73 protein-coding genes, 2 tRNA genes and 1 pseudogene (1 of these 76 cut by a window edge) are annotated in these 80,964 nt (G+C 72.2%); 21 read left to right on the plus strand and 55 right to left on the minus strand.

What is annotated here, in order from left to right; genetic code table 11:
- On the minus strand, positions 1-255 hold the beginning of the coding sequence (dusB, locus tag ACZ597_RS27820; protein WP_470972238.1) for a tRNA dihydrouridine synthase DusB. 888 nt of this gene lie to the left of the window's left edge; the window shows 255 of its 1,143 coding nt (coding positions 1-255); it begins with the start codon at positions 253-255; its stop codon lies beyond the left edge, outside the window.
- A gap of 52 nt (positions 256-307) precedes the next feature.
- On the opposite strand from dusB, the gene ACZ597_RS27825 reads away from it, so the two are divergent.
- The 4 genes from ACZ597_RS27825 to ACZ597_RS27840 all read left to right on the plus strand — a co-directional run bounded on the left by ACZ597_RS27825 (position 308) and on the right by ACZ597_RS27840 (position 4,540).
- Entirely contained in the window at positions 308-1,837 is a 1,530-nt protein-coding gene (locus ACZ597_RS27825; RefSeq protein WP_471335453.1) for an MFS transporter, read from the plus strand.
- A gap of 149 nt (positions 1,838-1,986) precedes the next feature.
- On the plus strand, positions 1,987-3,048 hold the full coding sequence (locus tag ACZ597_RS27830) for an aldo/keto reductase (protein WP_471335455.1): 1,062 nt from the start codon (positions 1,987-1,989) through the stop codon (positions 3,046-3,048).
- A 21-nt stretch (positions 3,049-3,069) separates the two neighbouring features.
- Complete coding sequence (locus tag ACZ597_RS27835; protein ID WP_471335458.1) at positions 3,070-3,663, plus strand: TetR/AcrR family transcriptional regulator; 594 nt, start codon at positions 3,070-3,072, stop codon at positions 3,661-3,663.
- A 157-nt stretch (positions 3,664-3,820) separates the two neighbouring features.
- A complete protein-coding gene (locus ACZ597_RS27840; RefSeq protein WP_471335461.1) occupies positions 3,821-4,540 on the plus strand; it encodes a VC0807 family protein in 720 nt (239 codons plus the stop codon).
- 84 nt (positions 4,541-4,624) lie between these two features.
- Here ACZ597_RS27840 and ACZ597_RS27845 read toward each other — a convergent pair whose 3' ends face one another.
- Positions 4,625-6,007, minus strand: coding sequence for a glycine--tRNA ligase (locus ACZ597_RS27845; RefSeq protein WP_385771253.1), 1,383 nt, complete (start codon positions 6,005-6,007; stop codon positions 4,625-4,627).
- 154 nt (positions 6,008-6,161) lie between these two features.
- Here ACZ597_RS27845 and ACZ597_RS27850 point away from each other — a divergent pair, with 154 nt between their 5' ends.
- The 4 genes from ACZ597_RS27850 (at position 6,162) to ACZ597_RS27865 (ending at position 9,299) form a co-directional block, all read left to right on the plus strand.
- A complete protein-coding gene (locus ACZ597_RS27850; RefSeq protein ID WP_471335464.1) occupies positions 6,162-7,136 on the plus strand; it encodes a metal ABC transporter substrate-binding protein in 975 nt (324 codons plus the stop codon).
- Positions 7,136-7,954, plus strand: a complete 819-nt coding sequence (locus ACZ597_RS27855; RefSeq protein ID WP_471335467.1) for a metal ABC transporter ATP-binding protein — start codon at positions 7,136-7,138, stop codon at positions 7,952-7,954. The genes ACZ597_RS27850 and ACZ597_RS27855 overlap by 1 nt, the downstream gene beginning before the upstream one ends.
- A complete protein-coding gene (locus ACZ597_RS27860; protein WP_471335470.1) occupies positions 7,954-8,817 on the plus strand; it encodes a metal ABC transporter permease in 864 nt (287 codons plus the stop codon). Before ACZ597_RS27855 ends, ACZ597_RS27860 begins: the two co-directional genes overlap by 1 nt.
- 74 nt (positions 8,818-8,891) lie before the next feature.
- A complete protein-coding gene (locus ACZ597_RS27865) occupies positions 8,892-9,299 on the plus strand; it encodes a Fur family transcriptional regulator (protein ID WP_471335631.1) in 408 nt (135 codons plus the stop codon).
- A gap of 3 nt (positions 9,300-9,302) precedes the next feature.
- On the opposite strand, the gene ACZ597_RS27870 is transcribed toward ACZ597_RS27865, so the two are convergent.
- The 5 genes from ACZ597_RS27870 to ACZ597_RS27890 all read right to left on the minus strand — a co-directional run bounded on the left by ACZ597_RS27870 (position 9,303) and on the right by ACZ597_RS27890 (position 14,375).
- A complete protein-coding gene (locus ACZ597_RS27870; RefSeq protein WP_471335473.1) occupies positions 9,303-9,830 on the minus strand; it encodes a YcxB family protein in 528 nt (175 codons plus the stop codon).
- A 23-nt stretch (positions 9,831-9,853) separates the two neighbouring features.
- Positions 9,854-10,675 carry an isoprenyl transferase gene (locus tag ACZ597_RS27875; protein ID WP_471335475.1) on the minus strand — a complete coding sequence of 274 codons (822 nt, stop codon included), beginning with the start codon at positions 10,673-10,675 and terminating at the stop codon, positions 9,854-9,856.
- An 11-nt stretch (positions 10,676-10,686) separates the two neighbouring features.
- Positions 10,687-11,433 carry a DNA repair protein RecO gene (recO, locus tag ACZ597_RS27880; RefSeq protein ID WP_385771248.1) on the minus strand — a complete coding sequence of 249 codons (747 nt, stop codon included), beginning with the start codon at positions 11,431-11,433 and terminating at the stop codon, positions 10,687-10,689.
- Between the two features lie 84 nt (positions 11,434-11,517).
- Positions 11,518-13,128 (minus strand): nucleobase:cation symporter-2 family protein, encoded by a 1,611-nt coding sequence (locus ACZ597_RS27885; RefSeq protein ID WP_471335478.1) that lies wholly within the window; start codon positions 13,126-13,128, stop codon positions 11,518-11,520.
- A 551-nt stretch (positions 13,129-13,679) separates the two neighbouring features.
- Positions 13,680-14,375, minus strand: a complete 696-nt coding sequence (locus ACZ597_RS27890; protein ID WP_470972264.1) for a TerB family tellurite resistance protein — start codon at positions 14,373-14,375, stop codon at positions 13,680-13,682.
- A 160-nt stretch (positions 14,376-14,535) separates the two neighbouring features.
- Between ACZ597_RS27890 and ACZ597_RS27895 the strand changes: the two genes are divergently transcribed.
- Positions 14,536-15,294, plus strand: a complete 759-nt coding sequence (locus ACZ597_RS27895; protein ID WP_471335481.1) for an SDR family NAD(P)-dependent oxidoreductase — start codon at positions 14,536-14,538, stop codon at positions 15,292-15,294.
- A 63-nt stretch (positions 15,295-15,357) separates the two neighbouring features.
- Here the strand turns inward: ACZ597_RS27895 and leuA are convergent, their stop codons facing one another.
- Complete coding sequence (gene leuA, locus ACZ597_RS27900; RefSeq protein ID WP_471335484.1) at positions 15,358-17,121, minus strand: 2-isopropylmalate synthase; 1,764 nt, start codon at positions 17,119-17,121, stop codon at positions 15,358-15,360.
- Positions 17,122-17,487: 366 nt separating this feature from the next.
- On the opposite strand from leuA, the gene ACZ597_RS27905 reads away from it, so the two are divergent.
- From ACZ597_RS27905 to ACZ597_RS27920, 4 genes are all read left to right on the plus strand, one after another.
- The gene (locus tag ACZ597_RS27905) at positions 17,488-18,564 is read left to right on the plus strand and encodes a M4 family metallopeptidase (protein WP_471335487.1); all 1,077 of its coding nucleotides are present in this window, start codon (positions 17,488-17,490) and stop codon (positions 18,562-18,564) included.
- Positions 18,565-18,592: 28 nt separating this feature from the next.
- Positions 18,593-18,865: a protealysin inhibitor emfourin gene (locus ACZ597_RS27910; protein ID WP_125816462.1), complete on the plus strand. Its 273-nt coding sequence runs from the start codon at positions 18,593-18,595 to the stop codon at positions 18,863-18,865.
- A gap of 43 nt (positions 18,866-18,908) precedes the next feature.
- A complete protein-coding gene (locus ACZ597_RS27915; protein ID WP_471335490.1) occupies positions 18,909-19,718 on the plus strand; it encodes a GNAT family N-acetyltransferase in 810 nt (269 codons plus the stop codon).
- Positions 19,719-19,843: 125 nt separating this feature from the next.
- Positions 19,844-20,524, plus strand: a complete 681-nt coding sequence (locus tag ACZ597_RS27920; protein ID WP_471335493.1) for a class I SAM-dependent methyltransferase — start codon at positions 19,844-19,846, stop codon at positions 20,522-20,524.
- On the opposite strand, the gene era is transcribed toward ACZ597_RS27920, so the two are convergent.
- From era to ACZ597_RS27935, 3 genes are all read right to left on the minus strand, one after another.
- Positions 20,521-21,471 (minus strand): GTPase Era, encoded by a 951-nt coding sequence (gene era, locus ACZ597_RS27925; protein WP_427711886.1) that lies wholly within the window; start codon positions 21,469-21,471, stop codon positions 20,521-20,523. The two genes, ACZ597_RS27920 and era, sit on opposite strands and share 4 nt — an antisense overlap.
- 323 nt (positions 21,472-21,794) lie before the next feature.
- Entirely contained in the window at positions 21,795-22,829 is a 1,035-nt protein-coding gene (locus tag ACZ597_RS27930; RefSeq protein WP_471335496.1) for a beta-xylosidase, read from the minus strand.
- Between the two features lie 52 nt (positions 22,830-22,881).
- Positions 22,882-23,925, minus strand: a complete 1,044-nt coding sequence (locus ACZ597_RS27935; protein ID WP_471335499.1) for a GlxA family transcriptional regulator — start codon at positions 23,923-23,925, stop codon at positions 22,882-22,884.
- 50 nt (positions 23,926-23,975) lie between these two features.
- On the opposite strand from ACZ597_RS27935, the gene ACZ597_RS27940 reads away from it, so the two are divergent.
- On the plus strand, positions 23,976-25,277 hold the full coding sequence (locus tag ACZ597_RS27940) for an MFS transporter (RefSeq protein ID WP_471335502.1): 1,302 nt from the start codon (positions 23,976-23,978) through the stop codon (positions 25,275-25,277).
- 107 nt (positions 25,278-25,384) lie between these two features.
- On the opposite strand, the gene ACZ597_RS27945 is transcribed toward ACZ597_RS27940, so the two are convergent.
- From ACZ597_RS27945 to hrcA, 12 genes are all read right to left on the minus strand, one after another.
- A complete protein-coding gene (locus ACZ597_RS27945; RefSeq protein WP_471335505.1) occupies positions 25,385-25,762 on the minus strand; it encodes a cytidine deaminase in 378 nt (125 codons plus the stop codon).
- A gap of 174 nt (positions 25,763-25,936) precedes the next feature.
- Positions 25,937-26,290: an MmcQ/YjbR family DNA-binding protein gene (locus ACZ597_RS27950; RefSeq protein WP_471335508.1), complete on the minus strand. Its 354-nt coding sequence runs from the start codon at positions 26,288-26,290 to the stop codon at positions 25,937-25,939.
- The gene (locus ACZ597_RS27955) at positions 26,287-27,594 is read right to left on the minus strand and encodes a hemolysin family protein (protein ID WP_471335511.1); all 1,308 of its coding nucleotides are present in this window, start codon (positions 27,592-27,594) and stop codon (positions 26,287-26,289) included. Before ACZ597_RS27955 ends, ACZ597_RS27950 begins: the two co-directional genes overlap by 4 nt.
- Positions 27,591-28,088: an rRNA maturation RNase YbeY gene (gene ybeY / locus ACZ597_RS27960; protein ID WP_471335514.1), complete on the minus strand. Its 498-nt coding sequence runs from the start codon at positions 28,086-28,088 to the stop codon at positions 27,591-27,593. The genes ACZ597_RS27955 and ybeY overlap by 4 nt, the downstream gene beginning before the upstream one ends.
- A 13-nt stretch (positions 28,089-28,101) precedes the next feature.
- Positions 28,102-29,139, minus strand: a complete 1,038-nt coding sequence (locus ACZ597_RS27965) for a PhoH family protein (protein WP_385770075.1) — start codon at positions 29,137-29,139, stop codon at positions 28,102-28,104.
- Between the two features lie 127 nt (positions 29,140-29,266).
- Positions 29,267-30,352: a carbohydrate kinase family protein gene (locus tag ACZ597_RS27970; protein ID WP_471335518.1), complete on the minus strand. Its 1,086-nt coding sequence runs from the start codon at positions 30,350-30,352 to the stop codon at positions 29,267-29,269.
- 132 nt (positions 30,353-30,484) lie between these two features.
- Positions 30,485-31,399, minus strand: coding sequence for a ribonuclease Z (locus ACZ597_RS27975; RefSeq protein WP_471335521.1), 915 nt, complete (start codon positions 31,397-31,399; stop codon positions 30,485-30,487).
- Positions 31,400-31,402: 3 nt separating this feature from the next.
- The gene (locus ACZ597_RS27980; RefSeq protein WP_471335524.1) at positions 31,403-31,762 is read right to left on the minus strand and encodes a histidine triad nucleotide-binding protein; all 360 of its coding nucleotides are present in this window, start codon (positions 31,760-31,762) and stop codon (positions 31,403-31,405) included.
- A gap of 103 nt (positions 31,763-31,865) precedes the next feature.
- Positions 31,866-32,612 (minus strand): 16S rRNA (uracil(1498)-N(3))-methyltransferase, encoded by a 747-nt coding sequence (locus ACZ597_RS27985; protein WP_471335526.1) that lies wholly within the window; start codon positions 32,610-32,612, stop codon positions 31,866-31,868.
- On the minus strand, positions 32,609-33,700 hold the full coding sequence (locus ACZ597_RS27990) for a nitronate monooxygenase (RefSeq protein WP_471335529.1): 1,092 nt from the start codon (positions 33,698-33,700) through the stop codon (positions 32,609-32,611). Before ACZ597_RS27990 ends, ACZ597_RS27985 begins: the two co-directional genes overlap by 4 nt.
- 190 nt (positions 33,701-33,890) lie before the next feature.
- Positions 33,891-35,030 (minus strand): molecular chaperone DnaJ, encoded by a 1,140-nt coding sequence (dnaJ, locus tag ACZ597_RS27995; protein WP_471335532.1) that lies wholly within the window; start codon positions 35,028-35,030, stop codon positions 33,891-33,893.
- The gene (hrcA, locus tag ACZ597_RS28000) at positions 35,031-36,047 is read right to left on the minus strand and encodes a heat-inducible transcriptional repressor HrcA (RefSeq protein ID WP_030226948.1); all 1,017 of its coding nucleotides are present in this window, start codon (positions 36,045-36,047) and stop codon (positions 35,031-35,033) included. It abuts the gene before it with no gap.
- A 160-nt stretch (positions 36,048-36,207) separates the two neighbouring features.
- Between hrcA and ACZ597_RS28005 the strand changes: the two genes are divergently transcribed.
- Both ACZ597_RS28005 and ACZ597_RS28010 read left to right on the plus strand, forming a co-directional pair.
- Entirely contained in the window at positions 36,208-36,939 is a 732-nt protein-coding gene (locus tag ACZ597_RS28005; protein ID WP_471335535.1) for an MBL fold metallo-hydrolase, read from the plus strand.
- 28 nt (positions 36,940-36,967) lie between these two features.
- The gene (locus ACZ597_RS28010; protein ID WP_471335538.1) at positions 36,968-37,777 is read left to right on the plus strand and encodes a DUF3097 domain-containing protein; all 810 of its coding nucleotides are present in this window, start codon (positions 36,968-36,970) and stop codon (positions 37,775-37,777) included.
- Here the strand turns inward: ACZ597_RS28010 and ACZ597_RS28015 are convergent.
- From ACZ597_RS28015 to lepA, 4 genes are all read right to left on the minus strand, one after another.
- Complete coding sequence (locus ACZ597_RS28015; protein WP_471335541.1) at positions 37,755-38,333, minus strand: Uma2 family endonuclease; 579 nt, start codon at positions 38,331-38,333, stop codon at positions 37,755-37,757. The genes ACZ597_RS28010 and ACZ597_RS28015 overlap by 23 nt on opposite strands.
- A gap of 100 nt (positions 38,334-38,433) precedes the next feature.
- Complete coding sequence (gene hemW / locus ACZ597_RS28020; protein ID WP_471335545.1) at positions 38,434-39,666, minus strand: radical SAM family heme chaperone HemW; 1,233 nt, start codon at positions 39,664-39,666, stop codon at positions 38,434-38,436.
- A gap of 57 nt (positions 39,667-39,723) precedes the next feature.
- Entirely contained in the window at positions 39,724-41,616 is a 1,893-nt protein-coding gene (locus ACZ597_RS28025; protein ID WP_471335548.1) for an AMP-dependent synthetase/ligase, read from the minus strand.
- A gap of 192 nt (positions 41,617-41,808) precedes the next feature.
- The gene (lepA, locus tag ACZ597_RS28030) at positions 41,809-43,674 is read right to left on the minus strand and encodes a translation elongation factor 4 (RefSeq protein ID WP_471335550.1); all 1,866 of its coding nucleotides are present in this window, start codon (positions 43,672-43,674) and stop codon (positions 41,809-41,811) included.
- 212 nt (positions 43,675-43,886) lie between these two features.
- Between lepA and rpsT the strand changes: the two genes are divergently transcribed.
- Positions 43,887-44,147, plus strand: coding sequence for a 30S ribosomal protein S20 (rpsT, locus tag ACZ597_RS28035; RefSeq protein WP_030030523.1), 261 nt, complete (start codon positions 43,887-43,889; stop codon positions 44,145-44,147).
- Between the two features lie 306 nt (positions 44,148-44,453).
- Here the strand turns inward: rpsT and holA are convergent, their stop codons facing one another.
- Complete coding sequence (holA, locus tag ACZ597_RS28040) at positions 44,454-45,440, minus strand: DNA polymerase III subunit delta (RefSeq protein ID WP_471335553.1); 987 nt, start codon at positions 45,438-45,440, stop codon at positions 44,454-44,456.
- A 61-nt stretch (positions 45,441-45,501) separates the two neighbouring features.
- Between holA and ACZ597_RS28045 the strand changes: the two genes are divergently transcribed.
- Entirely contained in the window at positions 45,502-45,744 is a 243-nt protein-coding gene (locus ACZ597_RS28045; protein ID WP_471335556.1) for a hypothetical protein, read from the plus strand.
- A gap of 29 nt (positions 45,745-45,773) precedes the next feature.
- Here the strand turns inward: ACZ597_RS28045 and ACZ597_RS28050 are convergent, their stop codons facing one another.
- From ACZ597_RS28050 to ACZ597_RS28115, 14 genes and pseudogenes are all read right to left on the minus strand, one after another.
- Positions 45,774-46,655: a YceI family protein gene (locus tag ACZ597_RS28050; RefSeq protein WP_471335559.1), complete on the minus strand. Its 882-nt coding sequence runs from the start codon at positions 46,653-46,655 to the stop codon at positions 45,774-45,776.
- A 136-nt stretch (positions 46,656-46,791) separates the two neighbouring features.
- Positions 46,792-49,257: pseudogene (locus ACZ597_RS28055) on the minus strand (ComEC/Rec2 family competence protein); the annotation flags it as partial.
- Positions 49,254-49,925, minus strand: coding sequence for a ComEA family DNA-binding protein (locus ACZ597_RS28060; RefSeq protein WP_471335562.1), 672 nt, complete (start codon positions 49,923-49,925; stop codon positions 49,254-49,256). The gene ACZ597_RS28060 and the pseudogene ACZ597_RS28055, both read right to left, overlap by 4 nt.
- Positions 49,926-50,363: 438 nt before the next feature.
- Complete coding sequence (locus ACZ597_RS28065; protein ID WP_471335565.1) at positions 50,364-51,209, minus strand: DegV family protein; 846 nt, start codon at positions 51,207-51,209, stop codon at positions 50,364-50,366.
- A gap of 70 nt (positions 51,210-51,279) precedes the next feature.
- Positions 51,280-52,065 (minus strand): hypothetical protein, encoded by a 786-nt coding sequence (locus ACZ597_RS28070; protein ID WP_471335568.1) that lies wholly within the window; start codon positions 52,063-52,065, stop codon positions 51,280-51,282.
- Positions 52,066-52,209: 144 nt separating this feature from the next.
- Positions 52,210-55,074: a leucine--tRNA ligase gene (gene leuS, locus ACZ597_RS28075; protein WP_471335571.1), complete on the minus strand. Its 2,865-nt coding sequence runs from the start codon at positions 55,072-55,074 to the stop codon at positions 52,210-52,212.
- Between the two features lie 257 nt (positions 55,075-55,331).
- Positions 55,332-55,404: transfer RNA gene (locus ACZ597_RS28080), tRNA-Ala, on the minus strand.
- 162 nt (positions 55,405-55,566) lie between these two features.
- Positions 55,567-55,800 (minus strand): hypothetical protein, encoded by a 234-nt coding sequence (locus ACZ597_RS28085; RefSeq protein ID WP_008738908.1) that lies wholly within the window; start codon positions 55,798-55,800, stop codon positions 55,567-55,569.
- Between the two features lie 146 nt (positions 55,801-55,946).
- A tRNA-Ala gene (locus tag ACZ597_RS28090) sits at positions 55,947-56,019 on the minus strand.
- Between the two features lie 134 nt (positions 56,020-56,153).
- Positions 56,154-56,816: a histidine phosphatase family protein gene (locus ACZ597_RS28095; RefSeq protein ID WP_471335634.1), complete on the minus strand. Its 663-nt coding sequence runs from the start codon at positions 56,814-56,816 to the stop codon at positions 56,154-56,156.
- Positions 56,813-57,259: a ribosome silencing factor gene (gene rsfS / locus ACZ597_RS28100; protein ID WP_125602767.1), complete on the minus strand. Its 447-nt coding sequence runs from the start codon at positions 57,257-57,259 to the stop codon at positions 56,813-56,815. Before rsfS ends, ACZ597_RS28095 begins: the two co-directional genes overlap by 4 nt.
- Positions 57,260-57,401: 142 nt before the next feature.
- Positions 57,402-59,036 (minus strand): LCP family protein, encoded by a 1,635-nt coding sequence (locus ACZ597_RS28105; RefSeq protein WP_471335574.1) that lies wholly within the window; start codon positions 59,034-59,036, stop codon positions 57,402-57,404.
- A gap of 24 nt (positions 59,037-59,060) precedes the next feature.
- The gene (nadD, locus tag ACZ597_RS28110; protein ID WP_007264023.1) at positions 59,061-59,678 is read right to left on the minus strand and encodes a nicotinate-nucleotide adenylyltransferase; all 618 of its coding nucleotides are present in this window, start codon (positions 59,676-59,678) and stop codon (positions 59,061-59,063) included.
- An 83-nt stretch (positions 59,679-59,761) separates the two neighbouring features.
- Positions 59,762-59,929 (minus strand): hypothetical protein, encoded by a 168-nt coding sequence (locus ACZ597_RS28115; protein WP_007264024.1) that lies wholly within the window; start codon positions 59,927-59,929, stop codon positions 59,762-59,764.
- Between the two features lie 140 nt (positions 59,930-60,069).
- Between ACZ597_RS28115 and ACZ597_RS28120 the strand changes: the two genes are divergently transcribed.
- On the plus strand, positions 60,070-61,188 hold the full coding sequence (locus ACZ597_RS28120; protein ID WP_471335578.1) for a M48 family metallopeptidase: 1,119 nt from the start codon (positions 60,070-60,072) through the stop codon (positions 61,186-61,188).
- Here the strand turns inward: ACZ597_RS28120 and ACZ597_RS28125 are convergent.
- From ACZ597_RS28125 to ACZ597_RS28155, 7 genes are all read right to left on the minus strand, one after another.
- Positions 61,157-62,350 (minus strand): SCO2583 family membrane protein, encoded by a 1,194-nt coding sequence (locus ACZ597_RS28125; RefSeq protein ID WP_471335580.1) that lies wholly within the window; start codon positions 62,348-62,350, stop codon positions 61,157-61,159. The two genes, ACZ597_RS28120 and ACZ597_RS28125, sit on opposite strands and share 32 nt — an antisense overlap.
- A gap of 67 nt (positions 62,351-62,417) precedes the next feature.
- Complete coding sequence (locus ACZ597_RS28130) at positions 62,418-62,957, minus strand: SCO2584 family spore wall biosynthesis protein (protein ID WP_471335585.1); 540 nt, start codon at positions 62,955-62,957, stop codon at positions 62,418-62,420.
- A gap of 77 nt (positions 62,958-63,034) precedes the next feature.
- The gene (locus ACZ597_RS28135; protein WP_471335588.1) at positions 63,035-64,318 is read right to left on the minus strand and encodes a glutamate-5-semialdehyde dehydrogenase; all 1,284 of its coding nucleotides are present in this window, start codon (positions 64,316-64,318) and stop codon (positions 63,035-63,037) included.
- Between the two features lie 415 nt (positions 64,319-64,733).
- Positions 64,734-65,129, minus strand: coding sequence for a hypothetical protein (locus tag ACZ597_RS28140; RefSeq protein WP_469114447.1), 396 nt, complete (start codon positions 65,127-65,129; stop codon positions 64,734-64,736).
- An 82-nt stretch (positions 65,130-65,211) separates the two neighbouring features.
- A complete protein-coding gene (gene proB, locus ACZ597_RS28145; protein WP_471335591.1) occupies positions 65,212-66,339 on the minus strand; it encodes a glutamate 5-kinase in 1,128 nt (375 codons plus the stop codon).
- Positions 66,340-66,416: 77 nt separating this feature from the next.
- On the minus strand, positions 66,417-66,863 hold the full coding sequence (locus tag ACZ597_RS28150) for a GtrA family protein (RefSeq protein ID WP_471335594.1): 447 nt from the start codon (positions 66,861-66,863) through the stop codon (positions 66,417-66,419).
- A complete protein-coding gene (locus tag ACZ597_RS28155) occupies positions 66,863-67,843 on the minus strand; it encodes a glycosyltransferase family 2 protein (protein ID WP_471335597.1) in 981 nt (326 codons plus the stop codon). Before ACZ597_RS28155 ends, ACZ597_RS28150 begins: the two co-directional genes overlap by 1 nt.
- 159 nt (positions 67,844-68,002) lie before the next feature.
- Here ACZ597_RS28155 and ACZ597_RS28160 point away from each other — a divergent pair, with 159 nt between their 5' ends.
- Both ACZ597_RS28160 and ACZ597_RS28165 read left to right on the plus strand, forming a co-directional pair.
- On the plus strand, positions 68,003-70,873 hold the full coding sequence (locus tag ACZ597_RS28160) for a bifunctional glycosyltransferase/CDP-glycerol:glycerophosphate glycerophosphotransferase (protein ID WP_471335599.1): 2,871 nt from the start codon (positions 68,003-68,005) through the stop codon (positions 70,871-70,873).
- Positions 70,870-72,051, plus strand: coding sequence for a glycosyltransferase (locus tag ACZ597_RS28165; RefSeq protein WP_471335602.1), 1,182 nt, complete (start codon positions 70,870-70,872; stop codon positions 72,049-72,051). Before ACZ597_RS28160 ends, ACZ597_RS28165 begins: the two co-directional genes overlap by 4 nt.
- 75 nt (positions 72,052-72,126) lie before the next feature.
- Here the strand turns inward: ACZ597_RS28165 and galE are convergent, their stop codons facing one another.
- From galE to ACZ597_RS28195, 6 genes are all read right to left on the minus strand, one after another.
- Positions 72,127-73,143 (minus strand): UDP-glucose 4-epimerase GalE, encoded by a 1,017-nt coding sequence (galE, locus tag ACZ597_RS28170; protein WP_471335605.1) that lies wholly within the window; start codon positions 73,141-73,143, stop codon positions 72,127-72,129.
- Between the two features lie 16 nt (positions 73,144-73,159).
- Positions 73,160-74,797, minus strand: coding sequence for a glycosyltransferase family 2 protein (locus ACZ597_RS28175; RefSeq protein WP_471335608.1), 1,638 nt, complete (start codon positions 74,795-74,797; stop codon positions 73,160-73,162).
- Positions 74,798-74,855: 58 nt separating this feature from the next.
- A complete protein-coding gene (gene obgE, locus ACZ597_RS28180; RefSeq protein ID WP_471335611.1) occupies positions 74,856-76,301 on the minus strand; it encodes a GTPase ObgE in 1,446 nt (481 codons plus the stop codon).
- A gap of 170 nt (positions 76,302-76,471) precedes the next feature.
- A complete protein-coding gene (rpmA, locus tag ACZ597_RS28185) occupies positions 76,472-76,726 on the minus strand; it encodes a 50S ribosomal protein L27 (protein WP_007264038.1) in 255 nt (84 codons plus the stop codon).
- Positions 76,727-76,739: 13 nt separating this feature from the next.
- Positions 76,740-77,060 carry a 50S ribosomal protein L21 gene (rplU, locus tag ACZ597_RS28190; RefSeq protein ID WP_007264039.1) on the minus strand — a complete coding sequence of 107 codons (321 nt, stop codon included), beginning with the start codon at positions 77,058-77,060 and terminating at the stop codon, positions 76,740-76,742.
- Between the two features lie 280 nt (positions 77,061-77,340).
- On the minus strand, positions 77,341-80,964 hold a 3,624-nt coding region (locus tag ACZ597_RS28195; protein WP_471335614.1), incomplete at its 5' end, for an Rne/Rng family ribonuclease.

Below are 80,964 nucleotides of genomic sequence, written 5' to 3' on the forward strand. Positions count from 1 at the left end.
GGGGTCCACCCCGTACAGCTGAATCGAGCGCGGCTTTTCCGTCGCGTCGAAGTGGATCAGCTGCATCGTCTTGTCGTTGCGCTCGACCAGGGCGCGCGTCGTGATCATCTCGCTCACGAAAAGCCCCTTGCCGCCCGAGAACTCGCGGCAGAGCGTACGGAACGGGGCGTTGGTGATGCCGGCCATGGGCGCGAGCACCACGGGGGGCTGCACGGTGTGCGGGCCGATCGCGAGGGGCGGGGGGAGCGTGGTCATCCCCCCATTCTCGCCCACGCGGCGTTCGTTAGTTAGCCGTACTATCGGCGGCATGCATCACACGAGTGTCGTGGATCACATGAGCCGCAGGCGCCGGCTGCTGGTGCTGGCGATCTGCTGCATGAGCCTGCTGATCGTCAGCCTGGACAACACCGTCCTGAACGTGGCCCTGCCCGCGATGCGCCGCGAGTTCCACGCCTCGGTCTCGGGGATGCAGTGGACGATCGACGCCTACACCCTGGTCATCGCCTCCCTGCTGATACTGGCCGGGTCCACGGCGGACCGGATCGGGCGCCGCAGGGTCTTCGCCTGGGGCCTGGTCCTCTTCACGGCGGGGTCGGTGCTGTGCTCGCTGGCGCCCGGCCTCGAATGGCTGATCGTCTTCCGGATGCTCCAGGCCGTCGGCGGGGCGATGCTCAACCCGGTCGCCATGTCGATCATCACCAACACCTTCACCGACCCGAAGGAGCGGGCCCGCGCCATCGGCGTCTGGGGCGCGGTCGTCGGCATCTCCATGGCCGCCGGGCCGCTGGTCGGCGGGCTGCTGGTGGACTCGGTGGGCTGGCGGTCCATCTTCTGGGTCAACGTGCCCGTGGGGCTGCTCGCCCTGGTGCTGACCCTGCGGCACGTCCCGGAGTCCCGGTCCGAGCGCCCGCGCCGGCCGGACCCGGTGGGCCAGCTGCTGGTGATGGCGCTGCTCGGCGGGGTGACGTACGCGATCATCGAGGCCCCGGCCGAGGGCTGGAGCTCGCCGCCGATCCTCGGGTGCGCACTGGGAGCGGCGGCCGCGCTGGCCGGGCTGCTGTACTACGAGTCCCGGCGGGCGGACCCGCTGATCGATCCCCGGTTCTTCCGCAGCGCCCCCTTCAGCGGGGCGACCGTGATCGCGGTGAGCACCTTCGCCTCGCTCTCCGGCTTCCTCTTCCTGACCACCCTCTACCTCCAGGAGGTACGGGGGCTGGACGCGCTGGACGCCGGTCTGCACATGCTGCCGATGGCCGCGTTCGCCTTCCTGTGCGCGCCGGTGTCGGGACGGCTGGTCGCCAGCCACGGGCCGCGGCCGTCGCTCCTGATCTCGGGTGTGGCCATGGGGGCGAGCGGGCTGCTGTTCGCGGCGTTCTCGGCGGAGACCTCCACGCCGTTGATGTTCACCGGGTACGTGCTCTTCGGCATCGGCTTCGGCCTGGTCAACGCCCCGATCACGAACACGGCGGTGTCCGGGATGCCGCGCGCCCAGGCGGGGGTGGCGGCCGCGGTGGCCTCCACCAGCCGGCAGACCGGCGGGGCGCTGGGCGTGGCCGTGATCGGGGCGGTGCTGGCGGCGGGCACGGCGGGCGGCGCGGACTTCGCGACGGCGACCCGGCCGGCCTGGTGGATCATCACGGGCTGCGCGTTCCTGGTCCTCGTGGTGGGGGCGGTCACCACCGGTCCGTGGGCCCACGCCACCGCGCTGCGCACGGCGCAGTCCCTCGAACCGTCCGGCGCCGCCCCCTCCGCTCCCCCGCCGGGCCAGTCCCCCGGCCCCGGTCCCCGGATGGACGGCGGCCTGCCCCCGGCCCCGGGCCCGGCCCCGGCGGGCTGACCTCCCCGCGACGAGCACGCTCCCGTGCGGCCGGACCCCTTCCCGGGTCCGGCCGCACTCGTGTGTCCACACCCCCTCCCGGCGCACCCCTCTCACGCTCACGGATGACAGATATTGAAATCTGTCATCCGTCATGCCATTCTCGTTCCATGACGACGAACGAGAACACCACCACCGCCACCGCTTGCACCCCCGCCCCCACCCGCAGGCTGGGCGCCACCGGCCCCGCCGTCTTCTCCCTGGGTCTGGGCTGCATGGGCATGTCCGCCCTCTACGGCGAGGCCGACCGGGCCGAGTCCCTCGCGACCATCCACGCCTACCTGGAGGCCGCTCCCGAGGGCGCGGCCACGCTGCTCGACACGGGCGACTTCTACGGCATGGGCCACAACGAACTGCTGATCAACGAGGCCCTCCGCACGGCGCCGACCGCGGCCCGCGAGCAGGCGCTGACCAGCGTCAAGTTCGGTGCGCTGCGCACGGTCGAGGGCGGCTTCACGGGCTACGACGGCCGGCCCGCGGCCGTGAAGAACTTCCTGGCCTACTCGCTCCAGCGGCTCGGCCGGGACCACATCGACATCTACCGGATCGCCCGCGTGGACCCGGACGTCCCGATCGAGGAGACGGTCGGCGCCATCGCCGAGGCCGTCCAGGCGGGACACGTCCGGCACATCGGCCTCTCGGAGGTCGGCGCGGACAGCCTGCGCCGGGCCGCGGCCGTCGCCCCGATCTCGGACCTCCAGATCGAGTACTCCCTGATCTCGCGCGGCATCGAGGAGGAGATCCTGCCGGCGGCCCGCGAGCTCGGCATCGGCGTCACGGCGTACGGGGTGCTGTCCCGCGGCCTGATCAGCGGGCACTTCGCCCGTGACCGCGCCCTGGCCCCCGGCGACTTCCGAGGCATGAGCCCGCGCTTCCAGGGCGACAACCTGCACCGCAACCTCGACCTGGTCGACGCCCTGCGCAAGGTCGCCGAGGAGAAGGGGGTCACCGTCGCCCAGACCGCGATCGCCTGGGTGCTGTCCCGGGGCGAGGACATCGTGCCCCTGGTCGGCGCCCGGCGCCGGGACCGCCTGACCGAGGCACTGGGTGCCATGCGGGTGGAGCTGACCGCCGCCGACCTCGACGCCATCGAGCAGGCCGTCCCGGCGGGCTCGGCGGCCGGCGAGCGCTACCCGGCGGCGCAGATGGCCCACCTCGACAGCGAGCACTGAGCTGGCGGTACGGTCGTACCCATGCCCTCCGCTGCCGCCGAGCCCCTCACCCCCGAGCGCATCCTCGAAACCACCGAGGAGGTGCTGCGCCGTTTCGGCCCCACCAAGGCGACCGTCGTGGACGTCGCGCGCGCCCTGGGGGTGAGCCACGGCAGCGTCTACCGCCACTTCCCCTCGAAGGCGGCGCTGCGCGAGGCGGTCACGGACCGGTGGCTCGCCAAGAGCGTGGTCATGCTGGAGGAGATCGCCTCGGCGCCCGGGGAGCCCGCGCCCTCCAAGCTGGAGTCCTGGCTGGAGGCCCTCTTCGAAGCCAAGCGGCACAAGGCGGGCGACGATCCCGAGCTGTTCGCGACGTACACGGTGCTGCTCGGCGAGAACAGCGGGGTGGTCGACGCGCACCTCGGCGAGCTGATCGAACAGCTGACGCGGATCATCGCCGAAGGGGTCGCGGCCGGCACCCTGGCCGCGCCCGACGTCCCTGCGGCCGCGCGCGCCGTCTTCGACGCCACGGGCCGGTTCCACGACCCGCAGTACGTGGCGGACTGGCTCTCCCCCACCATCCTCACGGAGTTCGAGGCCGTCACGGCGCTGCTCATCCGGGGCCTGCGCCCCTGAACGGGCCCCGCCGCCGGCCCCGTCGCGAGTCCCACTGACCGGAATCATCCCTTCCGGACGGCTTGGCGATCATTTTGGGCATGTCGTCTTGTACATGTCAGTACCGGCTCCTTACGGTCCCCTTACCGCACTCTTCAGGTACGTCCAGGGGGACCCCTTGTCCACAGCAGCAGTACAGCCGTCGCCACCCGCACGGTCGGGCCGAGCCGCCGCGATCGGCTTGATCCTGACCATCGCCTTCAACGTGGTCGCGCCGATCCTCACCTACAACATCCTCAAAGAGGACCACGGCTGGAGCGAGGCCTCGGCACTCCTGGTCAGCGGCGTCTGGCCGGTGCTCGACACCGTCATCATGGTCGCCTGGCGGCGCAAGCTCGACGAGTTCGCCGTCATCGCCCTGGTGTTCCTCGCGATCACTGCCGTGGTCTCCCTCGTCGGCGCCCAGTCCGCCCGCGCCCTGCTGGTCAAGGACTCCGCGGTGACGGGGCTGTTCGGCCTCCTGTGCCTGGCCACGCTGCTCGCGCCGCGGCCGCTGATGTTCTACTTCGGCCGGAAGTTCGGCACGGACGGCACCCCGGCGGGCTTGGCCTACTACAACGGCCTGTGGCAGTACGAGGGCTTCCGCAACGCCCAGCGCCGTATGACCCTGGTCTGGGGCGTGGTCTACATCATCGAGGCGGCCGTACGGATCGTCCTGTCGTACGTGTTGGACACCTCCACCATGGTGACCCTCAGCCCGTTCATGATCTACGCGGTGCTCGGCGGCCTGGCCCTCTGGACGGTCCGCTTCGTCAAGCGCACCAAGGCGGAGGGCGAGAGGCTCGCGGCGGCCGCCGCGGCCGCCACCGCAGCGGCGGCGGAGGGCTCCGCCGTCTGACGCCCCGCACCACACGCACGAAGACCGGTGGCCCGGTGCGCGGATCGCGCACCGGGCCACCGGTCTTGGACGTACGGGCGGGAACTAGCAGCCGAGCAGACGGCTGCCGAGGTAGCTCTGGATCTGGTCCAGGGACACCCGCTCCTGCTTCATGGTGTCGCGCTCGCGCACGGTCACGGCGTTGTCGTCGAGGGTGTCGAAGTCGACGGTGACGCAGAACGGCGTACCGATCTCGTCCTGACGGCGGTAGCGGCGGCCGATGGCGCCCGCGTCGTCGAACTCGATGTTCCAGTTCTTGCGCAGGTCGGCGGCGAGGCCCTTGGCCTTCGGCGACAGGTTCGCGTTGCGCGACAGCGGGAGGACGGCGACCTTGACCGGCGCGAGGCGCGGGTCGAAGCGCATGACCGTGCGCTTCTCCATGGCGCCCTTGGCGTTGGGGGCCTCGTCCTCGACGTACGCGTCGAGCATGAAGGCGAGCATGGCGCGGTTGACGCCGGCCGCCGGCTCGATGACGTACGGGGTGTACTTCTCCTGGGCCTCCTGGTCGTAGAAGACCAGGTCGGTGCCGGAGGCGGCGGAGTGCGCCTTCAGGTCGTAGTCGGTGCGGTTGGCCACGCCCTCCAGCTCGGAGAACTCGCTGCCGCCGAAGTTGAAGCGGTACTCGATGTCGGCGGTGCGCTTCGAGTAGTGGGACAGCTTCTCCGCCGGGTGGTCGTACCAGCGCATGTTCTCCTCACGGAGACCCAGGCCGCGGTACCAGTTCCACCGCTCCTGCATCCAGTACTCCTGCCACTGGTCGTCCTCGCCCGGCTTGACGAAGAACTCCATCTCCATCTGCTCGAACTCGCGGGTGCGGAAGATGAAGTTGCCGGGCGTGATCTCGTTGCGGAAGGACTTGCCCATCTGCGCGATGCCGAACGGGGGCTTCTTGCGCGACGAGGTCTGCACCATGGCGAAGTTGGTGAAGATGCCCTGGGCCGTCTCGGGGCGCAGGTACGCCTTCGAGCCGGTGTCCTGGGTCGGGCCGAGGTGGGTCTCCAGCATGCCGGAGAACTGCTTCGGCTCGGTGAACTGGCCCTTCACACCGCAGTGCGGGCAGTTGATGTCGGCCAGACCGTTCTCGGGGAGGCGGCCGTGCTTGGCCTCGTACGCCTCTTCCAGGTGGTCGGCGCGCTGGCGCTTGTGACAGGAGGTGCACTCGGTCAGCGGGTCGGAGAACGTGGCGACGTGGCCCGAGGCCACCCAGACCTCGGGGGCCAGGATCACGGAGGAGTCGAGGCCGACGACGTCCTCACGCCCGGTGACCATGGCCTTCCACCACTGGCGCTTGATGTTCTCCTTGAGCTCGACACCGAGCGGGCCGTAGTCCCAGGCAGCCCTGGAGCCGCCGTAGATGTCACTGCACGGGTAAACGAAGCCACGGCGCTTGCTCAGGCTGACGATGGTTTCGATCTTGTCGGCGGCCACGGTGCTCTCTTCATTACGAGGACGAACGCGAATGCCTCAGGTTACCGGCGCCCGCACCCCCCCTTTCAAATCGGGTATGCCCTTCCGCGCCCCCGGCTACCCCTCCCACCAGGTTTTTTGACAACGGTTTCCATCTTTGATGAAAATGGATGTCATGAACGTACGACGCCTCATACCCACGACCGCCCTCGCCGCCGCCGTCGCCCTCGGCGCGACGGCCCTCACCGCATGCTCCGGCACGGCCGGCGCGGCGGGCACGGCGGACGGGAAGCTGCACGTGACGGCGTCGTTCTACCCCCTGCAGTTCCTCGCCGAGCAGATAGGCGGGGACCACGTGAAGGTCGACACCCTGACCAAGCCGGGCGTCGAGCCGCACGACCTGGAGATCACCCCGAAGCAGACCGGGAAGCTCTCCGAGTCGGACGTGGTCCTCTACCTCAAGTCGCTCCAGCCCGCGGTTGACAAGGCCGTCGAGCAGTCCGGCGTGAAGAACGTCGTGGACGCGGCCACCCTCACCAAGCTGGAGGTCCACGGCGGCGAAGGCCACGAGGGCCACGACCACGCCGCCGAGGGCGAAGGCGGCCACGACCACGCCCACGGCGAGGCCGGCGAGGACCCGCACGTCTGGCTCGACCCGACCAAGTACGCCGAGATCGCCAAGGGCTTCGGCGCCGCCCTGGAGAAGGCCGACCCCGGCCACGCGGCGGACTACAAGAAGAACACCGGCGAACTCGTCGCCAAGCTGGGCGCGTTGGACACCGAGTTCAAGGACGGCCTGAAGAACACGGCCTCCAGGACCTTCATCACCACCCACTCCGCCTTCGGCTACCTCGCCGAGCGCTACGGCCTCGACCAGGAGGGCATCTCCGGCGTCGACCCCGAGGCCGAGCCCAGCCCGGCCCGGATGAAGGAACTCCAGGCCGTCGCGAAGAAGGACAATGTCACCACCGTCTTCTTCGAGACCCTGGCCAGCGACAAGACCGCCAAGAGCCTCGCCCGCGACACCGGCCTGACCACCGACGTCCTCGACCCCCTGGAGGGCATCGGCGACACGTCACAGGGCGCCGACTACTTCGAGGTCATGCGGTCCAACCTGAAGAACCTCCAGAAGGCACTCGGAGCCAAGTGATGACAGCAGCAACGGAGGCGCGTGCCATGCAGTCCACTCCACGAGGGGCCGAGGACCAGCCCGTCATATCCCTGCGCGGGGCCACGGCCACGCTCGGCTCGCGCCCCGTGCTGCGCGGCATCGACCTCACCGTCCACCGCGGCGAGGTCGTCGCCCTGCTCGGCGCCAACGGCTCCGGCAAGTCCACCGCCGTCCGCGCCGTCGTCGGCCAGGTCCCGCTCACCGGCGGGGAGCTGTCGCTCTTCGGCACCGAGTTCAAGCGCTTCCGCCAGTGGTCCCGGATCGGTTACGTCCCCCAGCGCACCACCGCCGCCAGCGGCGTCCCCGCCACCGTCCGGGAGGTCGTCTCCTCCGGCCGCCTGGCCCGCTCCCGCTTCGGGATCCTGCGCAAGGCCGACAAGGCCGCCGTCGAGCGGGCCCTGTCCCTGGTCGACATGGACGGCTACGCCGACGCCTCGGTCAACGCCCTCTCCGGCGGCCAGCACCAGCGCGTGCTGATCGCCCGGGCCCTCGCCGTCGAACCCGAACTGCTGATCATGGACGAGCCGATGGCGGGGGTGGACCTGGGCAACCAGGAGGTTCTCGCGAACGCCGTGAGGCAGCAGGTGGCCGCCGGCACCACCGTCCTGCTCGTCCTGCACGAGCTGGGCCCCCTGGAGCCGCTGATCGACCGGGCGATCGTCCTGCGCGACGGGTGCGTCACCCACGACGGCCCGCCCCCGGAGGCCGTGGGCCAGCACGCCCTGCCCGGCCACGACCACGTACACCCCCACGCGGCGCACGACGCCGAGCCCCTGCGGACGGGACTGCTGAGCTGATGGACCTCCTGAACTTCGCCTTCATGCAGCGCGCGCTGATCGCCGCCGCGCTGGTCGGCATCACCGCCCCCGCCATCGGCACGTACCTCGTCCAGCGCCGCCAGGCCGTCATGGGCGACGGCCTGGGGCACGTCGCCATGACCGGTGTCGCGCTCGGCTTCGTCCTCCACACCAGCCCCGTGTGGATGGCCACCCTGGTCGCCGTCGCCGGCGCGGTCGGCATGGAACTGATCCGCTCCCGCGGCAAGACCAGCGGCGACGTGGCCCTGTCGATGCTCTTCTACGGCGGCCTGGCCGGCGGCGTGATGATCATCAACGTCGGGGGCGGCTCCACGACCAACCTGCTCAGCGCCATGTTCGGCTCGATCACCACCGTCACGCCCGAAGACCTCACGGCGATGGCGATCCTCGCCGCGTTCGTCCTCGTCGTCACCGTCGGCATGCGCCGCCAGCTCTTCGCCGTCTGCCAGGACGAGGAGTTCGCCCGGGTCACCGGCCTGCCGGTGCGCGCGCTGAACCTGCTGCTCGCCGTCACCGCCGCCGTCACGGTCACCGTCGCGATGCGCATCGTGGGCCTGCTGCTGGTCAGCGCCATGATGGTGATCCCGGTGGCGGCCGCGCAGCGGCTCACTCGCGGGTTCGCGGCGACCCTGGGCCTGGGCATCGCGATCAGCCTCGCCGTCTCCCTGACCGGCACGGCGGCCACGTACTACATCGACGCGCCGTCGGGCGCCACGATCGTGCTCCTCGCGATCGGCGTCTTCATGGTGCTGACGGGCCTGTCCGCGCCGCTGGCCAGGCGCCGTGCCAAGGCCACCCGCGCCACCCGGGAGGTCTGCGTCCGGGACGACGTGAAGGTCTAGGGGCCGCGCGGCCGCCTGGCACAATGGCGGCAGGCCGAAACGAGGAGGAACCGGTGGCGACTGCGCCTGGCGACATGGGTACCGCGCCAGTACGAGGGCGATCCACCCGGCAGCGGGCAGCCGTGGCGGCGGCGCTGGACGAGGTGGACGAGTTCCGCAGCGCCCAGGAGCTGCACGACATGCTCAAGCACCGCGGTGACTCCGTGGGCCTGACCACCGTGTACCGCACCCTCCAGTCCCTCGCGGACGCCGGCGAGGTCGACGTGCTGCGCACCAGCGACGGCGAGTCCGTGTACCGGCGCTGCTCCACCGGCGAGCACCACCACCACCTGGTGTGCCGCAAGTGCGGCAAGGCGGTCGAGGTGGAGGGCCCGGCCGTGGAGAAGTGGGCGGAGTCGATCGCTGCCGAGCACGGCTTCGTGAACGTGGCGCACACCGTGGAGGTCTTCGGCACCTGCGCGGACTGCGCCGCCGCCGGCTAGGGCCTAACCGAGCGGGGTCAGGTTCCGGTCGAAGAGCGATCGGATCCGGTCGAGGTGCTCGGGGGCCCGGGCGGCGCGCTTCGGCAGCCAGCCGAGGTCCCCGTTGACGAAGACGAAGACGAACAGGTTCCGGGTCTCCGCCCAGCCCTTGTACCTGTCCCACTTGTAGGCCACCGCCGTCCCGTCGGGCCGGTGGTTCTGCATGCCCCGCTCGGTGACCACGCACTCGTACTCGGGGTGCTCCGCGGCCCAGCGGTACATCCGGCGCGCGAGGCGCCACAGGTCCAGGCAGAGGAAGACGGCGCCGAACGCCAGCCCCACCCCGCCCGCGAAGGCCAGGCCGGCCGGGTCCACCGCCCGGCCGTGCTGGGCGGTGATCAGCGCGAGCGGCGCCACGGGGAGCACCACCAGCCACAGCAGCAGCTGCCTGCGGCCCCCGGGCGCTCTCAGGGCGCGCCAGCGCAGCACTTCCCACACGTCGCGGCGGGAAGCGCCGTAGTACAGCCCCGCCGCCCGACCAGTCATGTCCATGGCGGCGGAGCCTAGCGGAGGGTTCAGCTCCCGGAGCCCTCGGGCTGGTTCGGGACGGCGCCGCCGAAGCGGCGGTCGCGCTGCGCGTACTCCAGGCAGGCGTCCCAGAGGTTGCGGCGGTCGAAGTCCGGCCACAGCACGTCCTGGAAGACCATCTCGGCGTACGCGCTCTGCCAGATCAGGTAGTTGGAGGTGCGCTGCTCGCCGCTGGGGCGCAGGAACAGGTCCACGTCCGGCATGTCCGGGTAGTAGATGTACTTGGCGAAGGTCTTCTCGTTGACCTTCGACGGGTCCAGCTTGCCCGCGGCCACGTCGCGGGCGATCGCCTGCGCCGCGTCCGCGATCTCGGCGCGGCCGCCGTAGTTGACGCAGAAGTACAGGGTCATGGCGTCGTTGTCGACGGTCTGCTCCTGCGCGATCTGGAGCTCCTGCACGACGGACTTCCACATCTTCGGCATGCGGCCGACCCAGCGGATGCGGATGCCGAGCTCGTTCATCTCGTCGCGGCGGCGGCGGATGACGTCGCGGTTGAAGTTCATCAGGAAGCGGACCTCGTCCGGCGTGCGCTTCCAGTTCTCCGTCGAGAAGGCGTAGAGGGAGAGGTTCTTGACGCCCATCTCCAGGCAGCCCTTGAGCACGTCGAGGACGACGCCCTCGCCGACCTTGTGCCCCTCGGTGCGCGGCAGGCCGCGCTCCTTGGCCCAGCGGCCGTTGCCGTCCATCACGATGGCGACGTGGTTCGGGACCAGCTCGCCGGGGATCTTCGGCGGACGCGCACCGGACGGGTGCGGCTCGGGAACCTTGTACTCGCGGCGAGAGCGTCCCAGAATCCCGCGTCGTGCCATGTGCCCAGCTCCTATTTCTCGACGTATCGGAGGGAGCGTAGCCCGCGCTCCAGATGCCAGTGCAAATAGGCCGAGACCAGCCCGCTGCCCTCCCGCGCGTGGCGCGCCTCGCAGGCGTCCGCGTGCTTCCAGTCGCCCGTCAGCAGGGCGCTGAGCAGGGCGATGGCCTCCGACGAGGGTACGACGGAGCCCGGCACCCGGCAGTCCCCGCATATGACCCCGCCGGCGGCGACGGAGAAGTGCCGGTTGGGGCCGTGGATCCCGCACTTCGCGCAGTCCTCGAAGCTGGGGGCGTAGCCGTTGACGGCGAGGGAGCGCAGCAGGAAGGCGTCGAGGATCAGGTGCGGCTCGTGCTCGCCCCGCGAGAGCGTGCGCAGGGCTCCGACCAGCAGCAGGTACTGCTGTACGGCGGGCTCGCCCTCGTTCTCGGTGAAGCGCTCGGCGGTCTCCAGCATGGCCGTGCCGGCGGTGTAGCGGGCGTAGTCGGTGGCGATGCCGTTGCCGTAGGGAGCGATGATCTCGGTCTGGGTGCACAGCGGCAGGCTGCGGCCGATCAGCTCGCTGCCGCGCGCGAAGAACTGCACGTCGGCGTGGGAGAAAGGTTCCAGCCCGGCGCCGAACTTGGACTTGGTGCGCCGCACCCCCCGGGCGACGGCCCGGACGCGGCCGTGGCCGCGGGTGAGGAGCGTGATGATGCGGTCCGCCTCACCCAGCTTCTGGGTGCGCAGCACGATGCCGTCGTCGCGGAACAGACTCATGGCCCCATTGTCCCCTGAGCGCGGACAGCGCCGACCCCCGTCCGGACCGGCGTCCGGACGGGGGTCGGCACCCCTTGGGAGGGTTCAGGAGGCGGGTGCACCCGCTTCGTCGGCCTTCTCGGCCGCCTTCTCCGAGGAGGCCTTCTCCGAGGAGGCCTTCTCCGAGGAGGCCTTCTCCGAGGAGGCCTTCTCCGCGCCGGCCGGGGCCGCCACGGGCTGGGCGGGCAGCTCGACCTCGGTCTTGGCCCCGGCCACCGGCTCGGCGGAGACCTCCGCGGAGACCTCGGCAGCGGCCTCGGCGGGGACCGCGACGGGGACCTTCGCGGCGGTCTGGGCGTCGTCCTTGGCCAGGCCGTTGAAGATCAGGTTGAGGACGATGGCGGCCGTGGCACCGAGGGTGACACCGCTGTTGAGGAGCGAGGACAGGTCCGGGTCCATGTGCTGGGAGAAGAGGACCGGGACGGTGGCCGGGAGCAGGGCCAAGGCGAGGGAGACGCCGACGACCAGCGCGTTCTTCTCCTCCTTGAGGTCCACCTTGGCCAGGGTCTGGATACCGGCCAGGGCGACCATGGCGAACATGACGGTAGCGGCGCCGCCGAGGACTCCGTGCGGGACGGCGGCGACGATCGCGGCGGCCTTGGGCAGCAGACCAAGGATGATCATGAAGACACCCGCGGCGACGACCACGAAGCGGCTCTTGACCTTGGTCATCCGCACCAGGCCGACGTTCTCGGCGAAGGCGACGTAAGGGAAGGAGTTCAGGATGCCGCCGAGGGCGGTCGCGGCGCCGTCGGCGCGCAGGGCGCGGGCGACGGTCTCGCTGTCGACCTCCTTGCCGACGATGTCGCCGACCGCGTAGGTGTCGCCGGTCGTCTCGACCATGGTGATCAGCATGACGATCAGCATCAGGACGATCGGGAACCACTCGAACTTCGGAACGCCGAAGTGGAAGGGGGTGCTGACGCCGATCCAGCCGGCGTTGCCGACGTCGCCGAACTTCGCGTCTCCGAGGAGGAACGCGACAGCGGTGCCGACGACCAGGCCGAGGAGGATGGCGATGCTGGAGAGGAACGGCCTGCCGAGCTTCATCAGGACGAGGATGAAGAGCATCGTTCCGGCGGCGTAGGCGAAGTTCTTCGGGTCGCCGAAGTCCGGGCTGCCGAGGCCGCCGGCCGCGTCGTTGAGGCCGACCGGGATCAGGACGATGCCGAGCACCGTGATCACGGTGCCGGTGACCACCGGCGGGAAGAGCCGCATGACCGCCCGGAAGGCGTTGGCGGGCAGCCAGGCGAAGGCGAAGGTGGCGATACCGGCGGTGATGACCGCGCCGTAGATGACCAGCAGCGCGGCGGTGCCGCCGCCGGCGCCGAGGCCGATGGCGATCATCGGGGACACCGCGGTGAAGGTCACGCCCTGGATCAGCGGCAGCCTGGCCCCTATCCGGCCGATGCCCCATGCCTGGATGATCGAGGCGATACCGCAGGTGAAGAGGTCCGCGTTGATCAGGTAGACCAGCTGTTCAGGGCTCAGCTTGAGTGCGCTGCCCACGATGATCGGGACGATCACCGCGCCGGCGTAGAAGGCGAGTACGTGCTGGAAGCCGTACAGCGCGAGCTTGGGGAGGGGGAGCACCTCGTCGACCGGGTGCGTGCTCTGCTCTCCATTGGCGGAAAGCCGGGCGGCGACACGTGCCATCTCTGCCTTGCCCTTCAAAGGTAGGTAACTGAGAGGAATCTGGTTATCCCCTGGCCGGAGTGGGTCGTTAACCCGTTGGTCCGCCGGGGTTGTCAGTGGGAACACGCGGAATCTCGTCGTGTGACCGGAATTGAACGCCTGTGGAAGTGCTCACAGATATCGTCGACTTCGACAAAGTGTCGACGTTCCGGGACGTTCGATCTGGAGGTTCCTCCAGTGGCGGACACCCCACCCATGGGAGTATGGGACTACGGGCCCCGAGCGCCCGTTCTCGCTGCGCACGTGCGAAGTTCCCCGCCCCGACGGGCCATTTCCGGGTTCGCAAGTATTCGGTCACGCAAATCAGGGGGTCTAATTCCAGCCGTCCGAAATGCGGATATCTTGTACGGAAGTAGGGACTCCACCCCCTTGCACGGATCAAACCACCGGCCGGTTCACGCCCGCGAGGCCGGATCGTTACCTCTCGGAACTCCGCATTGCGGAATTTCGCCCCGGAACACGGCCGGGCCCGGCGGAAATCCGCCGGGCCCGGACCCTCGTACGCGCTCCCCCTACGGTGCGCGGACCGCCGACAGCAGCCCGGCCACCTCGTCCGCGCCCATCCGCAGCGCCGCGCCGACGGTGGCCAGCACCTCGCGCTCGGCCGGGATGTAGGGCCCGTCCGCGAGGGCGATCCGCGCGCCCTGGAGCAGGATCGACTCCCGCCCGGGCCCCGCCAGGTGCGGGGCGAGCGGCTCCAGCGCCTCGTGGAGTTCGATCGACAACGCGGCCCCGCAGCACTCGGGCCCGTCGTACAGCCCCAGCCGGCCCTCGTCGGTGGCCAGGGCCTCCACGAGGGACTCCAGCTGCTCCGCGGTGCAGTCCTGGAACCCGGCGGCCCGTACGGCCGACACGGCGGCCTCCAGGGCGCTGCGCGAGGCGGTCCCGCCCGCCGCGAGGACGGCCAGCGCCACGGTGTGCACGGCGTCGCGCAGCAGGGCCGAGAAGCGGGTGGTGGTCAGGTGGTCCAGCACGTCGGTGTCGAAGCGCTGCCGGCAGCCCTGGCACTCGACGACCGGCCCGGCCTGGCCGCGCGGCAGCAGCGGCACGCCGAGCACCGTGAAGCGCCTGCGCCCGGTCCGCCGGCGGTAGTTGCGGTCACCGCCGCAGCCGGGGCAGAAGAACTCCCCGTCTCCCACGGTGCTCCAGGTGGTGCGGATGCCCCAGACGGTCAGCTTCCGGCCGTCCCCACCCCGAACTGGCAGCACGTCGCACCTCCATAACCATCCGGCGGCACCGCCGGGTTGGCGTGATGTTAGCCACATCGGTGAGGCTGCGTCAGTCGTGCGACAAGACAACATCGGGCGGGGGCGTGAGTTGGCCGAAGTGCGCCCCCGGCGGAGCCCCGCTTTCCCTACCCTCGGCGGCATGAACGAGAAGTCCTGTCTGGTGACCGGAGCCGCGAGCGGCATCGGCCGGGCCACGGCCCTGCTGCTGGCCCGTTCCGGGGCCCGGGTGACCGCGTCCGACGTCAACGGCCCCGGCCTGGAGTCCCTGCGCGCACTGCTCGCCGGGGAAGGGCACGGGATCACGACCGTGACCGGTGACGTGTCCGATCCGGAGGCCAACCACGCGATGGTCGCGGCCGCCGTCGCCGCGTACGGGCGGCTCGACGTCGCCGTGGCGAACGCCGGGGTGCTCCCTCTTTCGGATGTACGCGAGACCACCCCGCAGGACTGGGACCACGTCATGGCGGTGGACGGCCGGGGCATGTTCCTGACCTGCAAGTACGCCATCGAGGCGATGACCGCGCAACGGCCGGCCGGCGGGGCGCTGGTCTGCGTGTCCTCGATCTCGGGGGTGGCCGGGCAGGCCCGCCAGGCCGCGTACGGGCCGGCGAAGTTCGTGGCCTCGGGGCTGACCAAGCACCTGGCGGTGGAGTGGGCGGCGCGCGGGATCCGCGTCAACGCCGTGGCCCCCGGGACCATCCGGACGGAGCGGGTGCTGGCCCTGGACGACGAGCCGGGCGGCCCGGAGTACCTCACGGAGGTCGCGGCGGCCCACCCGATGGGCCGGCTCGGCGAGCCGGAGGAGGTGGCCCGGGTCATCGCCTTCCTGGCCTCCGACGCGGCCTCGTTCGTGACCGGGGTGGTCCTGCCGGTGGACGGTGGCTACCTGGCCCGCTGAGCGGCCCGGGAACGGCGGAACCCCGCCCCTCCGGCAGGAGGGACGGGGTTCGCGTACGAGCGGTCAGCGGCCCGCGCGGTTGACGGCGGAGATGACCGCCTTCAGCGAGGCGCGGGTGGTGTTGGCGTCGATGCCGATGCCCCACAGGACCCGGCCGTCGATCGCGCACTCGATGTACGAGGCGGCCACGGCGGAGGCGCCCTCGCTCATCGTGTGCTCGGTGTAGTCCAGCAGGCGGGCGTCGACGCCGATGCCGGCCAGCGCGTCGAAGAAGGCCGAGATCGGACCGTTGCCGGTGCCGTTCAGGACCGTCTCCACGCCGTCCACGACCGCCTCGACGGTCAGCGTGTCCGTGCCGTCCTTGTCGGTGGCGGTGGAGCCGGAGCGCAGCTGGATGCGCCCCCACGGGTTCTCGGGGTTGGGCAGGTACTCGTCCGAGAAGACGTCCCAGATCGCCTTCGGCGTGACCTCGCCGCCTTCGGCGTCGGTCTTGGCCTGGATGATCCGCGAGAACTCGATCTGCATGCGGCGCGGCAGGTCCAGCTTGTGGTCGTTCTTCAGGACGTACGCGATGCCGCCCTTGCCGGACTGCGAGTTGACCCGGATGACCGCCTCGTAGGAGCGGCCGACGTCCTTGGGGTCGATGGGCAGGTACGGGACCGCCCACTCGATGTCGTCCACGGTCTTGCCCTGGGAGGCGGCGTCGGCCTCCATGGCGTCGAAGCCCTTCTTGATGGCGTCCTGGTGGGAGCCGGAGAAGGCGGTGTAGACCAGGTCGCCCGCGTAGGGGTGGCGCGGGTGGACCTCCATCTGGTTGCAGTACTCGCTGGTGCGGCGGATCTCGTCGATCTGGGAGAAGTCGATCTGCGGGTCGATGCCCTGGGAGAACAGGTTCATGCCCAGGGTGATCAGGTCGACGTTGCCGGTGCGCTCGCCCTGCCCGAACAGGCAGCCTTCGATGCGGTCGGCGCCGGCCATCAGCGCCAGCTCGGCGGCGGCGACGGCGGTGCCGCGGTCGTTGTGCGGGTGCACGGAGATGCAGACGTGCTCGCGGCGGGTCAGGTTGCGGGCCATCCACTCGAAGCGGTCCGCGTGGGTGGACGGCGTCGAGCGCTCCACGGTGGCGGGCAGGTTCAGGATGATCTCGCGGCCCTCGCCCGGCTGCCAGACGTCGCAGACGGCCTCGCAGACCTCCAGGGCGAAGTCCAGCTCGGTGTCGGTGAAGATCTCCGGGCTGTACTGGTAGCCGAAGACGGTCTCGGGGCCCAGCAGCTTCTCGGCGTACTCCATGACCAGGCGGGTGCCGTCGACGGCGATCTGCTTGATCTGCTCCTTGGAGCCGCGGAAGACGACCCGGCGGAAGGTCGGGGCGGTCGCGTTGTACAGGTGCACGGTGGCGCGCCTGGCGCCGACCAGGGACTCCACGGTCCGCTCGATCAGGTCCTCGCGGGCCTGGGTCAGTACGGAGATGGTGACGTCGTCCGGGATCGCGCCCTCTTCGATGATGGAGCGCACGAAGGCGAAGTCGGTCTCGCCGGAGGAGGGGAAGCCGACCTCGATCTCCTTGTAGCCCATGCGCACCAGCAGGTCGAACATCTCGCGCTTGCGGGCGGGGGTCATCGGGTCGATCAGCGACTGGTTTCCGTCGCGCAGGTCGGTGGAGAGCCAGCGGGGAGCCTTGGTGACGCGGGCGTCCGGCCAGGTGCGGTCGGGGATGTCCACCTGCTCGTACCGGCCGTACTTGTGGATGGGCATCCCGGAGGTCTTCTGGGTGTGGGTCGCGTTCGTGATGGGCGTGGGGCGACCGACAAAAGGCTGCTGGCTCATGGCGTTGGGCTCCTCGCGTGTCCGCGTGTAGTTCGCTGGGACGGCCGACGGCGGTCGTAAAAACCGCAACACCAAACTCCGCGGGGAGGGGGTCGGCCTACGACTACAGACCCTCGCCGCGGCAGCTAAGGAGAAGCAGCCCGAAACGCATGATGGGCCGAGCCTAACCGAGCCGCGCCGTATCGCGAGGACCTGTTTCAGTATGCAAGACCCGGGTGTCCGATTTACACCCTTTGTGAGCTATGACTCTTTCCGCGCGCCCAGGTCCGGGTGATCCGTCAACGCGGCGCGTCAGGTTTGAGACAACCGAATGAATCATGGTCGCCGGTAGTGACAGCGTCATGACCCACTGCCACATTGCCGTGCATGGATGCCTTCCTTTCCCCTGGCCACACCCCCCACCACCCCGTCTTCTGCACCGTCGTGCCGCCGTACCTGCTCCGCAAGGCCGCCCAGTCCGCGGACAGCGCGCGCGCCGACGCCGCCCTGCGGACCCTCGAACACGACAGCGGCCTGCGCGAGCGGCGGCAGGTCAACGCCCTCAGGGGGATCGCCCCGTCCCTGGCCGACGCCCCCGCCGAAGGGCCCGCCCGGACGATCTACGACGCCCAGCACCGCACCCGGCTGCCCGGTAAGAAGGTACGGGCGGAGGGCGGCGAGCCGGTCAAGGACGCCACCGTCAACCGCGCCTACGCCGGGCTCGGGGCGACCTACGAACTCTTCCTCAAGGCCTTCGGACGGCACTCCATCGACGACTCCGGGCTGCCGCTGGACGCGACCGTCCACTACGGCCAGGAGTACAACAACGCCTTCTGGGACGGCCGGCAGATGGTCTTCGGCGACGGCGACGGGGACCTGTTCCTCGACTTCACGGTGTCCGTGGACGTCATCGGGCACGAGCTGGCCCACGGCGTCACCCAGTACACGGCCAACCTCGACTACCACGGCCAGTCCGGAGCGCTCAACGAGTCCATGTCGGACGTCTTCGGCTCGCTGATCAAGCAGTACTCCCTCGGGCAGACCGCCGACCAGGCGGACTGGCTGATCGGCGCCGGGCTGCTGGGACCGAACGTCACCGGGGTCGCGCTCAGGTCCATGAAGGCGCCCGGGACCGCGTACGACGACGACGAGCTCGGCAAGGACCCGCAGCCGGCGACCATGGACGACTACGTCGTGACCACCCGCGACAACGGCGGCGTCCACATCAATTCCGGGATCCCCAACCACGCCTTCTACGTCGCGGCCACCGAACTGGGCGGCAAGGCCTGGGAGCGGGCCGGGCAGATCTGGTACGACACGCTGACCGGCGGGCAGCTGGGCGAGAAGGCCTCCTTCAAGGACTTCGCCGGGCTGTCGACGGCCGCGGCGGCCGCCCGGTACGGCGAGGGCGGCGCGGAGCACCAGGCCCTCCAGAAGGCCTGGTCGGCCGTCGGCCTCGCCTAGGCCCTCCCGCTCCGGTAGAAGGGGCACCATGCGGATCGAAGTGGTGCGGACGGGCGGTTTCGCGGGGATCGAGCGCCGGGCCGAGGTGGACACCTCGGGCCGGCCCGACGAGGAGGAGTGGCAGGCGCTCGCCCTGCTGGCGCTGCGGCCGGACCCCCGGGCCGGCCAGGGCCCGGGCGGGGTGCGGGACGGTTTCTCGTACCGGATCACGGTGGACGGGCGGACGGTGTCCTGCCAGGACCCCCACCTGTCGGACGCGCAGCGCAGCCTGGTCTCCCGGGTGCTCAAGGAGGGTGCCTAGGAAAGGGGATGCCCTGCCCCGGGGGTCCTGCTTGGATGGCCGGATGACTGAAAAGATCTTGGCTGCCCTGGAGCAGTACTACGACGCCGTCCCTCGCCGGGGCGGTGCGCGGGGCGAGGACTTCGGGCCGCTGACCCTGTTCGTGCAGGAGGGACAGGGCTGGCAGTACTACGCGCGGCCCGCGCTCGGCGGCGCCGACGCGACCGCCGCCGACGTACTGGAGGTGCTGGAGAGGCAGCGGGAGCTGAAGGTGCCCGAGTCCTTCGAGTGGGTGGCCGAAACCACCCCCTCGCTGCGGGCCGCGGTGGAGGCCGCCGGGCTGCACGTCCACGCCCATCCGCTGATGGCGCTGGACGCCGGCGCCGAGCCGCTCCCGCCGCATCCCGAGGTCCGGCTGCTCGGCCCCGAGGACCCGCTGCTGGGGGCCGCCGTGACCGTACCGGCGCTGGCCTTCCGCGAGCCGGGCACCGCCCCGGGCGCGGCGGGCCCGGCGGAGCTGGCTGCGGCACTGGCGGAGGCGGGGGCCGAGGAGCGCCGGGCCCGCGTGTCGGCGATGCTCTCGGACGGGCGCACCGCGATGGCCGCCGCCGTGCGCGACGGGCTCGTGCTGTGCTCCGGCCAGTACAACCCGGTCGGCGAGGTCGCCGAGATCGTCGGCGTCGGCACCCTGCCCACCGCCCGGCGTCAGGGGCTGGCCCTCGGGGTGACGGCGGCCCTGGTCGCCGGGGCCCGCGCCCGGGGCGCCCGTACGGTCTTCCTGTCGGCCGGGGACGAGGACGTGGCCCGGATCTACGCACGCGCCGGGTTCCGGCGGGTGGGTACGGCCCTGATCGCGGAGCCGGCGGCGGGCTGAGCCCCGGCGGGTTTTGCCGGTTCGGCAACGGAGGTTGCCCGGGCCGCGGCCGCGGCGCAGCATCGGCCGTACCGGCAGACCCTCCCCCAGCTACCGCTGGGGGGACTCCCATGGAAGAGGTCCCCATGTCCCAGCACCGGCACGGCCACCAGCACCAGGAGCAGCACCCCGAGGGCGCGAGCGAGGACTGGTGGGACGCCCGCTACCGCGAGAGCGACCGCATCTGGAGCGGCAGGGCCAACGAGGTCCTGGTCCGCGAGGCCTCCGCCCTCACCCCCGGCCGCGCCCTCGACCTCGGCTGCGGCGAGGGCGCCGACGCGGTCTGGCTGGCCCGGCAGGGCTGGCGGGTCACCGGGACCGACATCTCCGGCGTGGCCCTGGAGCGGGCGGCCGGGCACGCCGCCGAGGCGGGGCTCGGCGACCGCGTCGACTGGCAGCGGCACGACCTGGCCGAGTCGTTCCCCGAGGGGGAGTTCGACCTGGTCTCCGCCTGCTTCCTGCACTCGTACGGGGACTTCCCGCGCGAGCGGATCCTGCGCACGGCCGCCTCCGCCGTGGCCCCCGGCGGGATCCTGCTGATCGCGGGCCACGCGGGCGGACCGTCCTGGGACCCGGACGCGCACGCCGACGTCCGCTTCCCGACCCCGGACGAGGTCCTCGCGGAGCTGGAGCTGCCGGAGGGCGCCTGGGAGGTGCTGCTGGCGGCCGAACACGAGCAGGCCCTCACGGCCCCCGACGGCCGGCCGGGGACCCGGAAGGACAACGCGCTGAAGGTGCGGCGGCTGAGCCTGTGGGCCTGGGCCTAGAAACCGAGCTTGCGGAGCTGCTTCGGGTCGCGCTGCCAGTCCTTGGCGACCTTCACGTGCAGGTCGAGGAAGACGGGCGTGCCGAGCAGCGCCTCGATGTGCTTGCGCGACTTCATGCCGACCTCCTTCAGGCGCGAGCCCTTCGGGCCGATGATGATGCCCTTCTGGCTGGGGCGCTCGATGTAGACGTTGGCGTGGATGTCCAGCAGCGGCCGGTCCGCGGGCCGGTTCTCGCGCGGGATCATCTCCTCGACCACGACGGCGATGGAGTGCGGGAGCTCGTCGCGCACGCCCTCCAGCGCGGCCTCGCGGATCAGCTCCGCGACCATCACCATCTCGGGCTCGTCGGTGAGGTCGCCCTCCGGGTACAGCGGGGGGCTCTCGGGCAGCAGGGGCGCGATCAGGTCGGCCAGCAGCTGCACCTGGGTGTCGCCGACCGCCGAGACGGGGACGATCTCGGCCCACTCGAAACCGAGCTCCTCGGCCAGCCGGTGAACGGCGATGAGCTGCTCGCCCACCTGCTTGGACTCGACCAGGTCAGTCTTGGTGATGATGGCGATCTTGGGGGTCTTCTTGATCCCCGCGAGCTCCTTGGCGATGAACTTGTCGCCGGGGCCGAGCTTCTGGTCGGCGGGCAGGCAGAAGCCGATGACGTCGACCTCGGCCCAGGTGGTGCGCACGACGTCGTTGAGGCGCTCGCCGAGCAGCGTGCGGGGCTTGTGCAGACCCGGGGTGTCGACCAGCACCAGCTGCGCGTCCGGACGGTGCACGATGCCGCGGACGGTGTGGCGGGTGGTCTGCGGCCGGTTGGAGGTGATCGCGACCTTGGTGCCCACGAGCGCGTTGGTCAGGGTCGACTTGCCCGCGTTGGGGCGGCCGACGAAGCAGGCGAAGCCCGCGCGGTGCGGGGCGGTGGGCTCGGGGGAACGATCGCTCATACGGGCCATTCTCCCCGATGCGGCCCCCCGCGCCGACCAGGCTCCCGCCGGAGCCCCCGAAAGCCGCCCGCTGCACGGCGCGCCCCGCCCCTGCCGGGGGCTGCGCGGTCCTGGGGCCGAAGCCCCGGCCCCGAGCCCCGGGGGCCGGTCCCCGCCGGCGGGCCGCCCGACCCGGACGGTTCCTCTCGCCGCCCCGCGCGGCGGCACACCACCCGCACACGGCCAACCGGCAGCCACGAAGACCGGCCCCGCCCCGCACCCGACGGCCGGAGGCCGGCGCAGCGGCGCGAAGACGGGGAGGCCGCCCGCGGCCGAGCCGCGCGAGCGGCGCGTCAAACAGGGTGCAGCGTCAGGGTGAGGACCGCCCGGTACGCGCCCGGCGGGGTGTACGCGGGGAGCGTGAGCGTCAGCGCGGCGTCGACGGTGGAGGTGCCGGCCGACCCGGTGGCCAGGACGGCCCCCTCCGGGCCCACCTCCGCCGCGCCGCCCGGCGTGCAGCCACCCCGGCAGGACGGGGTCCAGGACAGCACGGCCCCCGGGGCGCCGGCCGCGTCCCGGCCCGTGAACCCGGTGAGCTTCCCCGTCAGCTTCCACCCCCCGCCCCCGCTCCGGGTGTCCTTGACGGTGACCGTGCCGATCCTCCCGGGGGCCGCGCCACCGCCCCCGTAGGCGACCGCCCCCAGGGTCACCGCGGCCCCCGCCTGGGTCATCGTCAGCGTGCCCGGATCGGGGGCGGAGACCGCGTACGGTGCCGGGCCCGAGCCCCGTGGCGCCGACCAGGCGGGGCCCTCGTACGCCACCACGCCCGTCGTGGCCCGGTCCCTGACGGGCAGCTCCACGGTGAGCGCCCCGCGCCCGTCCGCCGTGGCCGCCGCCCTGTCGGCCGTCCGGGCGGTGCCCGCGCGGCCCTCCACGGTCACGGCCGCGCCGGGGGTGAAGCCCGCCGCGGTGACGCGGACCCGGGCGCCGGGCTTTCCGCCGGCCGCGGCGAGGGTGAGGCGGCGCAGGTTCATGACGGGCAGCGGGGCGGCGGTGAGCGCGCACGCCCCGCCCTCCGCCGTGAGGGTGATCTCGCCGGGCGCGGTGACGGTGAAGGTGCCGTCCACCGCTACCTCGCCGCTCTGCGCCCCGCCGAGCAGCACCTTCCCGAGCGGGGTCTCCCGGTACGTCACGGTGACCGTGTCACCGACCCTCGGCGCCGCATCGGAGACGGACAGTCCGGCGGCGGCCGCTCCGGCGGGCGACGGGCACCGCTGCGGGCGGGGCGCCCCGTCCTCGGCCGCCGCCGGTGTGCCCAGCGCGGCCGCCGCGAGCACCGCCGTGCCGACGGCCGCCGGCCATCTCCTGCTGCGCGCGCGTGTCCGCACCTGCCCGCCCCCTCCCCGACAGGGGCCATTCACGAGCGGGCGGCGGGAGAAGTCAATGCCCGGACCCCGCACCGACTGATGGGCCATCAGAAGATGGCGTGGTCCTGCGGAAGGTGCGCCGGTAAGCCGTCGGGCTGACCCCCAGCGCCGCCTGCACGTGCTTGCGCAGTGACTGCGCCGTCCCGAAGCCCGCGTCCCGCGCCACCGCCTCGACCGGCAGCTCCGTCCGCTCCAGCAGCTGCCGGGCCCGCTCCACCCGCTGCCCGGTGATCCACTCCCCCGGGCTCACCCCGCACTCCTCGCGGAACCGGCGCGTGAAGGTCCGTACCGACATGGACTCCTGCCGGGCGAGGTCGCTCAGCCGCACGGGCTCGTGCAGCCGGTCCAGCACCCAGGCCCGCGCGGCCGTGGTGCTGGCCTGCTGCGGCTCGGGCACGGGCCGCTGGACGAACTGGGCCTGCCCGCCCTCGCGGTGGGGCGGTACCACCGTCGTCCGGGCGGTGTCGTTGGCGACGGCCGCGCCGTGGTCGCGGCGCACGATGTGCAGGCACAGGTCGATGCCGGCGGCGACCCCGGCGGAGGTCAGCACGTCCCCGTCGTCGGTGTAGAGCACGTCGGCGTCGACCCGTACGGCCGGGAACATCCGCTGGAAGTGCTCGGCGTGGGCCCAGTGGGTGGTGGCCGGGCGGCCGTCCAGGTACCCGGCGGCGGCCAGCACGTAGCCGCCCGTGCAGATGGACACCATCCGGGTGCCCGGCCGGACGTGGGCGAGGGCCGCCGCCAGCCCGTCGGCCAGCCGGCCCTCGGCGTGGACCGGGCCCAGCTCGCGCGAGGCGGGCACCACCACGGTGTCGGCCGTCGCGAGCAGCTCCGGGCCGTGCTCGACGTACACCGCGAAGTCGGCGTCGGTGCTCACCGGGCCCGGGGCGAGCCCGCAGGTGAGGATCTCGTAGAGGTGCCGCCCGGCGGGATCCTTGGCCCGGCCGAAGATCCGGTGCGGGATGCCGAGTTCGAAGGGCAGCAGCCCGGCGAGGGCGAGGACGACGACACGGTGCGGCTTCTCCACGGCGACCATGGCCCGATCGTATCGGAGCATGACAGTCAGGCCACTGTCGTACGGTGGCACGCGGCCCGGAAGCTGTGGACGTGACGCAGACAGCCCCCAGCACCCCCACCGCCCCCACCACCGCCCCGCGGGCGCCGCGCGAGCCCGGCCGCATCCACCGGGCCTGGTTCGCCGCCGCCGTGTCCTTCGTGACGATCATCGGCGCGGCCGCCTTCGCCTCCCTCCCCGGACTGCTCATCGAGCCGTTGCACGCGGAGTTCGACTGGTCCCGCGGCACGATCGGCTTCGCGGTCTCCGTCAACCTGGCCCTCTACGGGCTCACCGCGCCCTTCGCCGCCGCGCTGATGGACCGCTTCGGCATCCGCAAGGTCGTCGCGGTGGCCCTGACGGTGATCGCGGGCGGCTCGCTGGCCACGGTGTGGATGACGGCCGCCTGGCAGCTGGTGCTGCTCTGGGGCGTGCTGGTCGGCCTGGGCAGCGGCTCGATGGCGATGGCCTTCGCGGCGACGGTGACCAACCGCTGGTTCACCGCCCGGCGCGGGCTCGTGACCGGCATCCTGACCGCGGCCGGCGCCTCCGGGCAGCTGGTCTTCCTACCGCTGCTGTCCTGGCTGGTGGAGAACCACGGCTGGCGCCCGGCCTCGGTCACGGTGGCCCTGGCGGCCCTCGCCGTCGTCCCCTTCGTCTGGCTACTGCTGCGCGACCACCCGGCCGACGTGGGCCTCGCCCCGTACGGAGGCGCGTACGAGCCGAAGCCCGCGCCCGCGCCGGGGGCGGCCCGCCGGGCCGTGGCCGTGCTCTTCCGGGCGGCCCGCACCGGCCCGTTCTGGCTGCTGGCGGGCACCTTCGCGATCTGCGGGGCCTCGACCAACGGGCTGGTGCGCACCCACTTCACCCCGGCCGCCCACGACCACGGCATGCCGGTGACGGCGGCCGCCGGACTGCTCGCGGTGGTCGGCGTGTTCGACGTGCTCGGCACCATCGCCTCCGGCTGGTTCACCGACCGCTTCGAGGCGCGCCGGCTGCTCGCCGTGTACTACGCCCTGCGCGGGGTGTCCCTGATGTTCCTGCCGATGCTGCTGGCGCCGAGCGTGCACCCGCCGATGGTGTTCTTCATCGTCTTCTACGGCCTGGACTGGGTCGCCACCGTCCCGCCGACCATCGCCCTGTGCCGCGAGCACTACGGGCAGGACGGCGCCGTCGTCTTCGGCTGGGTCCTGGCCTCGCACCAGGTGGGCGCGGCACTGGTGGCCTTCCTCGGCGGCGTGGCCCGCGACGCCCTCGGCTCGTACGACCTGGTCTGGTACACGGCGGGCGGGCTGTGCGCGGTGGCGGCGCTGATGGCGATGGTCATCCGCCGCCGGACGGCGGAGGCCGCCTGAGCGTCACGGCGGCGGGCCTTCGATCCCGGGTCCGCGGCCGGGCGGGGGCCGGGAGGGTGGCTGCGGGGGTCCGGGGGCTGAGCCCCCGGACCCCGCCCGGCCGCGGCTCAGGCTCCGGCGGGGGTGGTGGACTTCAGGGTGCCGTCGGGCGCGGCGAGCAGCACCGGGGTGTCGGGGCCGCCCAGGTCGCGGACCGCGGCGCGGTCGGCGTCGGCGGGGGCGTCGGCCGCGCTGACGACGGCGGCGGCCTCCAGGGAGTTCGCGCCGCTGGCGACGGCCATGGCGACGGCCGTCTGGAGGGCGCTCAGCCTGAGGGAGTCGAGCTCCACGGTGCCCGCGACGTAGGTCCGGCCGGTCTCGTCCCGTACGGCAGCCCCTTCCGGGACTCCGTTGCGGGCCCGGGCGCTGCGCGCCAGGGTGATGATCTTGGTGTCCTCGGGGTCGATCCCGTTGCCCTCGGTGCTCTCGCTCATAGGCGAAAGCATAGGGAGCGCCCCGGCGAGGCCGTGCAACGACCCCGCCGAGGGCGCCCCCGGCGCTCCCCGCCCCCCGCCGTTCCCCCGTGGAGCAGGACAAACCTAAGCGAGCAGCAGGAGCATCCTGTGATCCAAAGGTCCCGCCCACATATGACCTTGGACCTTAATCCCCAGGGTCGCTCGTCACGGCCGGTCGAGCTTCAGCCGCTCCGCCCTCGGCATCCCCGCCACGACCAGGTCGTACGAGTCCTCGACCAGCTCCCGCACCATCGCGTCCGGCAGGCCGCCCACCGTCACGGTGTTCCAGTGCCGCTTGTTCATGTGCCAGCCCGGCACGACCGCCGGGTGCTCGGCCCGCAGCCGCACGGCCGCCTCCGGCTCGCACTTGAGGTTGACCTTCAGCGGCTCGGCGTCCAGCGCCGACAGGGCGAACACCTTCCCCAGCACCTTGAACACCGAGGTCTCCGGGGTGAAGGGGAACTCCTCCACCGCCGCGTTGAAGCCCAGGCAGAACGCGCGCAGCTCCGCGGGGGTCATTCCCCCTCCTCCCCTTCGGCCGCCGCCGCGGCGACCGGCTCCACCAGCACCGTCACGATCTTGTTCCGGCGTCCCGCCGGGGACTCGGCCGTCAGCCGCAGCGGACGCCCGTCCGGCAGCTCCACCACCGCCGAGGCGCCCGCGATCGGCACCCGGCCCAGCGCCTTGGCCAGCAGCCCGCCGACCGTCTCCACGTCCTCGTCGTCGAAGGCCTCCACCCCGAACAGCTCGCCGAGGTCGGTGATGTCGAGGCGCGCGGTGACCCGGTAGCAGTCCTGCCCCAGCTCCTCCACGGGCGGGATCTCCCGGTCGTACTCGTCGGTGATCTCGCCGACGATCTCCTCCAGGATGTCCTCGATGGTGACGATGCCGGCCGTGCCGCCGTACTCGTCGATGACGACGGCCACGTGGTTGCGCACCGACTGCATCTCGCGCAGCAGGTCGCCGGCGTTCTTGGTGTCGGGCACGAAGACCGCCGGCCGCATCACCGTCGAGACCAGGTCGGCCTCCGCCTCCCGGTTGATGTGCGTCCTGCGGACGAGGTCCTTCAGGTACACCATCCCGACGATGTCGTCCTCGTTCTCCCCGGTGACCGGGATCCGCGAGAAGCCGGACCGCAGCGCGAGCGTCGTCGCCTGCCGGATCGTCTTGTAGCGCTCGATGCAGACCAGGTCCGTACGCGGCACCATCACCTCGCGCACCAGGGTGTCCCCCAGCTCGAAGACCTGGTGCACCATCCGGCGCTCGTCGTCCTCGATCAGCGATTCCTTCTCCGCGAGGTCCACCATCGCCCGCAGCTCGGCCTCGGAGGCGAAGGGCCCCTTGCGGAACCCCTTCCCGGGGGTGAGCGCGTTGCCGATCAGGATCAGCAGCTGCGGGATCGGCCCCATCACGCGCGCCAGCGGTACGAGGACGTACGCGGCCGCCGTCGCGGTGTTCAGCGGGTGCTGGCGGCCGATCGTGCGGGGGGACACGCCCACCGCCACGAAGGACACCAGCACCATCACACCGATGGCGACGAGCAGCGCCGTCCAGTTCTCCCCGAACTCGGCGAGGCAGACGTACGTGACGAGCACGCCCGCCGCCATCTCGCAGATCACCCGCACCAGCAGGGCCACGTTGACGTAGCGGGTGGGATCGGCGGCGACCTGGGCGAGCTTCGCGCTGCCGCGCCGGCCTTCCCGTACGGCCTGCTCGGCGCGGAAGCTGGAGACGCGGGCGATCCCGGACTCGGCGCACGCCGCGAACCAGGCCACCACGACCAGCAGGACCGCCCCGGTGATCAGCTGGGGGGCGCCGGTCACGAGACGGTCGGGGCCGGGGAAGGACCGGTCATGCCGCGCTCGGAGCGCCAGCCGTCGACGATGGCCGCCTGGAGGCCGAACATCTCGGCCTTCTCGTCCGGCTCCTCGTGGTCGTACCCGAGCAGGTGCAGCACCCCGTGGACGGTCAGGAGCTGGAGCTCCTCGTCCATGGAGTGCCGCGTCGGCGCCTCGTCGCCCTGCTTCTTGGCCACCTCGGGGCAGAGCACGATGTCGCCGAGGAGCCCCTGCGGGGGCTCCTCGTCGTCCTTCGCCGGCGGACGGAGCTCGTCCATCGGGAAGGACATGACGTCGGTCGGTCCGGGGAGGTCCATCCACTGGATGTGGAGCTGCTCCATGGCGTCCTCGTCGATGACGATGACGGAGAGCTCGGACAGCGGGTGGATCCTCATCCGGGTGAGCGCGTAGCGGGCGATGTCGAGGATCGCCTGCTCGTCGACCTCGGTTCCGGACTCGTTGTTGACGTCGATCGACATGGTGCGCTGGGTTCTACTTCCGCTGGTGGCCGTTCGGGGCCGGGTGGGCATCGTCGTACTTGGCGTACGCGTCGACGATACGGCCGACCAGCTTGTGCCGGACGACATCCTCGGACGTGAGCCGCGAGAAGTGGATGTCCGGCACCCCGTCGAGGATCTCCTGGACCTGGCGCAGACCGCTCTTGGCGCCGCCCGGGAGGTCGACCTGGGTGACGTCACCGGTGACGACGATCTTCGAGTCGAAGCCGAGCCTCGTCAGGAACATCTTCATCTGCTCGACGGTGGTGTTCTGCGCCTCGTCCAGGACGACGAAGGCGTCATTGAGGGTGCGACCCCTCATGTAGGCCAGGGGCGCCACCTCGATGGTGCCGGCGGCCATGAGCCGGGGGATGGAATCCGGGTCGATCATGTCGTGCAGGGCGTCGTAGAGCGGCCGCAGGTACGGGTCGATCTTGTCGAAGAGCGTGCCCGGCAGGAAGCCGAGCCGCTCCCCCGCCTCGACGGCCGGGCGGGTCAGGATGATCCGGCTGACCTGCTTGGACTGCAGCGCCTGGACCGCCTTCGCCATGGCGAGGTAGGTCTTGCCGGTACCGGCGGGGCCGATGCCGAAGACGATCGTGTTCTTGTCGATCGCGTCGACGTACCGCTTCTGGTTGAGGGTCTTGGGGCGGATGGTGCGGCCGCGGCTGGAGAGGATGTTCTGGGTGAGCACCTCGGCCGGGGTCTCCGTGTCACCGCCGCCGCTCCCGTTCGCCTTGAGCATGGCGATCGAGCGTTCCACTGCGTCCTCCGTCATCGGCTGCCCGGTGCGGAGCACCAGCATCATCTCGTCGAACAGGCGCTGGATCAGGGCGACTTCCGCCGCCGCTCCGATCGCGCTGACCTGATTGCCCCGAACATGGATGTCGGCCTTCGGGAAAGCCTTTTCGATCACGCGCAGCAGGGCGTCGCCCGAGCCGAGCACGGTCACCATCGGGTGCGTCGCCGGGACCGTGAAGTGGGCTCGCGCCTGGCCCGGCGCCGGGGTGTGGGCTGTCGGTGTCTGAGTCATGGGCCGGCACTGTGGCCTGCGCATACCTCCCACTGAGGGGCCGATCCGTTCGCCGGCCTCCGGAGTACCAAGGGTACGTCCACCCCGGTACGGACCCGAGGGGTTTTCCGGGCGGGGCGGGGAATGGCTAGACCGGGTGCCGGAAGCCGATGGTGGGGACCGCGCGGCGGCGGGCGGAGGGGGTGGCGCCGGGCGGGACGAGGGCGTCGAGGAAGGCGTAGCGGTCCCTCAGGGCGTCGGGGGCCGTGCGCCACCAGTGGGCCACCTCGGGCCAGCCCGGGGCGGAGAGGGAGCCGCCGAACTCCTGTACCGACAGGGCGGCCGTCAGCCCGGCGAAGGCCAGCCGGTCGGCGAGCGGCCACCCCGCGAGGCTGCCGGTGACGAACCCGGCCACGTACACGTCCCCCGCGCCCGTCGGGTCCAGGGCGTCCACCGTGATCGCGGGCACTTCCGCGGTCTCCCCGGTACGGCCGTCGACCGCGTACGAGCCCTCCGAGCCCATGGTCACCACCGCGACCGGGACCTTCTCCGCGAGGGCCCGGGCCGCGGCGCGGGGACACTCGGTCCGGGTGTAGCGCATCGCCTCTCCGGCGTTGGGGAGGAACGCCTCGCAGTGCTGGAGGTCGGCCAGGGCGCCCAGGTCCCACCGCCCGGTCTCGTCCCAGCCGACGTCCGCGAAGATCCGCGAGCCCCGGCGGGCCGCCTCGGAGATCCAGTCCTCGCCCTGCCCGGTACCGAGCGAGGCCACGGCCGCCCGGGCCTTCGGGGGGCACCACGGGAAGGGGCCGGGCCCCGACGGGGGCGGCGCCTCGTGGCCGTGCGAGACCATCGTGCGCTCGCCCTCGTACGCCATGGAGACCGTGACGGGGCTGTGCCAGCCGGGGACGGTGCGCGACATGGACAGGTCGATGCCCTCGCCCTGCTCCAGGGCGTCCCAGCAGTACTCGCCGTAGTGGTCGTCGCCGAAGGCGGCGGCCAGCGAGGTGCGCAGGCCCAGCCGGGCGAGGGCGGTGGCCATGTTGGCGACGCCGCCGGGGCTGGAGCCCATGCCGCGCGCCCAGGACTCCGTACCGCGCACGGGGGCGGAGTCGAGGCCGGTGAAGATGATGTCGAGGAAGACCGTGCCGGTCAGGAAGACGTCGCAGCCCGGCTCTTGGGGGTCGCGCACCGGGCCGAGGGGGTCGAGGGTGATGCGGCTGTCCCGACTGGTCACGGTGTGCTCCCCGTTGAAGTGTCGTTTCTGCGAGCGGGCCGGCAAGCTGCCGGTCCTGCCCGGCCCCGGCAGGACCAAACCCCAGTGTGACGCACGTCACCGGAGACCCGCTCCGCTTCGGCCCAAGAGCCACTAGCGCTTCGGCAGTGCCACCCGCCCCAGATCCGCCGCGACCGTCAGCTCCCCCTCGAACCCCGCCGCACGGGCCTCGCGTTCGAACTCCGACGGGTCCGCGTACCGCTGCGAGAAGTGCGTCAGCACCAGGTGCCGCACACCGGCGTCCCGCGCCACCCGCGCCGCCTGTCCGGCGGTGAGGTGGCCGTGGTCCTCGGCCAGCCGGACGTCCGCGTCGAGGAAGGTCGACTCGATGACCAGCATGTCGCAGCCCTCAGCCAGCGCGTCCACGCCCTCGCAGAGCCGGGTGTCCATGACGAAGGCGAACCGCTGCCCCGCCCGGTGCTCGCTGACGGCCTCCAGCGTGACCTCGCCCTCCGGCCGCTCCAGGCACCCTTCGCGCTGGATCCGCCCCACGTCCGGCCCCTTGATCCCGTACCGCGCGAGCAGCGCCGGGACCATCCGGCGCCCGTCCGGCTCCGTCACCCGGTAGCCGAAGGACTCCACGGGGTGCGAGAGCCGCCGGGCCTCCAGGACGTACGAGGGCCCGCTCGCGAGGACCCCGTCCGCGGCGACCGGTTCCTCCCGCAGCGACACCGTCTCCCGGTAGGCGGTGGCGTACCGCAGCCGGTCGAAGAACTTCTGCCCCGAGGCCGGGTAGTGCGCCGTCACGGGGTGCGGGACCTGGTCGAGGTTGATCCGCTGGATCACCCCGGCCAGGCCGAGGCTGTGGTCGCCGTGGAAGTGCGTGACGCAGATCCGGTTGATGTCGTGCGCCGCGACCCCGGCCCGCAGCATCTGCCGCTGCGTGCCCTCGCCCGGGTCGAAGAGGATGCCCTCGCCGTCCCAGCGCAGCAGGTAGCCGTTGTGGTTGCGGTGCCGGGTCGGGACCTGGCTGGCGGTGCCGAGGACCACGAACTCTCGTACGGACACGGCTTATCCGGGCGGCCACTGGAGGCCGCGGCCGCCCAGGACGTGCAGGTGCGCGTGGAAGACGGTCTGCCCCGCGCCGGCGCCCGTGTTGAACACGACCCGGTAGCCCTGGTCGGCGATCTTCTCCTCGGCGGCGATCTCCCCGGCCTCACGCAGTATGTCGGCGATCACGCCCGGCTCGGCGGCGGCGAGGGAGGCGGCGTCGGGGTGGTGCAGCTTCGGGATGACGAGCACGTGGGTCGGCGCCTGCGGGTTGATGTCCCGGAAGGCGATGGTGGTCTCGGTCTCCCGGACCACGGTCGCCGGCACCTTGCCCTCGACGATCTTGCAGAACAGGCAGTCCGCCTGCGGTTCCCCAGCCATTGCTGCGCCTCCCGTGACGATGATCGGTCGGGGGCATGCTACCCGTGCCCTTGCCCTGGCCGGGCGGGGTCCGGTGTGCACCCCGCCCGGCCGGGCAGGGGTCCTACGACCAGCGGCCCGTCCGCGCCAGCAGAACGGCCGTCGCCGCCGTGCCGGCCGTCGACGTGCGCAGGACCGAACGGCCCAGGCGGTACGGGTGGGCGCCGGCCTCGGCGAAGGCGGCCAGTTCCTCCGGCGAGACCCCGCCCTCGGGGCCGACCACCAGCACCACCGACCCCTTCTCCGGCAGCGGCGCCGTCGCCAGCGCCGCCGAGGGGGTGTCCCGGTCCTCGTGCAGCACCACCGCCAGATCGGCCTGCGCCAGCAGCGCGGCCACCTGCTTCGTGGACATCGCCCCGGCCACCTCCGGGAAACGGACCCGGCGCGACTGCTTGCCCGACTCCCGGGCCGTGGAACGCCACTTGGCCAGGGACTTCGCCCCCCGGTCGCCGCGCCACTGCGTGATGCACCGCGAGGCCTGCCACGGCACGATGGCGTCGACGCCGGTCTCCGTCATGGTCTCGACCGCCACCTCGCCCCGGTCGCCCTTGGGCAGCGCCTGCACCACGGTGATCCGTACGTCGGGCTCCGGCTCCTCCAGCACGGACTCCAGGTCCATGACCACCAGGCGGTCCTTGCCCTCGGCCGCCTTGACCACGCCCTCGACCCAGCGGCCGCGGCCGTCGGTGAGGACCACGTCCTCGCCCGGGGTGAGCCGCTTCACGGACACCGCGTGCCGCCCCTCGGGGCCCTCCAGCACGAACTCCGGCCCCGCCGGAACCTCTTCGACCACGAACACGGGGGCCGTCATGACGATCTCCTCATCTGCAATACGTTCAACGCGCTCTGCGCCTCGGCCAGTTCGGCCGCCAGCACCTCCACCAGCTCCCCGGCCGGCAGCGCCCTGGCCAGCCGGTGCCCCTGGCCCGCCCACAGGGACATGCCCTGCGGGTCCCCGGCCGCCGCGGCCGCCTTCCGCAGCCCGGAGGTCATGTGGTGGACCTGGGGGTAGGCGGCCGGCGCGTACGGCCCGTGCTCCCGCATGAAGCGGTTGACCAGACCCCGCGCGGGCCGGCCCGTGAAGGCCCGGGTCAGTTCCGTGTGGGGGAACATCGGGTCGGTCAGGGCCTTCTTGTGCAGGGGGTGCGCGCCCGACTCCGGGCAGGCCAGGAAGGCCGTGCCGAGCTGCGCCGACTCCGCGCCGGCCGCCAGCACCGCCGCGATCTGCGCCCCGCGCATCAGGCCGCCGGCCGCGGTGATGGGGAGGGCCACGGCCTCCCGTACCTGCGCGACCAGTGCGAGCAGGCCGACGCCGGCCGTGCCGTCGGCCTCCGGGTCGTCGCGGTGGGTGCCCTGGTGGCCGCCCGCCTCAATGCCCTGGACGCAGACGGCGTCCGCGCCCGCCGCCTGCGCGGAGCGGGCCTCGTCGACCGAGGTGACGGTGACGACGGTACGGGTGCCCGCCCCGCGCAGGCGGGCGAGGACTCCGGGCGCGGGCGTGCCGAAGGCGAAGGAGACCACCGGGACGGGGTCCTCCAGCAGGATGGCCAGTTTCGCCTCGTAGCCGTCGTCGCAGTTGCCGACGGTGTCCTCGGGGGCGAGCGAGACCTCGTACCAGCCGGCCTCGCCGGCCAGCTGCCCTCGGTAGGTCTCGACGGCGGCCGGGTCGACGTAGCCGGTCTGCGGCATGAAGAGGTTCACGCCGAAGGGCCGCCTGGTGAGGCCGCGCGTCTGCTTGATCTCCTGGTACATGCCGTCGGCGGTCTTGTATCCGCCGGCGAGGTAGCCGAGCCCGCCCGCCTCGCACACTGCGGCGACCAGCGGCGGGCAGGAGCCGCCGCCCGCCATGGGAGCCTGCACGATCGGGTACCGGGGGAAACCGTTCGGCGCGGAGGACATGGACTGCATCGTGCCACGTCCCGGCCATCGCGCCGAACCGTCGCATTCGCCTGGCATAGTCCGCTTCCCCCGTGTGTCCGGGAATCGCCCCGGGCGGTGTCCCGGAAAGCGCCGAGCCCGGTCCGGGGTCTCCCCGGACCGGGCTCGTACGAGTACCTCGGGCCTGCCCCAGGCTGCGCCGAGCGCCGCCTCAGCGCCCGTTGAACGCGTCCTTCAGGCGGCTGAACAGGCCCTGCTGGCCGGGGGCGAACTGGCCCATCGGCCGCTCCTCGCCGCGCAGCTTCGCGAGCTGGCGCAGCAGTTCCTCCTGCTGGGCGTCCAGCTTGCCGGGGGTGGTGACCTCGACGTGGACGATCAGGTCGCCGCGGCCGCCGCCGCGCAGGTGGGTGACGCCCCGCCCGTGCAGCGGGATGGCCTGGCCGGACTGGGTGCCGGGCCGGATGTCGATCTCCTCCATGCCGTCCAGCGTCTCCAGCGGGCACTTGGTGCCCAGGGCCGCGGCCGTCATGGGGATGGTGACCGTGCAGTGCAGGTCGTCCCCGCGCCGCTGGAAGGTCGGGTGCGGCAGCTCGTGGATCTCCACGTAGAGGTCGCCGGCGGGGCCGCCGCCGGGGCCGACCTCGCCCTCGCCCGCGAGCTGGATGCGGGTGCCGTTCTCGACACCGGCGGGGATCTTGACGGTGAGGCTGCGGCGGGAGCGGACCCGGCCGTCGCCCGCGCACTCGGGGCACGGGGTCGGGACCACGGTGCCGAAGCCCTGGCACTGCGGGCAGGGGCGCGAGGTCATGACCTGGCCCAGGAAGGACCGGGTGACCTGGGAGACCTCACCGCGGCCGCGGCACATGTCACAGGTCTGCGCCGAGGTGCCGGGTGCGGCGCCCTCGCCGGAGCAGGTGCCGCAGACGACGGCCGTGTCGACCTGGATGTCCTTGGTCGTGCCGAAGGCGGCCTCGTCCAGTTCCAGGTCCAGGCGGATCATGGCGTCCTGGCCGCGGCGGGTGCGCGAGCGCGGGCCGCGCTGCGAGGCCTGGCCGAAGAAGGCGTCCATGATGTCGGAGAAGTTGCCGAAGCCGCCCGCTCCGAAGCCGCCCGCGCCGCCACCGCCGCCCGAGGAGGACAGCGGGTCGCCGCCGAGGTCGTGGACCTGCTTCTTCTGCGGGTCCGAGAGGACCTCGTAGGCCGCGTTGATCTCCTTGAAGCGCTCCTGCGTCTTCGGGTCCGGGTTCACGTCCGGGTGGAGCTCACGGGCGAGCCGGCGGAAGGCCTTCTTGATCTCGTCCTGCGATGCGTCGCGGCGCACGCCGAGTACGGCGTAGTAGTCCGTGGCCACTTACGACTCCGCCAGGATCTGTCCGACGTAACGTGCCACTGCGCGTACCGCTCCCATCGTTCCGGGGTAGTCCATGCGGGTCGGTCCGACCACGCCGAGTTTGGCGACTGCTTCGCCGCCCGAACCGTAGCCGACGGACACGACCGACGTGGAGTTGAGTCCCTCGTAGGCGTTCTCGTGACCGATGCGTACGGCCATCCCCGACTCTCCGGCCTCACCCAGCAGCTTCAGGAGCACGACGTGCTCCTCCAGCGCTTCGAGCACGGGCCTGATCGTCAAGGGAAAATCATGTCCGAAGCGAGTGAGGTTGGCGGTGCCGCCGATCATCAGCCGCTCCTCCGCCTCCTCGGCCAGCGTTTCGAGAAGGGTCGCGAGGACGGCCTTGACGGTCGCCCTGTCGTCGATCTCGAACGACTCCGGAAGGTCCTGCACCAGCTGCGGCACGTCGGTGAAGCGACGGCCGACGACCCTGCTGTTCAGGCGTGCCCGCAGGTCGGCGAGGGAGGTCTCGCCGAAGGGGGTCTGGGTGTCGACCAGGCGCTGCTCGACCCGCCCGGTGTCGGTGATCAGTACGAGCATCAGCCGGGCCGGGGCCAGCGACAGCAGCTCGACGTGCCGCACCGTGGAGCGGGTCAGCGACGGGTACTGGACGACGGCGACCTGCCGGGTGAGCTGCGCGAGCAGCCGTACCGTGCGGCCGACCACGTCGTCGAGGTCGACGGCGCCGTCGAGGAAGTTCTGGATGGCCCTGCGCTCGGGCGTCGACAGCGGCTTGACGCCCGCCAGCTTGTCGACGAAGAGGCGGTAGCCCTTGTCCGTGGGGATCCGGCCGGCGCTGGTGTGGGGCTGGGCGATGTAGCCCTCCTCCTCCAGCACGGCCATGTCGTTGCGCACGGTGGCGGGCGAGACGCCCAGCCTGTGCCGCTCGGTGAGGGCCTTGGAGCCGACGGGCTCCTCCGTCCCGACGTAGTCCTGGACGATGGCGCGCAGTACCTCGAGTCTGCGTTCGCTGAGCATCGCGCACACCTCCGGATGCGGTCGGTCGTCGGTCTGGCCGTCGGGGGCCGGTCCTGGCTTGTTGGCACTCTTCGCGTGTGAGTGCCAGAGATCCCCCGGTCAGTGTACGGCCGGGTAGTACGCCGCAGGCAAGGGCGGCCCGCCAGGGTAGCGTCACCGCATGGACGTGCGTTGGGAAGAGACGGGCTGGGAAAAGGTCACCGGACGGGTCGGCCGGCGGCGGCTGCCGGTGTGGGACTGCACGGTGGGGCTGGTGGTGGGGGACGAGTCGGTGCTGCTGATCGACCCCGGATCGTCGGTGCGCGAGGGGGCGCAGGTGCGGGCCGAGGCGGAGCGCCTGACGGGCCGCCGCGTGACCCATATCGCATTCACCCACGGACATTTCGACCACGTGCTGGGCGGGGCGGCCTTCGCGGGCGCCGAGTTCTTCGGGGCGGTGGGCCTGGACCGGCTGCTGTCGACCCCGACGGGCCGCGAGGAGGTGCGGGTGAGCGCGTTCCGGCAGGGTCTGGCGGAGGCGGAGGCCACGGAGGCGGCGGACCTGCTCCAGGCGCCCCGGCACCTGGTGTCGGGCGAGTGGACCCTGGATCTGGGCGGGGTGCAGGTGCTGCTGGCGAACGTGGGGCCCGCGCACTCCGAGCACGACCTGGCGGTCTTCGTGCCGGGCGAGCGGGAGGCGGTGTTCTGCGGGGACCTGGTCGAGGAGTCGGGCGAGCCGCAGGCCGGCTCGGACGCGGTGCCGGGCCAGTGGCCGGCCGCCCTGGACCGGCTGCTGTCGCTGGGCGGGGACGACGCGGTGTACGTGCCGGGTCACGGAGCGCTGGTGGACGCGGGCTTCGTGCGTGCGCAACGCGCCACACTGGCGGCCCGGTTCGGCGTGTCGGGGGCGTGAGGGCGCCGGCTCTCCTAGTGTCGGCCGGATGCGTGAGTACTCCCCCGACCTGACCCCGCAGTGGAAGCGCCCCAAGCCCGTGCCCGAGGTGCCGGCGGATCCGGACCTGGTGGTCGAGGTGGCGGGTACGGACTTCTGCGGCGCGGTGGTGGCCTGCGAGGCGGGCACGGTGACCCTGGAGGACCGCTTCGGCAAGCGCCGGGTGTTCCCGCTGGAGCCGCGCGGCTTCCTGCTGGACGGCGCCGTGGTGACCCTGACCCGCCCCGCGCGGGGCCCGGCCGCGCCGGCCCGCACGGCCTCGGGCTCGATCGCCGTCCCGGGGGCGCGGGCGCGGGTGGCGCGGGCGGGTCGGATCTACGTGGAGGGGCGGCACGACGCCGAGCTGGTCGAGCGGGTCTGGGGCGACGACCTGCGGATCGAGGGCGTGGTGGTGGAGTACTTGGAGGGCGTCGACGACCTCGCGGCGGTGGTGGCGGAGTTCGCCCCGGGCCCCGACGCCCGTCTCGGTGTCCTGGTGGACCATCTGGTGCCGGGCTCGAAGGAGTCCCGTATCGCGGCCTCGGTGACGGGCCCGGACGTGCTGGTGGTGGGACACCCGTACGTGGACGTCTGGCAGGCCGTGAAGCCGTCGGCGCTGGGCATCCGGGCGTGGCCGGAGGTCCCGCGCGGCCAGGACTGGAAGACGGGTGTCTGCCGGGCCCTGGGCTGGCCGGAGAACACCGGGGCCGCCTGGCAGCACATCCTGTCCCGCGTGACGTCCTACCGCGACCTGGAGCCGACGCTGCTGGGGCGGGTGGAGGAGCTGATCGACTTCGTCACGGGTAGCGGTGAGGCCTGACGCCCTGGAAGGTGCCGAACTCACTCGTATCCAGCTCGATGCCGAGCGGCTCCAGCGGCACCGACTCGCCGAACTTCGACAGCCGTTGCGATCGGTAGTCGGCATCGTCCCCCTTGCCGACCGGAACGGTCAGCAGGACGCATTGCGCAGCGATCGGGTCGATGATCAGATAAGCAGGCACCTTCCCGGCGGCGTAGATCGAGCGCTTGACCACGTAGTCCCTGTCGACGCTGGTCTTCGAGACGACCTCCACCACCAACGTGATCAGTTGCGATGGCAGGAGACGTCCCGACCCCGGGTTCGCCTCGCGATCAAGGACCACCAGGTCGGGAACGGGCTCGCTCGCCTCGTCGACGATGTCGACGTCCTGGGTCTGGAGCCGTACCCACCGCTTGCGCGGGATCTGGTCCTGCACGTCCTCCACGATCAGGTTGCGCACCAGATCGGGACCGGCCATCATCACGATTTCCCCCCGGAGGAGCTCGGCCTTAACGCCCTCGGGAGGCTCGAACCCCGCGAAGAATTTGGCCATCCCATGCTCGTCCACAGCGGTCATCTCCGTGGTCCTCCACATCCGCCGCGTACTGTCGGCGGCAGCCTACGGACAGCGTAGGCAGGACGAGCCCTGTTACGGGGGGATTCACCCGGGCGGGGGATCAGTCCACCAGGTCCCGCACCACCGCGTCCGCCAGGAGCCGCCCGCGCAGGGTCAGGACCGCCCGTCCGGCCTCGTACGGGGCCGGTTCCAGCAGGCCGTCCGCCAGGGCGCGGCGGGAGGCCGCCAGGCCCGCGGGGGCGAGCAGGGAGAGCGGGACGCCGTCGACGAGGCGGAGCTCCAGCAGGATCCGCTCCACGCGGCGGTCCTCCGCCGACAGGAGCTCGCGGCCCGCGCCCGGGGAGCGGCCCTCCGCGAGGGCGGCCGCGTAGGCGCCGGGGTGCTTCACGTTCCACCAGCGCACCCCGCCCACGTGCGAGTGGGCGCCGGGGCCCGCGCCCCACCAGTCGGCGCCGCGCCAGTACAGCTCGTTGTGCAGGCAGCGGCCGGCCTCGGAGGTGGCCCAGTTCGAGACCTCGTACCAGGAGTAGCCGGCCTCGGCCATGACGGAGTCCGCGATCAGGTACCGGTCGGCGTGGACGTCGTCGTCGGTCATCGGGACCTCGCCGCGGCGGATCCGGCGGGCCAGCTGGGTGCCCTCCTCGACGATCAGGGCGTACGCGCTGACGTGGTCGGGGCCCGCGCCGAGCGCGGCCTCCAGGGAGGCCCGCCAGTCGTCGTCGGACTCGCCGGGGGTGCCGTAGATCAGGTCGAGGTTGACGTGCTCGAAGCCGGCCGCGCGGGCCTCGGCGACGCAGGCCTCGGGGCGGCCGGGGGTGTGGGTGCGGTCGAGCACCTTCAGGACGTGCTGCTTCGCGCTCTGCATGCCGAAGGAGATCCGGTTGAACCCGCCGGCGCGCAGCTCGGCCAGGTACTCCGGGTTCACGGACTCCGGGTTGGCCTCGGTGGTGACCTCGGCGTCCTCGGCCAGCCCGAACTCGTCTCGGATCGCCGCGAGCATGCGTACGAGGTCCCGGGCGGGCAGCAGCGTGGGCGTGCCGCCGCCGACGAAGACGGTCCGCACGGCGCGCGGGTCGTCGCCGAGCACCTTGCGGGCGAGGCGGACCTCGTCGATCAGGGTGTCGGCGTAGTTCTCCCGGGAGGCGAGCACGCCGCCGGTGCCGCGCAGCTCGGTGGCGGTGTAGGTGTTGAAGTCGCAGTACCCGCAGCGGGTGGCGCAGTACGGGACGTGCAGGTAGAACCCGAGCGGCCGCTCCCCGGCGCCCTCCAGGGCGTGCGACGGCAGCGAGCCGTCTTCGGGCATGGGGTCACCATCGGGCAGTGCGGAAGGCATGACGCCATTGTCCCGCACCGCCCCATGGTCGTTTACGCCCTCGGCCCCGGGGCGGGGTCAGGCCTCCCTGGAGCCCTCGTACATCTCCTCGATGAGGTGCTTGAACTCACGCTCGACGACCGGCCGCTTCAGCTTGAGGCTGGGCGTGAGGTCGCCGTGCTCGACGTCGAGGTCGCGCGGCAGGATCCGGAACTTCTTGATCGTCTGCCAGCGCTGGAGGTTCTCGTTGAGGGTCTGTACGTAGGTCTCGACCAGCCGGCTGGTCTCGGGCGCGGCGAGGACCTCGCCGTACGTCTTGCCCTCCAGGCCGTTCTCGGCGGCCCAGCCGAGGATGGCGGGCTCGTCGAGGGCGATCAGGGCGGAACAGAAGTTCCGGTCGGCGCCGTGCACGACGATGGTCGACACGTAGGGGCAGATCCCCTTGAACTGGCCCTCGATCTCCGCCGGGGCGACGTACTTGCCGCCGGAGGTCTTGATCAGGTCCTTCTTGCGGTCGGTGATGCGCAGGTAGCCGTCCGGGGAGAGCTCGCCGATGTCGCCGGTGTGCAGCCAGCCGTCGCTTTCGAGGACCTCGGCGGTCTTCTCGGGCTGGCCGTGGTAGCCCTGCATGATGCCGGGGCCGCGCAGCATGACCTCGCCGTCGTCGGCGATGCGGACCTCGGTGCCGGGGAGCGGCTTGCCGACCGTGCCGGTGCGGTAGGCCTCGCCGGGGTTGACGAAGGAGGCCGCGCTGGACTCGGTGAGGCCGTAACCCTCCAGGATGTGGATGCCCGCGCCGGAGAAGAAGTAGCCGATCTCGGGGGCCAGGGCGGAGGCACCGGAGACGGCGGCGCGCAGGCGGCCGCCGAAGGCGTCGCGGAGCTTGGAGTATACGAGCGTGTCGGCGACCTTGTGCTTGGCGGAGAGCGCGAAGGGGGCGGTGGCCCGGCCGGTGCGACGGTAGTTGTCCTGGGTGACCTTGGCGTACTCGCGGGCGACGCCCACCGACCACTGGAAGATCTTGTACTTGGCCCCGCCGCCGGCCCGGGCCTTGGCGGCCACGCCGTTGTAGACCTTCTCGAAGATGCGCGGGACGGCCGCCATGTAGGTGGGCTGGACGACCGGCAGGTTCTCGATGATCTTGTCGATGCGGCCGTCGACGGCGGTGACGTGGCCGACCTCGATCTGACCGGAGGTGAGCACCTTGCCGAAGACGTGGGCCAGCGGCAGCCACAGGTACTGGACGTCGTCCGAGTTGATCATGCCGGTGGCCACGGTGGCCTTGGCCATGTACGACCAGTTGTCGTGCGGCAGGCGGACGCCCTTGGGGCGGCCGGTGGTGCCGGAGGTGTAGATGAGGGTGGCGAGCTGGTCGGGGGTGATCGCCGCGATCCGGTCCTTGACCGCGGCCGGGTGTTTGGCGAGGTACTCCTTGCCGCGCTCCTCCAGCTCGGCGAGGGAGAGCACCCAGCCCTCCGGATCGCCCTCGGCGGGGACGGCGTCGGCCGCCTCCAGAACGACCACGTGGGCGAGGGCGGGCAGGTCGGCGCGGCGCTCGCGCGCCTTGGCCAGCTGGGCGGCGTCCTCGGCGATCAGCACCCGGCTCTCGGAGTCCGAGAGGATGAAGGAGGACTCCTCGGCGTTGGTGCTGGGGTAGATGGTGGTCACCGCGCCGCCGGCGCACATCACGCCGAGGTCGGAGAGGATCCACTCGACCCGGGTGTTGGAGGCGAGCGCGACCCGCTGTTCGGAGCGCAGGCCCAGGGCGATGAGCCCGGCGGCGATGGCGAAGACCCGGTCGGCGGCCTGCCCCCAGCTGAGCGACTTCCAGTCGTCGGGACCGCCCTCGCGGCCGGCCGCGGCCACGGGGAAGCGGTACGCCTCCCCGTTCGGCGTGGCTGCGACGCGGTCAAGGAAGAGGGCCGCCACAGTGGGCGGACGGTTCTCGATCAAGGTCTGTGTGTCGCTCACGGACGTCCTCCGGACCACGCGGCAGGGCCTGTTCGGGCATGACTACGGGCATGACTACGGGCTTGTAACTGGCGAGTAACCAGTGCTCAGAGTAGGGGGCCTCCGGCTGGCGCGTAAGAGCCAACCGGCGGCCGATTCATAACGAAAGAGGCCCCCGAGCGTACGCTCGGGGGCCTCTTTCGCATACAGCCGCTACTTCTTCTTGCTGCCGGACTCGTCGCTGGACAGGACGGCGATGAAGGCCTCCTGCGGGACCTCCACGGAGCCGACCATCTTCATCCGCTTCTTGCCTTCCTTCTGCTTCTCCAGCAGCTTCCGCTTACGGGAGATGTCACCGCCGTAGCACTTGGCGAGGACGTCCTTGCGGATGGCGCGAATGGTCTCGCGGGCGATGACGCGGGAGCCCACGGCGGCCTGGATCGGCACCTCGAATGCCTGCCGCGGGATGAGCTCGCGCAGCTTGGCGACCAGGCGCACGCCGTAGGCGTAGGCGGCGTCCTTGTGGCAGACGGCGGAGAAGGCGTCGACCTTGTCGCCGTGCAGCAGGATGTCGACCTTGACCAGGCTGGAGGCCTGCTCGCCCGTGGGCTCGTAGTCGAGGGAGGCGTAACCGCGCGTCTTGGACTTCAGCTGGTCGAAGAAGTCGAACACGATCTCCGCGAGGGGGAGCGTGTAGCGGATCTCGACCCGGTCCTCGGAGAGGTAGTCCATGCCGAGCAGGGTGCCGCGGCGCTGCTGGCACAGCTCCATGATCGCGCCGATGAACTCGGTCGGCGCGAGCACGGTGGCCCGTACGACCGGCTCGAAGACGTCCTTGATCTTGCCTTCGGGGAACTCGCTCGGGTTGGTGACGGTGACTTCCTTGCCGTCCTCCAGCACCACCCGGTAGACCACGTTGGGCGCGGTGGCGATCAGGTCGAGGCCGAACTCGCGCTCCAGGCGCTCGCGGACCACGTCCAGGTGCAGCAGGCCGAGGAAGCCGACGCGGAAGCCGAAGCCGAGCGCCGCCGAGGTCTCGGGCTCGTAGACGAGCGCGGCGTCGTTGAGCTGGAGCTTGTCCAGGGCCTCGCGCAGCTCCGGGTAGTCCGAGCCGTCGAGCGGGTACAGGCCCGAGAAGACCATCGGCTTCGGGTCCTTGTAGCCGCCGAGGGACTCCGTGGCGCCGTTGACCTGCTGCGTGATGGTGTCGCCGACCTTGGACTGGCGGACGTCCTTCACACCGGTGATGAGGTAGCCCACCTCGCCGACGGAGAGGCCGTCGGCTGGCAGCATCTCGGGGGAGTTGGTGCCGATCTCCAGCAGCTCGTGCGTGGCGTTCGTGGACATCATCCGGATGCGCTCGCGCTTGTTGAGCGTGCCGTCGACCACACGGACGTACGTGACGACGCCCCGGTAGGAGTCGTAGACCGAGTCGAAGATCATCGCGCGGGCGGGGGCGTCCTTGACGCCGACCGGGGCCGGGACGGTCTCGACGACGCGGTTGAGCAGGGCGTCGACGCCGAGGCCGGTCTTCGCCGAGACGCGCAGCACGTCGTCGGGGTCGCAGCCGACCAGGTTCGCCAGCTCCTCGGCGAACTTCTCCGGCTGGGCGGCCGGAAGGTCGATCTTGTTCAGGACCGGAACGATCGCGAGGTCGTTCTCCATCGCCAGGTACAGGTTGGCGAGGGTCTGGGCCTCGATGCCCTGGGCGGCGTCCACCAGCAGGATCGTGCCCTCGCACGCGGCGAGGGAGCGCGAGACCTCGTAGGTGAAGTCGACGTGCCCGGGCGTGTCGATCATGTTCAGGATGTGCGTGGTGCCCGTGCCCGCGCCCTCGGTGGGCGACCAGGGCAGCCGGACCGCCTGCGACTTGATCGTGATGCCGCGCTCACGCTCGATGTCCATGCGGTCGAGGTACTGGGCGCGCATCTGCCGCGAGTCGACTACACCGGTGAGCTGGAGCATCCGGTCGGCGAGGGTCGACTTGCCGTGGTCGATGTGCGCGATGATGCAGAAGTTACGGATCAGCGCCGGGTCGGTACGGCTCGGCTCGGGCACGTGGCTGGGGATGGCGGGCACGCAGTGTCCTGATTCTCGGGTCGCTGTCGGATCTGCTGTCGGAGTCGGTACGCAGACTTGTACGCAGACTCCCATGGTCCCATGGACGCGGGGATGCGCTCGGTTTGGGCCGGTCGAAGCGCGCCTGGTAGTCTGGGTGGCTGTGTCTCGCATGCCCTCTCAGCAGACGTGACACATCCGGAATAAAACTCTGAACCTGAAAAGGCTCTTTCGTGGCGAACATCAAGTCCCAGATCAAGCGGAACAAGACCAACGAGAAGGCTCGCCTTCGCAACAAGTCGGTCAAGTCCGAGCTGCGCACCTTCATCCGCAAGGCCAACGAGGCGATCCTCGCCGGCGACGCGGAGAAGGCCACCGCTGCGGCCCGCCTGGCTTCCAAGAAGCTGGACAAGGCCGTCTCGAAGGGTGTCATCCACAAGAACGCCGCCGCCAACAAGAAGTCGGCGCTGGCCTCCAAGGTTGCCGCCATCTGAGTTCCGCACTCGATGTGAACGCCGGGACGGACCAAGCGGGCCCTCTCATCCGCTCCTGACCGGCACCCCGCGCCGCACGCGGCCTGCGTTCGCCACGCGGGTGCGGCGCACACAGCAGTGACCGAAGGCCCCGGCCTCCCCCTTCCCCAGGGCGGAGTCCGGGGCCTTCGCTTATTCGGGCCCGGCGTTCGAGGCGCGGGGGTCTGGGGGCGGAGCCCCCACGAAGGGGCCCGGGCACAGCCCGGGGAACGGTGGAAGGGCGGGCAGGGGACCAGCCCCCGCGCACCGGCACCGGCACCGAACCGCCTAGCGCCCCCGCGAGGCCCGCACCACGGCCACGACGGCCTTCTCCAGCGCGTACTCGGGGTCGTCCCCACCGCCCTTGACCCCCGCGTCGGCCAGCGCCACCGCACGCAGCGCGTCCGCGACGCCGTCCGCCGACCAGCCCCGCATCTGCTGCCGGACCCGGTCGATCTTCCACGGCGGCATGCCGAGGTCCCGGGCGAGGTCGCCCGGACGGGCCCCGCGCGGGGCGGAGGCCAGCTTGCCGATGGCCCGTACCGCCTGCGCCAGCGCGCTGGTGATCAGGACGGGGGCGACACCCGTCGCCAGCGACCAGCGGAGGGCTTCGAGGGCCTCCGCGGCCCGGCCCTCGACCGCCCGGTCGGCGACCGTGAAGCTGGACGCCTCCGCCCGGCCCGTGTAGTAGCGGCCGACCACGGCCTCGTCGATGGTTCCCTCGACGTCCGCGCACAGCTGTGCCGCCGCGCTCGCCAGCTCGCGCAGGTCGCTGCCGATCGCGTCCACCAGCGTCTGGCACGCCTCGGGGGTCGCCGAACGCCCCAGGGTCCGGAACTCCCCGCGCACGAACGACAGCCGGTCCGCCGCCTTCGTCATCTTCGGGCAGGCGACCTCGCGGGCCCCCGCCTTGCGCGCCGCGTCCAGCACGGCCTTGCCCTTGACCCCGCCCGCGTGCAGCAGGACGAGGGTGATCTCCTCGTACGGCTCGGCGAGGTAGGCCTTGACCTCCTTCACCGTGTCCGCGCCCAGGTCCTGCGCGTTCCGCACGACCAGGACCTTGCGCTCGGAGAACAGCGAGGGGCTTGTCAGCTCCGCCAGCGTGCCGGGCTGGAGCTGGTCGGAGGTGAGGTCCCGAACGTCGGTGTCGGCGTCGGCCGCGCGGGCGGCCGTCACCACGTCCCGTACGACGCGGTCGAGCAGCAGGTCCTCCTGCCCCACCGCGAGGGTGATCGGGGCGAGCGGATCGTCGGTGGGGTTCTTCCTGGTGGCCATCGCCCCCAGCATCCCACGCCGCACTGACAGGGCCGCTCGCCCGGTGCCCGAGAATGGTCGGGTGAACGTGCGACATGTACTGGTCCTGCCCGACCGCGACGCCGCCGAGGAGGTGGCGCAGGAGGTCGTCGACCGCTTCGGCCTCCCGGAGGAACCCCAGCTGGTGCGCGACGCCCTCGCCGGCGAGGACGACGCCGAGGACGCCCAGTGGCTGGTGGTCGTCGAGGACCCCCGGGAACGGCTCGACGCCGCCTCGCTGGACGAGCTCGCCGCCGAGTACGAGGGCTGGCTGGAAGCCCCGTAGGACGGCGCGCCCGCGCCCGCGCCCGCCGGCTACGCCTTGTGGACGATCTGCACGTCCAGCTCCACTTCCACGGTCGGCCCGATCGCCGCGATCCCCTGCGCCAGCACCGACTGCCAGTTCAGCGCGAAGTCCCCGCGGTTCAGTTCGGCCGTGGCGCGGCAGGCGGCACGCGGCTCGCCCTCCAGGCCGGTGCCGTGGCCCAGGTACTGGGTGTCGAGGGTGACCGAGCGGCTGACCCCGTGGAGGGTGAGTGCGCCCGCGACCGCCCAGCGGCTGCCGCTGCGGTGGATGAACCGCTCGCTGTAGAACTCCACCCGCGGGTGGCGGGCCGCGTCCAGGAAGTCGGCGGACCGCAGGTGGTCGTCCCGCCTGCGCATCCCGGTGTCGATGCTCGCCGCGTCGATGATCACGTGCATGGAGGAGTCCTCCATGCGCTCGGCGATCCGCACCGCGCCGGCGAAGGTCGTGAACCGGCCGTGGATCCGGGCGAAGCCGATGTGCCGGGCGGTGAAGGCGATCGACGAGTGCGTCGGGTCGAGCTCCCAGTGCCCGGGCTGCGGCAGCAACGGCGGCTCCACCGAGTCCAGGATGATCTCCGCCGTGCCGGGCTGCGCCGGGTCCCCCACCAGCGTCGCCCCGTGGAAGGGCGCATAGCCCTCGGCGGTGACGGAGAGCCGGTACTCGCCCTCCGGCATGGCCGCGGTGAACCCTCCGTAGGGATCGGTCTCCCCGCTGACGACCCGTCGGCCGATCGGATCGGTGACCTCGAACTTGGCCTGGCGGATGGGCTGGTGGACCGTGTCGAGCACCCGGCAGCTCAACAGCCGTGCCGTGTGCGGCAGTGTGAGAGTCGCGGATGTGGTCGAACCGGCACCGCTGGTCGTCTCCATCCCCCGTCGGCGACCGAACATGGCTAGTGCACCCCCGTGCTGTGTGGACTTGGACCGTTCTGGCGAAGACGCATTCGATCATGCTGTCGGGTTGTGGGCAAACAGAGTGGTCGCGCCCGGTATGACCACGCGCTTTCGGACGCCGTCCGGCCGGAAACGCACGCATCCGCGCACCGCTTCCGGAGACCGCCACGGAGCCGTCCTCGTCGGTGCGCAACACGGCCGCCCCAAGGCCCCTGAGCTGCACGATCGTGCCCCGCGCGGGGTGTCCGTAGCGGTTGTCGGCGCCGACGGGGACGATCGCCAGGCGTGGCCGGATCCGGTCGTGGAGGCCGGGGTGCTGGTGCGCCGATCCGTGGTGGGCGACCTTGAGCACGTCCACCGGGCCCAGTTCCGGATGCTCCCTCAGAAGTGCTTCCTGGGAAGGCGGTTCGAGGTCACCGAGCAGCAGGAGCGTCAGGCCCGAGGTACGCGCCAGCAGGGCGACGCTGGCGTCGTTGGGCCCGTCCGGCAGCGGAGCCGTCGCCGAGGGCCACAGCACCTGCCACTCCAGCGGTCCGGCGCGCCGCCGCTCCCCCGGCACCGCCGGCACGACGGGCACCCCGGCCCGTGCCGCCACCCTCCGGACCGCGGCCGCCTGCGCGGGCGGCTCCTCCAGCACCGTGGTTTCGATCACACCCACGGACCGGCCCCGCAGCACCCCGGGGAGCCCTCCCACGTGGTCGGCGTGAAAGTGCGTCAGCAGGAGCAGAGGGATCCGGCTCACGCCCAGGGTGCGCAGGCACTCGTCCACCGGCGCCGGTTCGGGCCCGGCGTCGACCACGACGGCCGTCCCGGGACCGGCGGCGAGCACGGCGGCATCGCCCTGGCCCACCGCGCACTGGACGTAGCTCCAGTCCGGCGGCGGCCAGCCGGTGACGGTACGGATCAGCTGCGGCGGCCGCAGCACCGCGATCAGCAGCAGCACGGCCACGGCGGCACAGGCCCCGCGCCGCCGCCCGAACCGGGCCCCGAGCCACACCGCGGCCGACGTGGCCGCGGCCAGCAGCAGCCCGCCCGCGAGTCCGCCGGGCCAGGACAGCTCGGCCCCCGGCAGCCCGGCCCCGCCCCGCGCCACGGCGGCGATCCACCCGGCGGGCACCCCCGCGCACCGGGCGAGCAGCTCCGCCACGGGCATGGACAGCGGGGCCGCGGCCAGGGCGGCGAAGCCGAGCACGGTGGCGGGCCCCGCCGCCAGCTCCGCCAGCAGGTTGCACGGCACGGCGACCAGGCTCACCCGGGCGGAGAGCACCGCCACCACCGGGGCGCACACGGCCTGCGCCGCGAGGGCCGCCCCCAGGGCGTCGGCCAGGCGCGGCGGCGTCCCTCGCCGCCGCAGGGCCCCTCCCCAGCGCGGCCCGACGGTGAGCAGCGCCCCGGTGGCCAGCACCGAGAGCAGGAACCCGACGCTGCGGGCGAGCCACGGGTCGTACAGCACCAGCAGCAGCACGGCCCCGGCCAGAGCCGGGAGGAGGGACCTGCGCCGCCCGGTGGCGAGGGCGAGCAGGGTGACCGCCCCGCAGGCGGCGGCCCGCAGCACGCTCGGGTCGGGCCGGCACACCACCACGAAGGCCAGCGTCAACGCCGCCCCGCCCAGGGCGGTGGCCCGCAGCGAGAGCCCCAGCCGGGGCGCGAGCCCGCTCCGCTCGGCGTGCTGCGCGCGGGCCGGGGGCCCGATCAGCAGGTACAGCACCACGGTCAGGTTGGAGCCCGAGACGGCCAGCAGGTGCAGCAGGTCGGTGGCCCTGAAGGCCTCGTGCAGCTCGGGCGGGACCCGGGAGGTGTCCCCGACCACCAGGCCCGGCAGCAGGGCCCTGGCGTCCCCCGGGAGCCCCTCGGTAGCCTTCCGCAGCCCGGCCCGCAGCGCCCCCGCGAGCCGCTGCACCCGGTCGGGGCCGCCCGTCACCCCGGGCGGGGTGTCCCCGGCCGGGCGGAGCAGTGCCACGGCCCGCTCCCCGTCCCGCGCCGGCAGCAGCCGGGCCACCACCGTGACCCGGGTCGAGGGCTCCAGCCGGGCCCACCCCGGATGCGCGGCCAGCACCCGCACGGGGGTCTCCACCCGCGTCCGCGTCCCGTCGGGGCCGCTCACCCCGGTCAGCACCGCGTCCAGCACCACCACCGGCGGCCCGGCCCCGCCCCGGGCCGCCCGCGGGTCCGAGCCGACGGTGAGCTCCGCGCGCACCCGGGCGTGCTCCCCGGCCAGCCGGGCCACGGGCCCCGCACGCGCCTCGGCGCGCTCCAGCCCGGCCACCCCCGCCCCGGCTGCGGCGCAGAGCAGCGCGGCGGCCACGGCCGGTCCGGCCGCCCACAGCGGCTGCGCCCCGCGGCGGCCGGCGAGCAGCAGCACCCCCGCCGCGGCCGCCGCGAGCCCGGCACCGGCGGCGCTCCACCCGCCCGGCAGCCCGAGCGCCAGGGCCGCCGCGCCCCAGGCCGCCACGGCCGACACCGCCAGCCGCAGATCCACCGGCCCGGTCGGCTCACCCCCGGTCGGCTCGCCCCCGGCCCGCTCGCCCCCGGCCCGCTCGCCCCCGGCCCGGTCCTCCGCAGCCCGCCCCGCCCCGGCCCGCTCCCCGGCGGCGCTCACGGCCGCACCAGCTTTCGCAGCTCGGCGAACCTCCGCTCGCCGATCCCGTCGACCTGCCGGAGGTCCTCCACGGCCCGGAACCCGCCCCGGGCGGTCCGGAACTCGACGATGTTCCGGGCGAGCACGGGCCCCACCCCGGGCAGCCCGTCCAATTGCTCGGCCGTCGCGCTGCCGAGGCTCAGCGGACCGGCACCACCGCCCGCACCCCCACCGGGAGCCGGCCCGACCGCGCCCGGCGGCGCGGTGGCACCCACCAGCACCTGTTCGCCGTCCACCAGGACCCGGGCCCGGTTGAGCCCGGTGGTGTCCGTGCCCGGCCGCACTCCCCCGGCGGCGGCCAGCGCGTCCTCCACCCGCGAGCCGCTGGGCAGCCTCCGCACACCGGGGTCGCGGACCTTGCCGCCGACGTCCACCACGATGCGGGCGCCTCCGCCGGCCGCGGCCGCCGACGACGCCGGGGCGGAAGGAGCGGAACCGGGCCCGAGCACGGCGGGGGCCGTCACCGGCTGCGGCCGGCCCGACCAGTACTGCTGGGCTGCGAAGCCGACCGCCACCACCAGCACCACCGCCACGGCGGCCACCGTCCTCGGCTCCACCCCGCACCGGACCTGCACCCACACCGGCAGCCGCTCCCGCAGCGCCAGCCTCCGCGCCTCCCCGCCCCCCAACGGCGCATCCACCACACCGGGGGGACCCGCCACACGGCGGGAATCCACGGCACCCGGCGCATCCACCGCACACGGCGCCCCAGCCACGCCAGCCGCACCCACCGCACCCGGCGGATCCGCCACCCGCAGGACCCCGGTCTCCTCCCCCGCGCCCGGCGTGGCGCCCGCCAGCAGGGCCTCGGCCCGGCGCCGCACCTCGGCGGGATCGGGCCCGGGCCGGGCCCGGCGCCGGTCGCGGAGCCTGCCGTCGGACCGGGGCGCCCGCCCGGGCCCGCTCCCGCCGGCACCGGTGGAAGGAGAAGCAGTGGAGATACCCGGAGTACGCGTTCGAAGAGTCATGCCCCGAAGCTATGGGCGACCCCCCGACCACCGCTCGGAGCACTCAATTCCGGTGGAAAACCGGCCCGTTGTGGATAACCCCGCCACCCGTTCGGGTGATCAGCGGGGCGAGACGACCACGGCCAGCAGCCCGGGCCCGGTGTGTGCGCCGATCACCGCGCCGACCTCGCTGACGTGCAGCTCGACCAGGCCGGGAATGCGCTCGCGCAGCCGCTGGGCGAGCTTCTCGGCCCGCTCCGGGGCCGCCAGGTGGTGGACGGCGACGTCGACGCCCCGCGCCCCGGCCCGTTCGACGGCCAGCTCCTCCAGCCGGGCGATGGCCTTGGAGGCCGTGCGCACCTTCTCCAGCATCTCGATGCGCCCGCCGTCCAGGGTCAGCAGCGGCTTGACCGCGAGCGCCGAGCCGAGGAGGGCCTGCGCGGCGCCGATCCGGCCGCCGCGCCGCAGGTAGTCGAGGGTGTCCACGTAGAAGTAGGCCGCCATCTCCGCGGCCCGTTTCTCGGCGGCGGCCACGGCCTCGTCGGCGGACCCGCCGGCCTCGGCCGTCTCGGCGGCGGCGAGGGCGCAGAAGCCGAGGGCCATGGCGACCATGCCGGTGTCGACGACGCGGACCGGCACGGGGGCGGTCTGGGCCGCGACCACGGCGGCGTCGTAGGTACCGGAGAACTCGGCGGACAGGTGCAGGCTCACGATGCCGGTGGCCCCGGCCTCGGCGGCCTCCCGGTAGGCCCGCACGAACTGCTCGGGACCGGGGCGGGAGGTGGTGACGGGGCGGCGCTTCTGCAGGGCCGCGGCGAGGCTGCGGGCCGAGATCTCGGTCCCCTCCTCCAGGGCCTCGTCGCCCAGGACGACGGTCAGGGGGACGGCTGTGATCCCGTGCCGCGCCATCGCCTGCGGGGGCAGGTAGGCCGTGGAATCGGTGACGATCGCGACATGGCGGGACATGAGCCGGAGGTTACCGGCAGAGGAGGTGTTCCGGCAGCCCGGGCCTCCCCCGCACCCCGATGCCTTCCGCTCAGGTGGTGGCCTCCGGCCTGGGGGCCTTCTGCCAGGGGTACGCCGCCGCCGGAGCGGAGGGGTCCAGCGCCGGCCGCTCGGGCTCCGCCGGCCGTGCCGCTTCCCCGGCCCGCTGCGACGGCTGGACGGGCCGCGCACCCGGCTCGGCGCCCGGAGCCGCACCCGGGCCGCCCGCGGCGGCCTGGCCCGCGTCCCAGGCCGCCGCGGCGGCCGCCAGGTCGTCGACGGATTCCCGGGACCAGTCGCGCAGCGCGTCCGACTCGACCTCGATCTGCTCCGAGAGCATCGCCAGCTCGTCGTCCGCGAACCGCTGGGCGCGGTCGCGCGCCGCCCACCGCAGGGAATCGGCCGACTTCGTGATCTTGAGGGTGCGCTCCCTGAGCTCGGGCAGGCGCTCCGCGATCCGCTTGCGGTCGGGCTCCTGCTCCAGCCGCTTCAGCTCGTCGTCCAGCTCGTGCCCGTGGCGGCTCAGCCGCTCGAAGAGGGCGATGGACTCCTTCAGCGAGCCGTCCGACTGCACCCCCTGGTACAGGGCGGCCTGCGTGGCGCGCATGGAGTTGCGCAGGTCGAGCCGCAGCTGCGCCAGCGAGCCGGCGACCCCGGTCTGGCCGATGCTCCTGGCCTTCAGGGTGGTGTCCTCCACCGTCCGGCGGGCCTGCGTGATCGTCCGGTCCACGCCTCGCTTGGCCGCGCCGACCGCCTTGACCGTGGCCCAGGCGCCCAGCCCCAGGAAGGCGAACAGCACCACCAGGGCAAAGATGATGATCAACGCGCCTACCTCCATGAGGTTCCCTTCCCCGGCTTGTTCCCGTTCCCCCCACCGTAAACGCCGAGGGCAGGCCAGGGGTTCCGATCGAACCCCCAACCTGCCCGTACGGGATCACCCCGAGGAGCGGGCCCGCACGGCCCTCCCGGGCCGCCGACCGCCTCAGATGACGATGTTCACCAGCTTCGGCGCGCGCACGATCACCTTGCGGATCTCCGCGCCGCCCAGGGCCGCGACGACTCCCGCGTCGGTGACGGCCAGCCGCTCCAGGTCCGCCTCCGAGATGCTCGGCGGCACCTCCAGGCGCGCCTTGACCTTGCCCTTGACCTGGACGACGCAGGTGACCGTCTCGTCCACGACGTACGCCGGGTCCGCGACCGGGAAGTCCTGGTGGACGACCGAGTCGGTGTGGCCCAGGCGGTGCCACAGCTCCTCCGCGATGTGCGGCGCCAGGGGGGCGACCAGCAGCACCAGGCGCTCGGCCACGGACCGCTCCAGCGGGCGGCCCGCCTTGGTCAGGGCGTTGTTCAGCTCGGTGATCTTCGCGATCGCCGTGTTGAAGCGCAGGCCCGCCATGTCCGAGCCGACCCCGTCGATGGCCTTGTGCAGGGCGCGCAGGGTGGCCTCGCCGGGCTCGCCGTCGACGACGGTGACCTCGCCGGTCTCCTCGTCCACGATGTTGCGCCACAGGCGCTGCAGCAGGCGGTACTGGCCGACGACGGCGCGGGTGTCCCACGGACGCGACACGTCCAGCGGGCCCATCGCCATCTCGTACAGGCGCAGGGTGTCCGCGCCGTACTCCTCGCAGATCTCGTCGGGCGTGACGGCGTTCTTCAGGGACTTGCCCATCTTGCCGTGCTCGCGCTTGACGGGCTCGCCCTGGTAGAAGTACCCGCCGTCGCGCTCCTCGACCTCGGCCGCCGGCACGTACACGCCGCGCGCGTCGGTGTAGGCGTACGCCTGGATCATGCCCTGGTTGAACAGCTTGTGGAACGGCTCGGCCGAGGAGACGTGGCCCAGGTCGAACAGCACCTTGGACCAGAAGCGGGCGTACAGCAGGTGCAGCACCGCGTGCTCGGCACCGCCCACGTACAGGTCGACGCCGCCGTGCGGCGCGCCCTCGCGCGGGCCCATCCAGTACTGCTCGATCTCCGGGTCCACCAGCGCGGACGCGTTGTCCGGGTCCAGGTAGCGCAGCTCGTACCAGCAGGAACCGGCCCAGTTGGGCATGGTGTTGGTCTCGCGGCGGTAGGACTTCACGCCGTCGCCCAGGTCCAGCTCCACGTTGACCCACGCCTCGTTGCGCGACAGCGGGGTCTCCGGCTTGGAGGTGGCGTCGTCGGGCTCGAAGGTGCGCGGCGAGTAGTCCTCGACCTCCGGCAGCTCCAGCGGCAGCATCGACTCGGGCAGGGAGTGGGCGACGCCGTCGGCGTCGTAGACGATCGGGAAGGGCTCGCCCCAGTACCGCTGGCGGCTGAACAGCCAGTCGCGCAGGCGGAAGTTGACGGTGCCCTCGCCGATGCCGCGCTCCGTCAGCCATTCGGTGATGGCGGCCTTGGCCTCGACGACGCCCAGGCCGTCCAGCGAGATGCCCTCGCCGGCGGAGTTCACCAGCTTCGCGTCGTAGGAGACGAACGCGTCGTCCCACTCGGCGGTGTCGGTGCTCCGGCCGTCCGTCGGCTCGACGACGCAGCGGATCGGCAGCTCGAAGGCGCGGGCGAACTCGAAGTCGCGGGCGTCGTGGGCCGGGACGGCCATGATCGCGCCGGTGCCGTAGCCCATCAGCACGTAGTCGGCGATGAAGACGGGGACCTTGGCGCCGCTGACCGGGTTGACCGCGTACTCGCCGGTGAAGACACCGGTCTTGTCCTTGGCCTCGGCCTGCCGCTCGACGTCCGACTTGGAGGCGGCCTGCTTGCGGTACGCGGCCACGGCCTCGGCGGGGGTGGCGTACCCGCCGGTCCACACGTCGTGGGTGCCCTCGGGCCAGGCGGCCGGGATGAACTTCTCGACCAGCGGGTGCTCGGGCGCCAGGACCATGTAGGTGGCGCCGAACAGCGTGTCCGGGCGGGTGGTGAAGACGGTGATGGCCTCGTCGCCCAGCGCGAAGTCGACGCGGGCGCCCTCGCTGCGGCCGATCCAGTTGCGCTGCTGCAGCTTGATGGCCTCGGGCCAGTCCAGCGCGTCCAGGTCGTCCAGCAGGCGGTCCGCGTAGGCCGTGATCCGCATGTTCCACTGGCTCAGGCGGGACTTGAAGACGGGGAAGTTGCCGCGCTCGGACCGGCCGTCGGCGGTGACCTCCTCGTTGGCCAGGACGGTGCCCAGCCCGGGGCACCAGTTCACGGGCGCGTCGGAGGCGTAGGCCAGGCGGAAGCCGTTCAGGACGTCGGCGCGCTCGGCGGCGGTCAGGTCGGCCCAGGCGCGGCCCCCGGGGACCTCACGGGTGCCGTCCTCGAAGGCGGGGACCAGCTCGGAGACCGGGCGGGCCTTCTTCGCGTCGGCGTCGTACCAGGAGTTGTAGATCTGCAGGAAGATCCACTGGGTCCACTTGTAGTACTCGGGGTCGATCGTCGCGAAGGACCGGCGCTTGTCGTGGCCCAGGCCCAGCCGGCGGAGCTGGACCTTCATGTTCTCGATGTTCGCCTCGGTCGACACGCGCGGGTGCGTGCCGGTCTGCACGGCGTACTGCTCGGCCGGCAGGCCGAAGGCGTCGAAGCCCAGGGTGTGCAGGACGTTGTGGCCGGACATCCGCTGGTGGCGCGCGAACACGTCGGTCGCGATGTAGCCCAGCGGGTGGCCGACGTGCAGGCCCGCACCGGAGGGGTACGGGAACATGTCCATGATGAACTTCTTGGGCCGGGCCACGACCGCCGGGTCGCCGGCCAGGTCACCGGTCGGGTTCGGCGCCTCGTAGGTGCCCTCCGCGTCCCATACGTCCTGCCAGCGTGCCTCGATGTCGGCGGCCATGGCAGCCGTGTAACGGTGCCCCTCGGCCGCCTCGGGGGCCGGGGTGTTCGTCTCGCTCATGATTTCTGAAGCTCCATCGATCGTCTCTGCCGTCCCTGCCCGCCCAAACGAAAAAGCCCCTCGCACAGGAGGGGACGCCGCGCCGATGCCGACCTTCTCGAAGGGTCGGTACTGATCAGCGCGGCTCGGTAAGCAGAAGGCGTACGGCACGCATGGCGTCAGGGTACCGCAGCGGCCCCCACGGGCGCTCGGACGTTCCACCGACCGGGCACGACGAGAAGCGGGCCACCCGATCCGGGTGGCCCGCTTCTTCACTGTGGAGCTAAGGAGAATTGAACTCCTGACCTCCTGCATGCCATGCAGGCGCTCTACCAACTGAGCTATAGCCCCTTGTTTCTCTCTGCCGCCGGGCCCCTTCTCGGTTTCCCTCGCCGGTTCCCCCTGGCGACATCGAGAACATTACACGGTCATGGCCCCAGACCAAAAATCGGTTTCCGGAGGCCCGTTATGTCCGATTCGATCGCTGTCGCCCCGGTAGTCCGAGCCACCCGGTCACGCCCGGGCGAACTGGTAGAAGCGCTTCAGCGTGCAGTGCTCGTCGAGCAGGCGGCCGTAGATCGGCTCGCCCTCCAGCTCCCGATACGTCTCGATCGGGTCGCCTTTTATGATCAGCGCCCGCGCGCATTCCTCGCACCAGTACTGGTAGTCGGGATTGACCGGGTCCATGTCCCGCACGATCGGCGTGCCGTTGTTGCACCAGTCGCACCGCCGCCGGTGTGCACCCATCCGTCAGCGACTCCCTCCCGCATCGGGCCGTCGTGTCCCCCTCCGGCCGTCCGATTCTGCCACGTCGGCAGCGGACGGGTCAGCAAGCACACAAAGGGGAACAAACGCAAGGATCCCGCCCCCTGTTGGGGACGGGATCCTGATTGTGGAGCTAAGGAGAATTGAACTCCTGACCTCCTGCATGCCATGCAGGCGCTCTACCAACTGAGCTATAGCCCCGCTCTCCGCCGCGTTCCCCCCGTTTCCGGTGTTCTTCGCTGCGAACAAGAAGAACTCTAGCCTGTGACCAGCCGGAAAGTGAAATCCGGGCCCGAGCGGCCCTGCGGGCCACACGGAGGGCCCCGGCGGAAGCCTCAGTCGTCGTCGCCGAGCACCGGCTCCGGCAGCGTGCCGGCGTTGTGCTCCAGCAGGCGCCAGCCGCGCGCGCCCTCACCGAGGACGGACCAGCAGCAGTTGGAGAGCCCGCCCAGGCCCTCCCAGTGGTACGGCTCCAGGCCCAGCAGCCGCCCGATGGTCGTACGGATGGTGCCGCCGTGGCTGACGACGACCAGCGTGCCGCCCTCGGCCAGCCGGTCCGCGTGGTCCAGCACCACCGGAGCGGCGCGGTCGGCGACCTCGGTCTCCAGCTCGCCGCCACCGCGGCGGACGGGCTCGCCGCGCTTCCACGCCGCGTACTGCTCGCCGTACTTCTCGAGGATCTCCTCGTGGGTGAGGCCCTGCCACTCGCCGGCGTACGTCTCGCGCAGCGCCTCGTCGTGCGCCACGGGCAGGCCCGTGACGGCGGCCAGCTCGGCAGCCGTGTCCGCGGCCCGCCGCAGGTCGGAGGCCACTATGGCGTCCGGCTTCAGCGAGGCGAGCAGCCGGGCGGAGCGGCGCGCCTGCGCCACACCCGTCTCGGTCAGCTCGATGTCCGTCGAGCCCTGGAAGCGGCGCTCCAGGTTCCACGAGGTCTGGCCGTGCCGCCAGAGGACGATCTTCCTGCCGGGCTTGCCGGCAGACGTCGTGGTCGCGCTCAGAACAGATCACCGTCCATCTCGTCGTCGCCCTGCGCCTCGCGCAGCTTGGCGTGCTCCTCGGCCTTGCCGATGGTGAGCTTGGCGTCCTCGGGGAGCTCGATCTCGGGGCAGTCCTTCCACAGGCGCTCCAGCGCGTAGAAGACGCGCTCCTCGCTGTGCTGGACGTGGACGACGATGTCGACGTAGTCGAGCAGGATCCAGCGGGCGTCGCGGTCGCCCTCACGGCGCACCGGCTTGGCGCCGAGCTCCTTGAGGAGGCGCTCCTCGATCTCGTCGACGATCGACTTGACCTGGCGGTCGTTGGGCGCCGAGGCGAGCAGGAAGGCATCGGTGATCGACAGCACGTCGCTGACGTCGTACGCGATGATGTCGTGCGCGAGCCGGTCGGCCGCCGCCTGGGCGGCGGTGGTGATGAGCTCGATGGAGCGGTCCGTGGCGGTCACTGGCCATGCTTTCGGGTTGGCGGACAGATACCCACAAGGGTCTCACGTACCGCCGACGCCGCCCGCGCGGAACGTCCGGCGCGGGCGAACACGCTGGTCGGGGCCCGGCCGGACGGGAGCATCCCGGTCCGGCCCGCCCCCGTCAGGACGGCTTGTAGTCCTTGCCCAGCACCACCACGACGTCCGCGTTCACCGGGTTCTCGGCCTTCTTCACGGCCGTCTCCGGCAGCCCCAGCGTCTTGGCGACGTCGACCGCCCGTTCCCGCTGGGCCTCGTCCTGGTACGTGATCTGGGTGGCGGCCGCCGTCCGGTCGGCCTTGCCGCCGTCCACGAAGCCGTAGCCGCCGTTGAGCAGCGCCGCCTTCGCCGCGAGCTGCGCCTTCTCGTCCCCGGAGGCGTCCTTGAGGCCGACGCGCGGGGCGGCGCCGGGCTGGGCCGCGCTGAAGGAGCCGCCGAGGATCTCCTTGACCACCTTCCGGTTGGCCTCGTCGGTCAGGCCTCCGTCCGGCTTCACGGTGAGCACCTCGGTGCGGTACGCCGCCACCTTGGCGTGCTCGCCGATCCGCGACAGCAGCCCGCCGAGGTTCTGCGCGTCGAGCCCCGGGTCGAGGATCTGCCCCATGCTCTCGACGGTCGTGGCGGCCGCCTTCGGGTCGCCCGGGACCTTGCGGAGGACGGCGTAGAGCACCTGGCCGGTGCGCTCCAGCTGCTTCGCCTCCGGTTCGCCCCGGCCCCGGTGGGTGGCGTACGCGACGGCCATCGCCCCCGTGAGGCTCTGCTTCGGCCCCTGCGCCACGGCCGGGGTCTTGGCCTGCTCGTCGGCCGGGACGGTGGCGTCGGTGTCCACCTCGATGCCCCCGACCAGCTCGACGAGGCGTTCCAGGAAGGGGGTGTCCAGGCGCCAGGTGCCGCCGATCCGGGTGCCGAGGACGGTGTCGAGGGACTCTCGGGTGCCGAGGCCGCCCTCCTCGACGGCCTTGCCGAGGGAGGTGCCGGTGCCGTCCTGCTTGGGGACGCCCAGGGTGTTGGGGATCAGGACGGTGGCGCCCTGCCCGGTCGTGACGTTGTCCACGAGGAGGGCGGTGGAGCTGCCGCCCCGCTTGGTGTTGTGCAGGTGGACGACGATCATGTCGCGCTTCTGCGCGCCCGCGGCGGCCGCGGCGCCCTTCTTCTGTCCGGGGCCGTCGAGGAAGGGCAGCTTGCCCGCGTACCAGAGGTAGCCCAGCCCGCCGACGGCGGTCAGGGCGAGGACGACGACCAGCGCGACGATCCGGTTGCGGCCGCGGCGGCGGGCCTCCTCGCGGCGCTCGGTCCGGCTCTCGGTGAAGGCGAGCCAGTCGATGACGTCCTCGGAGTCCTCGTCGGGCTGGTCGATGAACGCGAACTGCTCCGTGCGGTAGTCACGGCCGCCGGGGGCGTCCGTCACACCGGCGGCGGACTCTGCGGGCGCCGCCCGGCGCGGCTCGGGCACCTGGGCGGGCGCGGGGGCCGGTGCCTGGGCGTGCTGCTGCTGGGGGGCGGCCTGCTGCGGGATCCACTGCTGGTGCTCCTGCTGCCCCTGGTACGGGTCGTGGAGCTGCGGCTCCTGGTACGGCTGCTCGTACTGGGGGTACTGCGGGTACTGCGCGTACTGCTGGTACTGCTGGTACTGCTGCTCGTACGGGGGCGGGGCGGGCTGCGCGGTCACCTGGCCGTACACGGGTCTGCCGTACGCGTCGTAGCCGATGAGCCGCTGCTGGGCGGCGTACGGGTCGTACGGATCCTGTGGGTCGTTCACCGCGGGGCCCCTCTCTCCGGAAGCTCAGGCTCCCCGGTACAGCTCGCGCTTGTCGATGTAGCGCACCACACCGTCCGGAACCAGATACCAGACCGGGTCGCCCTGGGCGACCCTCGTGCGGCAGTCCGTGGAGGAGATCGCGAGCGCGGGGACCTCGACCAGCGAGACACCGCCCTCGGGCAGTCCGTCGTCGGTGAGGACGTGGCCGGGCCGGGTGACTCCGATGAAGTGGGCGAGGGAGAACAGCTCGTCCGCGTTGCGCCAGGTCAGGATCTGGGCGAGGGCATCGGCACCGGTGATGAAGAACAGGTCGGCGTCGGCGTTGAGCGCGCTCAGGTCCCGGAGCGTGTCGATGGTGTACGTCGGGCCGCCGCGGTCGATGTCGATGCGGCTGACGGAGAACTGCGGGTTGGAGGCGGTCGCGATGACCGTCATCAGATAGCGGTCCTCGGCGGGCGACACGGCCCGCTGCGACTTCTGCCACGGCTCGCCCGTGGGTACGAAGACCACCTCGTCGAGGTGGAAAAGGGCGGCCACCTCACTGGCGGCCACCAGGTGTCCGTGGTGGATCGGGTCGAACGTCCCGCCCATCACTCCGAGCCGGCGCTTGACCGGGCCCGTAGGCATTTCCTGCTCTCCCATGAGCGCAGAGCCTACTGGCCCGGTGGCACGCGCGGCGGCCCGGTCCGGTCCGGACGGTCCCGGCAAGATCCGAAGGACGCGTTCTAGCGGTCGCGGTTCAGGCGGGTGGTCACCCACAGCATGAGCAGCAGGATCACGAACGCACCGCCACCGGTCAGGTACGGGTTCAGGCTGTCGTGGTTGCCGCCGTGCTGCCCCCCTTCCTCCGCAGCGAGGAGGACCAGGTTGTGGGCGGTGGTGGAGAGGCTCATCAGGCAGGTACCTATCGAGTCGGGGAGCGAGCGGAGACTTCCCTCACATCGTATGCGGGGGCCCTGGGCACGCTCACGCCGACTCAGGCGTTGGAGAGGATGGACGCACGTCACCACAGCCGATCCAGGGGGAGGGCGCCATGACCGACACCGCATCCGAGACGTCACCGGCACGCAATCGCAGGAGGTTCCCGGGGATTTCCTCACGGGCCTACGAGCACCCGGCGGACCGCTCGGCGCTCGTGGCGCTGCGCAAACTCGCCGGTTTCGACACGGTGTTCAAGGCCCTCAGCGGTCTGCTCCCGGAGCGCAGCCTGCGCCTGCTGTTCCTGTCGGACTCGGTGCGGGTGGGCGAGACCCAGTTCCCCCACCTGCACGAGATGCTGCGCGACGCCTGCTACATCCTGGACCTGGAGAAGGTCCCCCAGATGTACGTGCAGCAGGACCCGAAGCCCAACGCGATGTGCATCGGGCTGGACGAGCCGATCATCGTGGTGACCACCGCGCTGGTGGAGCTCCTCGACGAGGAGGAGATGCGGGCGGTGGTGGGCCACGAGGTGGGCCACGCGCTGTCCGGGCACTCCGTGTACCGCACGGTGCTGCTGTTCCTGACGAACCTGGCGCTGAAGGTCGCGTGGATCCCGCTGGGCAATGTGGCGATCATGGCGATCGTCACCGCGCTGCGCGAGTGGTTCCGCAAGTCGGAGCTGTCGGCGGACCGGGCGGGACTGCTGGTCGGGCAGGACGTGAACGCCTCGATGCGCGGCCTGATGAAGATCGCGGGCGGCAACCACCTCCACGAGATGAACGTCGACGCCTTCCTCGCCCAGGCCGAGGAGTACGAGGAGAGCGGGGACCTGCGCGACTCCGTCCTGAAGATCCTCAACGTGCTGCCGCGCACCCACCCCTTCACCACGGTGCGGGCGGCCGAGCTGCGGAAGTGGTCCCAGAGCCGGGACTACCAGCGGATCACCGACGGGCACTACCCGCGGCGGGAAGAGGACAAGGACACCTCGGTGACCGACTCCTTCCGCCAGTCCGCCTCGCACTACGCGGAGTCCGTGCGCACCAGCAAGGATCCGCTGATGAAGCTGGTCGGCGACATCGCCGGCGGCGCGGGCGACCTGGGCGGAAAGCTGCGCGACAGGTTCACCGGATCGGGCGGCGGCGCCTCCCGGGATTCCGGCGGCCCGGGCGGCGCAAAGGGCTCCGCGGACCCCGAGGGCGCTACGGGCCCGGGCTCGGGAGAGCGGGACTGACGGAAGCCGGCGGGGGCGGCTGCGACTGGTCCGGCGGGCCGGTCGGCGCCCCGGCCGGTGCCAGTACGCCGCACAGCCCGGCCGTGCGCCGTGGGTGGCCGGTGGCGTACGGGTCGCTCGCGGGCGGGCCCACGGTGGTCGGTCCGGCTCCGGCGAGCAGCGGGCGGAAGCCCTCGGCGGGCTCGGTGGCGCAGTCCTGCGGCCCGGCCATCACGTAGGCCGAGGAGATCTCCGCCCGGCGGGCGGTGAGGTCCTCCCGGTCGAAGCGCAGGCGCAGCTCGCGGCGGACGGTGAACAGGGAGGCCCCGTCGGCGGCGGCGGGCGGCCCGGACGCCGGCCGGACGGCGTACACGAAAGTGTGGTCGGTGCTGACCTCCAGCACCTCCGGGTTCAGCTCCTGGAAGGCGAGGGTCCCGCTCACCCGGACACGGCTGTCCGCGACGACGGCGGTGGCGGGGTCGAAGCGGACCAGCCAGCCGGTGGCGGCGTGCCGGCCGTCGCCGGAGGGGGAGGCCACGCTCTCGTCGAACTGCGCCAGCTGCCCGGGGTCCAGGAGCACCCGGACGGGCCTGGAGGCGGTGCCGGAGAGCACGTCCGGGTCCAGCGAGGACTGCACCAGGTAGTCCTTGGCGATGGACAGGGCGGCGACGACCTGGCCCTCGGTGAAGTGGTGCGTGCGGCGCACGGCCGGGAGGGTGATCCCGGCCGCCCCGACCCGGTACTCGGCCGCCGGGCTGTTCGCGTAGAGGTCGGCCGGTCGGCCGCCCGGCACGGCGGCGGCCGGGGCCAGGGGGACGACGGTGCTGCTCAGCGGCTCGGCGTTGCCGCCCGGGGCGGGGACGTACGGGTTGCGCATGCCCATGTACACGGCGACCGCGAAGGCCGACGCGATGAGCAGCACGAGGAGCATGCCCTGACGGGCGCCGCGGCCGGGGGCACCGGTGCGGGTGGCGCCGGAGCCGCCGCCGGACCAGATGGAGCGGCTGCGGACGGCCCGGGCGTGCTCCCCCATGCGTTCCTGGGCGGAAAACTCCTGGAGCCGGGCAGCACGGACGAAGTCCTCGTCGAACACCACCGAGCGGTATTCGTCCGGGCGTAGTTCGTCGTCACCCCCGCCGATGCCTTCGGGGGTGCCGTTGGGCGGATCTCCTGGAACGGCCATCGCTTCTCCCGCTGTCCCCGCTTCAGAGAAGCCCCCAGCTCCGGAGTGAACGAGTGGGGTCGTACCTTCAGGGTTGGCGGCCGACGGGGTACGTAAACGCGCCGACGCCCGTGACTTCCCTGAGCGGCGTACTGGCCGGGGCGGGTGCGGGGTCCTGGTCGCCGGCGGCGCTGCGGTAGACGGCGCTGAAGGCCAGCGCCACCATGCCGAGCCCCATCACGACGGCGAGCACCCAGGCGACGGGGCGCAGCCAGGCGGCGCGGCCGCGGTAGGGGCGCATGGCTCCGCCGTAGACCCCGTACGGGCCTTCGGCGTAGCCGTAGCCGTACTGGCCGGGCTCCCATCCGGGGTCGTCGATGCCGTACCCGTCGGGGTGTCCGTGGTCGTCGTCGGCCGCCCGGCCTCCGGCGACGCGGGCGGCCTCGGCCTCGGCGCGCGCCCGGTCGGCCGCACGCTGGCGCTCGGCCGCGCTCGGTTCATGGATCTCGGCGTTCCGGACGAAGTCCTCGTCGAACACCACGGAGGCGAAGTCGTGATCCGCGCCTCCGCGGTCGTCGTCGGGCTCCCCGTCGTCCGGGAACGGCTTGCCCCCCACGTCGTCCGGCACGGGACCAGCGTAGACCTGGGGGGCTGCTTTGGGCAGGGTGTAAGCCCGATTCCGGCCACACCGTGTCCGAACGGTGGTTACCGAACGTGACCGTCGCCGGTGACGATGTACTTGGTGGAGGTGAGCTCGGGAAGGCCCATCGGGCCCCGGGCGTGCAGCTTCTGGGTGGAGATCCCGATCTCGGCGCCGAAGCCGAACTGGCCACCGTCCGTGAACCGGGTGGAGGCGTTCACGGCGACGGTGGTGGAGTCGACCAGCTGGGTGAAGCGGCGGGCGGCGGCCTGCGAGGTGGTGACGATCGCCTCGGTGTGGCCGGAGGTCCAGCGGCGGATGTGGGCGACGGCGTCGTCGAGGGAGTCCACGACGGCGGCGGCGATGTCGTAGGACAGGTACTCGGCGGCCCAGTCCTCGTCGGTGGCGGGCACGGCGGTGGCCTTGGTGCCCTCGGCGGCGGCCAGCACCTGCTCGTCCCCGTGGACGGTCACGCCGGCGTCGGCGAGCGCGTCGAGGGCGAGCGGCAGGAACGCGGCGGCGATGTCGCGGTGCACGAGGAGGGTCTCGGCGGCGTTGCAGACGGAGGGCCGCTGCGCCTTGGAGTTGACGAGGATGTCCACGGCCATGCCGAGGTCGGCCTGGGCGTCGACGTAGACGTGGCAGTTGCCGGTACCGGTCTCGATGACCGGGACGATGGACTCCTCGACGACGGTCTTGATGAGCGAGGCACCGCCGCGCGGGATGAGCACGTCGACGAGGCCGCGGGCGCGCATCAGCTCGCGGACGGAGTCGCGGGACTCGCCGGGGACGAGCTGGATCGCGTCGGCGGGCAGGCCGGCGCCCTCGATGGCGTCGCGCAGGATGCCGACGAGGGCGGTGTTCGACGCGTAGGCGGAGGAGCTGCCGCGCAGGAGGACGGCGTTGCCGGACTTCAGGCAGAGCGCGGCGGCGTCCACGGTGACGTTGGGGCGGGCCTCGTAGATGATGCCGACGACCCCGAGGGGGACGCGGATCTGGCGGAGGTCGATGCCGTTGGGGAGGGTGGAGCCGCGGACGACCTCGCCGACGGGGTCGGGCAGGGCCGCGACGTCGCGCACGTCGGAGGCGATGGCGCGGACCCGCTCCGGGGTGAGGGTGAGGCGGTCGATGACGGTCTCGCTGGTGCCGGCGGCGCGGGCCTTGTCGGTGTCGACGGCGTTGGCGGCGACGATCTCGGCCGTACGGGCCTCCAGCGCGTCCGCGATGGCCAGCAGGGCGGTGTCCTTGGCGGACCGCGGGAGTGGCGCGATGGCGGCGGCGGCGGTGCGGGCCGCCTGCGCGGTGGCGGTGACGGGCGAGATGGCGGTGGCGTCGTCGAGCGAGGTCATGCCGCCCAGGGTAATCCCCGGCGCCGTGGGCTCCGCCGGGCCTTCCACCCCCCGAGATGGTTCCTCTTGACGCGCCGCACCCAATCTCCGACGCGCCTCTCGCACGGCTCGGCGCCTGGGCGCCCTACCGGCTTCGTGCCGCTGCGCCGGACTCCGTCCGGCGGACGTGGGGCGGGGCCGGTACGCGTGGCGGGGGCCGGTGGGTCGGCTGCGGGTCGTGTGCCGCTGCGCGGGGCGGTCCCCTACCCGCCCTTCCACCGTTCCCCGGGCGCTGCCCGGACCCGCGCCTCAAACGCCGGCGGGGCTGGAAGTGCCGGCCTGAGCCGGTCGCCGCCCCGCGTCCGACGGCCGGAGGCTGTCGCAGCGGCGCGAAGCCGGGGAGGCGCCCCGGCGCCGAGCCGTGCGAGCGGCGCGTTCAGTACGGGTGCACGCCGACCGGGTGGGCCGGGGGTGGGCCGTAGCCCTCCGCCACGCGCTGGTGGTACGTGGGGCGGTCGATGACCTCCAGGCCGACGATCTCCCACGGCGGCAGCTGCGCCGAGGAGCGGTGTTCGCCCCAGAGCCGCAGGGCCACGGCCGCCGCGTCGTGGAGGTCGCGGGCCTCCTCCCAGTACCGGATCTCCGCGTGGTCGTCGGCGTACCGGCTGGTCAGCAGGAAGGGGTGGTCGTGCGCGAGCTGCTCCAGCCCGCGCCGCACCTCGGACAGCGGCGCCGGCTTGCCGGAGACACTGAGGGTGATGTGCCACAGGCGGGAGGTCTCGGCCTGTTCGTCCCCGCCGCCGCCCACGCTGGTCAGCGCTCGTCTCACCAGCCCGCCTCCTGTCTGCGCCACGCGTGTCCACCCCACACAGTTGACCAGTCCCCGGCCCGCCGTGCGGCGGTTTTGCAGAACCTCAGCCCTGGAGCAGCACCAGATCGTCGCGGTGGACGACCTCCCGCTCGTACGCGGGTCCGAGCTCCCGCGCAAGCTCACGGGTGGAGCGGCCGAGGAGTTGCGGGAGTTCCTTGGCGTCGAAGTTGACCAGGCCCCGGGCCACGGCGCGGCCGTCGGCGGCGCGCAGTTCGACGGGGTCGCCGGCGCTGAAGTCGCCTTCGACGGCTGCGATGCCGGCGGCGAGCAGCGAGCTGCCGCGTTCGGTGACGGCGCGTACGGCGCCGTCGTCCAGGACGAGGTGCCCCTGCGGGGTGGAGGCGTGCTGGAGCCAGAGCAGCCGGTCGGCGGAGCGGCGGCCGGTGGCGTGGAAGTGCGTGCCGGTCTCGCGGCCGGCGAGCGCGTCGGCGGCGTGGCTGGCGGAGGTCAGGACCACCGGGATCCCGCCGGCGGCGGCGATCCGCGCGGCCTCGACCTTGGTGACCATGCCGCCGGTGCCGACGCCCGCCTTGCCGGCGCTGCCGATGGAGACGTGGGCGATGTCCTCGGGGCCGCGCACCTCTTCGATGCGGGTGGTGCCGGGCTGGGACGGGTCGCCGTCGTAGAGCCCGTCGACGTCGGAGAGGAGGACGAGGAGGTCGGCGCGGACCAGGTGGGCGACGAGGGCGGCGAGCCGGTCGTTGTCGCCGAAGCGGATCTCGTCGGTGGCGACGGTGTCGTTCTCGTTGACGACCGGCAGGGCTCCCATGGCCAGGAGCTGGTCCAGGGTCCGGTAGGCGTTGCGGTAGTGGGCGCGCCGGCTGGTGTCGTCGGTGGTCAGCAGGACCTGGCCGACGCGGACGCCGTAGCGGGCGAAGGAGGCGGTGTAGCGGGCGACGAGGAGGCCCTGGCCGACGCTGGCGGCGGCCTGCTGCCGGGCGAGGTCCTTGGGGCGGCGGGCCAGGCCGAGCGGGGAGAGGCCGGCGGCGATGGCTCCGGAGGAGACCAGGACGATCTCCTTCTCGCCGCCGCTGCGCGCCTTGGCGAGTACGTCGACCAGCGCGTCCACCCGGTCGGCGTCGAGCCCGCCCGCCGCGGTGGTCAGGGAGGAGGAGCCGACCTTGACCACGATCCTGCGGGCGTCCACGACACCTTGCCTAGCCGTTGACACGTCTTTCCCCTCACCGCAGAACCTACTGACCGACCGGCCCAATCTACGGGGTGGGGGCCCGGGCCCGCCCGCCGGTTTCAGACCGTGGACGAGGAGCGTTCCCGCGCCGGGCCGTCGGCGGGCCCGGCGGCGGCGCCGGTGCCGGGGATCAGGATCTTGCGCGAGAGCAGGAAGGTGAACGGGATGGCGACGACGGCCGCGACCAGCGGCGCGATGCGGGTGTCCATTCCGGCCCAGCTGACCAGGGCGTAGAGCCCGGCGGACTGGATCACGTAGTTGGTGACGTTCGTCAGCGGGAAGAGGAGGAACTTCTTCCAGGTGGGGCGGGTGCGGTAGGTGAAGTAGGTGTTCATGAAGAACGACCCGATCATCGACAGCACGAAGGCGAGCGTGTACGCGGCGAAGTAGGGCATCCACGGGTGCAGCAGCAGGTAGATGCCGAAGAAGGTGCCGGTGTTCACGCCGCCCACCAGGGCGAATCGGAAGATCTGGCCGAGCTGGTCGCGCCGGCTGTGGCCGGTCATCAGCGGCTGCGCTCCGCGATCACGGCTTCGGAGATCCCGGGCATCCGCTCGGGGTCGGCACCGTGGGCCTCCTTCACCAGGAAGTGCGGGCGGCGCTTGGTCTCGTAGTAGATGCGGCCGATGTACTCGCCGATCAGGCCCAGCATGATCATCTGCATGCCGCCGATGCCGGCGATCATCGCGACGATCGTGACGTAACCCGGCGAGTCGATGCCGTTGGTGATCGCCATGACGGTGATCCACAGGGCGTACAGGCCGGTCAGCGCGACCAGCGACACGCCGAGCCAGATGCCGAGGCGCAGCGGCTTGTTGTTGAAGGAGATCAGCCCGTCCATGCCGTAGTTCAGCAGGGACCCGAACTTCCACTTGGTCTCGCCCGCCTCGCGCTGGGCGTTCTGGTAGTCGAAGTGGACGGTGTCGAAGCCGATCCAGGAGAAGAGGCCCTTGGAGAAGCGGTTGTACTCGGGGAGCGCGAGCAGGGCGTCGACGGCGGGGCGCGAGAGCATGCGGAAGTCGCCGACCCCGTCGGTGAGCTCCACGTCGACCCAGCGGTTGACCCCGCGGTAGTAGAGGCGGCTGAGCGCGGAGCGGACCTTCTTGTCGCCCTCGCGGGTGCGGCGCGCGATGATCTGGTCGTGGCCCTGCCGGTAGTGCTCCAGCATGGTGGCGATCAGCTCCGGCGGGTGCTGGAGGTCGGCGTCCATGATGACCACGGCGTCGCCGGTGGCCTCGCGGAGCCCGGCGAGCATGCCCGCCTCCTTGCCGAAGTTCCGGCTGAAGGAGACGTAGCGGGTCTGGTCCCCGTACTCGGCGGCGATCTTCCGGAGCTTGCCGAGGGTCCCGTCGCGGCTGCCGTCGTCGACGTAGCAGACCTCGTACTCGACGGGCAGGGCGTCCAGCACCTTGCGGATCTCGGCGTCGAACCGGTCGATGACGGCTTCTTCGTTGTAACAGGGGACAACTACCGACAGCTTGGTCATGAGCACTTCCTGCTGGCGTCCTAACGGGTGATTGTCGGCGACCGGACCCGCCACTCACCTCTTCCTTAGAAGTATGCACGCCGGTGGTCGGCCTGCCCGCGTCGCGTGCCGCACACGGTAGCTTTGACTGAATAAGCGGAATGGAACGAAGGGATCGAGGTGCACGTGCCTGACGTCTCCGTGGTCGTCATCGTCTACAACGACGCAGAGCGTCTGCCGGCGGCCGTCCAGTCGGTTTTGGACCAGACCCTGCACGGGGTCGAAGTCGTGATCGTGGACGACTGCAGCAAGGACCGTTCCCACGCGGTCGCCCGGGAGCTGGAAGCGGCGAACCCGGGGCGGGTGCGCGCCTTCCAGCTGCCCGAGAACAGCGGGGGCTGCGGCGCCCCCCGCAACCACGGCATCAAGCAGGCCACCGGCACCTACGTCATGTTCCTGGACAGCGACGACGTGCTGGAGCGCAACGCCTGCCGGAACATGCTGGCGGCCGCCGAGCGCACCGGGTCCGACCTGGTCTCGGGCATGTGCGTGCGCGTCCACCTCGACAACCGGTGGGGCAAGACCACCGAGTGGTACCCGTGGATCTACTCGCGTACCCGCACCCTGGAGTCGATCACCGAGTACCCGGACCTGCTGGTCTACGACACCCTCTCCACGAACAAGTGCTACCGGCGCGCCTTCCTGCTGGAGCAGGGCCTGGAGTTCCCGGTCGGCATCCACTACGAGGACCTGCTGTTCTCGGCGCAGGCCTACGTCGCCGCCCGCCGCATCACGCTGATCCCGAACCACGTCTACTACTGGAACGTGGTCGAGAAGGCCTCCGCCAAGTCGATCAGCAACCGGCGCCACGAGATCGCGAACTTCGTCCACCGGATGGAGATCCACCGCCGCGTCGACGAGCTGCTGGCCGCCAAGGGCCACACCGCCATCAAGACGGCGAAGGACGCCAAGTTCCTCAAGCACGACCTCGTGCTGCACCTGCGCGACCTGCCGCTGCTGGGCGACGCGTACCGCCAGGAGTTCGCCCGGCTCGCCAACGGCTACCTCGCCGGCATCGACCCGGCCGCGTACGAGAACGTCACGTACCTCCAGGCGATCTGCGCCTACCTGCTCGGCAAGGAGGACTGGAAGAACCTCCTCCCGGCCGCCGACGCGATGACCAACAAGGGCCGGCTGTCCTCCCCCCTCGCCGAGCGCGACGGGCGGGTCTACTGGTGCGCCGAGCACCTCGACGACGCCGAGGGCCGCCGGATACTGGAGGTCACGGGCCAGGGCTTCCACACGACCCCGCTGTCCTCCCTGGTCCTGGGCAACCGCCTGACCTCGTACGAGGACGACGGACGCGGCACCGTCACCCTGTCCGGCGCCGTCGTGAACCCCCTGGGACGCATCAGGGAGGACGCCGAGCTGAAGGCCTCCCTGGAGTTCCGGGCCCGCCGGCAGATCGGGGTGCGCTCCTTCAGCTTCCCGGTGGCAACCGTGCGGCACGCCGGTAACACGATCGAGTGGACCGCCACCGCCGACATCGGCAGCACCGTCCGCCCCCTCGGCATCATCGACGCCGTCTGGGACGTACGCCTGAAGCTGACGGCCGGCGGCGACCGGCTCACCACCCGCGTCTCGGTCGGCGGCGTCGACCTGGAATCGGCGGCCCGCCTGCGGGTCCGCCCGCGCCTGACCCGGCTGGTCTCCGACCGCTTCGAGCCCGAGGTGACCAAGAAGGGCAACCTCTCCTACGTCCTGACCGCCGAGGGCGCCGCCGCCGTGCGCACCCAGACGCTGCTCGGCAGCGCCATGCACGGCAGGGCCGCCGGCCTGGTCAAGCGCAGCCTGCGCAGGGCCCTGAAGGCCCGCCGCAACATCGGCTCGGGCGAGCAGAAGGTGAAGGTCTACCACGAGGTCTTCTCGAAGCTGCCGGTCAAAAAGGGCACGGTCGTCTTCGAGAGCCACATGGGCAAGCAGTACAGCGACAGCCCCAAGGCGATCTACGAGGAGCTGGTCCGCCAGGGCGCGCCCTTCGAGGCGATCTGGTCCTACGCCGGCGCCAAGCCCACCGGCTTCCCCGAGCAGGCCACCCTGGTCAAGCGCTGGAGCTGGCAGTACCTGCGGGCCCTCGCCCAGGCCGAGTACTGGGTCGACAACCAGGGCTTCCCGCTGGCGCTGACCAAGCGCCCCGGGACCACGTACATCCAGACCTGGCACGGGTCCGCGCTCAAGCGGATGGGCTTCCACGAGCCCCGCACCAAGGCCCAGGGCCGGGCCGGACAGGACCGCTTCCAGAAGGCCGTCGACCGCTTCGACCACTTCCTGATCCGCTCCGAGCACGATGTGCGCACCCTCGCCAAGGGCTTCCGGCTGCGCGACGAGGTGCTGCTGCGCACCGGCTACCCGCGCAACGACGCCCTGGTCGAGGCCCACCGCGCCGAGGCGGACAGCGGGGAGCGCGTGCGCGGCCCGCTCGCCGCCGAGCTGGGCATCGACCCGGACAAGCGGGTGCTGCTGTACGCGCCGACCTTCCGGGCGAGCGCGGACGGCACGGTCGAGGGCTTCGAGTTCCCCTTCGACGTGGAGGAGTTCGCGGACCGGCTCGGCGACCGGTTCACGCTGCTGGTGCGCACCCACTACCTCAACAGCGTCTCGCTGCCGCCGTCGGTGGCGGGCCGGGTCGTCGACGTGTCCCGGCACCACGACATCACCCCGCTGCTCGCGCTCGCCGACGGGCTGATCACCGACTACTCGTCCGTGATGTTCGACTACGCGGTGCTGGACCGGCCGATGCTGTTCTTCGCGTACGACTACGAGAAGTACTCCACCGACATCCGCGGCACCTACTTCGACCTGAAGGACAAGGCGCCCGGCCCCGTCGTGGCCACGGCCGACGAGCTGATGCAGGCCGTCTCCGCCTTCGACGAGGCCGACGCCAAGTACGCGGAGGCCCGCCAGCGATTCCTCTCCGAGTTCGGCGAGTACGACCGCGGGGACGCCGCGCGCCGGATCGTCGAGAAGTTCTTCACCAGGAGCGGCAAGTGAGCCAGCAGCCCCACGAGCCCGCGGCGCAGACCGGCCGCGACGTCTTCATCGTCTCCAACAGCGTGGACGAGCTCGGCGGCGTGACCACCTGGTCGCACCAGATGGCCCGGCTCTTCACCGACCGGGGACACCGGGTGCACATCGTGGGCATCGCGCCCGTCGCCGAGGAGATCCGCCAGCAGCTGCCGGACGGCCTCCCGTACGAGATGACCACCCTCTACGAGACCCACCCGCCGAAGGCCCGCCGGCTGCGCGGCATCAAGGGCCGCCTCAACGCCCCGGAACGTCGCCGGCAGGCAGCCCGCCGGGCCGGCATGCGGGCAAGGGCGGAGACGCTGAGCACCCTGTTCCGCGCGGCCCGCCCCGGCTCCGTCGTGATCGTCACCCAGGTGTGGGCGATGGAGTGGGTGGCCCTCGCCGACACCAAGGGGCTGTCGGTCATCGGCATGAGCCACGAGTCCTTCGAGGCCAGCCAGACCTCCACCCGGGGTGCGCGGGTCCGCCGCTTCTACCCCGAGGTGGACCGGATGCTGGTGCTCACCCCGGAGGACGCGGACCTGTGGATCCGGGCCGGCATGGAGAACGTCGCCAGCATGCCGAACCCACTGCCGTTCATGCCGGACTCCCCCGCCCCGCGCACCGCGAAGGTCGTCGCGAGCGTCGGCCGCCTCGCCTTCGAGAAGGGCGTGGACCTGCTGCTCGACGCCTGGGCGGACGCCGCCCCGCACCACCCCGACTGGACCCTGCGGATCTACGGGGCGGGCACCGAGGAGGCGACCCTGCGGGCGCACTGCACCTCGCTGGGCCTGGACGACTCCGTGGAGTGGATGGGCAGCACCTCCGACGTCCTCGGGGCCCTGCGCGGGGCGTCCGTCTTCGCGCAGGCCTCCCGGGCCGAGGGCTTCCCCATCACCCTGCTGGAGGCGATGGCCGCGGGCCTGCCCGTGGCCGCGTTCGACTGCGCGCCGGGCGTGCGCGAGATCGTGCGGCACGGCGAGGACGGGCTGCTCGCCCGCCTGGGCAACACGATGGAGCTGGCCGGACACCTGGACACCCTGATGTCGGACCGCGAGAAGCGCGAGGCGCTCGGCGACGAGGCCTTCCGCCACGTACGGCGCTACTCGCCCGCGGAGATCACCGACCGGTGGGAAGAGCTGTTCGCCTTCCTGGAGCGCTGACCCGCCCCCGCGCGCGTACGGAGCCGCCCGCCCCGAACCATGTCCGGAGCGGGCGGCTCCACCTGTACGCGGTGCTCAGACCGTGTGGACGTCCCTGTGGTGGTCCGGGTGGCCGCCCTCGCGGTTGGCCTCCCAGCCGGCCCACGCCGAGGTGATCATCTCGCGGACGTCGTGCCGCGCCTTCCAGCCCAGCTCGGAGGCGATCCGGTCGGCCGAGGCCACGACCTTCGCCGGGTCTCCGGGACGCCGCGGGGTGACCACCGGCGCGTAGGTGTGCCCGGTGCCCGCGTTCAGCAGCTCCACCATCTCCTTGACGGAGACGCCCTCGCCGCGTCCGATGTTGACCGTGAGGTCCTTGTGGTCCCCCGCGGCGCCCCACTCGGCGAGCCGGCGGGCCGCCACCACGTGGGCGTCCGCGAGGTCCTCCACGTGGATGTAGTCGCGGATGCAGGTGCCGTCCGGGGTCGGGTAGTCGTCACCGAAGATGCGGGCGCCCTCGCCGGCGTCGTAGCGCTCGAAGACCATCGGGACCAGGTTGAAGACCCCGGTGTCCGCGAGCTCGGGGGCGGCCGCGCCCGCCACGTTGAAGTAGCGCAGGCAGGCCGTGGAGATGCCGTGCGCCTGGCCGGCGGCGCGGACCAGCCACTCGCCGGCCAGCTTGGTCTCGCCGTAGGGGCTCAGCGGCTTGCACGGGGTCTCCTCGGTGACGGAGTCCACGTCGGGCATGCCGTACACGGAGGCGGAGGAGGAGAACAGGAAGTTGCGGATGCCCGCCGCCGCCACGGCCTCCAGCAGCACCGTGAGGCCCTGCACGTTCTCGCGGTAGTAGTACAGCGGCTTCTCGACGGACTCGCCGACCTGCTTCTTGCCCGCCAGGTGCACCACGCCGGTGATCTTGTGCTCGGCGATGGCCTCGTCCAGGGCGAGGCGGTCCAGCACCGAGGCCGTCACCAGCGGGACGCCCTCCGGCACGCGGTCCTCCCGGCCCGTGGAGAGGTCGTCGAAGACCACGACCTTCTCACCCGCGAGCAGCATCGCCCGGACGACGTGCGCGCCGATGTATCCGGCGCCACCGGTGATCAGAAATGTCATGCGTATCTCCCGAGCTCTAGCGTGACCTGCGCGCGCGGGCGCGGTCGAGGCGGTTGCGTACGAAGGTCAGCGCGCCCCCGGCACCGGGCGCGAGGCGCACGGCCAGCGCCCCGGCGGCCGTGCGGTAGGGCTGCGCCAGCAGAACACCGTACCTGCTGCTGGGCAGGGCCCTGCGGCGGAGCAGACCGCCCAGGGGGCGCAGGGAGGTGTGCAGGGAGCTCCCGTCGGCGCAGCGCACGCCCACCCGGACGTCCCACGCCTGCAGCCCGCGCAGCCCCCGGCGGCGCCCCTCGGCGGCCAGCGCGGCGAGCCGGAACGGCACCTCTGCACTCCACCCGTCCCCGTCGGCGGCGGCCCTCAGCTCCACCGGGCGCCCCAGGACGGGATCGCCCCCCGCCCGGGGCGGGAAGCCCAGCTGCACGGTCTGCGGACCCGCCCCGGCGAGCCGCCCGTACAAGTCCCGCACCCGGATCCGGACGGCCCCCGCCCCGGCGGGCTCGGCGTCGACGGTCACGGGCAGCTCCGCCACCGGCAGGGCGTCGAGCCCGTCCAGCGGCACGGGCAGCTCCGCGCTCCACACCGGCAGCCCCGCCGCGTCACGCGCGTACGGGGGCAGCAGCCGGGCCGGCTCGGCGGCGAACCGCATCAGCCGCTCCACGTCCGCGGGCGGGGCCTCGGCGGCCTCCAGCACCCGGGCGGTCCAGCGGGCGCGGGCGGGGGCCGCGTCGATGTCGGCGGCGTCGAAGCCCGCCAGGTACTCGCGGGTCAGCGCCCACCAGGCGGCCCGGTACTCCGGTTCGGAGCCGAGCTCGCGCAGGTACATGCGCAGGTCGTAGTCGAGGAACTTCACCCGGCAGGCGCGGCCCAGCTCCGGGGAGGCGGCGGCGAGGGTGCGCGAGGCGGTGCGGTGCGCCTCCACGCGGGAGCGCCAGTTGCCGACGTCCTCGCGGTCCAGGGAGATCGACACCTGGGCGGCGCTGCGGCGCACGTGCCACACGTACACGAGGTCGCCGATGACCGCGATCCGGGGCTCGGCGGCCAGGACGCGCGAGGTGAAGACGAAGTCCTCGTAGACGAACCGGCCGTCGGGGAAGCGGATCCGGTGCTTCTCCAGGAAGGACCGGTCGTACAGCTTGTTGACGCAGAGGGTGTCGCGGACCAGCTCGGGCCGGTCGGCGGGCCGCTCGATGACGTCACCCGGCGTGTACAGGCCGGGCATCCAGGGCACCTCGCGGCCCTCCGGCAGCTCGCGGCGCACGCACGCGCCGACCGTGACCGGGGCGCTGTGCTCCTCGGCCGCCCTCAGGAGCGCCTCGGCGGCGCCCGGCGGCAGGACGTCGTCGCTGTCCAGGAAGAGGACGTACGGGGAGGCCGCGGCGGCGATCCCGTCGTTGCGGGGCGTGCCGCAGCCCCCGCTGTTCTCCGTGCGGTGGATGACCTTCACGCGCGGGTGGGCCGCCGCCAGGCCGTCCAGCACGCCCGCGGTCCCGTCCGAGGAGGCGTCGTTCACCGCGATGACCTCGGCGACCACCGGGCCCTGGGCGAGGGCCGAGGAAACGGCCTCGCCCACGAGCCCGGCGTCGTTGTACGCGATCACCACCACCGAGACCGAGGGGCCCACGGCGGTGTCACTGCTGGAATGGCTGCTGCTCACCCGCAGGATCCTAGGCGAACGGCGTAAAGCCGACTTCAAATCGGACCGGCACGGCCGATCAGAAGGGACGGAACTCGTCGTACTCCTGCTGTGCGCTGTCGCCGCGCTTGGCTTCCTTCTCCTTGCGGCGCGTGGTGGCCGGGCGCGGGGCCTCCAGGCGGTGGTCCTCACCGCGGCGGCCCAGCATCTCGGCGCCGGCCATCATGGTCGGCTCCCAGTCGAAGACGACCGCGTTCTCCTCGGAACCGATCGCGACGCCGTCGCCCGCCTTCGCACCGGCCTTGCGCAGCGCGTCCTCGACACCGAGGCGGTTGAGCCGGTCGGCGAGGTAGCCGACGGCCTCGTCGTTGTTGAAGTCGGTCTGGCGGACCCAGCGCTCCGGCTTCTCGCCGCGCACGCGGTACACGTCCTCGACCTCGTCGTAGGTGACGGTGAAGCCGGCGTCGTCCACGGCCTTCGGGCGGATGACGATGCGGGTCGCCTCCTGCTTGGGCTTGCGGGCGCGCGCCTTCGCGACGACCTCGGCGAGGAAGTAGGAGAGCTCCTTCAGACCCGTACGGGCGACCGCGGAGACCTCGAAGACCTTGTAGCCGCGGGCCTCCAGGTCCGGGCGGACCATCTCGGCGAGGTCCTGGCCGTCGGGGATGTCGACCTTGTTCAGGACGACGAGGCGCGGGCGCTTCTCCAGGCCGCCGCCGTAGAGCTTGAGCTCCTCCTCGATGAGGTCGAGGTCGCCCACCGGGTCGCGGTCGGACTCCAGGGTGGCGGTGTCCAGCACGTGCACGAGCACCGAGCAGCGCTCGACGTGGCGCAGGAACTCCAGACCGAGGCCCTTGCCCTGGCTGGCGCCGGGGATCAGACCCGGGACGTCGGCGATGGTGTAGACGGTCGAGCCGGCCGTGACCACGCCCAGGTTCGGGACGAGGGTGGTGAAGGGGTAGTCCGCGATCTTCGGCTTGGCGGCGGAGAGCACCGAGATCAGCGAGGACTTGCCGGCGCTCGGGAAGCCGACGAGCGCCACGTCGGCGACGGTCTTCAGCTCCAGGACGATGTCCCCGGTGGTGCCGGGGACGCCGAGGAGCGCGAAGCCGGGGGCCTTGCGGCGGGCGGAGGACAGCGCGGCGTTGCCGAGGCCGCCGCGGCCGCCCTCGGCGGCGACGTAGGTGGTGCCCTGGCCGACGAGGTCGGCGAGGACGTTGCCCTCCTTGTCGAGGACGACGGTGCCGTCCGGCACGGGCAGGATCAGGTCCTGGCCGTCCTTGCCGGAGCGGTTGCCGCCCTCGCCGGGCTTGCCGTTCGTGGCCTTGCGGTGCGGGCTGTGGTGGTAGTCCAGAAGGGTGGTGATCGCCTGCTCCACCACCAGGATCACGTCACCGCCACGGCCGCCGTTGCCGCCGTCGGGGCCGCCGAGCGGCTTGAACTTCTCCCGGTGTACGGAGGCGCAGCCGTGGCCCCCGTTACCCGCGGCGACGTGCAGCTCGACGCGGTCCACGAAGGTGGTCATGGGTGTTCCTCCAGATACATACGGGAATGTCCCGGGCAGACCTTGCTGCCCATTAAACGTGTCTATGTGACAACGCGCCGAGGGCGGACCTCTCTTCCCGGCGCGTGCCGGGAAGAGATGAGATCCGCCCTCGGGGTGTTACGAACGCTCGTGATTCAGCAGGAGCTGGATCAGGCGGCCGGAACGATGTTGACGACCTTGCGGCCACGGTGCGTACCGAACTGCACCGCACCCGGCAGCAGCGCGAACAGCGTGTCGTCGCCACCGCGACCGACACCCGCACCCGGGTGGAAGTGGGTGCCGCGCTGGCGGACGAGGATCTCGCCGGCGGAAACGACCTGACCGCCGAAGCGCTTCACGCCGAGCCGCTGAGCGTTGGAATCGCGCCCGTTCCGGGTGGACGATGCGCCCTTCTTGTGTGCCATGTCTCAGTCCCTCTTACTTCGCAGCCGTGGGGATACCGGTGACCTTGATCGCCGTGTACTGCTGGCGGTGACCCTGGCGACGGCGGTAGCCGGTCTTGTTCTTGTAGCGCAGGATGTCGATCTTGGCGCCCTTGGTGTGGTCCACGACCTCGGCCGTGACCTTGATCCCGGCCAGCACCCACGGGTCGCTGGTCACGGCGTCGCCGTCGACAACGAGCAGGGTCGAGAGCTCGACCGTGTCGCCAGCCTTGGCAGTGGAAATCTTGTCAACCTCAACGATGTCGCCGACAGCAACCTTGTGCTGGCGACCACCGCTGCGCACGATGGCGTACACGCGGATCTCTCTCTCACTCGGGACGGATGCTCCTGAAGCCAGCCGCTCACACGGGCCTGGGCCCACGGTGATCCGGATTGGACGAGCGGCCTCTCCCGTGACCCGGCCGCTTGCGCGGTCGTGCGGGAGGAGGGTGCTCAGGAGCGCGACGCACGCTGAACGGGTAATCGTTCAAGACACGCCGACGGTCTAGGTTACGGGGCTGGTTCCGGAGGGTCAAACCGGGCCCCGCAGCACCGTGGACCCCGCCCGGAGGCGGGGTCCACGGTCACGGAAAGGATCAGGCCTCGGTCGGAGCCGTGACGGACGGAGCGCTCTGCTCCGCCGCCGCGGTCTTCTTCGTGGTCCGCTTCGCCGTGGTCTTCTTGGCCGTCGTCTTCTTCGCGACGGTCTTCTTGGCGGCCGCCGCCTTCTTGGCCGGGGCCTTCTTCGCCGTGGTGGCCGCCTTCTTGGCCGGAGCCTTGCGGGTGGCCTTCTTGGCGGGAGCCGGCGCCTCGGCCTCGGCCTCGGCGGCCGGGGCTCCGGCCGGAGCGGCCTCGGCGGCCGGCTCGGCGGCCGGGGCCTCGACGACCACGACCGCGGCCTCCGCCGCACCCGCGGGCGCGGTGGCCTTGCGTACGGCACGGCGGCGCGGACGGGCCGGGGCGGCCTCCACGACCGGCTCGGCCTGGGCCTCGGCGACCACGGACTCGGGCTCGACGGCCGGCTCCTCGGCGACGGGCTCGGCGACCGGCTCCACGACGGCGACGGCCTCCACGACCGGCTCCGGCTCGGCCACGACCACGGGCTCCGGGGCCACGACGGGCTCCGGCTCCGGGGCGGTCGCCTTACGGGTCGCCCGGCGACGGGTACGGCCCTTCGGCGCGGCCTCGTCCACCGGCGCGGCCGGGGCGGCCTCGACCGTCTCCACGGCCTCCACGGCCTCGGCGACGACCTCGGCCGCCGGCTCCAGCACCGTGTCCGCGGGCTCGGTGACCGGCTCCGCCTCCACCACCGGGACCACCGGCGCGGGGGCCGTCGGCGCCGGGGCGGCGAACCGCTCCGCACCGCGCGGGGCGCCCGCCGGAGCGGTCGCCTTACGGGTGGCACGGCGACGGTTGCGACGCCCGCTGATGCCCGCGGCGGCCTCGGCCTCGGCCGGGCTGCTGTACAGCTCTTCGTCCGGCACGAACGCCGGCTCCGGAAGGGCCCGCGGCGCGGCGAGCTCCGCGGCCACCTCGGCCTCGGTCTCGGCCTCCAGCACCTCGGCGTCGACGGTCTCGACCGTCTCCAGCTCGTGCTCGTGCTCCTGGGCGCGGCCACCGCGGCGCTTGGCGCGCTTGCCGTTGCCACCGCCGCCGACCGCGGTCGGGGTCTCCATGTGCACGATCACACCGCGGCCGTTGCAGTGGACGCAGGTCTCGGAGAAGGACTCCAGCAGGCCCTGGCCCACCCGCTTGCGGGTCATCTGGACCAGGCCCAGCGAGGTGACCTCGGCCACCTGGTGCTTCGTCCGGTCCCGGCCCAGGCACTCCAGCATGCGCCGCAGCACCAGGTCGCGGTTGGACTCCAGGACCATGTCGATGAAGTCGATGACGACGATGCCGCCCAGGTCGCGCAGCCGCAGCTGGCGCACGATCTCCTCGGCCGCCTCCAGGTTGTTCCTGGTGACGGTCTCCTCGAGGTTGCCGCCCTGACCGGTGAACTTGCCGGTGTTGACGTCGATGACGATCATCGCCTCGGTCTTGTCGATCACGAGGGAGCCGCCAGAGGGCAGCCACACCTTGCGGTCGAGCGCCTTGGCGAGCTGCTCGTCGATCCGGTACGTCGCGAAGACGTCGACCTCGGAGGTCCAGCGGGACAGCCGGTCGGCCAGGTCCGGGGCCACGTGGGACACGTAGCCGTGGATGGTCTCCCACGCCTGGTCACCGCTGATGATGACCTTGGAGAAGTCCTCGTTGAAGATGTCGCGCACGACGCGGACCGTCATGTCCGGCTCGCCGTAGAGCAGGCTCGGCGACGAGGTCGTGATCTGCTTCGACTTCTTCTGGATGTCCTCCCACTGCGCCTGCAGACGCTCGACGTCGCGGCGCAGCTCGTCCTCGCTCGCGCCCTCGGCGGCGGTGCGCACGATGACGCCCGCGTCCTCGGGGACGATCTTCTTGAGGATGGTCTTCAGACGCGCGCGCTCGGTGTCGGGCAGCTTGCGGCTGATACCGGTCATCGAGCCCTCGGGCACGTACACCAGGTAGCGGCCGGGCAGCGAGACCTGGCTGGTCAGGCGGGCGCCCTTGTGGCCGATCGGGTCCTTGGTGACCTGCACCAGGACCGACTGGCCGGACTTCAGGGCGGACTCGATGCGGCGCGGCCCGTTGGCCATGCCGAGCGCCTCGAAGTTGACCTCACCGGCGTACAGGACCGCGTTGCGGCCCTTGCCGATGTCGATGAAGGCGGCCTCCATCGACGGCAGCACGTTCTGGACCTTGCCCAGGTAGACGTTGCCGACGTACGAGGTGGCTTCTTCCTTGTTGACGTAGTGCTCGACGAGCACGTTGTCCTCGAGGACGCCGATCTGGGTGCGCTCACCGGACTGGCGGACGACCATCACGCGCTCGACGGCCTCACGGCGGGCCAGGAACTCGGCCTCGGTGATGATCGGCACGCGGCGACGACCCTGCTCGCGGCCCTCACGGCGGCGCTGCTTCTTCGCCTCCAGACGGGTCGAGCCCTTGATGGACTGCACCTCGTCGGACGGCTCGGCCTTCTCGCGCGCCGGGCGCGGCTCGCGGACCTTGAGCACGGTGCGGACACCGTCCTCCTCGCCCGCCTCGACCTCGACGGCACCGTCACCGCTGCGGCGACGGCGACGGCGGCGACGACGGCTGGAGGTGGAACCGAGGGCCTCATCGGCGTCCTCGTCCTCTTCCTCCTGGTCGGCTTCCTGCGGCTCGGCCTCCTGCGCGGCGGCCTCGCCCTCGGTCTCCTCGTACGCGGACTCGTCCAGGTCGGCGGCCTCACCGCGACGGCGGCGGCGGCCACCGCGACGGCGGCGGCGCGAGGGGCGCTCGCCCGACTCGTCGGACTCGTCCTCGTCGAAGTCGGCGGCCTCGGCCTCGGCCTCCGGCTCCTCCTCCACGAGCTCCGGCTCGGCCGGGGCCACGGGCTCGGCGGCACCGCGACGGCGGCGGCGACGGCCGGCCGGCTGGGCGGCGGGGGCCTGGACCTCGGCGGCGGCCTCGGTCTCTTCCTCCTCGGCCTCCTCCTCCGAAGCGGCGGCGGCAGCGGCCGCGGCGGCCATGGCCGCGGTCTCCGGGGTCTGGAACATCGGCTCGGCGAAGACCGGGGCCTGGAAGACGGCGACGGCGGGACGCGCGGCGCGACGGCGGCCGGCCGGGGCGGCCTCCGGCTCGGCGGCGGCCGCGGGCTGCGCGGCGGCGGCCGGAGCGGCCGGGGCCGAGGCACGGGTCGCACGGCGGCGGCCGCGCTTCGGGGCGTCCACGGCGTCGGCGACGGTGACGGCGCGGGTGGCGGCCTTGGGGGCCTCCTCCACGACGGCCTGCACCTCTTCCTCGGCCTCCTCCTCTTCCTCCACGACCGGGGCGTCGTCGGTCACGGCGGCAGGAGCGGCGACGGCGCGGGTGGCACGGCGACGGGCACGCGGCGCCGGAGCGGCCGGAGCCTCCTCCTCCGCCGCGGGAGCCGGAGCGGCCTCCACGACCGGGGCGTCCTCGGTCACGGCGGCAGGAGCGGCGACGGCGCGGGTGGCACGGCGGCGGGCACGCGGCGCGGGAGCGGCCGGAGCCTCCTCCACGACCGGCGCGGGGGCGGACGCGGACTCCACCACGACCTCGGCGGCCTCGGCCACGGCGGCCGGAGCAGCGGTGGCACGGGTCGCACGGCGACGGGCACGCGGCGCCGGAGCGGC

The sequence above is a fragment of the Streptomyces sp. NPDC040718 genome (assembly GCF_055593565.1).

Excerpts from the sequence above, each read along its gene's own strand:
- ACZ597_RS27875 (WP_471335475.1), bottom strand. The coding sequence starts at position 10,675 with ATGGCACGACGCGGGATTCTGGGACGCTCTCGCCGCGAGTACAAGGTT.
- ACZ597_RS28115 (WP_007264024.1), bottom strand. The coding sequence starts at position 59,929 with ATGAGCCTCTCCACCACCGCCCACAACCTGGTCCTCCTCGCTGCGGAG.
- galE (WP_471335605.1), bottom strand. The coding sequence starts at position 73,143 with ATGACATTTCTGATCACCGGTGGCGCCGGATACATCGGCGCGCACGTC.
- ACZ597_RS27855 (WP_471335467.1), top strand. The coding sequence starts at position 7,136 with ATGACAGCAGCAACGGAGGCGCGTGCCATGCAGTCCACTCCACGAGGG.
- ACZ597_RS28005 (WP_471335535.1), top strand. The coding sequence starts at position 36,208 with ATGGACGTGCGTTGGGAAGAGACGGGCTGGGAAAAGGTCACCGGACGG.
- era (WP_427711886.1), bottom strand. The coding sequence starts at position 21,471 with ATGGCCCGTATGAGCGATCGTTCCCCCGAGCCCACCGCCCCGCACCGC.
- ACZ597_RS27905 (WP_471335487.1), top strand. The coding sequence starts at position 17,488 with ATGGATGCCTTCCTTTCCCCTGGCCACACCCCCCACCACCCCGTCTTC.
- ACZ597_RS28070 (WP_471335568.1), bottom strand. The coding sequence starts at position 52,065 with ATGGAGGTAGGCGCGTTGATCATCATCTTTGCCCTGGTGGTGCTGTTC.
- rpmA (WP_007264038.1), bottom strand. The coding sequence starts at position 76,726 with ATGGCACACAAGAAGGGCGCATCGTCCACCCGGAACGGGCGCGATTCC.
- ACZ597_RS27825 (WP_471335453.1), top strand. The coding sequence starts at position 308 with ATGCATCACACGAGTGTCGTGGATCACATGAGCCGCAGGCGCCGGCTG.
- hemW (WP_471335545.1), bottom strand. The coding sequence starts at position 39,666 with ATGCCTTCCGCACTGCCCGATGGTGACCCCATGCCCGAAGACGGCTCG.
- ACZ597_RS27830 (WP_471335455.1), top strand. The coding sequence starts at position 1,987 with ATGACGACGAACGAGAACACCACCACCGCCACCGCTTGCACCCCCGCC.
- ACZ597_RS28135 (WP_471335588.1), bottom strand. The coding sequence starts at position 64,318 with ATGACCTCGCTCGACGACGCCACCGCCATCTCGCCCGTCACCGCCACC.
- ACZ597_RS27990 (WP_471335529.1), bottom strand. The coding sequence starts at position 33,700 with ATGTCCTCCGCGCCGAACGGTTTCCCCCGGTACCCGATCGTGCAGGCT.
- ACZ597_RS27915 (WP_471335490.1), top strand. The coding sequence starts at position 18,909 with ATGACTGAAAAGATCTTGGCTGCCCTGGAGCAGTACTACGACGCCGTC.
- ACZ597_RS28150 (WP_471335594.1), bottom strand. The coding sequence starts at position 66,863 with ATGACCGGCCACAGCCGGCGCGACCAGCTCGGCCAGATCTTCCGATTC.
- hrcA (WP_030226948.1), bottom strand. The coding sequence starts at position 36,047 with ATGCTCAGCGAACGCAGACTCGAGGTACTGCGCGCCATCGTCCAGGAC.
- ACZ597_RS27920 (WP_471335493.1), top strand. The coding sequence starts at position 19,844 with ATGTCCCAGCACCGGCACGGCCACCAGCACCAGGAGCAGCACCCCGAG.
- nadD (WP_007264023.1), bottom strand. The coding sequence starts at position 59,678 with ATGGGAGAGCAGGAAATGCCTACGGGCCCGGTCAAGCGCCGGCTCGGA.
- ACZ597_RS27860 (WP_471335470.1), top strand. The coding sequence starts at position 7,954 with ATGGACCTCCTGAACTTCGCCTTCATGCAGCGCGCGCTGATCGCCGCC.
- ACZ597_RS28120 (WP_471335578.1), top strand. The coding sequence starts at position 60,070 with ATGACCGACACCGCATCCGAGACGTCACCGGCACGCAATCGCAGGAGG.
- ACZ597_RS27850 (WP_471335464.1), top strand. The coding sequence starts at position 6,162 with ATGAACGTACGACGCCTCATACCCACGACCGCCCTCGCCGCCGCCGTC.
- ACZ597_RS27895 (WP_471335481.1), top strand. The coding sequence starts at position 14,536 with ATGAACGAGAAGTCCTGTCTGGTGACCGGAGCCGCGAGCGGCATCGGC.
- ACZ597_RS28010 (WP_471335538.1), top strand. The coding sequence starts at position 36,968 with ATGCGTGAGTACTCCCCCGACCTGACCCCGCAGTGGAAGCGCCCCAAG.
- recO (WP_385771248.1), bottom strand. The coding sequence starts at position 11,433 with ATGAGTCTGTTCCGCGACGACGGCATCGTGCTGCGCACCCAGAAGCTG.
- ACZ597_RS27870 (WP_471335473.1), bottom strand. The coding sequence starts at position 9,830 with ATGGACATGACTGGTCGGGCGGCGGGGCTGTACTACGGCGCTTCCCGC.
- leuA (WP_471335484.1), bottom strand. The coding sequence starts at position 17,121 with ATGAGCCAGCAGCCTTTTGTCGGTCGCCCCACGCCCATCACGAACGCG.
- leuS (WP_471335571.1), bottom strand. The coding sequence starts at position 55,074 with ATGAGCGAGACGAACACCCCGGCCCCCGAGGCGGCCGAGGGGCACCGT.
- holA (WP_471335553.1), bottom strand. The coding sequence starts at position 45,440 with ATGGCCACCAGGAAGAACCCCACCGACGATCCGCTCGCCCCGATCACC.
- ACZ597_RS28125 (WP_471335580.1), bottom strand. The coding sequence starts at position 62,350 with ATGGCCGTTCCAGGAGATCCGCCCAACGGCACCCCCGAAGGCATCGGC.
- ACZ597_RS28085 (WP_008738908.1), bottom strand. The coding sequence starts at position 55,800 with ATGGGTGCACACCGGCGGCGGTGCGACTGGTGCAACAACGGCACGCCG.
- ACZ597_RS27950 (WP_471335508.1), bottom strand. The coding sequence starts at position 26,290 with ATGACCCCCGCGGAGCTGCGCGCGTTCTGCCTGGGCTTCAACGCGGCG.
- ACZ597_RS27945 (WP_471335505.1), bottom strand. The coding sequence starts at position 25,762 with ATGCTTTCGCCTATGAGCGAGAGCACCGAGGGCAACGGGATCGACCCC.
- ybeY (WP_471335514.1), bottom strand. The coding sequence starts at position 28,088 with ATGTCGATCGACGTCAACAACGAGTCCGGAACCGAGGTCGACGAGCAG.
- obgE (WP_471335611.1), bottom strand. The coding sequence starts at position 76,301 with ATGACCACCTTCGTGGACCGCGTCGAGCTGCACGTCGCCGCGGGTAAC.
- ACZ597_RS27965 (WP_385770075.1), bottom strand. The coding sequence starts at position 29,139 with ATGACTCAGACACCGACAGCCCACACCCCGGCGCCGGGCCAGGCGCGA.
- ACZ597_RS28155 (WP_471335597.1), bottom strand. The coding sequence starts at position 67,843 with ATGACCAAGCTGTCGGTAGTTGTCCCCTGTTACAACGAAGAAGCCGTC.
- ACZ597_RS28050 (WP_471335559.1), bottom strand. The coding sequence starts at position 46,655 with ATGTTCGGTCGCCGACGGGGGATGGAGACGACCAGCGGTGCCGGTTCG.
- ACZ597_RS27985 (WP_471335526.1), bottom strand. The coding sequence starts at position 32,612 with ATGACGGCCCCCGTGTTCGTGGTCGAAGAGGTTCCGGCGGGGCCGGAG.
- ACZ597_RS27885 (WP_471335478.1), bottom strand. The coding sequence starts at position 13,128 with ATGGCACGTGTCGCCGCCCGGCTTTCCGCCAATGGAGAGCAGAGCACG.
- ACZ597_RS27980 (WP_471335524.1), bottom strand. The coding sequence starts at position 31,762 with ATGGCTGGGGAACCGCAGGCGGACTGCCTGTTCTGCAAGATCGTCGAG.
- ACZ597_RS28015 (WP_471335541.1), bottom strand. The coding sequence starts at position 38,333 with ATGACCGCTGTGGACGAGCATGGGATGGCCAAATTCTTCGCGGGGTTC.
- ACZ597_RS28065 (WP_471335565.1), bottom strand. The coding sequence starts at position 51,209 with ATGTCCCGCCATGTCGCGATCGTCACCGATTCCACGGCCTACCTGCCC.
- ACZ597_RS27910 (WP_125816462.1), top strand. The coding sequence starts at position 18,593 with ATGCGGATCGAAGTGGTGCGGACGGGCGGTTTCGCGGGGATCGAGCGC.
- ACZ597_RS27835 (WP_471335458.1), top strand. The coding sequence starts at position 3,070 with ATGCCCTCCGCTGCCGCCGAGCCCCTCACCCCCGAGCGCATCCTCGAA.
- ACZ597_RS27935 (WP_471335499.1), bottom strand. The coding sequence starts at position 23,925 with ATGCTCCGATACGATCGGGCCATGGTCGCCGTGGAGAAGCCGCACCGT.
- ACZ597_RS27865 (WP_471335631.1), top strand. The coding sequence starts at position 8,892 with ATGGGTACCGCGCCAGTACGAGGGCGATCCACCCGGCAGCGGGCAGCC.